We start from the raw sequence: 114,286 nt of genomic DNA, 5'->3' as shown, positions 1-114,286 counted from the left end.
CCACGCTCGACGCCGACACCCCGTACCCGGGCGTCGATGCCGAGGGTCCGCGGGGCCGGGCCGGAACACCGAAGCGCCCCGCTCTGCCGAACAACTGGCTCGCCTCACGCACGCTCGACCAGCCGGGCCTCGCCGAACTGGCCGGCGCCGAACTGGAGCACAGCGGTGGCTGAGCCGGTCGAGCCGGTCGAGCCGGTGTTGACGAGTTCTGCAGTCAGCACGGCCAGCGCTGGCGACCTGGGGTACGACACCCACGACACCGAGCGGCCGCTGCCCGAAGAGCACTACACGCGCCGCAGCGACTTCGCGCGCGACCGCGCCCGGCTGCTGCACTCCGGAGCCCTCAGGAGGCTCGCCGCCAAGACGCAGGTGCTGTCTCCGGCCGCCGACCTCGACTTCGCGCGCAACCGGCTCACGCATTCGCTCGAGGTCGCCCAGGTCGGGCGTGAGCTGGCCGCGAGCCTGGGGCTCGACCCCGACGTGGTCGACACCGCGTGCCTCGCACACGACCTCGGGCATCCGCCGTTCGGCCACAACGGCGAACGCGCCCTCTCGGAGTGGGCCGACGACATCGGCGGCTTCGAGGGCAACGCGCAGAGCCTGCGCATTCTGACGAGGCTCGAACCGAAGGTGTTCGGCCCCGACGGTCGCGGCTACGGCCTCAACCTCACCCGCGCCAGTCTCGACGCGAGCTGCAAGTACCCGTGGGTCTCGGCCTCGTCGGTCACCGACACCAGCGGGCGGCAGAAGTTCGGCGTCTACGCCGACGATCTGCCCGTCTTCGAGTGGCTGCGCAGCGAGGCTCCACCCGGGTCGCTCTGCATCGAGGCCCAGGTGATGGATCTCTCTGACGACATCGCCTACTCGGTGCACGACTTCGAAGACGCCGTGCTGAACGGCTACATCGACGTTCCCGCGCTCGGCAGCCGGGTCGACCATGAAGCACTGGTGACGAGCATGCACTCGTGGGTGGGCGGCTCGTTCAGCCACGACGAACTGATCGCAGCGTTCGACCGGCTCGACTCGCTCGACGTGTGGCTCGACGACTACGACGGCAGCCGGTTCGCGCAGGCCCGCCTGAAGAACCTGACCAGCCAGCTGATCGGCCGGTTCTCGAGCGCCGCCACGCAGGCCACGCGGGCTGCGTACGACGGGCCGAGCCTCATCCGGTACCGCGCGAACGTGGTCGTGCCGCGCGCGGTGGCGGCCGAGATCGCGGTGCTGAAGGGCATCGTCGCGGCCTTCGTCATGTCGAGCACCAAGCGCAAGCCCATCTACCGCAACCAGCGCGTGCTGCTCGTCGAGCTGGCCGAGCATCTGCTGGCCCGGGGCGACGACGAGCTCGACACCACGTTCGCCGCCGATTGGGCCGGCGCGCGCGACGACGCCGGCCGCAAACGCGTCGTCGTCGACCAGGTGGCGAGCCTGACCGACCAGTCGGCCCTGTCATGGCACCGCCGGCTGGTGGGCGAGTCGACCACCACCTCGCCGATAGCACTCACCACGCGCGCGCCCGAGGTACGGTCATCTGTCGCCCGCGTGCACGTCGTCTCACGAGAATCGTAGAATCCGACTATGGCAGGGCTCATTCGGCGCAGCGACATCGACGAGGTGCGCGCGCGCATCAACATCGCCGACGTGGTCGGTGAGTACGTCACCCTGAAGAGCGCCGGAATCGGTTCGATGAAGGGCCTGTGCCCCTTTCACGACGAGAAGTCGCCCAGCTTCCACGTGCGCCCGCAGGTGGGCTACTACCACTGCTTCGGCTGCGGCGAGGGCGGCGACGTCTTCACCTTTCTGCAGAAGCTCGACCACGTGACGTTCGCCGAGGCGGTCGAGCGGCTGGCCGGCCAGATCGGGTTCGAGCTGCACTACGAAGACGGCGGCCAGGCCAGCGACCACAGCAACCGTGCACGCCTGCTCGCCGCGAACGAGGCGGCCCGGGTGTGGTTCAGCGAGCAGCTCACCACCGAGGGGGCGGATGCCGGGCGGCGCTTTCTCGGCGAACGCGGTTTCGACGCCGGCGCAGCCCAGCGCTTCGGGGTGGGCTACGCACCGCAGGGCTGGGACAACCTCGGCAAGCACCTGCGCGGCCTCGGCTACAGCAACGAAGAGCTCAGCACGGCCGGGCTGCTCTCGACGGGCGAGCGCGGCACCTACGACCGCTTCCGAGGCCGCCTGGTGTGGCCCATCCGCGACCAGACCGGGCAGACCGTGGGCTTCGGCGCGCGTCGGCTGTTCGACGACGACAAGGGCCCGAAGTACCTCAATACTCCCGAGACGCCGGTCTACCACAAGTCGCAGGTGCTGTACGGCCTCGATCTCGCCAAGCGCGACATCGCGCGCAGCCGGCAGGTCGTGGTCGTCGAGGGCTACACCGACGTCATGGCGTGCCACCTGGCCGGCGTGACCACCGCCGTCGCCACCTGCGGTACCTCGTTCGGCGTCGATCACATCAAGGTGATGCGGCGCATCCTCGGCGACGACACCTCGGGCCTCGGCGAGGTCGTGTTCACGTTCGACCCCGACGCCGCAGGCCAGAAAGCCGCGCTGCGCGCGTTCAGCGAAGAACAACGCTTCGCAGCGCAGACCTACGTGGCCGTCGCGCCCGACGGGCTCGACCCCTGCGACCTGCGGCTGAACAGAGGCGACGACGCGGTGCGCCGCCTCATCTCGTCGAAGAAGCCCATGTTCGAATTCGTCATCAGGCAGAAGCTGGCGAACTACAACCTCAACACCGTCGAGGGTAGGGCCGCCGCGCTTCGGGATGCCGCACCGGTCGTCGCCGACATCCGCGACCCCGCCCTGCGCCCGGGCTACACCCGCGAGCTCGCACGCCTGCTCGGCGTCGACATCGACGAGGTCTCGCGCGCGGTCGAGGCGGCGCTGCCCGCGGCCGCCGCAGGTGCCGGGTCGGCCTCGGGGGGTGCGCACGCCGCGCGCGGCACCGAGGCGGGCAGGAACGGCTACGGCTCGCGTGGCTCCGACGGCGGGCGCGCGGGCCAGGGCGCGCGCGGTTCCGACGGCGGCCGGAGCGAGTACGGCGCGCGGGGTTCCGACGGCGGGCGAACGGCGCAGAGCGCGCGGGGCCCTGTGGCCGGCCAGGGCGAGCAGATCATCCCGGCCCACATCTTTCCGAGCGCGGCGCCTACGGTCGCAGGGGCGGCTCCTGAGGCGCCGCAGCAGCCCGTGCCCAGCGTCTCGCTGACCTCACTGCCCAGCACGACGGCCGTGCGGCTCGAACGAGACGCGCTGATGGCGATGCTGCAGTATCCCGTAGTAGTCGGCCGCGAGCTGATGGCACGGGCATCCGGAGTCGGCTACACGAACCAGGCGCTGGCCGCCGTGCGCGACGCCATCGCCCGGTCGATCGACTCGTTCGACCGGCCCGACTGGGTGGGCACGGTCGCCGGCAACATCGCTCCGCAGTACGTCGGTCTCGTCGAGCAGCTGGCGGTCGCCCCGGTGCCCGAGCGGCCGGAGCGCGAGCTCGACGTGTACCTGCGAAGGGTGACGTCATCGCTCATCGAACGGCACCTCGTGCGCCGCAAAGAAGAGGTCAAGGGCCAGTTGCAGCGCACCGACGCCGAGGCGTCGCCGAGCGCCTACCGCGCGCTGAACATCGAGCTCATGCAGCTCGAGACCGAGCGGCGGGCCATTCACGTCGACTGAGCGGGCGTTGTTAGGCTCGCAGGCATGAGTGAGCCCGTGCTGCTGGCGTCTGACGTCACGATCGAGTACCCCGCGCACAGCGTGAGCCCCGCCTACACCGCCGTGCGCGGCGTCAGCCTGCGCATCGAGCCGGGCGAGATCGTGGGACTGGTGGGCTCGAGCGGTTCGGGCAAGTCGACGTTCGCCCGTGTCGCGGCCGGGCAGGCCTCGAACGGCCAGCGCGAGTCGCCGGCGCGCATCGTCGGGGGCGCCCTGCGCGTGCTCGGCTACGACCTGCGCAAGGGTGTGCGCGGGCGACGTCTGAACCGGCTCACCTACGGCGTCGGGTACCTGCCCCAAGACTCTGGGGGGTCGCTCACCTCGAACATGACCATCGCCGAATCGGTCGCCGAACCGCTCTTCGCCCGCGACAGGCGCTACAACGAGAAAGACGCGAGCCTGCGTGTCGCGACGCTGCTGGATGCCCTGCTGCTCGCCAACGGAACAGCGCTCAAGCTCCCGCACGAGCTCTCGAGCGGCCAGCGCCAGCGCGTCGCGATCGCCCGGGCGCTGATCCTCGATCCCGTCTTCCTCATCGCCGACGAGCCGACCGCCGGTGTCGACGTCTCGGTGCGCGGGCCCGTCATCGACGTGATCTCGAAGATCCAGCGCGACCGCGGGGCGACCGCGCTCATCGTCAGCCACGATCTCGACGTGCTGCGGCGGTCGGTCGACCGCATCATCGTGATCCACGAGGGCGTCGTGGTCGGCGTGGGCACCATCGACGACGTGCTGGCAGATCCCCGGCATCCGTATGTGGCCGGATTGGCCAGAGCGTACGGAAAACGAGCCTGACAACCCGCTGCAGGGCGGCCGTGAGGGTCGCTCGATTTAGTGAACGGGCGATTCGTGATAATGTAACCAAGCTGTTTCAGCATTCCTCGATAGCTCAATTGGCAGAGCAGCCGGCTGTTAACCGGCAGGTTCTTGGTTCGAGTCCAAGTCGGGGAGCGAAAAGGTCGTCTGGGCTCCACCCCGGCGGCCTTTTTCTGTTCCCGCATTCGATCGAGGCCCTGTGACCACCCCCGCACCACCCGACCCGCCGGCACCACCGGGCCCGCCCGCGCCACCCGACCCGCCCGCAGCACCCGGCCCACCCGACCCGCCGGCCGACGAGCCGGCCGCGCACCAGGCAGCTACCCGCACGGCGACCCGCGCGGCGGTGGCCGTAGGCGTCGCCACCGCGGCATACGGCGTCTCGTTCGGCGCCCTGGCCACGGCGGCCGGCCTCGACGTGTGGCAGACGTGCTTCCTGAGCTTCGTGATGTTCACCGGCGGCTCGCAGTTCGCCCTCGTCGGCGTGCTGGCGGCCGGGGGAGTGGCGGCCGGCCCCTCTGCGGTCGCCAGCGCAGCCCTGCTCGGCTCGCGCAACGTCATCTACGCCCTGCGCATGTCGCCCGTGGTCGGCTCAGGACGGTTCACGAAGCTGTTCGCGGCGCACCTCACCATCGACGAGTCGGTCGCGGTCTCGGTGGCCCAGCCGACCGCCCGAGCCCAACGCGTGGGCTTCTGGGTGACCGGCCTCGTGGTCTTCGTCGGCTGGAACCTCACCACCCTCGTCGGCGCGCTGATCGGCAACCTCATCGGCGACGTCAGTTCGTACGGGCTCGATGCCGCCGCCGCTGCGGCCTTCCTCGGGCTGCTGTGGCCGCGCCTGAAGCAGCTTCAAGCCCAGGCGGTTGCCGTAGGCGCCGGGGTCGTTGCGGCGCTGCTGACGCCCGTTCTAGCGCCGGGGCTGCCGGTGATCGTCGCCGCGCTCGTCGCGGTCGTCGTCGGGCTGACCAACTGGCTGGGTGACAGGGGCGGCCCACCCGGGTCTCAGACGGCCGAGATCAGCCCGATCGAAGGCATGCCGTCGTGACCCTCTGGCAGATCATCATTCTGGCGTCGGTCATCTGCTTCGCGCTGAAGTTCGCGGGCTACCTGATACCACCCGCACTGTTCAGCCGGCCCACCCCTGCGCGCGTCGCCAACCTGCTGACGATCGCGCTGCTCGCGGCGCTGATCGCGGTGCAGACGTTCGGGCAGGGCGAGAAGCTGGTTCTGGATGCCCGTGTGCCGGCCGTGCTCGTCGCCGCCGGGCTCTACGCGCTGAAGGTGCCCTTCATCGTGGTGGTGATCGTCGCCGCGGCGGTGGCGGCGGGCATCCGCGCCCTCACCTGAACGGCGTCGCGCACGCCAGCTGGCCCCGCCTCACGCCCCCGCACGAACCGGCACCGCGCCTGCAGACCAGCCCGCCCCGCCTCACGCCCCGCCGTCGAAGGTGTCGACCCCGGGCATCCAACTCTGGCCGGGACCACCCCAGCTGCGCTTGCGGGCGATCTTCGCCGCAGCCTTCGAGAACGGGTACGGCAGCCGGTCGATGTACAGGTGCCCGTCGAGGTGGTCGTACTCGTGCTGGAAGATGCGGGCCAGCCAGCCCGAGGCCTCGATCTCGTAAGGCACGTTGTCGGCGTCGACGGCGCGCAGCAGGGCCGTGGTCGACCGTACGAGCGGGAACCGCTCGCCCGGAAACGAGAGGCAGCCCTCTTCGTCGGCGTCTTCGGGTTCGATGACCGGCAGCGGGCTGATCAGCAGCGTCGGGTTGATCGCCGTGCCGCTGTGCACGACACCGTCGGGATCGGTGTACTCGAACACGAACAGCCGCAACGGCACGCCCACCTGCGGGGCGGCGAGCCCCACGCCCGGCGCCGCGTGCATCGTGTCGACGAGATCGCCGACCAGCGTCTGCAGCTCTGAATCGAAGCGGGTGACGGGCCCAGCGGGTGCGTGCAGCACCGGGTCGCCCGAAATGCGAATGGGAAGAACGGCCATTCGCTAAGCCTAACGGCGAGACTTCCACGGTACTGTCGACACGTGTCCTCCGACCTCGTGATGGCCTCCGCAGAGCTGAGCCTGAACCCCGCACAGTTCATCGGTATCCCCATCGCCCTCATCGGCGCCGTGTTCCTGTCGTTCGGCGCGCAGCTGCAGCACAGCGGCGTCAAGAAGGTCGAGGCGCGCAGCCAGCAGGTCACCGGCGGCCTTGCTCCGAAGCAGCTGGGCGCGCTCTTCCGCCGCCCCTCCTGGGTGTTCGGAACGCTCATGCTCGGCGCGGCCATCGTCTTCCAGCTCGGCAGTCTCAGCTTCTCGCCGCTCATCGTGGTGCAGCCGCTCGGTGCCGTCGCGCTCGTGATCACGGCCATCCTGAACTCACGGGTGTCGCACTCGAAGCTCAACCGGGCATCCGTCATCTCCATCGTCATGTGCGTCGGCGGTGTGGGCCTGTTCGTGCTCATCGCCGCCTTCAGCGCCGTCGACACGCCCGTCAGCGACCAGCAGCTCGAAACCATCGTCAGCATCATGGGCATCGTTCTCGTCGTGTTCGTCGTGGCGTTCGCGCTGTTCAGAAAGCGCATGAAGGCGTTCGCCTACATCGTGGGCGCCGGGGTCATCTACGGCTTCGTGGCCACCCTCGCGAAGGTCGTCATCAGCCGCCTGCAGCAGGGCGACTTCGAGTGGCTGACGCTGATCTGCCTGCTCGGGATGATCGTGGGGTCGGCCGCGGGGGCGTACCTCATTCAGACGGCCTACACGCTCGGCCCACCCGATCTCGTCATCGCCGGGCTCACCGTCATCGACCCCATGGTGGCGGTCGGAATCGGCATCGCGGTGCTCGGCGAGGCGTCGCAGGCGCCGCCGGTTGCGCTCGTCGGCTTTGTATTGACAGGAATCTTGGCGATACTGGGTGTGTTCGGTCTGTCCAAATACCATCCTCAGAGCGAGCACTAGGAGCCCTCACTTGCCAGCTACTTCCGGAACCGACCCTGCTGCTGTACCCGCAGGCCCCGCGAAGCCCCTGAAAGTCGTCATCGGCGCCGACACGTTCTCGCCCAACGTGAACGGCAGTGCGCGCTTCTCGCAGCGTCTCGCCTCAGGCCTCGCCGCCCGCGGCCACGACGTGCACGTCGTCGCCCCCGCCGCATCGCGCAAGCACGGCACCTGGGTCGAAGAGTACGACGGGCAAGACATCACGGTGCACCGGCTGCGCAGCTACCGCTGGTACCCGCACGACTGGCTGCGCTGGTCTGAGCCGTGGTTCATCAACAAGAACTCCGACCGCATCCTCGAACAGGTCGACCCCGACGTCGTGCACTTCCAGTCGCACATCATCGTCGGCCGGGGGCTCTCGATCGCGGCCCGCAAGCGCGGGGGAGTGCGCATCATCGGCACCAACCACTTCATGCCCGAGAACCTGCTCGAGTTCACCCTGCTGCCGAAGTCGTGGCAGGAGAAGGCGGTGGGCATGGCCTGGCGCGCCGCGAAGCGCACCTTCGGGCGGGCCGACGTGGTCACCACCCCCACCCAGAGCGCCGCCGACTTCCTCGAGAAGTACACTGGGCTCGACGGCGTGCTCGCCATCTCGTGCGGCATCGACGCCGACAACTACACGCCCGACTTCACCCCCCGCACCGAGAACCGCATCCTGTTCGTCGGTCGCGTCACGGGCGAGAAGCAGATCGATGTGCTGATCAAGGCCGTCGGCCTCGTGCCCGCCGACCTCGACGTCAAGCTCGACATCGTCGGCGGCGGCGACCTGCTGCAGAAGCTCGAGAACCAGGTGAAGTCGCTCGGCCTCTCCGACCGCGTGCACTTCACCGGCTACGTCACCGAAGAAGAACTGCGCGCCTCGTACACCCGCGCGACCCTGTTCGCCATGCCGTCGATCGCCGAGCTGCAGAGCATCGCGACCATGGAGGCGATGGCCTCGGGCCTGCCCGTCGTCGCCGCCAACGCCATGGCGCTGCCGCACCTCGTCAAAGACGGCCAGAACGGCTACCTCTTCGAGCCGGGGGATGCCCAGCAGCTCGCCGACAAGATCGAACTGCTGCTGCGCCTGCCCCAAGACGAGCTCGACGCGTTCAAGCGCGCGTCGCTGAAGTACATCGAGGCGCACGACCTGCAGCGCACCATCATGACCTTCGAGCAGCTCTACCGAGGCGCCTCCGAGGTCGACACGGCCGCCCTCGACGCAGAACTCGCGGCCGAGGCGGTCGCGGCCCACGAGCTGGCCACGACGCACGAAGCCTCTGCTGCACAGGTGGGGCGTGCGGGACTTGAACCCGCGACCGACGGATTATGAGTCCGCTGCTCTAACCAGCTGAGCTAACGCCCCTGAGCGGCACCGAGGGTGCTGTCGCCGCCCCTCCACGATACAGGGTGCCGGGCGGTGGTCTGCGAACGACGCACAGTCGACGAATTGTCACAACAGGATTGACTCGTTGCCGTACGGCAACTATCGTTGCAGCAGCGGTTCGGGGCTGGGTGAGAAGACCGGGCCGTAGGGGAGAGTTCTACCGACCGATTGACGTGGTGCGGTGCTGTGGCGTGATGCTGTGGCGCTGTGCTGTGGCGCTGTGCTTAGGGCGCAGAGCCGCATCGCAGTGCGGGCGCAGTGCTACGGCGCAGTGCTGCGCTCTTTCGGCCGGGCATTTCGTGAAGGCGACAGCAATGACATACCTGACCCATGACATCCCCGTCGCCGGCGGCCTGCTGCGCGTCGCCGAGTGGCGGCCCGACGGGTTCGCGCCTGGTGACGCTGGCCGCGCGGGGTACGCGCCCGGTGACGCTGGCCGCGCGGGGTTCGCGGCCGGTGACGCTGGCCGCGCAGGGTTCACCCCTGGCGGCGACGAGGTGCCGCTGATCGTCGCGCTGCACGGAATGACCGGGTCGCATCTCTCGTGGCAGCACCTCGCCGCACAGCTTCCGCACGCGCGCATCATCGCGCCCGACCTGCGCGGCCGGGGGCGCAGCGCCGACCTGCCCGGCCCGTACGGAATCGCCGGGCACGTCGCCGACCTCCTGGCCGTCGTCGCCGCGCTGCGACTGACCCCCGAGGCGTCACCAGCCACGCTCATCGGCCACTCGCTCGGCGCGTTCGTCGCGGTCGCGGCCCTGCGAGAGGCACCGCAGCTGTTCGGGCGGGCCATCCTGGCTGACGGCGGGCTGCCGCTCACCGTTCCGCTGAACCTGCGCGACGACGACCTGGTCGAGGCCGTGATGGGAGTCGCCGTGGCCCGCCGCACCGAGCTGACGTTCACGAGCAAGCAGATCTACCGCAAATTCTGGCGGCTGCACCCGGGCTTCGCCGCCTCGTGGAGCGACGAGCTCGGCGTAATGGCCGACTACGACCTCACCGAGACCATCGCCGCCGACGGTTCGCTGCAGTACCGCCCCGTCTCGTCACGCGAGGCCATCGAGGCGGATGCGCGCGAGCTCTACGGCAGCCACGCCATTCTCGCGGCCCTCGCCGCGGCAGGTGCGGGTGGCGGCATGGGCGCGGCAAGTGCGGGTGGCGGCATGGCTGCGGCCGGTGCGGGTGGCGGCATGGGCGCGGCCGGTGCGGGTGGCGATGGGGTCGCGGCCGGTGCGGGTGGCGGCACGGGCGCCGCCGGAGCGAATGGTGACAGCGAGTCTCCCGGCCATCCGGGCGCAGGCAACGGCACCACGACGTCACCACGCCCCCGCGTCACCGTGCTGACGGCGGCGCGTGGACTGCTGAACGAGACCCCGGGCGTCTACAGCCCGCGCGAGATCGCAGCATGGCAAGCGGAGTTTTCGTGGGTCGAGTTCGTCGAGGTACCGAACGTCAACCACTACAGTCTCGTGCTCAGCGCACGCGGCGCCAAGGCCGTCGCCCGCGAGTACAACCGCACCCTCATCCCGGCCTGAGGGCGGCGGTACCAGACCGCGACTCCGGTCAGCTCCCGCATCCCGCGAACGTGGTGTTACAGCGCGACTCCCGTCAGCGCCCTCACCCGCGCGAAGATTGTAGTCGTCAGCGCCTGGTCACACACTGAGCGCTGCGGGCCTACGACCACGCCGCGGCCGCACGGAGCCGAGAGGCGACGGAGCGGGCGGCTGCGCCTCCAGCTCATCGAGCCAGGCCAGGGCGGCCGCGGCGACGAGCCGGTCGGCCGACGCCGCCAGCGCGGCGGGCGAGGCGGTGGCTGGAGCGGCCGACGCCGTCAGCGCGGCGGGCGAGGCGGCGGCGGGCGGGGCGGCGGCTGGAGTGGGTGCGGCGGGGGAGCCCGCCGACGGGGCGGATGAGGAGGGCCGAGCATCCACTGCGGCCCACGCGGCACGGTAGGCCGCACAGAGGGCCGACGGCGAGCGACCAGGCAGGGAGGCGGCCAGCAGCACGTGCTGCACCATGTCGACGAAGCCGGCCGCCGACGCCGGGCCCGCCGACGCCAGCCAGAGCTCGGCCTCGTCGCGGCCATCCGGAGTCAGCTGGTAGAGGGGCAGGCCGTCGGCCGTCGTGGCGGGCGAATCGACCAGGCCCGATGCCTTCAGCCGCGCCAGGGTGGAGTAGATCTGCCCCACATTGATCTGGTCGGGCCGGGCGGTGCGGGCCTCGATCTCGGCGTGCAGCTGCAGCCCGTACGCCTGACCGAGGGTCAGCACCGCCAGGATGCTCGCGCGCACAGACATGGGTCGGGCCATCCTCTCTGCCGCAGAACTCCGGGCGGTCGTGCCAAAGCTCTACCGAGTATACAAAGCACCGAGTTACAACCTTGTGATTTGCCCGTCGCGCCGTCATACTGGTGATGCCGGCGTGAGCCGCCACGCGAGCAGCTTTGGCTGTGCCGCACAACTCAATACGTTCGGGCCATGCGCGAGCATCCATTCACAGGTCGTTGGGGAAGACGTACCTCACGAATGGAGAAAACACATGGTCGCATCAGTCGCACGCGGAGTGGTCTACGTCCACTCCGCTCCCCGCGCGCTCTGCCCCCACGTCGAGTGGGCCGCAGGTCGCGCCATTGGTCGTGCCGTGAACTTCACCTGGATCGAACAGCCGGTGTTGCGCGGCTCACAGCGTGCCGAGTTCTACTGGGAGGGCGCCGCCGGCACCGGCGCCGCCATCGCCTCGGCCCTGCGCGGCTGGGAGCACCTTCGGTATGAGGTCACCGAAGACCCGGCGCCCGGTCGTGACGGCGGGCGCTGGATGCACACCCCCGACCTCGGCATCTTCTTCGCCCAGACCGACAGTGCGGGCAACACGGTCATTCCCGAAGACCGCATTCGCGCGGCCATGGAGGAGGCGGGAACCAACGCGCTCGAGCTGCACCGCGAGCTGCGCCTGGCCCTCGGGCAGGCCTGGGACGACGAGCTGGAGCCCTTCCGTTACGCGAGCGACTTCGCCCCCGTCGTCTGGCTGCACTCGGTCGGCTGACGCGCTGAGGGGCGCAGGGGGTAGAGGGGCGGGCTAGACCGTCTTGAAGGCCGCCACGGCGTTGTGGCCGCCGAAGCCGAAGGAGTTGCTGATGGCGAGCAGGTCGCCGTCGGGCAGGGTGCGCGGCTCGGTGACGACGTCGAGACGAATCTCGGGGTCTTGCTCGGTGAGGTTGATGGTGGGCGGCGCGAGGCGCTCAGACAGGGCCTTGATGACGAAGACGGCCTCGATGGCGCCCGCACCGCCGAGCAGGTGCCCGGTGGAGGCCTTGGTCGCCGACACCGGAATGCCCTCGACGGCTTCGCCGAACACGCGGCGCAGCGCGTTGTACTCCGCGATGTCGCCGACCGGGGTCGAGGTGGCGTGCGCGTTGACGTGCGCAACGTCGGCGACCGAGTAGCCGGCATTGGTGATCGCCGCGATCATGGCACGGGCCGCGGCCGAGCCCTCGGGGTCGGGCGCCGTGATGTGGTAGGCGTCGCTGGTGACCGAACCGCCGAGCAGCTCGGCGTAGATGCGCGCGCCCCGAGCGACGGCGTGCTCGTAGGTCTCGAGCACCACGGCCGCGCCGCCCTCGCCGAGCACGAAACCGTCGCGGGTGACGTCGTAGGGCCGTGAAGCGTGGGCGGGGTCGTCGTTGCGCTTGGACAGGGCCTGCATGGCCGCGAACGAAGCGATCGGCAGCGGGTGGATGCACGCCTCAGAGCCGCCCGCCACGACGATGTCTGCCAGACCGGCCTGGATGTGGTCGAACGCGTTCGCGATCGACTCGGTGCTCGACGCACACGCCGAGACGTCGGTGCGGCTGAAGGCGCGGGCGCCCAGATCCATGCTGATCGCGGCCGCTCCGCCGTTCGGCATGAGCATCGGAACGGTCATCGGCAGCACGCGGCGCGGGCCGCGCTCGCGCAGCGTGTCCCACGCGTCGAGCAGGGTCCACAGCCCACCGATGCCGGTGGCCCAGTCGACGCCGAGGCGCTCGGGTTCGACCTCGGGTGCTCCGGCGTCGGCCCAGGCCTCACGGGCGGCGGTCAGGGCGAACTGGCTGTTCGGGTCGAGCCGCTTGGTCTCCTGGCGGGTCAGCACGTCGGCCGACGGCACGACGGCCTGGCCGGCGAAGGTGATGGGAATCTGCCACTTCTCGACCCACTCGGCCTCGATCGTGCGAGCTCCGGAGACGCCGGAGAGCAGTGCCTGCCAGCTCTCTTCGGCCGTGCCGCCCAGGGGAGAGGTGGCACCGATACCGGTGACGACGATTCGTTTGGTCATGAGAAGAGCTTTCTGTACATCAGGTGAACGGCCGAACTGCGATCTGCACGAGAACTACTGTTCGGTACCACTGGGCACTGTGAAACGACCGGGGCTGCCAGAAGGCGCGCCCCGGTCGTCCATACCGTGCCGGCGTGAGCTGTGGTGAGCCTCAGGCCTGGGCGTTGGTGATGAAGGTGACGGCGTCGCCGACGGTCTTGAGGTTCTTGACCTCTTCGTCGGGAATCTTGACGTCGAACTTCTCTTCGGCGTTGACGACGATGGTCATCATCGAGATGGAGTCGATGTCGAGGTCATCGGTGAACGACTTGTCCAGCTCGACCGTGTCGGCAGCGATACCGGTCTCGTCATTGATGAGCTCGGCCAGGCCGGCAAGTACTTCTTCGGTGGACAATGCCATTTTTGTTTTCTCCTTGGGTGTCATTTGAGGCGACATTCAGTTTAGGTCAGGGGCGGCGACGGCGTTGTGCACCGCGCGCGGTGGGTGGCGAAGCGCCGGTCAGGGCAGAACGACCACCTGGGCGCCGAACACGAGGCCGGCGCCGAAGCCGATCTGCAACGACAGGCCTCCGGATGCCTCGGGATGCTCTTCGAGCAGCCGGTGCGTGGCGAGGGGGATCGACGCCGCCGACGTGTTGCCCGTCGTGGCGATGTCACGCCCGATGAGCACAGACTCGGGCAGCTTCAGCACCTTCGCGAACTCGTCGATGATGCGCATGTTCGCCTGGTGCGGAATGAACGCGGTGAGGTCGTCGGCGGTGATTCCGGCGGCGTCGAGCGCCTGCTGCGCGACCTTCGCCATCTCCCACACGGCCCAGCGGTACACCGTCTGGCCCTCCTGCGACAGGGTCGGCCACTCGTTCTCACCGTTGCGGTAGCCCACATAGGTGCCGCTCATCTTGATGGTGCCCCACTTCGAGCCGTCTGAGCCGAGGATCGACTGCGAGATGCCGGGGAAGTCACTCGGCCCCACGACGGCCGCGCCGGCGCCGTCGCCGAGCAGGAACGAGATGGAGCGGTCGGTGGGGTCGACGAAGTCGGAGAGTTTCTCGGCGCCGATGACGAGCACGTACTCGGCGACCCCCGCGCGCACCAGCGCATCGGCCTGGGCGATGCCGTAGGCGTAACCGGCGCAGGCGGCCTCGACGTCGTAGGCGGCGGCGGTGCCGGCCCCGAGATTCTCGGCGACGAGGGTGGAGATCGACGGCGTCACGACCGGGTTGCTGATGGTCGACACGATGACCGCACCGATCTGCGCCCCGGTGAGGCCGGCCTTCTCGATGGCTTCGCGCCCGGCGATGGTGGCGAGGTCGACCGCCGACACCTCCTTCGGCGCGCGGCGGCGCTCGATGATGCCGGTGCGCTTGCGAATCCACTCGTCTGACGAGTCGATCGCCTCGACCAGCTCGTCGTTGCTCACCACGACGTCGCCGCGGGCCGCGCCCATCGCATAGATGCGCGTGAACTCGGGGCCGTGCGATTGCTGGAGTACGGGGCGAGTCATCGGGTTCCTTGCTGCTTCGGGCGGCGGTGCGTGGGTGAGGGTGCGGATGGAGCGGCGGCGGTGCCGGCAGGAGTCGGTAGCCGGAGGCGGATCAGGCAGGTGTCGGGTCAGGCAGGTGTCGGGTCAGGCGGAGGTCGGGTCAGGCAGGTGTCGGGTCAGGCAGAGGTCAGCAGCTCGATGGCGTTCGGCAGGTCATCCGGGGTCTTGACGGCCACGCTCGCAACGCCCTTCAGCCCGCGTTTGGCGAGCCCGGTGAGCGCCCCGGCCGGAGCGACTTCGATGATACCCGTGACGCCGGCGGCCGTGAACGCCTCCATGCAGCGATCCCAGCGCACCGGCGACGAGACCTGGCCGACGAGGAGCTTCACGAAGTCGGCGCCGGAGTCGACGATGCCGCCGTCGCGGTTGGTCCAGATGGGCAGAACCGGGTCGTGCGGGGTGAGCTCGGCGGCGACGGCGGTCAGGCGCTCGACGGCCGGCTGCATGTAGGCGGTGTGGAAGGCCCCGGCGACCTGCAGCGGAATGACGCGGGCACCGCGCGGCGCGCGCTCCTTCAGCTGCTCGAGCGCGGGAAGCTCGCCGGCGACCACCAGCTGGCCGCCGCCGTTGAAGTTGGCGGGCGACAGGCCGAGCGAGTCGAGCACGGCGAGAAGTTCGGCCTCGTCTCCGCCGACGACGGCGCTCATGCCGGTCGGGGTGAGCGCTGCGGCCTCGGCCATGGCGGCGCCGCGTTCCGCGACGAAGCTCATCGCATCGCTCTCACTCAGGATTCCGGCCGCCTGCGCGGCCGTGATCTCGCCCACGGAGTGGCCAGCCACACCGCCGACGAACGAGGCGCGCCCGTCGTCGAGCAGGGCGCGCAGGGTCAGCAGCCCGGCCGCCACGATGAGCGGCTGGGCGATCTTGGTGTCGCGGATGGTGTCGGCGTCGCTGGTTGTGCCGTGCGCCAGCAGGTCGATCTTCGCCTGGTCGGAGAGAGCACCCAGGTGCTCGCGAAACCAGGGCTCGGCCACCCACGGTTCGAGGAATCCGGGGGTCTGGGAGCCCTGGCCCGGGCAGACGATCACAATCATTGGTTCAGTCTTTCAAGAGTCGAGCAGAATTCGGTGTCGTTTTCTGACGAAGGTAGTCACAGATCGTTGTGGGTTTCGATACGGTCTTCGACCTACTCAACCCGCGGGCCTGCTGGTTGAGTAGCGCGGAGCGCGTATCGAAACCCCACGCCACCCGACTACCGTCGCCGCGAGCCCGGCTCGGGCTCGTTCATCGAGCCGAGAATGAGCGCCGACTGCAGAATGAGGGCTTCGCGGGCCCCGGTCGCGTCCCACCCGATGACCTGCGACACCCGCTTGAGCCGGTAGCGCACGGTGTTCGGATGCACGAACAACTCCCGCGCGGTCCCTTCCAGTGAGCGGCCATTGTCGAGGTAGCACCACAGAGTGGTCATGAGCTCGGGGCTCTGGTCTTGCAGAGGCCGGTACACCCGGTTCACGAGAGTGGACCGGGCCAGCGGGTCGCCCGCCAGCGCTCGCTCAGGCAGCAGGTCGTCGGCGTACACCGGCCGGGGCGCATTGCGCCACGACTTCGCCACCGCGAAGCCGGCCAGGGCCGCCTTGGCGCTGCGCGACGCGTCGACGAGGCTCGGCACCTCGTGGCCGAGCACCAGGTGCCCCGGCCCGAAGCCGGGCTCGAGAGCTTCGGCGATCTCCATGAACGACAGCGCGGGGGGTGCGGGGGTGGCGGGCGCGGCCTCGTCGGGGGCTCCGACGGCAGGCTGCGACCGGCCGATGACGAGCACCAGCCTGCCGCCCTGCACGCCGATCAAGACGTCGGCCGCGAGGTGACGGGCCGTTCGCCGCAACTGGTCGACATCGAGCATCCGGGGCGTGGTGCCGACGAGCACGCTGACCTCGCCGTGTCCGTGCCAGCCGAGGGCCGCGATACGGCTCGGTAGTTCGTCGTCGTACTCGCCCGAGAGGATGGAGTCGACGACGAGGGCTTCGAGCCGGGCATCCCACAGCCCGCGGGCCTCGGCGGCGCGGGCGTAGACATCGGCCGAGGCGAACGCGATCTCGCGGGAGTAGAGCAGGATCGCCTCGCGCAACGACTGGTCACCGTTGGCGATGCGCTGCTCGACCACCTCGACGACCACGCGGATGAGCTGCAGCGTCTGCTGCAGGCTCACCGACCGCAGCAGCTCGCGCGGGGCCGAGCCGAAGACGTCGGAGGCGATCCAGGTGGTCGTCGTGGGGTCGTCGTACCAGCTGATGAACGACTTGATGCCCGCCTGGGCGACGAGACCGACGGCCGAGCGCCTCCCCGGTGGCATGTCGCCGTACCAGGGAAGCGTCTCGTCGAGTCGTTTGATCGTCGCTGTCGAGAGTTCACCCGACACCGTTCGCAACCATGCGAGGGTCTGTTCTTTCGTTCTGGCCATGAGACGGGCTGGAATCAGCTCTCTCCGCCGGCCGAGCCCGAGGTGCCGGCGGCCACATCGTGCAGGCTGTACTTGTCGATGGCCCAGGCCGGCGCGTTCGCGTCGACCTCACCGCGGGCGGCGAGCTGCTCGAGCACACGCACCACAACCGAGGGGCCGTCGATCTTGAAGAACCGGCGGGCGGCGGCGCGGGTGTCGCTGAAGCCGAAGTCGTCGGCGCCGAGCGTCGCGTATTCGCCGGGCACGAACTGCCTGATCTGGTCGGGCACGGCGTGCATGTAGTCGCTGACACCGATGAACGGGCCGGCCGAGCCCGACAGCTTGTCGGTCAGGTACGGCACATGACGCTCTTCGTTCGGGTAGAGGAAGTTGTGCTCCTCGGCCTTCAGCCCGTCGCGGCGCAGCTCGGTCCAGCTGGTGACCGACCACACGTCGGCCGAGACGCCCCAGTCGTTCGCGAGCAGTTCCTGTGCCTCGAGCGCCCACGGCACACCGACACCCGAGGCGAGGATGTTCGCCTTCGGCCCATCGGCCTGGCCGCCCTTGAGGTAGTGGATGCCCTTGATGATGCCCTCGGCATCCACGTTCTCCGGCTCGGCCGGCATGACCATCGGCTCGTTGTAGAGCGTCAGGTAGTACATGACGTTCGGTTCGGGATGCGTGCCGCCGTACATCCGCTCGAGGCCCGAGCGAACGATGTGGCCGATCTCGTACCCGTAGGCGGGGTCGTACGACACCACGGCCGGGTTCGTCGACGCCAGCAGGTGGGAGTGGCCATCCGCGTGCTGCAGGCCCTCGCCGGTGAGCGTGGTGCGACCGGCGGTGGCGCCCATGATGAACCCGCGGGTCATCTGGTCGCCGGCGGCCCAGAGGGCGTCGCCCGTGCGCTGGAAGCCGAACATCGAGTAGAAGACGTACACCGGGATGAGCGGCTCGCCCTGGGTCGAATACGACGTACCGGCGGCGGTGAACGCCGCGACGGCGCCCGCCTCGTTGATGCCGACGTGCACGATCTGGCCCTGCGGGCTCTCTTTGTAGGCGAGCAGCAGGTCACGGTCGACGCTGGTGTAGTGCTGGCCGTTCGGGTTGTAGATCTTCGCGCTCGGGAAGAACGCATCCATGCCGAAGGTGCGGGCCTCGTCGGGGATGACCGGAACCACGCGGTTGCCGAAGTCTTTCGACCGGGTCATCTCTTTCAGCAGGCGAACGAAGGCCATGGTGCTGGCGATCTCCTGCGTGCCCGAGCCCTTCTTCATGATGGCGTAGGCCGAGTCGTCGGGCAGCGTGATGGCGGTGTGCTTCGTGCGGCGCTCCGGAACGTAGCCGCCGAGCGCGCGGCGGCGCTCGTGCATGTACTCGATCGCCTCGTCGCCCTCACCCGGGTGGTAGTACGGGGGAGTCCAGTGGTCGTTGGCCTCGAGCTGGGCATCCGTGATCGGAATGCGCATCTCGTCGCGGAACGCCTTCAGGTCGGGCAGCGTCATCTTCTTCATCTGGTGCGTGGCGTTGCGGCCGGCGAACGCCTTGCCGAGCCCGTAGCCCTTGATGGTGTGGGCGAGGATGACCGTGGGCTGGCCCTTGTGCTCGCTGGCGGCCTTGAAGGCGGCATAGACCTTGTTGTAGTCGTGGCCGCCGCGCTTCAGGCTCCAGATCTGGTCGTCGGTGTAGTTCTCGACGAGCTTCAGCGCGCGCGGGTCGCGGCCGAAGAAGTTCTCGCGAACGTAGGCGCCGTCTTCGGTCTTGTAGGTCTGGAAGTCGCCGTCGGGCGTCTGGTTCATCAGGTTGAGCAGGGCACCGTCGGTGTCGTTGGCGAGCAGGTCGTCCCACTCGCGGCCCCAGATCACCTTGATGACGTTCCAGCCCGCGCCGCGGAAGAAGCTCTCGAGCTCCTGGATGATCTTGCCATTGCCGCGCACCGGGCCGTCGAGGCGCTGCAGGTTGCAGTTGATGACGAAGTTGAGGTTGTCGAGGCCCTCGTTGGCCGCCACCTGCAGCTGGCCGCGGCTCTCGACCTCATCCATCTCGCCGTCGCCGAGGAAGGCCCAGACCTGCTGGTCGGAGGCGTCTTTGATGCCGCGGTTGGTGAGGTACTTGTTGGCCTGCGCCTGGTAGATCGCGTTGATCGGGCCGATGCCCATCGACACGGTCGGGAACTGCCAGAACTCCGGCATCAGGCGGGGGTGCGGGTACGAGCTCAGGCCGCCGCCCGGGTGCGACTTCTCCTGGCGGAAGCCGTCGAGCTGGTTCTCGGTGAGCCGGCCTTCGAGAAAGGCGCGGGCGTAGGTGCCGGGCGAGGCGTGCCCCTGCACGAAGATCTGGTCTCCGCCACCCGGGTGATCCTGGCCGCGGAAGAAGTGGTTGAAGCCGACCTCGTAGAGGCTGGCGCTCGACGCGTAGGTCGAGATGTGGCCGCCGACAGCGATGCCGGGGCGCTGGGCGCGGTGCACGAGCATGGCCGCGTTCCAGCGGATCCACGCGCGGTAGCGGCGCTCGATGTCTTCGTCGCCGGGAAACTCGGGCTCGTTCTCGGTGGCGATCGTGTTGATGTAGTCGGTGGTGGGAACCATCGGCACGCCGAGGTGCAGCTCCTTGCTGCGCTTCAAAAGGCTCAGCATGATCTCCCGGGCGCGACCGTGGCCCCGCTCGGCCACCAGTGCGTCGAGAGACTCGGCCCATTCGGCGGTCTCATCAGGATCGGAATCGATGTTCGTGACCGAATACGGGTCTTGGTCGTTGACAGCCAACGTCAACCTCTCTCTTTGGGGTTGTAGAGATCATTCAACTTCAGTGGCTCCGGTTCACGGATTCCACACCATCCTCCAGCCTACTGAATCTGAATGGCCCCGAATGCCCTCAGGGGAGGTTCGTGCCCGCCGAAGGAATACACTGGCTACTTGGGTCTGGCGGGCAAGGTACCTGCAGGCCGAAAGGAAACGCCACGATGGCACTCGAAAACGACACCTGGGCTCCCGACTTCGAGCTGTCGAACCAGTACGGCGAGAAGGTTCGCCTCAGCCAGTTCCGCGGCGTCAAGCCCGTCGTACTCGTCTTCTACCCCCTCGCCTTCTCGGGCGTCTGCACGGGCGAACTGTGTACTCTCGAAGACAACATCGCGATGTTCCGCGACAAGAGCGTCGAGCTCATCGGCATCTCGGTCGACTCCAAGTCGACGCTGCGCGCCTGGAGCGAGCAGAAGGGCTTCGACTTCAACCTGCTCGCCGACTTCTGGCCGCACGGCGACGTCGCCAAAGACTACGGCGTCTTTCTCGAGTCGAAGGGCTTCTCGAACCGGGCCACCTTCGTGATCGACACCAAGGGCATCATCCGCGCGAGCTTCATCACCGCCCCCGGCGAGCCCCGGTCGATCGAGGCCTACCGCGCGGCCCTCGACGAGCTCGAGCCCGCCACGGTCTGACCGGGTATATCGGCCGCCGGCTCGGACTCTCCAGTCCGTCGGCTCGCAGTCTCCAGCCCGCTGGCTCCTAGTCTCCAGTCCGCCGGCTCGGATCGCCCGGCCGGCTCGGCTTTCTAGGCCGCCGGCTCGGCGTTGTAGCGTCGCAGGATGTCGGCGAACGCCGCCACCTCCTCGTCAGTCCAGCCCACCAGTCGGCCGGTGAGCGCGTCGAGCACCTCTGCCGCCGCCTCGGCCTGCACCTCGACCCCGCGCTGCGTCAAGACGATGGGCTGCCCCCGCGTCGAGCCGGGGTCGGGCGCCATGCTGATGAGCCGGGCATCCGCCAGCGACCTCAGTTGACGCGACACGGTCGACCGATTCAGGTGGAAGTGGTCGGCGATGTCGATGGCGCGGCAACCCTGGTTGCTCTCGATGAAGCCGAGCAGGGACTGGTCGACGACAGAGAGGGCCGGATGCGAGTTGCGGGCCCGAGCGGTGCCGCGGCGGGTCAGCGTGGTGAGCTCGCCCTGCACGGAGGTCACCAGGGCTGAGCGGTCGGGCATCCGTTTGCGTTGCATAGTGCAACAGTGTAGCGTCGATCCAATGTTGCACAATGCAACACCAAGTCGACACCCGATGCGAGAGCTCCTCCCCGATGCACAAGACTGCCAGCCCGTTTCTGCCCGCCGCGTTCTGGAAGACGCTCGGCACGCACATCCTGATACCCCTGTTTCTCGCGGCAGGCATGGCGCTGGCGTACCTCGGCGCGTTTCACGACCCGGCGCCGCACAACCTGAAGGTGGCCATCGTCGGCACCTCCGCCGAGTCGATGGTGTTCGCCCAGACGATAGCGAACGGCGCCGTCGACGCGCTCGACGTGCAGACCGTCGCCGACGATGCCACCGCCGAGACCATGGTGCGCGACCGCGACATCGTCGCCGCCTACGAGACGGATGCCTCGCACGCGACCCTCATCGTCGCGAGTGCCGCCTCAGACACATCTGCCTCGGCTGCCGAGAAGATCTTCGCGCCGATCGCGTACCAGCAGAACCTGCCGCTGCGGGTGGACGATGTCGCGCCTGTGCCCCAGAACGACCTGACGGGGCAGGGGCTTTTCTTCCTGCTCGTCGCACTGAGTGTCGGCGGGTACGCCAGCGCCATCGCCGTCGCGGCCGTCACGGCGAGGGTCTCGGTTCGATGGCGGATCGCGGTCGCCGCCCTCGTGGCTGGGGTCGTCTCGGCGATCGGCATCATCGTGGCGGGCCCGGTGTACCACGTGCTGGGCAGCAACGTGTGGCCTATCTGGCTGTTCGCGTGGCTGTACGACTTCGGAATCATCGCCCTGGGCGTGGGCCTGCATCCCCTGCTCGGCAAGTGGACGACGCCGGTGCTCACGATGCTGTTCGTCATGCTGAACTTCACCAGCTCCGGCGGAATCTTCAGCGCACCCTTCCAGCCCCCGTTCTTCGCCGGCCTCAACACCTTCTGGAACGGCGCGGCCTGGCTCGACGCGGTGCAGGTGCTGACGTACTTTCCGGGCCAGCCGATCGGGTTCGACGCGCTACGGCTGGCGCTGTGGGCCGCGGTCGGTGTGTCGTTCATCCTGATCACGCACGCCTGGAGCGCGCGGCGGCGTCGCCTGGTCGACGACAGCAGGCCGGTGTCGCGCGTCGAGGAGGAGAGCGTGGTCGCCGCGTGAGCGCAGGGGCGGTGCGCGGCGGGGCTGCAGGTTTTGCGTCGAGCGAGTGCGGGCGCCCCGTGAGTGTCGAAGCGGCCTGGCGGTGCGTGAGTGTCGAAGCGGCCTGGCGGTGCGTGAGCGTCGAAGCGGTCGGGCGCTGCTAGGGTTGTTGAGCGCCTGTGGCGTGAGGGGCCTTTAGCTCAGCTGGTAGAGCGCCACGTTTACACCGTGGATGTCATCGGTTCGATCCCGGTAGGGCCCACTTCGAAAAGCCGAACCCCATCCTGGGAGGCTAGTCCCAGTCGAGGTAGTCCTCGATCGCCCAGGCGGCCTCGCCCGCGCGCGTCTCGGGGAAGCGGTGGCCGCCGCCCTCGATCGTGACAACGCTGACGAGGCCCGGAGCAGAGTCTCGCAGCGCCTCACCGTTGGCTGGCGGCGTGACGCCGTCGTCGGTCGCCTGCACGACCAGCACCGGGATGCCGCCTGACAGCGCTGGGGCATCCTGATCGACTCCCAGCAGAAGTACGCCGTTCACGCGGTCGTGCTGTTCGATGGCGGCCGTGCGCGCGACGACTCCGCCGGTGCCGTGGCCGCCGATCCAGGCGTGGTCGATGTCGAGATGGTCGAGTACGGCGAAGACCTGCCCGGCGTCGTCCGCCTCGATTCTCACAATGCGGAAGTCGGCCGAGGAGACGAGGTGTGAGAGCGTGGCCAGGCTGTCGAGGTCAGAACCGCGGTCGACCACCAGCGCGAGCGCGGGGCCCGCCCCTTCGACGGCGAAGGCGATCGCCAGCCCATTCGACTCGAAGATCTGCTTGTCGCTCATCCCGCTCCATTCGTCTCTGTGCACCCGAGGTTCTGTGCACGCCAGCTTCTGTGCGCGGCCCGACACAGCGTCGCAGGCCCCGGGAAAGAATATACGAGCCGCCTCCGAGCCAGGCTCACCCCACCCGGGTCTGGGCGACTTGAAGCTGAGAGGTTCAGCGGCCCTCGGCGGTCTGCGGTGAGGGCGGTGGCGGCGGGGCGGCCGGGCGAAGTAGGGTGAATCCTTCGACCGATCAGCTCGTCAGAAGGAGACGCCGATGCCGACCACAGCCGAACTGCTGAGGGCCAACCTGCACGAGGTGTTCGGTCGGGATGCCTCGGTGAGGCGCCGCGCGATCGAAGCCGCCTTTGCGCCCGACGCCGTGTTCACCGACCCTGAGCACACCACGACGGGGTGGGACGGCATCGAGCAGACCGCGGAGGCGTTGCTCGGCGCCGCGCCCGATGACTTCGTGTTCGTCGAAGACGGGCTGGTCTACGAGAGCGCCGAGGCGGGTGCCCTGCCCTGGGCGTTCGGGCCGCCCGGGGCCCCGGTTGTGCACGGCATCGACATCATCACCGTGCGGGGCGGCAGGATTGCGAGCCTGGTCACTCTCGTGCATCCGTAGCCCTGCGAGCGGTGCGACGGTTGTCGCGCCTGAGCCGACGCCATAAAGTGGGCCTGCTGCTTCGCCTGGAGCCGCGACGACGCGAGAACGGATTCAGATGGAACTGCAGGATGCCCGGGGCTGGATTCGCGAACTCGGGTCGACCGGGGTGCACACGTCTGCCGTGATCGCCGGGGGTTCCCCGCTCGGCGACATGAGCTGGGCGTACGGCTACCGGGTCGACAAGGAGCACGTACTCGAGTTCATCTCCGCCCTGCTCGACAGCCCCATCCGCTCGATCGACACGTCGAACGCCTACAGCGACGGCGAGAACGAGGAGTGGATCGGCGAGGGCATCCGTCGTCACGGGCCGAAACCCGACGACTTCACCGTGTTCACGAAGGTCGACCCCACCGGCATGACGTACACGAACACCGGTATCTCGGGCGCCCACGCCGACTACTCGGCCGAGCGGGTTCGTCGTTCGCTCGACGAGAGCGAAGAGCGACTCGGCATCCACAGTCTTCCGCTGGTGTACCTGCACGACCCCGAGTTTCACGACTTCGCGCGTATGACGGGGCCGGGCGGCGCAGTGGAGGCCCTCGTCGAGCTGAAGGCCGAGGGCCGCGTGCAGAACATCGGCGTGGCGCTCGGCAACGTGCACGAGGCGGCTCGATACCTCGACCTCGGCGTCTTCGACGCGCTGCTGACGCACAACCGCTGGACCCTGGTGGATCGCAGCGCGGGAGACCTCTACGACCAGGCCGCAGCCCAGGGCGTCGCCGTCGTGAACGCCGCGGTCTACGGCGGGGGTCTGCTCGCCAAGCCGATCACATCGACGTCGATGTACGGCTACGCCGCCGCGGCACCCGAGATCGTGACGGCCGTCACCCAGATGGCCGAGGTGTGCAGGCGGTACGGAACCGATCTGGCGACGGCGGCCCTGCAGTTCTCGGTGAGCGATCCGCGCATCTCGGCGACGGCCGTCGGCCTGACCAAGATCGAGCGCATCGCGACGACGGTCGCGGCGGCCGAGACGACGCTGCCGGCCGACCTGTGGGCCGAGCTCGACGAGTTCGTGCCGGCGCCGGAGTTCTGGCTCGACGCCCGCTCAGTCTGAGGGCTACTCGACCCCGGAGGGCGGCTCGACCCCGGGGGGCCGCTCGGCCGCCTTCGCCTGCGGTGGCAGGATGACGCGCGGCGGCGGCGCGGCCGCGGCGGCTGAGCCTCCCCAGCGTGTGAGCGGCAGGTAGCCGTCGATCTCTTCGTCTTCGAGTTCTTCGTCGGTGAACGGCTTGCTCGCGCGCTTGCGCAGTCGCTCGGTGGCGCGCTGCCGCTCCTCGGGGTCGTCGGAGTTGAGCTGGCGGTGCTCCTTACGCATCGCGAGGCCGAGCCCGAAGAACCCGATCAGCGCAAAGAACAGCCACTGCACTGTATACGAGTAGTGGGTGCCGACGTCTTCGGTGGGCATCGACGTCTGCAGCAGCTGCAGCCCCGGCTGCGCCGCGGTCGACTGGCTGTCGAGCAGCCCGTACGCCCCGGTGTAGACGTCGCCGCCGATCGTCTGCTGCACGCGCGGCAGGGTGATCGACGAGATCTGGTTGCCGCTCTGGGCGCCGGTTCCGCCCTGCTCCTCGCTCGGCCTCAGGTGAACGACCACGGTGACCGTTCCCGTCGCCGGATCGGGTATGGCCGCCGGCGAGAGCGGGTCGTCGGCCGACGGGGTCACCCAGCCACGGTCGACGATGAAGATGGAGCCGTCGCTCAGTTGCAGAGGAGTGATCACCTCGAAGCCATTGTCGCCGCCGTTCGAGCGGTTGCGCACGACGAGCTGGTCGGCCGTGAGGTAGTCGCCGGTGACGCTCACCCGCTGCCAGTTCTGGCTCGGGTCGTAGGAGGCGAGCGTCGGCAGGGCCTCGTCGATGGGCACGGGGGCGGCCGAGTAGTTGGCGGCGACGATGGCATTGTCGGCCGACGCCTGCTGGCCGCGATCGAACTGCCAGCGAGCGAGGAAGACGCAGACGACGGCGAACAGGATGGCCGCGGCGATGAACCCGAACCACCGCCACGTGCGGAGGAACTGCCACCCCGTCATGCCCTCGGTGACGGTGTCGTACACGGCGATGGGGCCGGCGGGTCGCGCGGCCGGGCGCGCGAGTTCGCCGGAGCGCCGCGGCTCGACCTCGGTTCGGCGCTGAGTGGTCGTCGCCGGTTCTTCGATCATCTCTTCTCAGCCTGTGGTCTGGGCACCGGTCACGCCGGTACCAGTACAGCTTATGTCGCGTCGCTGGCAGCGACCGGATGCGTGCCCGTCAGCCGGTAGAACAGGAACGGCACGGCAGACGCGAGGCAGCTGATCGCGGGCACGATGGTGATCGACAGAAAGATCGTGTTCTGCATCGTGGGCGTCACGGTCACGCCGTCTTGGTAGCCGGCGATCACCACGAACGCCCCGAAGACCAGCACCGCCAGCGCGTTCATGATCTTCGACACGAACGTCAGCGACGCGAACGAGATGCCGTCGTTGCGCACCCCCGTGCGGGCCTCGGCGTCGTCGACCGCGTCGGCGATCATGGTGGCCTGCACCACCCCGAACACGCCCAGCGTGAGGCCGGTGAGAAAGATGAACACGGCCAGTGCGACGAGGCTCTGGTACCCGACGAGGTACATCGCCACGTAGAACACCGCCCCGGCGACCGAACTGCCGACCATCAGCCGCCGGGCCGACATCAGCCGCAGCAGAAGGGGGGTGAAGAACGACGCGATCACCAGGCCCAGGATGATCGCAGCCCCGATGAACGTGAAGTAGCCCGCGTTGCCGTACGCGATGACCACGAACACCGCGCCGCCGGCCTGCACGATGAATCGCCCGAAGCCCAGCACCGAGCCGATGAGCACCATCAGCAGGGGAGTGTTGTGGAAGAGCTCGCGAAACAGCTGGGTGAACGTCAGGCGCGGTTTGGCGATCTGCTGCGGTCGCTCGCGGCCGAACACGAAAGCGAACAGGTACAGCCCCATGCCGACGATGGCGATCGCGAAGACCGCCCGCGACCATCCGCTCGCCGTCGTCGCCTCGGCCGCCCCCGCCGGCGCGAAGCTCAGAGCCTGCGCGAGCCACGGCATGCCGAGCGTCGCGATGCCGAGCGAGATGGCGCCGAACGCACGCACCCGAGAGATCACGCGGTTGCGGGCGACCGGGTCGCTGAACGCCGAGCCGATCAGCCCCCACAGCGGCACGTCGCACACCGTGTAGGCGAACCCCCACAGCACATACACGATGCCGAAGTAGACGAGCTGGGCGGGTTCGTCGATCGCGGGCACAGTGAACAGGAGGCCGGTCAGCAGCGCGACGGGTGCGGCCGAGAACAGGATGAACGGGCGCATCTTGCCCCAGCGCGTGCGCGTCATGTCGATGATGCTGCCCATGACTGGGTCGCTGATGGCATCGAGGATCTTCGCCACCGCGATGATCGTGGTGACCACCGCAATGCCGGTGGTGGAGATGTGCGCGTACTGCAGCAGGTACACGAGCAGGAACGTGGTGACCGTCGTGAGAATGGCGTTCTGCCCGAACCCTGCCGTCACGATGGCCCGGCTCTGTGTTCGTGCCGACGGTACGCGTTCAGACGGGTTGCGTGCAGACGGCGCTGTCTGCGTGCTCACGGCTCAGCCTTCCTGTGTGGTCATCGGTCAGCTCTCCAACAGAATCGTCTTGATCTCGAACGGGGTGAACGCGAGCCGGTCGAGGTCGGCCGGGGCGACGGTTCGCTCGATGAGGTCGGTCTCGCTCGCGCGGGCAAACGTAAGAGTGGTTCGGAGCGCGGCCGTCACCGGTTCGCCGAGGCTCTCATACAGCCGCACGATCACGCCGCGACCATTCTCGGCCGGCTTGAGCGTCTCGACGACGATGCCGGGGTGGTCGACCCATGCGACGCTGCCGAACGAGACGTCGGGCGCGGTGAGCAGGGGGTTGTTGAGGCGGTACGCGTCGCGAACGACGTCGGTCAGGGCATCCGGAGCGAACGGGCGGAAGGCGTACGTGAAGGTGTGCGACCCGCGGTCGGCGGTCTTGTCGGGAAAGGTGGGCGAGCGCAGCAGGTTCAGGCTGATCAGGCCGCTCTTGGCCCGGTGGCCGTACTTGCCGTCGTTGAGCAGGGCGAACCCGCCGTTCGGGTTCGAGGTGGCCAGCCATTTGTGGGCGCACACCTCGAACTGGGCAGTCGACGGTGCGTCGAGTTCGGTCGTGGCACGTTCGATGTGGCCGAACTGGATCTCGCACTTCGCCACGGGGCCGTAGTGCGCGGGCCAGAAGTCTGCGCGCAGCATGCGGTGCTTCTCGTGCCAGTCGACGCGGGTCTCGAAGCGCACGAGCTCGCTGCCCGCCTCGAGCACGATGCGCTGCTCGACCCGCCCCCGCTTCCAGCTGTACGTCTGGCTCCGGATGATCGTGGGGCCGTCGATCGTCGTGTCGACGTGGCTCGGGCTGAGCGTCTGGGGGGTGCGCGCGGTGTACTTCTGCCCGATGTCCCAGGCGTCGAACGGCCACTGGTAGGGGTCGCGGTGCAGGGTGAGGCGGTTGAGGCCGCGGGCGGAGTGCTCGACCCCGGCGGCGTCGAGGCAGGAGTCGATGGAGCCGTCGGCGGCGAAGTGCAGGGTGAGGATGCCGTTCGACAGGGTTCGCTCGGTGAACGAGAATGCCGGCGCGAACGAGAGCGGGGTGCCGCCGGCTGCGTCGGGCGCGTCAGGCGGCTCGGTCGCCGAGAGCGGTGTCAGAGGAGCGGCCGCGTACGGCTCGACATCGGCGCGGTACCAGCGACCGTTCACCTTCGTGAATTCGTGGCGCGCGAACGAGGTGAGATTGATCGCCGAGGGAGGGGCTGCATCCGGTTCGCCCTGCGGTACACCCGGCAGGCGCTCGATCAACGCGGCGATGTAGGTATCGGCGGCCGCTTCGATGTGCTCATAGGCCTCGACAGCCTCGCGGTTCACGCGGGCGATCGACGACCCGGGCAGAATGTCGTGGAAGTTGTTGAGCAGCAGGGCGCGCCAGTGCGGCTCGAGCACGACCGTGCTGTCGTCACCGACGATGGCGGCCAGCGCCTCGGCCTCGTGCATCCTGCGCCCCGCGAGGCGGTCGTGCTTCTTGATGGCGGCCTGGGTCGTGTAGGTGCCCTGATGGGTCTCGAGGTAGAGCTCGCCCGTGTGGGTGTGGGGGAGATCGTCGACCTTCTGCTCGAGCCCGCGAAAGAAGTCGCCCGCCGTGCGGTACTCGACCCGTGGCAGGCCGCGCAGGTCGTGCTCGCGGCCGGTGAGTTCGAGGTGCACCTCGTTCGGGCCGCCTCCGCCGTCGCCCGAACCGTAGACCAGCAGCGCTGTGTTGATCGCCTTCTCGGGGTACTGGGCGAGCCCGCGCAGCAGCCCGTCGGCCGCGCCCCGGCTGTTGTAGTCGCCCTCTGGCGGCATGTGCACCAGAACGCTCGAGCCGTCGATGCCCTTCCAGACGAAGCTGCGGTGCGGAAAGACGGTGACCTTGTTCCAGGCGAGCTTGATGGTCTGAAACCACTGCATGCCGCTCTTCGAGATGATCTGCGGCAGATTGCCGCTGTAGCCGAACGTGTCGGGCAGCCAGCACAACCGCAGGTCGTCGTCGGCGAGACCGAACTCCTCCTTCAGAAACCGCCGCCCCACCAGTGACTGGCGGATGAGGGCCTCACCACCGGCGAGGTTGGTGTCGGTCTCGACCCAGAACGAGCCCTGCAGCTCGATGCGCCCCGCCGCGACCGCCTCCTTCACGCGGGCGAAGAGGGCGGGCTGCTCCTGTTTCATCCAGAGCAGCTGCTGCGGCTGACTGGTGCCGTAGAGGTACCCGTCGTGCTCTTCGATGGTGTTGAGTGCGCGGATGTACGTGCGCGCGGCCTTGCGGTGGGTCTCGCGCAACGGCCAGAGCCACGCCATGTCGAGGTGGCCGTGCCCGATGGCGCTGTAGACGAAGTCGCTCTCTGAGCGGGCGGCGAGCGCAGGCTGCAGGGCGATGCGCGCGCCGCGCAGGTCGCCCGCCGAGAACCGGTCGAAGGCGGTTCTGAGTGCGCCTCGCAGCTCGGCTTCGAGAGCGGTGTCGTCGGTGGCACGCGCCAGCACCAGCAGCGTGAGGTAGTCGTAGTAGAGCGCAAAGGCCTCGTCGTCGCGGGTCGCGACGTTGGCGCCGTGGTAGACCCCGCGGCCGATCGCGTAGAGCAGAAAACCGTTGTAGCTCACGTCGGCGTACAGCTCGACGGCGCCGTGTTCGCCGGCCTCGACGTGGTGCAGCGGGCGGTACCGGGCCCCGGCGTGCGGCAGGTCGCCCTGCAGGAACACGGTGCTCACCGAGTCGATGACCTGGCCTCCGGCGTCGTGCACGAGGGCCTCACCCCGGATGCCGAGCATCACGACCGTGGCCGGGTCGCCGAGCATCCGTTCGGGAATGCTGCCGGTCAGACGAAGCCAGGCGCAGTCGTGCGTGTGGCCCCACGAGGTTCCGGGCCGGGCCGGGGTGAAGGCGCCGCGGTCGAGGTCGCCGAACGGTATCGGTTCGGGCGAACGGATGATCTCCGCCTCGAGCGGCGCGACGACACGGTAGATGCGGCTGCGCATGCGGCGCAGCTTGCGGTACTCACCGGGCTCCTGCGCGGCGATGCCGAACAGCCAGGTCACGAGATTAGCCATGCCCGCTGCCTCCTTCGTCGCGGAGGGCCAGCTTACAGGGCGAGCGGCTGTGCCCCGGGAGGACGCCACAGAGGCGCTGCGGGCACCCATAGGATCGAAGGAAACCGTGAGAAAGGACCAGCCATTTCTGCACAGCCTCGCCCCAACCGTCGACCCCGTCTTCTGGCCGCCTCGGTCGTCGCCCTGACGGCCTTCGCGGCCCTGACGGGGTGTTCGGGCGGCAGCGGCCTCACCGCCCAGGAGGAGTCGCTCGGCGGCCCCTCGCCGGTACCCGCCACCGACACGCCCGACCCGGCCAGCATCACCCCCGCGGGCACCGTCGTGCCGGCCGGCCAGTGGGCCGTCGTGCAGATCACGCTCGACCAGTCGCTGCGGCCGAGCACGCTGGCCATCAAGGCGGGAGTGCTGCGCAAGGGCGACGCCGACGACCTCAAAGACGTGCAGGTGATGAACGGCAGCGCCGACGACACCGCAGGCACGCCGTACTACGTCAACTACTCGTGGGTGCTGCTCGACGGCTCTGACAGCGCGAGCCCGGTGCAGTCGATCTCGGCGCTCGACTCGGTGACCGGCGACACCGGCAGCACGCTGCTCGTGCCCTCCGACTACGAGAAGTGCACCGACCGGGTGACCGGCCAGTTCGGCGGCAAGAACGTCGTGAACGTCGAGTGCTCGGTCGACGTGTTCGCCGGGGCGACGGTGCCCGATCGTCTCGTGTTCGACGGCGACTCGAGTGACTGGCAGGGCGCGGAGGCGGTGCAGCTGCGCATTCCGGCCGGCTGAACGCTCGGCGCGGCATGCGTCAGGTGACGGCGGCCGTCGACGCGCTGGTCTTCGACACCGGCGCGTAGCCCTGGCGCGTGGCCGTCACGGTGACGCTGATCTTCTTGCCGGCATCCGTCGTCTTCAGCGTGTAGGTGCTCGAGGTGGCGCCCGAGATGGCCACGCCCGACCGCAGCCACACGTAGGTGTACGCAGTCGGCGTGGGCGACCATGCGCCGGGTTTCGCCGTGAGTTTGGAACCCACCGTCGCCGCGCCCGAGATGGTGGGCGTCGGGGTCGTCGTGAAGACCTTCAGAACGGCGACCGTGGGAGTGCTCGTCTTCGACACCGTGGTGAAACCGGTCTTGGATCCGGTCACGGTGACGGTGATGGTGTGGCCGCCGTCGGCCGCGTTCAGGGTGTGGTACGAGGCGGTCGCGCCCGAGATGGGCACGCCGCCGCGGTTCCACTGGTAGGTCAGAGTGGTTCCGGTCGTCCAGGTGCCAGGGTTCGCGGTGAGCTTCTGGCCGACCGTGGTGGTGCCGGTGATGGTGGGCGTCGGCGCTGTCAGGGTGCCGCCGGTGATGGTGGCCGTGGCGGCCGAGGTGCGCGACGCCGTCACGTAGCCGCTGCGCGATCCGGTCACCGTCACCGTGACGGTCTGGCCGGCGTCGGCGTTCGTGAGGGTGTAGGTCGGCGAGGTGGCGCCCGTGATGGTCGAACCGCCCCTCTTCCACTGGTAGGCGAGGGTGGCGGTGGGGCTCCAGGCTCCGGGCACGGTGGTGAGCTTCTTACCCACCGCGGCGGTACCGCTGATGGCCGGGGTCGGGATGGTCGTGAAGACGTTGCGCACGGTCGCCGTCGCCGCGCTCGTACGCGTGACCGCAGGGTAACCCGGCTGCGAACCGGTCGCCGCGACCGTGAGGGTGGAGCCGGCGTCGGCCGCGACCGGGGTGTACGACGCGCCCGTCGCCCCCGGGATCGGGCTGGCGCCACGGTTCCACTGGTAGACGAAGGTCGTGCCCGGCGTCCAGCCGGCGGTGTTCGCCATGAGCTTCTGGCCGACCGTCGGAGTACCGCTGATCGTCGGGTCGGCGGCGACCAGTACTCCGTCGATGCCCGTGCCGGCGAAGACGATCGAGAATGGCTGGCCGTTCCAGTCGCCGCTGGTGCTGTCGGTGACCGGGCCGAGGGCCGTGGGGGTGAAGGCGTAGGTCATGTGGCAGGAGGCGCCCGGCTTCAGGGTGGTGCCCTGGCAGTCCTGCGAGCCTCCGAACTGGCCGGCGGCACCGCCGGCACCGCTCATCGCGAGGGGTGAGTTCGAGATGTTGGTGATCGTGACCGTCTGCGGCGGGCTCGTCGCTCCCACCGCGACGTCGCCGAAGTCGAGGCCCGTCGGTGAGATGAGAAAGGGGTTCACGCCGGTGCCCGTGAAGCTGAACGCGAATGACTGGCCGTTCCAGTCGCCCGCGGTGCTGCCGGTGACCTGGCCGAGGGCGTCGGGGGTGAAGGCGTACGTCATATGACACGAAGCACCCGGCTGCACGGTGGTGCCCTGGCAGTCCTGCGAGCCGCCGAACAGACCGGCGGCCCCGCCCGAACCGCTGAGCACCACCGGAACGGCCGACACGTTCGTGACGGTGACGGTCTGGGGTGGGCTCGTGGTGCCGAGGGCGACACTGCCGAAGTCGAAGGAGGTCGGCGAGATGCGCAGAACTGCAGGGCTCGCGGCCTCGGCCGGGGCGGCACCGATACCACCGAGTGGCACGAGCAGGGCCAGAACGAGCGCCGGCAGCAGCGCGACGAGAAGCCGGGCACGAGCACCAGTGCGAAACCTCGTCGACCGCATCGACCGTCATCCCCTCGAATGAGTTGGCCTCAGCATAGAGCCTGGGGCGCCGTGCGTCGAGAGGCCGGCGGCCCTGGGGTGGTCGATGCTGTCGCGTGGTCGGTGCTGTCGCGTGGTTGGTGCCTGTTGCGTGGTCGGTGCTGTCGCGCGGTTGGTGCCTGTCGCGTGGTCGGTGCTGTCGCGCGGTCGGGAGCTGTCGGGTCATCGGGACGCCGCGTGACAGGCGATCAACGCAGCGGGGTGATGCCCTGCGTCGACCGGGGGAAACCCGCCAGCACGCTCTCGGGAATGTTGAGGTGTGCCGACACGAGCGACGGCGGCAGGTGACCGAGCCAGTTCGCCAACGACACCTCCTCGTAATGGTCGCTCTTGAACGTCTCGAGAAAGATGAGCGTCTCGTCGCCGGTGTTCTCGATGTAGTGGCCCAGATTACGCTTCACCACCCCCACGTCACCGGGTCTGAAGTCGGTGGTGTTCGCGTGCGGCCCGGTGTTGAACACGGTCATGCGTCCCGAGCCCTTCAGCCAGTACTGCCACTCGTCGGCGTTCGGGTGCCAGTGCAGCTCACGCATCGAACCCGGCTCGATGGAGACGAGCCCCGCAGCGATGGTCTTCGACGCCGGAAAGTTCGAGCTGTCGGCGATGCGGATGCTGCCACCGCTGTTCTGGTACACCGGCGCCGAGCGCGACAGCCTGAAGATGACGGCCTCCGTGCCCGGCACCACCCCGGCCGCCGCGCGGTCTGCCTCGAGGTCGCCGGGTTCATCGCCGGGAAAGATCCACAGGTTGTGCAGCGGGATGTCGCTGAAGACCTCCTGCGCCACCCCGAAGTTCTTCGCCAGCACCTCGGGCGGGGTGTGCGCGAACCAGTCCGTGAGCAGCAGCGTGTTGCTCTCCGACTGCGCACCGTCGTCGAACGCGAGCACGAATTCGGCGCCGTCGGGGCCGAGGCCCTGCAGTGAGTGCGGCAGCCCCGGCGGAAAGTACCAGAGGTCGCCTTCCTGAACGTCGTCGACGCTGGGCAGCCCGTTTCTGCTGAGGGTGGTGATGCGGCAGGCGCCGCGGGTCATCAGGGCCCACTCCGCCGTCTGGTGCCAGTGCAACTCCCGGATGCCGCCGCGTTCGAGGTACATGTTCACCCCCGCGATCTCGTCTGAGATGGCGAAGTCGGGCTGGGTCAGCTCGCGGGCCCAGCCGCCGCGCTGCACCCGGCGCGGCGAGATGTTGAACGACGACCAGAAGAACTGCTGCGTACTGATGTCGGTGGGCGGGGCATCCAGCTGGTTCGGAAACTGGCTCTCGACGGCCGGGTTCTGCGGGCCGGTCATGGCCGTGCTCGCGGGGTCGCCCACCGTGTTGACCTCGCCCTCCTGCGGCAGGTCGGGGTTGCCGAAGACTGGCGTCTCGTGGTGCGGTGAGCTGTCGTCGGATTGCATGGTGTCTCCCTCGTGAGACCGCAGGCGCGGTGTTCTCCTCGATTGAACCGCCGCCGAAGGGTGCGCGGCAAGAGCGGGCGGCACGCGAATGTGGCCCTGCGAGGGTCAGCGAGGTGGGTCGTCAGGCGGGGTCGGTGCCGCGGGTGTCGTCGGCGAGTTCGGCGGCGAGGGTGGTGCCGGCCTGCTCTTCGAGCAGTCGGGCGGCGAGCAGCTCGCCGGCGACAGGTCCGAACCGGTCGAGAGCGCGGTGGTGGATGCTCGTGACGAGCTTCGAGAGTTCGAACGGCGTCGCGGCGCCCGCCGCGAGCCGGTTCATCGTGTCGAGCTCTTCGACCACGCGGTCGAGGCCGAACGACTCCAGGTAGTCACCGGTCAGCAGAGCATCCAGATGGCGGTCGATGAAGGCGCTGCCGCCAGCGCTCGAAGCGAGCGCAGAGCGCAGTGCGGGCAGGTCGACGCCGAGGCGGCTGCCGAGCAGCAACGCTTCGGTGACGGCGATGCTCTGCCCGAACCAGAGCAGATTGGCCAGCAGCTTGGCGGTGAGCCCCGCCCCCGGAGTCTCTCCGAGCAGGTGGATGTCGCTCGGCTGCCCCAGGGCGTGCAGAACCGGCAGCGCCCGGTCGACCGCGCGTGGGCGGCCGGCGACGTAGAAGGTGAGACTGCCGTCGCGGGCGGCCTCGACCCCGCCGCCCATCGGAGCTTCGGCCGTCAGCACCCCGCGGCCCTCGGCCTCGCCGGCGAGCCGGGCCATGAGCTCGGGGTCGCCGCTGCTGAGGTCGAGCCAGCAGGCGCCGGGGTGCATCCGGCCGAGTAGGGCGTCAGCGCCGCCGAGGGCATCGGCGATCTCGGGCGGGCCGGGCAGAATCGTGACGAGCAGGTTCGACGACTCGGCCAGCCGGGCAGCGGATGCTGCGCTGCCGATGCCGTGGGCATCCAGACCCTCGAGGCGGGCAGGGTCGCTGTCGAACGCGGTGACGTCGAAGCCGGCGGCGCTGAGGCGTTCGGCGATCGGCCGGCCCATGCGGCCGACGCCGAGAACCCCCACGCGGCGAACGCCGACGCGCTGGACCCCGACGCGCTGGTCTGCGGGCGCGTTCGTCACGCGCGGGGAATCAGCCGCGGGCGGCGGCGGTCGCCGGGCTGCCGGTGGCCGGCTCGGGGATGACACGCATGCCGTCGCCGCTGTTGGCCGTGGCCATGAGCTGGTCGATCCATAGCCGGTTCAGCGGCGGGCGCTCGCGTTCGTCGAAACCGAACCGCAGCTCGATGGCGGGATGCAGCCAGATGGTCGAGCGGCCGCTCTCGTTCTCCCACGAGAGGGTGAACTTCTCGTCGCGGCGCAGTTTCGCCACGATCACCACCTTGAGGTGGGCGAGCGCGCGGTCGTCGAAGTCGATCTCGGTGCCGTTGGCGCCGTAGTAGAGCGTGGCCATGTCGTTCCCTTGTCGTGCCGCGCGTTCTGAAGCCGGCCCGCTCAACAGATTACCGTGCCGGGGGCGTCGACGGTGCGCCGAACATGCGCCGCAGAACGGCGCGTTCGCCGAGGCTGAAGGCGGCGCTGGTGAGCAGGTAGACGGCGGCGGCGAGCGGGGCGATGGCGGCGAAGACGACCGAGACGAAGGGAACGAAACGCAGTGCGGTGGTGACGGCGGCACCGGGGGCGACGGCGGCGCCGGGTGCGGCCGCCGACGCCCTGAGGCTGTTCCGCGTCGAGGCGGCGAGGGGGTCGGCGGCCGTGTCGGCGAGGGCGTGGCCCGCGGCGGCCCCGTTCCAGCGCAGGTTTGCGCGGCGGGTCAGCTCGACGATCACGGCCAGCACGAGCAGCAGCACGAGGAACAGCCACGCGTGGGGCAGTGCGGCGCCCACCGCGACGAACAGGTTGGCCCCGAGCGGTACGCCGGCGAACGTCTGGGTGAGCAGCACGTTCGCGTGCCCGGCCACGTTCTGGTGCACGAACAGTGTGTACACGGCCGAGAGCACCGGCGCCTGGGCGAGGGTCGGCAGGCAGCCGGCGATCGGCGAGACCTTCTCGCTCGTGTACAGCTGCGTCAGCGCCTTCTGCAACTGCTCCGGCTTGCCGGCGAACCGGATGCGCAGGGCTGCGACTGCCGGTGCGAGGCGCCGGCGGCCCACCTCAGCGCGCACCTGGGCCGCCGAGACCGGCACGAGCGCGAGCCGCACGACCAGCGTCAGGGCGACGATGGCCAGCACGGTCGCGGAGGTTCCGGCGAGGGGAGTGAGGGCGCCGGCAAGGCCCGCCACGAGCGAGTAGAGCGTGTCGAGTACAGCGGCGATGGGGGGAAACGTGGAGAGGTCCAATGGTGGCTCCTGGGGTGTGGGTGTGGGTGTGGGTGCGGGGTGTGGGTGGGTCGGTGGGTCACGGATGCCCGGCGGGCGGTGATGAATTGTGGTGTGCCCGGCGGCAGGTGACGCGTCGTTGTGTGCCCGCGCGGAGGTGACGGGCTGCGCTGTGTCGTCGCGCGCGTGCTGACTGGGAGCCGGCTTCGGGTCGCGAGTCGTGAGTCCGATGTGGCGGCCAGTTCAGGTCGCGGCCGGAAGCCAGACCAAGGCCGGGAGTGACGCCACGGCCGTTGAGACTACGGCCGGAAGTCGAGCCACGGCCGGAAGTCGGCCCTGCCGGGCGTCGGGCCTAGGGAGAGGGAGAGCGTCAGGCCCGGGGAGCGAGGGCGCCCGGGGCGCGGGCGCGGGCGTGGCCCGCGGCGTCGGGGTTGCTCTGCGAGACGAGCACGGGCAGGTCGGCGTTCTGTCGGGCATCCGATCGCCGGAGGGCGGAGGTGCCCAGGGGAGGGTTGACGCGTGCGACGACGATGACCGCGAGGGTGGCCGCCGTGAGGAGGGCGAGAGCCAGAGTCGTCAGTGCGAGCGGCAAAGTCAGGGAGCCCGCGACCGAGCCGAACACGACGTCGACGGTGTCCAGGAGGAACCGCAGCAGCATCTCGGCCAGTTCGCTCATGCGCCCGAGGTTACCAGCTCGTGCGACGATACACAGAACGAACCCGCGCCGGGGTAGGCACCAGACGGCAAGCCCGGCGGGCAACCACCAGGCGGCAACCCAGGCCGGACACGCACCAGGCGGCAACCCAGGCCGGGCACCCACCGGGCGACAGGCCCCGACGAATGGACCCCATGCAGATCGCGTACTGGATCGTCGCCGGAGTGCTCGGCGTGTTCTACCTCTACTCCGGCGGCGCGAAGCTGCTGCGCACCCGCGAGCGGCTGCAGCCCATGATGAAGTGGGTGCGGGGAGCACCGATGGGGGCGGTGCGGCTGATCGGCGCGCTCGAGGTGCTGGCCGTGATCGGGCTGGTTCTGCCGCCGCTGACGGGGGTCGCGCCGGGGCTCGCGCTGGCCGCCGCCGTGGGGCTGGTGCTGGTTCAGGTGGCGGCGATCATCCTGCACCTGGTTCGCGGCGAGGCGCGCCAGCTCGGGCTCAACGTCGGGTTGCTCGTGCTGGCCGGGGTGGCGGCGTGGCTCGCGATGGTGTGGCTCTGAGCCGACGGCCGGGCGACCGCAGCACGCTCAGAGGGTGTGGGCGAGATACTCGAGCAGGATCGCCGCCGCGCCGACAGCGCTGAGCATTCCCGCCAGCAGCAGTCGGCGCCAGAGACTCAACCGGATGTGCCGCAGCGCCGCGAGCGCGAACACACCGAGCGAGATCGCCAGCACGATCTGCCCCGTTCGTATGGCCGCCTCGAGCCTCATCACGTGGATCGCTGCGAGCCCCAGAAACAGCATCGGCAGGGCGATCGCGGTGAACGCGCTGAGGGTGACCGTGAGCATGTGCCGCAGTTCCCGGGCCGATGGAAGCCGAGCGTGCGACGCGATGTGCGAGATGATGTCGGCCGCGAAGCCTGCGAGCAGCACGCCGGCGGTCGTGACGAGCAGAACCAGGGCGGCGGGGCCGGGCTCTTCGGCCTCGGTGGCGAGAGCGATCAGCACGGCCAGTGCGGTGAACGTGACGTAGACGCGCTCCTTGAGGCGGTCGGCGCGCTCGTCGGGGTTCTCCTCAGTGTTCTCGGTGCCGGTACTGGTGCTGGTGCCGGCGCTGTCGCCGGTGCTGGTACCGCCGCTGTCGCCGGCGACGGATGCCCGGCGGCGCCCCCGGGCGGGCAGGGGCTGGTCGGCTGAGGTCATGGCTCGGGCTCCCTTCGCCGCACGCTGCGCGCGGCGGTTCCATCATCGCGCAGCACCGCGGGCGGGCCGAACCACGCGCGGGTGCCTGTGCGGTGCGCCAGAGTGTCGCGGCGACCCGATCGGGGGCCGTCGTGCGTAGGGTGGAAGGCACTCGGTCGGCGACGGAAGGGCAGCGGTCATGGGCAGCTGGGTACTGGTGCACGGAACACCGCTCGCCCCCGCCATCTGGCAGCCCGCGGCGGCCCTGCTTGCGGGCGACGTGTTCGTGCCCGACTGCCGGGCGGTGCCGCCGGGGCCGAACCCGCAGGCCGCCCTCGCGGCGCAGGTCGTGGCACAGGCCGACGACGGGAGGTTCGACCTGGCGGGCCATTCGTTCGGCGGGCAGATCGCGCTCGAGATCGCGCTGCTCGTTCCGGAGCGAGTGCGTTCGCTGACCATCCTGTGCAGCCGCGACACGCCCTTTCCGGCCTTTCAGGCGGTTGCAGAGGCCGTTCGCGGTGGCGCGGCGCCGAGCGTCGATGCGACCCTCGCCCGCTGGCTGTCACCGAACGAACTGACGAGCGGCGCGGCGGTCGTCGACGATGTGCGGGCCGAACTCGCGGCGGCCTCGCTGCCCGACTGGGCGCGGGCGCTCGAGGCCATCGCCACCTATGACCGGTCTGCGGCGACGCCGTCGCTCGCCATGCCGGTGCGGCTCGTGGCCTGCGGGCAGGATGCCGTGGCCACACCCGAGGCGATGGGCGAGTTGCACGCGCGCATCCCGCACTCGAGGCTCGACGTGCGCCCGAACGCCCACCACCTCTCGCTGTTCCTCGACCCGGCGGCACTCGCCCACACCCTGGAGGGAGCTTGACGGATCGCGTAGCGCGGCGGAGCGGAGGTGGCGGGTGCGCAGCGGGGTGGCGCGGAGGTGCGCAGGTGCGCAGCGGGGTCGCGCGGAGGTGCGCGGGTGCGCAGGTGCGCAGCGGGTCGACGTAGAGGAGCGGAGGTGAGCCGGTCGGGAGGTGGGCAGGGCGGCGGCGCGTTGGTGCGGTGTGGGGGTGCAGGTCGGCGGGCACCGGCGGGCGCGAAAGTGTGGCACCGTTGAGCGGTGAACGAGTTCGACTTCGACTTCGAGACGCTGCGGCGCTGGCCCGACATCGAGGCGCCGAACCTGTTCGCGAGCGACGCCAGCGACAGGCTGATCCTCGATGAGGCGGCCGAGGCGCTGACCGACATCGACGGACGCCACGTCGTCGTCATCGGCGACCGCTACGGGGCGCTCACGCTCGGCGCCGCGGCCCGGTTCGGGCTGTCGGGCATCCGAGTTCACCAAGACGCGCTCTCAGGCGAGCAGGCCCTGGCCGCCAACGCCGAGCGCGTGGGCTTCGGCACACCCCGAGCGTCCGGCACAAACGCTCCTGACGCCGTCACCGGTACCGCGACCGGCACCGCCGGTGGTACTGATGCCATCGCAACCGCGACCGGCGCCCCCGGTAGCACGACCGGCACCCCCGGTACCACTAGCGGTACTCCCGGTACCGCGACCGGCACAACCAGCACCAGCGGCACACCGGGCGCTGCGGTGTACGAGAATCTGCCGCTCGACGAACCGCTGCTCGCCGCAGCCCGCGTAGTGCTTCTACAGCTGCCCCGCTCGCTGGCCGAACTCGACGAGATCGCCGACGCGATCGCCAGGTTCGCGGCGCCAGACGTCGTCGTCTACGCCGGAGGACGCCTGAAACACCTCTCGATCGCCATGAACGACGTGCTGCGCGCGAGGTTCGCCGAGGTGCACGCCAGCCGCGCTCGGCAGAAGTCGCGGGCCCTCATCGCGTCTGGGGTGCGCCGGCCGACGGATGCCCGCCCCTACCCGAGACTCGACCGCAACGCCGAGCTCGGCCTCACGATCGCGGCCCACGGCGGAGCCTTCGCCGGCACCACCCTCGACATCGGAACCCGCTTCCTGCTGACCTTCCTCGACCGCCTCGACCTGCCCACCGACCCTCCCACCACCCCCACGACTCGCGCTGCCGCCGCCGCTGCTGCCGCCACCCCCACCGCCCCGACCCCGGTCACCATCCCCACCACTCCCACTGCCCCGACCCCGGTCACCACGCCCACCACGCCCTCCGCCCCGGACCCGGTCACCACCCCCACCGCCGCGACCCCGGTCGCCATCGACCTCGGCTGCGGCACCGGCATCATCGCGGCGGTGCTCGCCACGCAACATCCCGCGCTGCACGTCATCGCGACCGACCAGTCGTACGCTGCCACCTCGTCGGCCCGTGCCACCATGGCCGCGAACGATCTCGGTGAGCGGGTGACGATCGTTCGCGACAACGGCCTCGCCCTGCAACCCGACGCCAGCGCCGACCTCATCGTGTGCAACCCGCCGTTCCACGTGGGCAGTTCGGTGCACACCGGAGCGGCGCTGGCGATGTTCCGCGACGCCGGCCGGGTGCTGCGCCCCGGCGGCCGGTTGCTGACCGTCTTCAACTCGCACCTCGGCTACCAGGCCGACCTGCGCCGCTCGGTCGGCGACACCCGGATGCTCGGCCAGAACCCCAAGTTCACCGTCACCCTCTCGACCCGCCGCCCCTGACCAGCGCGACCCGCGCTAGGGGTGCCGGGCGAGTACACCTAGGCTGGGGCTGTGTCATTCACCGTTCGCGACGTCAACGCAGTCATCGAAGGGCTGTGGCCCATCGAGCACGCCGAGAGCTGGGACGCGCCTGGCCTGCTCTCGGGTTCGCCCGACGCCCCGGTCTCGCGCATCCACCTCGCCGTCGATGCCGTCGCCGAGACCGTCGACGAGGCGCTCGCGCTCGGCGCCGGCCTCCTGCTGGTGCACCACCCGCTGCTGCTGCGCGGGGTGACGACCGTGGCCGAGACCACCTACAAGGGCGCGATGCTGGCGCGGCTGATCCGCGGCGACTGCGCCCTTGTGGCTGCGCACACCAACGCCGACATCGTCGACGACGGGGTGTCGAGCGTCATCGCCCGCCGCATCGGCCTGCTCAACGAGGTTCCTCTCGTCGCGGGCGCGGTGCCCGGCACCGGCCTCGGCCGCGCGGGCGATCTGCCCGAGACCGTCACGTTGGGGCACCTGGCACGGCTTCTCGCCGAGCTGCTGCCGGCCACGGCCACGGGCATCCGCGTCGCCGGCGAATATGATGCGCCCGTCACCCGGGTGGCCCTCTGCGGCGGGGCTGGCGACTCGCTGCTCGGCAACCCCGAGGTGCGCGCCGCCGACGTCTACATCAGCTCAGACCTGCGCCACCACCCGGCCTCTGAGGCGCGTGAGCAGGCGGCGCTCGGCGGGGGCCCGGCCCTCATCGACACCTCGCACTGGGCGAGCGAGTGGCTGTGGCTCGACACCGCCGCCAACCAGCTTCGCGATGCTCTGCCGGGCGTCACCGTCACCGTGAGCGACCTGCGCACCGACCCCTGGGACTTCGTCGTCACCCAGTGACGGGCCCGCCACACCTTTTTTCCGCAACCGAAGGATTGACCGATGAAAGCACCCGTCTCAGAACAACGGTCGCTGCTCGAACTGCAGGCCGCCGACACCCGCCTCGCTCAGCTGAACCACCGCGCCAGGTCGCTGCCGCAGCAGAAGCGCCTCGACGAGCTCGCTGCCCAGATCGGAGGCGTCTCGCACCGCATGGCCCAGGTGAACGGCGAGCTCGAAGATGCCCAGCTCGAGATCTCGCGCGTCGAGTCTGACGTCGAGGTGGTCGCTGCACGACTCGCCCGCGACCGGGGCCGGCTCGAGACCAGCTCGTCGGCCAAAGACATCCAGGGTCTCGAGCATGAGATCGCGTCACTCGAGAAGCGCCGCTCCGACCTCGAAGACATCGAGCTCGCCGTGATGGAGCGGGTCGACGACATCTCGGCACGGCTCGCCGACGTGACCGAAGAGCTGGGCATCCTGACCGCCGAGCGCGACGCGCTGCAGACCGAACGGGATGCCGCACTGGCCGAGATCGCGCACGAGCAGAAGGGCGTGCAGGTGTCGCGCGACCTCATCGCCGGGGGAATCGGCGACGAGCTGCTGGCCCTCTACAACCGGCAGCGCGAACGATACGGAATCGGCGCGGCTCTGCTCACCCGCGGCGTCTCTGGCGGCAGCAACGTGAAGCTGCACGAGTCAGACCTGGCGAAGATCCGGCTCGCCGAACCCGACGATGTGGTGCTCGACCCCGACAGCAGCTGCATTCTGGTGCGCACGCAGGAGTCGGGGCTCTGACAGGCCGGGGCTCTGAGGGCCGGGGCTCCGAGGGCTGGCTCTAGGGGCTGGGTCTCTGAGAGCTGGAGCGCTAGCGGCTGGGGCTCCGGGGGCTGGAGCCCTGGCGGCTGGAGCTCCAGGGGCTGGAGCCCTCAGGCCGCGTCGGGTGTGAACCGGTAGCCGAGCCCTGGCTCGGTGATGAGATAGCGCGGCCGCGCCGGGTCGGGCTCGAGCTTCTTGCGCAGCTGGGCCAGGTAGAGCCGAAGGTAGCCGTCTTCGTTCGTGTACGCCGAGCCCCACACCGTGGTCAGCAGCTGCTGCTTGGTCACCAGTCGACGCGGATTGCGCACGAGCACCTCGAGCATCTTCCACTCGGTGGGCGTCAGCTTCACCGTCTCGCCCGCGCCGCCCCGAACCTCGTGCGCCGACAGGTCGACGACGACGTCGCCGAGCCGCACCAGGGGCTCGTCGGCGGCCGAGCCGTGCCGCCTGGTGAGGGCGCGGATGCGCGCGAGCAGTTCGTCGACCGCAAACGGTTTGGTGACGTAGTCGTCGGCGCCGGCATCCAGAGCATCGACCTTGTCGGCCGAGTCGCTGCGCCCGCTCACCACGAGAATGGGCACCTCGGTCCATCCGCGCAGCCCTTCGATGACCTCGATACCGGTCAGGCCGGGCAACCCGAGGTCGAGCAGTACGAGCTCGGGCGGATGATCGGCGGCCTGCCGCAGGGCATCCTCGCCGGTCGCGGCCAGGTCGACCTCGTAGCCGCGCGCGGTCAGGTTGATGCGCAGCGCCCGGCGGATCTGGGCGTCGTCGTCGACGATCAGCACCCGCATCAGCGCACCTCCAGCCCGCCGGCGGCGTCACGTTCAGACGACTGCCCGGCGGCGTCGTGTTCGGATAGCCCGCCGGCGGCGTCGCGTTCGGACGACTGCCCGGCTGCGTCGCGTTCGGATGCCCGACCACCGGCGTCATCGCGGGCGGCAGCGCTCCCCGCGGTGTCGGCGCCCGCGCCATCGCCATGCCCACCACCGCGGGGCAGCGTGATCACCATCGTGAGCCCTCCGCCCGGGGTGTCTTCGGCTTCGAGAGTACCGTTCATTGCCTCGATGAAGCCGCGCGACAGAGCGAGCCCGAGGCCCACACCGGTGGTGTTGTCGGTGTCGCCGAGCCGCTGGAACGGCTGGAACGCATCGTCGAGTCGCGCCGCCGGAATGCCCGGCCCCCGGTCGATCACCCGCAGCTGCACCGTGTCGCCGAACGTGCTGGCCGAGAGGATGGGCGGCGAACCCGCGGGGGAGTACCGCAGCGCGTTCGACAGCAGGTTGACGAGCACCCGCTGAACCAGCGCGGGGTCGCAGATCACCGGCGGCAGGTCGGGCGACACGGCGACGACCACCGTACCGGGCGCCAGGTGCAGCTCGTCGAGCGCCAGCGGAACGATCTCGTCGAGACCGACCTCCGAGCGCACCACGGCCAGCACCCCGGCCTGCAGGCGGCTGACGTCGAGCAGATCGTCGACGAGCTCTGCCAGCGTCACCAGCGACTCCTCGGCGGTTCGCACGAGCTCGTCGCGATCGAGCTCGCTCCACTGCACATCGCGCGCCGCGAGGCTCGACACGGCAGCGGTCGCCGCCGAGAGAGGCGTTCTGAGGTCGTGCCCGACGGCCGCGAGCAGGGCCGTGCGCATGCGATCGGCCTGTTCGAGCGGCCGGATGCTCTGCGCCTCTGCAGCGAGACGACGCTGAACGAGCGCCGATTCGATCTGCGACACGAACGCGGCGAGAATCCGGCGGTCTCCGGCCTGCAGTGGGCGCCCCACCAGCACCAGCCGCGCCGCTTCGGCGAGATCGAACGCGGCCTCGGCCGGTGTGCCGTCACCCGCCGCCGGCTGACCCTCGGTAACGTGACCGCCGGCCCTGGCACGACCGCCGGCCCTGGCACGACTGCCGACTCCGGCACGACCGCCGGCCGCGCGACCGGGCTCCGCCGCCACCTCGGCGTCGGCCCGGTACAGCACCACGCCGCCTGCGCTGAGCGTCACACTGTCGAGCGAGAACACCTCGCGCAGGCGGTCGAGCAGGGCCTGCAGGGCATCCTGGCCCCGCAGCACGCTGCCCGCCACCGTCGCGAGCGTCTCGGCCTCTGCGGCACTGCGCCGGGCTGCGCGCGAACGCCGGGCAGACGAGTCGACCACCACGCTCACCAGCACCGCGACCACCAGAAAGACGATCAGCGCCAGCAGGTGACGCGGGTCGGCGATGGTCACCGTGTAGAGCGGCGCCACGAAGAAGTAGTCGAGCAGCAGCCCCGCCGCCACTGCCGTCGGAACCGCCGGGCGCAGCCCGCCCACGAGCGCCACGATCACGATGAGCAGCTGGTACAGCAGAACCTCGCTGGTGATGGAGTCGTCGGTGCGCACGACGCTCATGCCCAGGGTGAGCAGGGCGAGACCGATGGCGGCGACGACGCCCCCGGCCCACTGGCGCCGGGCCGTGAGGGCCCCGCCGAGCCGCGGCAGCGCGAGGGTGCCGGCAGCCGCATGGGTCACGATGTGCACATCGATGTCGCCCGACTCGCGGATGACCGTGGCCCCGATGCCCGCACCAGTCACCAGCGCGGTCAGACGTGAGCGGCGGCTCACGCCCACCACCAGTTGCGTGGCGTTCACGCCGCGCGCGAACTCCACCAGGGCGAGCGGAGTGTCGTCGCCGATCACGTGGTGGTAGCTGCCGCCGAGCTGCTCGACCAGGGTGCGCTGCGCGGCCAGAGCGCCCGGGTTGGCCGCGGCGAGCCCGTCGGCGCCGCTGACGTGCACCGCGAGCAGCTCGCCGCCGCTCGACCGCGCCGCGATGCGCGCTCCCCGGCGGATGAGTGTCTCGCCCTCAGGGCCGCCTGGCAGCGCCACGACCACTCGCTCGCGGGCCTCCCACTTCTGGCCGATGCCGTGTTCGGCGCGGTACGCCTTCAGTGCGACATCCACCTCGTCGGCGAGCCAGAGCAGCGCGAGTTCACGCAGGGCCGTGAGGTTGCCGAGCCTGAAGTAGTTCGACAGCGCCGCGTCGATCGTTCCGGCCGGGTACACGAACCCGCCCGACAGGCGTGCCCGAAGGGCTTCGGGGGCGAGGTCGACCAGCTCGACCTGGTCGGCCGCGCGCAGCACGGAGTCGGGAATGGTCTCCTTCTGGGCGATGCCGGTGATCTTCTCGACCACGTCGTTCAGGCTCTCGATGTGCTGGATGTTCACGGTCGACATCACGTTGATGCCGTTCTCCAGAAGCAGTTCGACATCGAGCCAGCGCTTCTCGGTGAGCGAGCCGGGCGCATTGGTGTGCGCCAGCTCGTCGATCAGCGCCCAGTCGGGATGCCGTTCGAGCAGCGCCTCGACATCGAACTCGTCGAGCGTCACCGCGCGGTGCAGAGTCGTTCGACGGGGCAGTACCTCGAGCCCCTCGACCAGCGCCGCCGTCGCCGCGCGCCCATGCGACTCGACGACGCCGATGACGACGTCGGAGCCCGCCGAACTCAGCCTGCGCCCCTCTTCGAGCATCGTGAATGTCTTGCCGACACCGGGCGCGGCGCCGAGACAGACGTGCAGGAGGCCACGGCGCGGCGCGCCGGCGGGAGTCGGAGTGCTCACGTCAGTTGCTGGCGCCCGTCGCGGCGCCATCGGCCGCGCTGGCGGGTGCCAGCTGGTCGAGCGCGATGTTCAGCCGCAGTACGTTGACCGTCGGGTCTCCGATGAAGCCGGCATCGCGGCCCTGCACGAACGACTCGACGAGCTGTGACACCTCTGCCTCCGGAAGGTCGCGGGCCGCGGCGACCCGCGAAACCTGCTCCCGAGCGTACTCCGGGCTGATCTGCGGATCGAGCCCCGACGCCGACGCTGTGAGCGCGTCGGCCGGGATGGAGGCCGGGTCGACCCCGTCGCTCGCTGCGATTGCGGCTTTGCGGTCGTCGATCGCCTGCAGCAGCTTGTCGCTGTTCGGGCCGAGGTTCGAGCCGCTCGAGGCTCCTCCGTCGTAGCCGTCGCCGGCCGCCGACGGGCGCGACTGGAACCATTGCGGCAGTGCCGCCCCGTCGCTGTCGGTGAAGCTCTGTCCGATGAGGCTCGACCCGACCACGTTGCCGTCTACCCGCACGAGCGAACCGTTCGCCTGCGACGGAAGGGCGACCTGGCCGATGAGGGTGATGACGAGCGGGTAGATGATGCCGAGCGCCACGGTCATCACCAGAAAGATGCGAACGCCCACCCACGTGGTGCGCAGGGTTTCGTTACGGAATTTCATGAGAGTGCTCCAGCCGAGAACGGAATGAATGAGGGAGAGTGCAACGCGACCGTCATGACAGCCCCGGAATGAGGCTGATGACGAGATCGATGAGCTTGATGCCCACGAACGGCGCGATGATGCCGCCGAGCCCGTAGATGAGCAGGTTGCGGTTCAGGATGCTCGAGGCCGACGCCGCCCGATACTTCACGCCACGCAGCGCCAACGGAATGAGCGCCACGATCACCAGCGCGTTGAAGATGATGGCCGACAGGATGGCAGAGGCCGACGACGACAGCTGCATGATGTTCAGCACCGCGAGCGACGGAAACGCGAGCGTGAACATCGCGGGGATGATGGCGAAGTACTTCGCCACGTCGTTCGCGATCGAGAACGTGGTCAGCGATCCGCGCGTGATGAGCAGCTGCTTGCCGATCGCCACGATGTCGATGAGCTTCGTCGGGTCGGAGTCGAGGTCGACCATGTTGCCGGCCTCCTTCGCGGCCGAGGTGCCCGTGTTCATTGCGACGCCGACATCGGCCTGAGCGAGCGCCGGGGCGTCGTTCGTGCCGTCACCGGTCATCGCGACGAGGTTTCCACCCTCCTGTTCGCGCTTGATCAGCGCCATCTTGTCTTCGGGTGTGGCCTCGGCGAGAAAGTCGTCGACGCCGGCTTCGGCCGCGATGGCCTTGGCCGTCAGCGGGTTGTCACCGGTGATCATGACGGTACGGATGCCCATCCGGCGCAGATCGGCGAACCGGGCCGCAAGGCCGGCCTTCACCACGTCTTTGAGGTAGATCACGCCGAGAATCTGCGCGGTGCCGTTCGACGACTTCTCTGCGACGACGAGCGGAGTACCGCCGGCCTGCGAGATGTCTGTGACGATCTGGTCGAGCTCAGCGATCAGCGCGGCTGAGGTGTTGGCGGCACCTGACCCTGCCGCGGCGCTGGACTGGGCATCCTGTACCCAGGCGGCGATCATCGAACCGGCACCCTTACGCACCTGACTGCCGTCGTTGTAGTCGACGCCGCTCATGCGGGTCTGTGCCGTGAACGGCACCACGACGCCGTCAGACGCCGTCGGAACGGGCAGACCGAGAGCGCGGGTGAGGTCGAGCACCGACTTGCCCTCGGGCGTCGGGTCGGCCAGCGACGAGGCGCTGGCCGCGGCCGCGAGCCGCGAGACGGTCACGCCGGTGAGAGGCCGGAACTCGGCCGCCTGACGGTTGCCGTAGGTGATGGTTCCCGTCTTGTCGAGCAGAAGCGTGGTGACGTCGCCGGCGGCCTCGACCGCGCGGCCAGACATGGCCAAGACGTTGTGCTGCACGAGACGGTCCATACCGGCGATGCCGATCGCCGACAGCAGGGCGCCGATCGTGGTCGGAATCAGACACACCAGCAGGGCGACGAGCACGATCAGCGACTGTGCGGCGTTCGAGTAGTCGGCGATCGGGTTGATCGTGAGAATCACGACCAGAAAGACGATCGTCAGGCTCGACAGCAGGATGCTCAGGGCCAGCTCGTTCGGTGTCTTCTGCCGTGACGCCCCCTCGACCAGCTTGATCATGCGGTCGACGAACGTCTCGCCGGGCTTCGAGGTGATGGTCACGACGATGCGGTCGGAGAGCACCCGGGTTCCACCGGTCACGGCGCTGCGGTCACCGCCCGATTCGCGCACGACCGGGGCGGACTCGCCCGTGATGGCTGATTCGTCGACCGAAGCGATGCCCCAGACGATGTCACCGTCGCCCGGAATCAGCTCTCCGGCCGATACGACGATGGTGTCGCCGAGTTTCAGGTCGGCACTGGCGACCTGCGTCACCACGGCGTTCTCGGCCGACGGGTCTGCCGCGAGGTTGTAGTCGACCAGGTTGGCCGAGGTGCTGGTGCGCGTGGCCCGCAGGCTGCTGGCCTGTGCCTTGCCGCGGCCCTCAGCCACCGACTCCGCCAGGTTTGCGAAGATCACGGTGATCCACAGCCAGATGGCGATCGACCACGCGAACAACAGCGAGGTGGGGGAGGCAGAAGTGTCAGACGCGCTCATGAACGGCTGCGCGATCGCCAGCGCGGTCGTGAAGGCCGCTCCGATCTCGACGATGAACATCACCGGGTTCTTGTACATGAGGCGCGGGTCGAGCTTGCGAAGAGCGCCGGGAAGGGCATCCAGCAGCTGGCGCGGGCCGAACGGCGCCGAACGTTTCTGGTGCGGCTCGTCAGAGGCGTGAGCGAGCGGGGGTGTCGTGCTGCGTGCGGAAGCGATGTCTTGAGACATGGGTTACTGCAGACCTTCTGCTAGGGGGCCTAGCGCTAGAACGGGGAAGTACGTGAGGGCAGAGACGAGGATGAGCGTTCCGATGGTGAGCACGACGAACTGCGGTCGGTGCGTGGGCAGCGTGCCCGCCGTCTGCGGCACCTTGCCCTGTGCCGCCAGCGAGCCTGCGAGAGCCAGCACCAGCACGATCGGGATGTATCGGCCGAGCAGCATCGCCGCACCGAGTGCGGTGTTGAACCACGGGGTGTTCGCGGTGAGGCCGGCGAATGCCGAGCCGTTGTTGTTGCCCGCCGAGGTGAAGGCGTAGAGCACCTCGGAGAAACCGTGGATGCCCGTGTTGGCCATCGAGGTTCCCACCACCGAGTCGCGCACCGCCGGAATCGCGAAGCTGAGGCTGGTGCCGATGAGCACGATCGCGGGCGTGGCGAGGATGTAGAGGCTCGCCAGCTTGATCTCGCGAGTGCCGATCTTCTTACCGAGGTACTCGGGGGTGCGGCCGACCATGAGGCCCGCCACGAACACCGCGATCACCGCGATGACGAGGATGCCGTACAGACCCGACCCGGTTCCACCCGGTGCCACTTCGCCCAGCATCATATTGACGATCGCGATGCCGCCGCCGAGGCCGGTGAAGCTGTCGTGCATCGCGTTCACCGCACCCGTCGAGGTGAGCGTCGTCGACGAGGCGAACAGCGACGACAGCACTGAGCCGAAGCGGGTCTCGATGCCTTCCATCGCGCCGCCGGCGGCCTGTGTCGCGGTACCCGACAGTGCCGACTGAGCGGCCACCATGAGACCAGACGAGACGACCCAGATCGTCGCCATGGCGCCGACGATCGCATACCCCTGGCGGTTGTCGCCGACCATCCTGCCGAATGTGCGGGGCAGCGAGAACGGGATGACCAGCATGAGGAAGATCTGGAACAGGCTCGTCCACGCGGTCGGGTCTTCGAACGGGTGAGCGGAGTTCGCGTTGAAGAACCCGCCGCCGTTGGTGCCGAGCAGCTTGATCGCCTCCTGTGAGGCGACAGGCCCGCCCGGCAGGGTCTGGGTGGCGCCCGTGATGGTCGTCACGTCGCTGAACCCGCTGACGTTCTGGATGACGCCCCCGACGATGAGCACGACGGCCGTGATCGCCGCCAGCGGCAGCAGGATGCGCAGCACGCCCCGCGTGAGGTCGACCCAGAAGTTGCCGATCGTCGTGGAGTTCTTGCGGGCGAAGCCGCGCACCAGGGCGATGGCGACCGCGATACCGATGGCTGCCGACACGAAGTTCTGCACCGTGAGCCCGATCAGCTGCACGGTGTACCCGAGAGTGACCTCGGGGGAGTACGACTGCCAGTTCGTATTCGTCACGAACGAGATGGCCGTGTTGAACGACAGCGACTGTTCGACGGCCGGCAGGCCGAGGGCGTAGGGCAGGAATTCCTGCAGCCGCTGAATGGCGTAGAGAAAGACGACGCCGATCACGGAGAAGACCAGAACGCTGCGCAGGTACCGCGGCCACGTCTGCTCGGAGTGCGAGTCGACGCCGATCAGGCGGTAGAGGCCGCGCTCGACGCGCAGGTCTTTGGTTGAGGTGTAGGTGTGCGCCATGTAGTCGCCGAGCGGGCGGTAGGCCAGCCCGAGGGCGATGACGAGGGCGCCCAGTTGGGCGACGGTGAGCCAGACGTTCGAACCGGCATCCATCAGAATCGCTCCGGCTTCAGCAGGGCGTACAGGCAGTAGACGACGGCGGCGACGCCGAGAACGACGCCGACGATGGTGAAGACGATCACAGTTTCTGCACCCCTCGGGCGATCAGGGCGACGAGGCCGAACAGGGCCACGACGCCGGCGAGGTAGGCGATATCAAGCACTTGGATGCTCCCAGCTGTGTACGGGCCCCCGGCGTGCGGGGCTGTGGTGATGACCACAGAGGCAATGCCACACCCGGTGGGCGGGCGGATGCCCGTTCCTAACGGATTCCTAACGCCGGGGCCGTGATTCCTAACGCCTGGGCCGTGAATCCTGACGCCGGTGCCGTGATCCCTGAAGCCAGGGTCGTGATTCCTGCCGCGACGTCGCCGCCCGGCGGTGACGGTAGACTCGTGCACGCGAATGGGTCGGCAAGACGGTCGCGTTGGCCGGAGCATCCACAGGTCTCGTACGTGTGGAGTCGATGGTCACCGAGGAACGTCCGGGCTCCGCAGAGCAGGGCGGTGGGTAACACCCACCCGGGGCAACCCGAGAGAACAGTGCCACAGAGAACAGACCGCCCGCGGGTGCTTCGGCGCCTCGTGGGTAAGGGTGAAACGGTGGTGTAAGAGACCACCACCGACCATGGTGACATGGCCGGCTCGGTAAACCTCGCCCGGAGCAAGGTCAGACAGAAGGCGACACGGCTGCTCGTCGTGCCTTCGGGTAGACCGCTGGAGGCGTGCGGCAACGTACGTCGTAGATAGATGGCCGTCCATGGGTGTGCGCCTCGTGCGTAGGCCCAAGACAGAACCCGGCGTAGCAGCCGGCCCGTTCGCCCCACCCGCCCCCTCGCCGTCGCCGGTCGAGTAGCGGCGCAGCCGCGTATCGAGGCCCGGTTTCGATACGCGTGGCTGCGCCACGCTACTCAACCAGCGGCGCAGCCGTCGCCGGTCGAGTAGCGGCGCAGCCGCGTATCGAGGCCCGCCCCTGTGCACAAACCACCCTGTGGAAAGCCTCACCCTGCGAGGCTCATTACATGCCCCACGTCTACATACTCGAATGCGCCGACGGCTCGTACTACGTCGGAAGCACCGTCGACCTCGAACGTCGACTTGCAGAGCACCGGCTCGGTCTGGGCGCTGCATACACCCGACGTCGCCTGCCCATCCGGCTCGTCTATTCCTATGAGTGTGGCCGTGTCGACGAGGCGTACTCTCGCGAGAAGCAGGTGCAGGGCTGGAGCCGGGCGAAGCGCGAGGCGCTCATTCGCGGCGATCTCGTGCTGCTGCCCAGGCTGGCCAAGAAGGCCTTCCCTCCCTCGCCGCCGGTCGAGTAGTGGCGCAGCCGCGTATCGAGGCCCGGTTTCGATACGCGTGGCTGCGCCACGCTACTCAACCAGCGGCGCCGCGCTACTCAACCAGCGGCGCCGGGCTTCTGGGGGTAGATGGTCTCGCCGCGCGACAGCATCGCCACGAACTCGGCGATCTTGCGTGCGCGGGTCTCTGCCCGCTTCACGTTGTTGATGCGGAACAGCACCGCGTACCGGTTCTGGCTGGTGAGGGTGGCGAAGAAGGCGGCGGCCGGCGGGTTCCCGGCCAGTGCGGCGGCCAGGTCATCCGGAACCTCGATGGTCTTCGACCCGGCGTAGGCGGCGGCCCAGCGCCCGTTGGCCTTCGCGCGCTCGATCTCTGCGGCGCCGGCAGCCCTCATGCGCCCGGCGGCGACCAGCGCTGAGGCCTTCTCGACGTTGATCTTCGACCACAGGCTCTGCGGCCGCCGCGGCCCGAAGTTCTGCAGAAAGTGGTGTGCGTCGAGGCTGCCTTTCTGGCCATCGATCCAGCCGTAGCAGAGCGCCTCGTCGAGCGCCTCGGCGTAGCTCACGCTGGGGTGGTCGCCGCCCTTCTTGGCGATGGCGAGCCGGATGCCCGGCGACGAGTCGTGGTTGGCCGCGAGCCACTCGGCCCACGCCTCGGCTGTCGCGCAGTAGAGAATCTCGCGGTCGACCATCGTGCTGCGTGCGTTCGAGCCGCTAGTTCGGCGTGGGGGTCGGCTCGCCGACCAGCTGGTTGACGTTCACGAGCACCTTCGGCTGAACGGCCAGCGAGGCGGCGCCCAGGATGCCCGCGTTGTTGCGCAGCGTCGCGACGACCAGGGGCGTGCGAATCGAGACCATCGGCAGAAACTCCTCATAGCTCTTCGACACACCGCCGCCGACGATGAACAGGTCGGGCCAGAGCAGGTTCTCGAGCTCGGAGTAGTAAGTCTGCAGGCGGGCGGCCCAGTGCGTCCAGCTCAGCTCGTCGCGCTCCTTGGCGGCATAGGAGGCCTTCTTCTCGTAGTCGCCGCCGTCGATCTGGATGTGGCCGAGTTCGGCGTTCGGAATCAGCACCCCGTTGTAGATGAGCGCCGTGCCGATACCCGTGCCCAGCGTGGTCATGATGATCAGGCCGTTCTTGCCCTTGGCAGCGCCGAACCGCACCTCGGCGTAGCCCGCGGCGTCGGCGTCGTTCACGAACGTGATGTCGCGCTTCAGGCCGTCTTCGAACAGCTTCTCGGCGTCGAGCCCGATCCACTTCTTCGAGACGTTCGCCGCCGACATCGTGCGGCCCTGCTGCACCACGGCGGGGAAGTCGATGCCGATGGGGGCGTCGGCCGGGGCATCCTTCAGCTGGGCGAGCAGCTGCTCGACCGTGTCGATGACGTCTTTCGGCTTGCCGCCCTCGGGGGTGGGGATCTTGACGCGGTCGCTCAGCAGCTCGCCCGTCTCGGTGTTGACGATCGCGCCCTTGATGCCGGTGCCACCGATGTCGATGCCGATCGCGATGGTCGCCTTGGTGTCTGACGACGACCCGGCTGGCGTGGTGTCGGCTGAGGGGGTGTCTGTCATCGTCATCTCTTTCGATTCTCCCGCCTCACCCGCGAGGCGCTGAGACGAGTCTATTGGGGCAGCGTCAGAACCTCGGCACCGCGCTCGGTCACGACCAGCGTGTGCTCGAACTGGGCGGTGATCGAGCGGTCGCGGGTGACCACGGTCCAGTCGTCGCTCCACAGCTCCCAGTTCTGCGAGCCGAGCGTCAGCATCGGTTCGATCGTGAACACCATGCCCACCTCCATCACGTCATCGAAGCGCGGCGCCGCGTCGTAGTGCGGGATGATCAGGCCGGAGTGGAACGATTCGCCGACGCCGTGGCCGGTGTAGTCGCGCACCACCCCGTAGCCGAAGCGCTTCGCGTACGACTCGATGGCGCGCCCGATGACGTTCACCTGGCGCCCGGGCGCCACCGCTTTGATGCCGCGGTTCATCGCCTCACGGGTGCGCTCGACCAGCAGCCGAACCTCATCGCTCGGCTCACCGGCGAAGAAGGTGGCATTGGTGTCGCCGTGCACGCCGTTCTTGTAGGCGGTGATGTCGACGTTGACGATGTCTCCGTCGTCGAGAACCGTGTTGTCAGGGATGCCGTGGCAGATGACCTCGTTGACGCTCGTGCAGAGCGATTTCGGAAAGCCGCGGTACCCGAGTGTCGAGGGGTAGGCACCGTGGGCGATGAGAAAGTCGTGGCCCAGGGCATCCAGTTCGTCGGTCGTCACGCCGGGGCGCACGTGCTGGCCGACGAACTCGAGCGCCTGTGCCGCGATGCGCGACGACTCGCGGATGTCGGCGATGCGTTCGGTGGAGTAGACGTCGCTGCCACCGGTCTCATCGGGCTCGCGGCGGCCGACGTACTCGGGTCGCTCGATGGTGGCGGGCACCGGCCTGAGCGGGGAGACCCGGCCCGGTGTGAGGTGGCCGACGGAGTCCTTGGGCATAGGATCAATCGTAGTTCAGGCCCCGGCAGCGAGTGCCGGTGCGGCCGCTGACGTCGAGGAGAGACACATGTCGGGCGACCCGTCGAAGCAGTACTGGTACAACATCAACACCGGCGCGGTGGAGTTCGGGTACGTCTCGCCCGCTCCCGAGCGGGTGGGGCCGTTCGAGACCCAGGTCGAGGCAGAGCACGCCCTCGAGACCCTGCGCGCGAACAGTGCGAAGTGGGCCGAAGAAGACGCTGCGAACGACTAGGGGTTCCGTGCTTCGCGGCCGGTGAAGTCGCTCATCGTCGTGTAGAGGTGAAAGACGTTGTCGGCCATCCTGTCCCACACGGCGGTCGGCAGCAGGCCCTTCGTGACCTTCGCGATGTGCACGCTCTTCGGCAGCAACAGCAGCGGCTTGCCGGCGAGCATCGCCTTCCACACCCGCCCCACCACGTATTCGGGCGTCATGATGGGCGTCATCACCGGGCCCTTCGCGCCCTCGAACATGCCCGTGGAGATGTAGCTGGGTGCCACCGTCGTCACTCTGACGTGCCGGTGGCCCTGCTGCACCAGTTCGAGGCGCACCGAGTCGCTCCAGCCGATGACCGCCCACTTCGAGGCCGCGTACACGCTCATCCGCGGGTTCGAGATCAGGCCTGCGGCCGAGGCGATGTTGACGATGCGCGCGGGCCGGTCGCGGTCGATCATGGCCGGTAGAAACTCGCGGGTGACGATCATCGGGCCGAGCGCGTTGATCTTCATCGTCTCGATGGTGTCTGCCGTGGTGTCGTGCTCCCAGAAGTACTTGCCCCGAACAATGCCTGCGTTGTTGATCAGCACGTCGGGCACGCCGACCTCGTCGAGCACGCGCAGGGCGGTGTCGTGGATGATCACGGGGTCGCTCACATCGATGCGGTACGGATGCACGGTCGTGCGCCCCGGCGAGGCATTCAGCCGCTCGGCGATCGCCTCGAGCTTGTCGATGTTGCGATCCCACAGCACGACGTGCGCCGCGCTCTCGGCGACCGCGCGCTCGGCGTAGAGCAGGCCCATGCCGCTCGCCGCGCCCGTGACGAGCACCGTCGCCCCGGCTACGGATCTGCCCTGGCGTGCGCCTGCGGCGGAGTGCGCCCCGGTCATCCTTCGAACTCGTGCTCGGGTGCGGGGTAGGCGCCCGATGCCACATCGGCCCTGAAGTCGGTCACGGCCTTCGTCAGAACCTCGGTGAGGTTCGCGTACTGCTTCACGAAACGCGGCACGCGGCCCTGCGAGAAACCGGCGAAGTCGGTCCACACGAGCAGCTGGCCGTCGCAGTGCGGCCCAGCGCCCACGCTGATGGTCGGGATGCGCAGTTCTCTCGTGACCCGCTCGGCGACCGAGCTCGGCACCATCTCGAGCACGACGGCGAACGCCCCCGCATCCTCGACCGCGTGGGCGTCGGCGAGCAGCTGCTCGGCGCCCTCGCCACGGCCCTGGATGATGTGGCCGCCCAGCCCGTGCTCGCTCTGCGGTGTGAAGCCGATGTGGCCCATGACCGGGATGCCTGACTCGACGATGCGCTTGATCTGTGGGGCGCTGCGCACCCCGCCCTCGAGTTTCACCGCGTGCACGTTCGCCTCTTTCATGAAGCGAACGGCGGTGTGCAGCGCGTCGTCGGGCCCGCCCTCATATGAACCGAACGGCATATCTCCGATCACCAGGGCTCGGGATGCCGCACCGGCCACGGCGCGGGCGAGTGGAATGAGCATGTCGACTGTCACCGCGAGGGTGGTCTCGTTTCCGAACACGTTGTTGCCGGCCGAGTCACCCACCAGCAGGAAGTCGATGTCGGCCGCGTCGAAGATGGCAGCCGACAGCTGGTCGTAGCTGGTGAGGCCGACGATCGGTGTTCCGTTCTCCTTCGCGATCTGAAAGTGCCGCGTTCGCACGCGCTTGCGAGGGGACTGCTCCGTCATGCCTCACAGTCTATCGTGGGGGTTTCGATACGCGGCTGCGCCGCTACTCAACCAGCGCTGGTGGGGTAGCCGCGCGCAGCGCGGCGGCGCCGGTTGAGTAGCCGCGCGAAGCGCGGCGGCGCCGGTGGGGTGGCCGCGCGAAGCGCGGCGGCGCCGGTGGGGTAGCCGCGCGCAGCGCGGCGGCGCTGGTTGAGTAGCTGCGCGAGGCGCGGCGTATCGAAACCGGTCTACGCGACGTCGGTGGGGCGGTAGGTGATGGGCAGGCGGCGGTCGCGGCCGAAGGCCGTGCGCGAGATCTTGGTGCCGATGGCCGACTGGCGGCGCTTCCACTCCGAGTGGTCGACGAGTGAGATGATGCGGTCGACGGTGGCCTCGTCGAAACCCCGGGCGATGAGCTCGGTTCGGCCGAGGCCGCCGTTGATGTACTCCTCAAGCAGCGCGTCGAGCACGTCGTACTCGGGCAGCGAATCCTGGTCGGTCTGGTCGGGCCGCAGCTCGGCCGACGGCGGCTTCGAGATGGAGTTCTCGGGGATGGGCGGCGTCTCACCGCGGCGCGAGGCGAAGAGGTTGCGCCAGCGCGCCAGCTCCCACACCAGCATCTTCGGCACGTCTTTCAGTGGGGCGAAACCCCCCACCGAGTCGCCGTAGATCGTCGAGTAGCCGACCGCGAGCTCGCTCTTGTTGCCCGTGGTGAGCACGAGGTGGCCCCGCTGGTTCGACAGGCCCATGAGAATGATGCCCCGGATGCGCGCCTGCAGATTCTCGGCCGCGATGCCGTCGAGCCCCAGTTGCTCCTCGACCGGCGTCACCAGGTCGGCGATGGCCTGCGTCTCGTAGTGCAGGCCGATGCGCTCGGCGAGGTCGTCGGCGTCTGAGCGCGAGTGGTCGCTCGACCAGCGGCTGGGCATCGACACCCCGTAGACCTTCGACGCCCCGATGGCGTCGGCGGCCATCGCCGCGACCACCGACGAGTCGATGCCGCCCGAGAGGCCGAGGATCACCGAGCCGAACCCGTTCTTGCGCACGTAGTCGCCGAGCCCCAGCACGAGCGCGCCCCAGATCTGCTCGAGCTCGTCGGGAACGACGGCGATGTCGGCCGTGATCGGGGTGAGGGCCGACGGGGTGCCGTCGGCAGCGCTCGCCTCGGCCCGCGGGGTACCCGGGTCGCCGGTCATCGGAGGCACGCCTGACTCGCCGTGCCCCGTCTCCGGCGCCGCGAGTTGCACCCGTGCGACGTTCTCGGGCAGGTCGTGCACGGTCGCACCCTCGAGATCGAGGTCGACCACCAGCAGGTGCGGCACGAACTGCGGCGCCCGGGCGACTATGCGGCCCTGCCGGTCGACGACGACGCTGTCGCCGTCGAAGAGCAGATCATCCTGACCCCCCACGATGTTGACGTAGGCCACGCAGGTGTCGTTCTCGACCGCCCGACGGGTGACGAGCGGCAGCCGCACCTCGTTCTTGTCGCGCTCGTAGGGCGACGCGTTGATGACGAGCAGCAGCCCGGCATCGGCAGACGCCACGCGGTTCACCGGGCCGCCGTCTTGCCACATGTCTTCGCAGATGATGAGCGCCACATCGACCCCGCGCATGCGCAGCACGAGCAGCTCGTCACCCGGGATGAAGATGCGGTACTCGTCGAAGACCGAGTAGTTGGGCAGGTGGTGCTTGGCGTACCGCGCCACCACCTCGCCGTTCTGCATGACGCTCGCCACGTTCTGGGCGATGGCGGTGGGGGCGTTGCTGGTGGTGAAGCGGCGCGGTTCGAACGGTCCGTCGGGGTGACCGACGACCACCACGATGTCGCCGAGCCCGGCCGCGTCGAGTTCGGCGGCCAGAGCGGATGCCCGGCGGCGGCAGGCGGCAAGGAACGACGGCCGCGACGCCAGGTCTTCGATGGGGTATCCCGACAGGGCCATCTCACCGAACGCGACCAGGTCGGCACCGGCGTCACGGGCACGCCTGACGGCCGCCACGATCTCACCCGAGTTGCCTTCGAGGTCGCCGACAATGGGGTTGGTTTGGGCCAGCGCTAAGCGAAGTCTCGGCATAGCCACTAGCCTAATAGCGGCAGCAACACTCGCCAGAAAGAGGTACTCACCGTCGATGGATAAGCAGCGTGACTTCGTTCTTCGCACCATTGAAGAACGCGGCGTCAAGTTCGTCAGGCTCTGGTTCACCGACGTCATCGGTACTCTCAAGTCGGTGGCGATCGCCCCTGCCGAGGTCGAGGGTGCGTTCGCCGAGGGGCTGGGTTTCGACGGCTCGGCCATCGAGGGCCTGACCCGGTCGTTCGAGGCCGACGTGCTCGCTCATCCCGACCCCACCACGTTCCAGATTCTGCCGTGGCGCGGCGAGGTCGACCCCACTGCTCGCATGTTCTGCGACATCACCACGCCCGACGGCCAGCCTGCCGTGGCCGACCCGCGCAACGTGCTGAAGCGCACGCTCGCCAAGGCCGGCGACCGCGGTTTCTCGTTCTACACGCACCCCGAGATCGAGTTCTACCTGCTGAAGTCGTCGCAGTACGGCCCCGACGGCCCCGAGCCGGTCGACAAGGCCGGCTACTTCGACAACGTTCCCGGCGGCACGGCGCACGACTTCCGTCGCCGGTCGGTGCGCATGCTCGAAGACCTCGGCATCTCTGTCGAGTTCAGTCACCACGAGGCCGGCCCCGGCCAGAACGAGATCGACCTGCGGTACGCGGACGCGCTCACGACGGCCGACAACATCATGACCTTCCGCACGGTGGTCAAAGAGGTCGCCATCGAGCAGGGTGTGTACGCCACATTCATGCCGAAGCCGATCTCAGGCCAGCCCGGTTCGGGCATGCACACCCACCTCTCGCTCTTCGAGGGCGACGCGAACGCCTTCTACGAGGCCGGCGCCGAGTACCAGCTGTCGAAGATCGGCCGCCAGTTCATCGCGGGCCTGCTGAAGCACGCTCCCGAGATCACCGCCGTGACGAACCAGTTCGTCAACTCGTACAAGCGGCTCTGGGGCGGCGACGAGGCACCCAGCTTCGTCTGCTGGGGGCACAACAACCGTTCGGCACTCGTGCGCGTTCCGCTCTACAAGCCGAACAAGGGCCAGAGCTCGCGCATCGAGTACCGCGCCATCGACTCGGCCGCCAACCCGTACCTCGCCTACTCCCTGCTGCTCGCGGCCGGGTTGAAGGGTATCGAGGAGGGCTACGAGCTGCCGCCAGAGGCCGAAGACAACGTGTGGGCGCTGAGCGACTCCGAGCGACGCGCGCTCGGCTACAGCTCGCTGCCGGCCAGCCTCGACGCGGCCATCCTCGAGATGGAGAAGTCAGAACTGGTCGCCGAGACGCTGGGCGAGCACGTGTTCAACTATGTGCTGCTGAACAAGCGACAGGAGTGGGCCGCGTACCGCGACCAGGTCACGCCGTTCGAGCTGAAGAGCAACCTGGAGATGCTCTGACGCCCGATCGGCACCCTGCCGATCTGCCGCAGCCGAGCATCCGCACCCGTCGACGATGACACGCGACCAGACGACCCTCACCGAGCTCGCCCGGGTGGGGTTCAGCGAACTCACCCGGGCGCAGACCGACCTTGAGGTCGCGTCGGGTCTCGGTGAGGTGTCGCTGGCCGACCTCTTGGCGTCGTTGCGCCTGACGGCCGACCCCGACCAGGCACTGACGTATCTGGTGAAGCTCCTGCGCCTTCCCGAATCACCCGCAGTGGGGCTGCTCGGCGATGAGCCGAGTCGCACGCGGCTGCTGCGCGTGGTGGGCCTGTCGAGCGGGTTCGGCGACTTCTTCCTGCGGCACCCCGAAGAGCTGACGGTGCTGCAGGCGCGCATCAAGACGCTTCCGACGCCCGCCGAGCTGCACGACGAACTGCTCGGTGCCGTGGGCAGCGTCGACGGGTTCGCCACGATCGCGGGCGAGCGGGCCTGGACGCTGCTGCGGGTGCGGTACCGCCGCATCCTCGCCCAGATCACGGCGTTCGACCTCGAACAGGCCGACCCGGTCGCGGGCATCGGGCTCATCGCCGACACGCTCGCCGACCTGGCGGCGGCCGCCCTCGACGCCTCGCTGGCGTGTGCGCGGGCGCGAGCATCCACTCGCGGGCAGAGCCGTTGGCTCTTCACGCACGACGAGGTCGCAGCGACCCGGCTCGCGATCATCGGCATGGGCAAGGCCGGCGCGCAGGAACTGAACTACGTCAGCGACGTCGACGTGATCTTCGTCGGCGAAGGCACCGAGCCGTCGGCTGAGGGCGACCCGGGGGTGGCCACCTCGCGGGCCATCGACATCGCGACCGCGCTGGCCATGCTCACGATGCACGGCATCATGGAAACTGCGATGGAGCCGCCACTCTGGGAGGTCGACCCGAACCTGCGGCCCGAAGGCAAGGCCGGGGCGCTGGTGCGCTCGCTCGAATCGCACATCGCCTACTACGACCGGTGGGCCAAGAGCTGGGAGTTCCAGGCGCTGCTGAAGGCCAGGGCGATGGCCGGCGATCTGGAGCTCGGCCAGCGCTATGTCGAGGCGGTGCGGCCGAAAGTGTGGGCGAGCGCCTCGCGCGACGGGTTCGTCGAGTCGGTTCAGGTGATGCGCGAACGGGTGACGTCGAACATTCCGATCGACGAGGTCGACTACCAGCTGAAGCTCGGGCCCGGCGGCCTGCGCGACGTCGAGTTCACCGTGCAGCTGCTGCAGCTCGTGCACGGCCAGAACGACCCGCTCGTGCGTCAGGCGGCGACGCTCGAAGCGCTGGCGGCGCTGGCCGACCAGGGCTACATCGGCCGGGTGGAGGCGCACGACTTCTCGCACGACTACCGCACGCTGCGACTGATGGAGCACCGGCTGCAGCTGCGACACCTGCGCCGCACCCACCTCGTGCCGCGCGACGAGTTCGAGCAGCGGGTGCTCGCGCGCTCGACCGAGCTCGCGACGAGTGCGCCTGCGCTGCTCGAGCTCTGGGGCGCGATCAAGGTGCGGGTGCGCACGCTGCACGAGCGGCTGTTCTACCGTCCGCTGCTCGCGGCGGTCGCCGCCCTCGGCCCCGACGAGCTCAGCCTGACCAGCGAGCAGGCGGTGGCGCGCCTCGCGGCCATAGGTTTTCAAGACCCGAAGGGGGCGCTGGGGCACATCGCGGCAATGACGTCGGGGGTGTCGCGGCGGGCCGCCATCCAGCGCCACCTGCTGCCCGTGATGCTGCAGTGGTTCGCCAACGGTGCCGACCCCGACTTCGGGCTGCTCGCCTTTCGCCGGCTGAGTGACACGCTCGGCGAGACGTACTGGTACCTGCGCATGCTGCGCGACTCGTCGGGTGCGGCATCCCGACTCACCCAGGTGCTCTCGGGCTCGCGGTTCGCCGCCGAGCTGCTCGAACGCATCCCCGAGGCGGCCGCCTGGCTCGAGAACGACCACGACCTCGAACCGCGGTCGTTCGAGACGCTCATTCTCGAGACGACCGCGATCATGGGGCGGCACGACACTCCGGATGCCGCGGCCTCCGCCCTGCGCACGGCGCGCCGCCGCGAGGTGCTGAGGGTGGCCCTGGCCTCGATTCTCGGACTGATCGACGTGCACGACCTCGCCGTTGCGCTCACCGACATCACGACGGTCTTCCTGCGCGGCACCCTCGGCGTCATCAGGCAGTCGGCGGCGCTGGTCAACGGCGACGGAATCGAGTTCGCCGTCATCGGCATGGGCCGGTACGGCGGCCGCGAGATCGGGTTCGGCTCTGACACCGACGTCATGTACGTCTACCGGCCGATCACCGTCGACCAGGAGACGGCGCAGTCGGTCGCCCGGTTCATCGTCAACGAACTCGTGCGGCTCACCGAAGACCGGCGGCTGCCGCTCGACCTCGACATCGACCTGCGGCCCGAGGGCAAGAACGGCATCGTCGTCCGGTCGCTCGACTCGTACCGGGCGTACTACCAGCGCTGGTCGCTCACCTGGGAGGCGCAGGCGCTGCTGCGCGCATCGGGCGTCGCCGGCGACGAGGCGCTCATCGACGACTTCGAGCGGCTCGCCGACGAGGTGCGCTACCCGCGGGCGATCGGCGAGCAGGCGGTGCGCGAGGTGAAGCGGCTGAAGGCACGCGTCGAGAAGGAGCGGCTGCCGCAGGGCGCCGACCCCGCCCGGCACCTCAAGCTCGGCCGCGGGTCGCTCAGCGATGTGGAGTGGTACGTGCAGCTGCTGCAGCTCGAGCACGGGTTCGAGCATCCGGAGTTCCAGACGACATCGACGCTGGATGCTCTCGCTGCCGAGGTCGCAGCCGGCTACGTCGACGCGGCCGACGCCGACCGGTTGCGCGAGGCATGGATCTTCGCATCGCGGGCCCGCTCGTGCATGACGCTGTGGACGAACCGCACGGCCGATGTGCTGCCCCTCGACCGGCGCCAACTCGAAGGGGTGGCGCGGCTGCTCGAGTACCCGCCCGGCTCGGCGACCGAGCTCGAGGAGGACTACCTCGCCGTCACCCGCCGCGCGCGGGCGATCTTCGAGCGCGACTTCTACGGTGACCTGTAACGTGATGTAATCTCAGATATTCGAAGAAAGAGGCTGTCATGAGCGACCCGATGCCCGCACGCCAATCAGTGCTGAGCGGCCTGAGCGGCAACGAGATGTACTGCATCGATCTGCTCGGCTACCACCCCGGCAACCTGCTGGTGGGCAACAGCGTGTTCTCGCGCGGGTTCCTCGGGTCGATGAGTGCCGGGTTCAGGGGAATGGTGGGCGGCGAGATCACGGCCATCACCGACATGATCACGCAGGGCCGGCATCTCTCCATGCAGCGGCTCATCGGCGAGATGGCCCAGCACCAGGGGCACGGGGCGACAAGCGTCACAACCGAGCTGATCTTTCACGCCCAGAACATCGAATTCCTCTCGGTGGCGTCGACCATCCACCAGAAGGTCGGCGTGCCGGCCACTGCGTTCACCTCGGCCAGCGACGGGCAGGAGCTGTTCTGCCAGGTGGATGCCGGCTACGAACCGGTCTCGTTCGTGATGGGCAACGTGGCGTACTCCATCGGCGTCGGCCGCGGCATCACCGGAGCCTTCAAGCAGATGGCACGCGGCGAGGTCAGGCAGTACAGCGACCTGTTCACCCAGACGCGCAACCTGGCCCTGCAGCGCATCGTCGACGAGGCGCGGTCGGTGCAGGCCAACGCGGTCGTGGGCATCACCACGAACATCCTGCCGTTCGGCGGCACCGCCGTGCAGGAGATGCTCATGGTGGGCACCGCCTCACGGCACGACATCTCCGACCCGGCGCTGGCTGCAATGGGCGTGGTCACCAGCGATCTCACCGCCGAAGAGATGTGGGGCCTCGCTCGCATCGGCTACGCCCCGATGAAGCTCGTCATGGGCACCTCGGTCTACTCGCTCGGCCTCGTCGGTGGCATCACCTCGGCTTTCAAGAACTTCGTGAAGGGCGAGATCAACGAGCTCACCCAGCTCATCTACGGGGCTCGTGAAGAGTCGCTCGGCAAGGTGCGCGACCAGGCCACCGCTGTGGGCGCCGACGACGTCATCGGCATCAAGACCTACGTGTACGACCTCGGCGGCGGCCTCATCGAGTTTCTCGCCATCGGCACCGCCGTCAAGCGCACGACCGCCGCCCACACGCGCTCCGAGCAGCTGCCGCCCCAGGCCATCATCCGCGATCGCGACACCTTCTTCAACACGGCCGAGCGCTCCTACGGCGTCACGCTCACCGAGCAGCAGCAGTAGCGGGCGCCCGGTCAGCCGAGCGGTGCAGGATTCGGCTGACCTGACCCGGCCGCGCTCAGAACCGAGAAGCCGTCGGGCGACCTGTCGTTCTGAAACACGCCGCGGGCGATCGCGTTGATGCCGCGTTGGTCGTCTAGCGCCTCCCAGACCGCGTTCGAGAGCGCCGTCGCCCCGTTGTGCGAGGCGTCGTTCTGAAACACGGCCACCTGGATCGCGCGTTGCCCGCGGGGTGACTCGAGGGCCGCGCAGAGCGCGTCGACCACTTCCTGTGGTGTTGCCATGGCGAACCAGCTTTCTGCAGTGAGGAGTTCGGAGATCGAGAGTAGGGCGACTCTGGGCGGCCCCGTGTTGGCTGCGTGCCAGGTCTCACCGGAGATGGTGCGCGTCAGGCCCACCTTGGCGAACTCCTGGTCGCGCACGGCCATGTCGGCGCAGTTGGTGTCGACGGCGCCGATCGACCAGTCGCCGTGGTTCGACATGCCGGGTGTCGCCGCCGACGGCGTCGATCCGTTGTCGCAACGCCCGAGCTGGTACCACTGATTGCCCGTGCCATCAGAGGTCTGCGACGCCTTCGCCTCGTTGTCGCTGAAGTCAGAGGCGCCGATCGCGCGATCGCCCGGTGAGCCGAGAAACCGGTAGCCCTGGTTGACGGTGATCGACACGCCCCGAGAACGAATCGCACGCACACCGGTCAGCACCCGCGCGGCCATGTCGGGTGAGAAGTACGACCCCTCGAACATCACCAGGGCCGATTTCGGCGCTTGCCCGTTAGCGTAGAGAACCACGAATCTCCCTTCGGCACCACCGTTGTACTCCCTGACGGATGCTCAGCACAACCCTTCGCGGCATGCTGGCCCAATCCGACCGTCGCCCCACTCCGAACCACTCCCTTGTGAAAGCCCTCGAGATCGTGAAACTGCAGCAGCGCGTCCAACGTTTCGTCGAGGAGCACGCCCACGTCCCGGCCCAACGCGAACTGCGGCACGACGTCGACCAGGGTCTGCGCGAACTCGGTCACCTGCGCCGCCACGGTTCGATCACCGAGAAGGACTTCCTGGCTCACCGCAGCCGTCTCTTCAAGCCGCTCTTCGAGCGCGGCGTGCTCGAGTAGCTCACTCGCCCTCACGCTCTGGCCGCGTCGCCCGCCTGAGGCTACCCGGCAACCGTTGTCAACCCTCCGCCGACGATGTGACCTGTTCGGGGGGTTTTCGCTAACCTGAGATCGATGAATGACACTTTGGAGAAGACGACCGGCCCGGAGGCATCGAAGAACCGCGAATTCTGGGGGCACCTCTCCCAAAGCACCCTGGCGAAGGTCATCGGAGCGCTACTCCTCGCCGCCGGCAGCATCGCAGTCGCCGTCGTATCGACGAAGTAGCCCGGCACCCCATCACATGTCCGCGGGGGAGCGGGATCAGGAAGACGCCCCCTCCGACCCCGTAGGAGAGTCGAAGGGGGCGTTGCCCATGCAATGGGCCATGCTCCCAGCGCTCGTGTTCGGGGGGGAAGACTCGTGCTGGTAGCTGCATACGACACTACGGGTTCTGTCACCCCTCGGTGAGCCCCAGTCAGGGTGCCCCTCGGACGAGTGGTGCCCGACCCCGCCCGTGGCTGTCGCCCTGCGGCGTGAACGGCTCGTTATTGAGACAATCAGCGACTGTGCACTGCACCGGTGTACACCGTCCAGTGAAACAGACCGTCCGTGATGATTCCGATTCCGAAGAGCATCGCCACGCAGGCGAAGACGATAACGAAGGCTGGCGTCATCTGCCGCGCCATCCGGCGGCCAAGACGTCCGTACATTACTTCCATTTGGTTCTTCGTTCGGTCGACGTACTGATGCCGGAATCTGATGAGCAAGGCCATTATGGCGATCCAGACAATGCCGACGAGCACTTCAACCCAGTTCGGGCTGCTCACCTTTCGAATCCATTGATGAAGTCACGTGCATCGAATGCAATAACCACATCTGAAACCCTATCCTCAGCTCGCCAGGCGGGCTGGACGAGGCGCGAGGAGATGTGTTGGTCAGGGTTCGCGCGACAGTAGGCGAGCATGCACCCGTGCACCGGGCGACGCTGGTTCACTTGACGGATGCGGTGGGAGCGCTGGTTCTGCTGGCGGTAACGTAATCGAACTTCTTGCCCATGACCTTGACAGTGATCTTCGCGCCTCTGTCGGCGGCTGTGAGGGTGTAGGTGGATTTCGTCGCGTCGGCTATCGAGGTGCCGTTGCGGAGCCAATGATACGAGAGGGTGACAGGGGCTGGACCCCAGGTTCCCGTGTTGACGGTTAGTTTGCTACCGACTGTGGCCGATCCTGAGATCGTCGGAACGGGCGCGGTCAATTTGCGGTCGCCGAGAACCACGTTCATGCCGACGAACTTCTGGCCCTTCGTGAGCGCGAGTGGTGTCGCGCTGGCCGAGGTGAATTGGTTGTTCCAGTATTCGATTCGCTCCGTGGCGGTGGAGTGGTCGATGAATTGAAACCTGTACGAGCCCGGAAGCAGCGCGCTGACGGTGAAATTACCGTTCGCGTCTGTTCCCGCACTGGTCACATATCCTCCGTCGGCGGTGGTGACGTTCACCGTCACGTTAGCCAGTCCCGCGCCAGGGTTGCCTGCGTCCTGAACATTGCCGCTGACTGATGCCTCGGCGACCAGTGTCGGACTGACGTCATTGGCGGCGGCACCCGCCGCCACCGTCACAGCCTTTGCCGTATCCGGACTAGGAGAGCCGTCCCACCATTCGTACGCATAACCAGTCGCGCGAGCGAAGTCCAGCTTGTAGGTGCCGGCCGTCAACCCGACTATGGTGTAGTTCCCCTTCGCATCCGTGGTCGCCGAACCGGCCCATTCATAGTCCCGCGCGGCCGGGTGCGCTTCAACCGTTACACCAGGCAACGGTTTCTTCGTCGCCGCCGATGTGACGGTTCCAGAAATCGAAGAGCCTTTCGCTAGAACCGCGTCGAAGCCGGTACGTACGTCGCCGGCCTTCAAGACGACCTGAGTACTCGAGGCCTGGTCCGGCTTTCCTTTCCACCACTGGGGTGCGAAGTTCAGCGGGGCTCCAGTGGAAATGAACTCGAGGTAGTACGTGCCAGCCGGGACGTTCTGAATGGTGTATCGACCAGTCGCGTCAGTCCGTGAGGAAAACATCGCCGGACCTTCAGTGAGGATCACCAGCGCGTTCTGCAGCGATGTATTGGGTGTGCCAGCGCCTTTCACGACGCCGGTGATTGAAGCCGTCGACGATGCCGCGTTTGCGGCCGACGGTGAAGCGACAACTGTGAAACCGAGAGCAAGCACGGCTGCAGCCGTTGCCAGCATCGCGGACACCATCGTGTGTCGGGCAAATCGGTGCCTTGCGAACATGCTCGCGCTCCCCGTATCGGGAGGCAAACCATACTGAGTTGTCGTCAATGGCCCCATCGCCGACCATATCCAAATGGGTGCGGAGGATGAGACCCCCACTTCAAGGCACGCTCAGGGCGAGGCAGGAAACGCGGGTGTCAGGGATGCGTCGCCTGAAACGGAGGAGTCCGCGCGAGCAGCCGTTGGTGCGGTTTGGCTGCTCGCGCGGACTCTTGCGGAACTAGCGGCTCTTCAGACGGAGCTGAACCCCCGCTATTTCAGCGGATCGTGACTATACGCCGTAGTAGAGCTCGAACTCGAAGGGGTGCGGGCGCTGGGCGATCGGCTTGATCTCGTTCTCACGCTTGTACGAGATCCAGGTCTCGATCAGGTCGGGCGTGAAGACGTTGCCCTTGGTGAGGAACTCGTGGTCGGCCTCGAGCGCGTCGAGAGCGGCCTCGAGCGACGCAGGAACCTGCGGAATGCTCTTGGCCTCTTCGGGCGGCAGCTCGTAGAGGTCTTTGTCGACCGGCTCGTGGGGCTCGATGCGGTTCTGGATGCCGTCGAGGCCGGCCATGAGCTGCGCGGCGAATGCGAGGTACGGGTTGCCCGAGGCATCCGGAGCCCGGAATTCGATGCGCTTGGCCTTCGGGTTGGTGCCCGTGATGGGGATGCGGATCGACGCCGAGCGGTTGCCGGCCGAGTAGACCAGGTTCACGGGAGCCTCGAAGCCCGGCACGAGGCGGTGGTACGAGTTCACTGTGGGGTTGGTGAACGCGAGAACCGCCGGAGCGTGCTTGAGCAGGCCACCAATGTACCAGCGCGCGATGTCGCTGAGCCCGCCGTAGCCGGCCTCGTCGTAGAACAGGGGCGAGCCTTCGTTCCAGAGCGACTGGTGGGTGTGCATGCCCGAGCCGTTGTCGCCGAAGAGCGGCTTCGGCATGAAGGTCGCGGTCTTGCCCCACTGGGTGGCGGTGTTCTTCACGATGTACTTGAACTTCAGGATGTCGTCGGCCGCGTGCACCATGGTGTCGAAGCGGTAGTTGATCTCGCCCTGGCCGGCGGTGCCCACTTCGTGGTGGGCGCGCTCGAGGATGAGGCCCGACTCGATGAGCTTCAGCGAGATGTCGTCGCGCAGGTCGGCGTGCTGGTCGACCGGGCTGACGGGGAAGTAGCCGCCCTTGTAGGCGGTCTTGTTGGCGAGGTTTCCGCCTTCTTCTTCGCGGCCCGTGTTCCAGGCGCCCTCGCTCGAGTCGACCGAGTAGAAGCTCTTGTTCTGCTTCACTTCGTAGCGCACGTCGTCGAAGATGTAGAACTCGGCCTCGGGGGCGAAGAACGCGGTGTCGGCGATGCCCGTCGACGCAAGGTAGCGCTCAGCCTTGTGCGCGACCTGGCGCGGGTCGCGCGAGTAGATCTCGCCGTTGCGCGGGTTGTAGATGTCGAAGATGAGAATAAGGGTGCGCTCGACGCGGAAGGGGTCGATGTACGCGGTCGAGACGTCAGGGATGAGCTGCATGTCTGACTCGTGAATCGAGGCGAAGCCCCGAATGGATGATCCGTCGAACATCTGGCCGACCGAGAAGAACTCTTCGTCGACGGTCGATGCGGGAATGTTGAAGTGCTGCTGTACACCGGGAAGGTCGGTGAACCGGATATCAAGGAACTTGACGTCGGTGTCCTTGATGAACTTGAGCACCTCGGAGGAATCACTGAACATTTGAGAGGCTCCAAATGGCTGGTACTTGAACAGTTGCAGTCGCAACGTGCTCAGTTGCAGTCGCAACTAGCCCTGAGCCTACGGGCGCGCCATTACCCCGCAGTGTCGCGATTGTTTCGCGCATGTTACGCGCGGGCGCGCCGAAAGCGGTGACCGGCGGTGCATTCCCACAAGTGGATGCTCGTTCCAGCCGGTCACCGGCCTCCTGGCGTGTGAACGCCTGCGCCCACCCCCGGCGCAGCCTCGGTCAGAGCATGAACAACATTTCCTGGTACGTCGGCAGCGGCCAGAGGTCGTCGGCGACGAGGTCTTCGAGAGTGTCGGCGGCGCCGCGAACGGCGAGCATGGCCGGCAGCAGGGCGTCGCGGGCGTGCTCCGCCTCGGCGAGGGCCGAGTGGCCGACGTCTGCAGCGAGGGCCGCCTTCAACGAGGCGAGGCCGGCCTTGAGATCGGCGATCGGGCCCGAGACGGCGGCCAGGGCATCCGTGTCGCCCTCGACGCCCGCGGCCTTCAGCGCGGCGACGTTGGTGGCGAGCTCGGTCTGGTAGCGCACGGCGGCGGGCAGCACCGAGGTTGCTCCGACCTCGAGCGTGATGCGGGCCTCGACACCGATGGTGAGCGCGTACTGCTCCAGGCCGATCTCGTAGCGCGAGTGCATCTCGCGGTGGTTGAAGACCTTGTACTTCTCGAAGAGCGCCATGGCGGGTTCGGTGATGAGCTCTGGCAGGGCATCCAGAGTCGTCTTCAGGTTCGCGAGACCGCGCTTCTCGGCCTCGATGGGCCACGCGTCGGCGTACCCGTCGCCGTTGAAGACCACGTCGCCGTGTTCGGTGATGATCTCGGTGAGCAGCAGCTGCACGGCCTTGTCGAAGTCGTCGCCGGCCGCGACTGCCTGCTCGAGCTTGGTCGCCATGTAGTCGAGCGAGTCGGCCATGATCGTGTTGATCGTGGTCATCGGGCCGGCGACGCTCTGCATCGAGCCCGGCGCGCGGAACTCGAAGCGGTTGCCCGTGAAGGCGAACGGGCTGGTGCGGTTGCGGTCGCCCGGGTCGGTCGGCAGCACCGGAAGGGTGTCGACACCGATGATCATGGTGCCCTTGCCCTTCGACGAAGTGGCCGCGCCCTTGGCGATCTGCCCGAACACGTCGGCGAGCTGGTCACCGAGGAAGATCGAGATGATGGCCGGGGGAGCCTCGTTCGCGCCGAGGCGGTGATCGTTTGTCGCCGAGGCGACGGATGCCCGCAGCAGGCCCGCGTACAGGTGCACCGCGCGGATGACCGCTGCGCAGAACACCAGGAACTGGGCGTTCTCGTGCGGGGTGTCGCCGGGCACGAACACGCTGCCCACCTCGGAGTTGCCGAGCGAGAAGTTGACGTGCTTGCCCGATCCGTTGACACCGGCGAACGGCTTCTCGTGGAAGAGGCACTCCATGCCGTGCTTCTTGGCGATGGTCTTGAAGGTCGTCATCAGCAGCTGCTGGTGGTCGGCGGCCAGGTTGGCCTTCTCGAACATCGGGGCGATCTCGAACTGGCCGGGGGCGACCTCGTTGTGCCGCGTCTTGGCCGGGATGCCGAGCTTGAACAGCTCGCGCTCGGTATCCATCATGAAGCCGAGCACACGCTCGGGAATCGCGCCGAAGTAATGGTCGTCGAACTCCTGGCCCTTCGGCGGCTTCGAGCCGAACAGGGTGCGGCCGGCGTTCAGCAGGTCGGGGCGGGCGAGAAAGAAGTGGCGGTCGACCAGGAAGTACTCCTGCTCGGGCCCGCAGAACGAGACGACGTGCTCGGGGTCGGTGTGGCCGAAGAGCTTCAGGATGCGCTCCGCGTGCTCGCCCATCGCCTGCTGCGAGCGGAGCAGCGGCGTCTTGTGGTCGAGCGCCTCACCGGTCATCGACACGAAGACGGTGGGGATGCACAGGGTGTTGCCGTTCGGGTTCTCGAGCACGTACGCGGGGCTGGTCGGGTCCCACGCGGTGTAGCCGCGGGCCTCGAACGTGTTGCGCAGACCGCCGTTGGGAAAGCTCGATGCGTCGGGCTCGCCCTGGGTCAGGGTCTTGCCGGCGAACTCGGCGAGGGCGGAGCCGTCGGAGACGGGCTCGAGAAAGCTGTCGTGCTTCTCAGCGGTGAGGCCCGTCAGCGGGTAGAACACGTGGGCGTAGTGGGTGGCACCCTTCTCGAGCGCCCAGTCTTTCATGGCACTCGCCACGGCGTCGCCGACCAGCGGGTCGAGTTTCGCGCCGTGCTCGATCGTGGCGATGACCGACTTGTACACCGACTTGGGCAGACGCTTCTGCATCACGACCTTGTTGAAGACGTTCTCGCCGAAGATCTGGCCGGGCGCCTCGGTGTCGGTGAAGCTCGCAGACGGCGGCACATAAGCTTCGACGTCTCTGATGGCTTGCAGGCGGACTCTGTTTCCACTCATTTTTACCCCTTTATGCGCAGTTCTGACTCGCATTGTTCGGCTTCGTCTCGCCGTGTCGATGCACGTGCGACGAGCCAAATATAGGGATGCGCTGTGGCGGGCATGTTTCGGCGGTGTGACAGTCTCGGTCTCAGGTGAAACCCTTAGAATCTCGGGGTGACCAACCCGAAACCGACCCCCACGCCGAGGCCAGCGAATGTGCCCCCCAAACGGTGGTCAGGGGCGGCGCCGAGCGAGTGGCCGGGCGAACGGCTCGGTTTTCCGCAGGAGGGGCGCGGCTCGATAGGGCGCCCGGGTCGACGCATGATCGCGCTGCTCATCGACTGGGCGTTCTGCTTCGTGATCTACGCCGCGTTCTTCTTCGGCAACCCGTGGGCGTCGACGATCATCTTCTTCGTCGAACAGTGCGTGCTGATCGCGCTGGCCGGCGCGGGGTTCGGTCACCTGCTGCTGGGCCTGCGCGTGGTCAAGGTCGACGGCACCTATGCGGGCTGGTGGCGGCCGGTCATCCGCACGTTCTTCCTGATTCTCACCGTGCCGGCGCTGATCTGGGACTCAGACCAGCGGGGGCTGCACGACGTGTTCGCAGGAACGGTGCTGGTGCGGCGCTAGCGGTCGCGCTGCGCCGGCGGCTGTGCTCGCCGCGTTCATGGCCTCGCCGCGTTCATGGCCTCGCTGGGTCACTGGCCTCGCTGGGTCAGCGGCCGCGCTGCGGGCGCACCTTGAGCGGGTCGACGCCCTTCGGAATGGGCAGGTTCGCCGACCCGAGCGAGGTGAGCCGGTTGTCGACCGCGAGAACCTCGGGCTTGGTCAGCGTGGGCTTGATGCGGGCCAGCTTGCGCGAGATCTTCTGTAGGGGCAGCGAGTCGGTGTCGGGGCCGACGTAGAAGAAGGTGACGGGCACGTTCGGCAGCACGCGCAGCACCTTGCGGCGCTCGTCGTCGAGCATGCGGGTCGTGCGCGACTTGGGGCCCTCGCCGATGAGCACGACGCCGCCACGGCCGACGGCACGGTAGACCGCATCCTGGGTCTTGGCGTTCACCGCGACCGGCATCTCGCTGCCGCGCCACGTGCGCTTCAGCGAACTGCGGAGCACGGCACCCACGGCACCGGGTTGCCCTTCGATCTGCCCGTAGGCGGCGGCCTCGGCGCGACGCCCGAGCACGACGAGCGCGAGCAGGATACCCACCAGCAGGCCCGCGACGATCCACAATGCAATGGCGAAACCGTTGCCGTCGCCGACGATGAGGGCCACGATGAGGCCCAGCGCGACCGGGCCGAGCAGGCTCAGCAGAATCAGCGGAACGATGTTCTTGTCGTAGCGACGGGTCATCTGGAAGACCTGCCACATCTGCTTGATGCGGCCGTCTTCCTTCGGCTTCTTCGGGGTCTTCTCTTTGGTGCGTGCCATACGTCAATGGTACCGAGTCGACCGGGCCGCGAACGCCCGGTCTGCCGCCGATTGCGGGCGCACCTCGCTCACAACAGCGGCCCTGAGCGAACTTCGCACAGATCAGGCCCCCGGATGCCCGGCCGAGCCGACCTCGCACCACGATGTTCGAGTGCCCATCCCTCCTCGTCGCCCGTTTGAGCCGTCGGCGTCACCAGTGACCCCCGCTCGACGCACCCCCTCGTCACCCGATGCCTCCCGCCGGCGCACAGCGCCACCCGAGCCCTCTCGCCGGCTTTCGTCACCACGTGGAGCCGCCCACCGGCGTTCGGCGCCACCCGGTGCCTCCCGCCGGCGATCGTGGTTCCCTCTGCGCCGACGGGTTGCCCACGATGGCGGCAACGAGGTGGTGGGTTACGACCTCGTCGGGGCGCTCGGCGTGGGTTCGACGTCACGAGTACTCCTCGTGACGCCGCAGCACTCCCCAGCGCCCGAGCGCGACCGGGTGGTGGCGAAGGTGTACGACGACCCCGCAGACTTCACGCGTGCGGCGCGCACGGCGCGGCTGTGGCAGGAGCTCGATTCACCGCACTGTCCCCAGTTTCTCGACGAGGTGCCTCCCACGGTGGCGCGCTCTCGTTCTGCGCCCCGAGTGTCTGCGTCCCGAGTGTGTGCGCCCGGCGTGATCGTGTGCTCGTGGGCGCGGCACGGCCCGCTCTCCGAATTGCTCGTGCAACGCACCCTGCGAGCCGGTGAAGCCGTGACGATCCTGGTTCCGGTGCTCCAGCTTCTCGCCGCGCTGCACGGGCGGGGCGAAGCGCACGGCGCCGTCGACGCAGACGCCATCGCCTTCGACGACTCCGGGCGCCCGGTTCTGCTCGGCTGGGCTCGCGGTCACCGGCACGCCTCGCCTCTGCGCGACGTGCGCCAGTTCGTCGCACTCTGCCGAGACGTTCTCGCCGCCACTCCCGGCGACACTTCAGCCTCGTTTTCGACCTTCCTGTCGGCGCAACTGCGGTGGATCGAAGACACGGCCCTCCAGGGGGGTGCCGTGCTCGGTGGCCGCGCCGACTCGGACACCCGGGTCGAAGGTGCCGTCGGAGGAGGAGGGTGGCGTGGAGGTGGCGAAGGAAGAGACGAGGGGGGAGGAGGTGCCGGGAGAAGAGACGAGAGTGAAGGAGGTGCCGCGGGAGGGGGTGCTGCGGAAGGACGTGCCGCGGGAAGAGACGAGAAGCGAGAAGGTGCCGCCGGAGGAGGCGAATGGGGAGGAGGTGCCGAGGGAAGAAGGGAGGGTGGGCGTGTGTCAGCGGAGTTCTACGCCGCCGCCGAGGCGGCACTGTTCGAGGTCGCGGAGCCAGTCGCAATCGACCCTCTCGAGCCGTTCGACTGGAACGCCATGGGTGACGGCGCGCTGGCCGAAGTCGAGGCGGAGGTTGCGTCCTCCGTCGCGACCGCTCGCGACGAGGCCCGCGCGGGGGCACGGTTGCGAGCCTCCACCGCGGCCGCTCGGCTGCGTCTGTCGTCGGCGGCCGCCGCGCTCCGCGAGACTCACCGGGTTCCGCTCTGGCCGGGAGCGGCGCGCAGCGTTCCCCTCCGCTCGCTGGCGGTAGCCCTCCTCGTCGGTGCGGTGGCCCTGACGGGCGCCCTCCTCGCCACCCCGTCCGGCTACGCCACCCCGGTCGACCACGCCACTGGGCCTGCCGCGTCCGCCATATCCGCGCCCGACGGTGGGCCTGCCGCGTCCGCCATGTCCGACCCCGCCACTGGGCCTGCCGCGTCCGCCACATTCACGCCCGACGGTGGGTCTGCCACTGCCGCCACATTGACGCCCAGCACTGGGGCTGCCGCCCCCGGCACATCCGCGCCCGTCACCCGCTCAGGTGCAGCCGGGGCCGACGACGGAGCTGCCGCCAGTGACGGAGCGGTGCGCGGAGACGATCCAGAGGCGGCGCTGGTGGCGCTGGAGGTGAGGCGGGAGGAGTGCTTCGCGCAGGAGGCGGTTGCGTGCTTCGAGAAGGTCGACCAGGCGCAGTCGTCGGCGCTGGCAGCAGATCAGGCGGCGTTCGCAGAACAGTTGCGCAGCGGAGCGGCCACCTGGCGGGCCATCGTCGTCGGGGCGCCGACCGGGCCTGCGGCCGGCGCGGGGGGAGCGGCGGCCGGGGCTCAGCGCGTGGGCGACGCCGCGCTGGTCGCCGTCGCGGTGCGGGAGATCGGGGCAGGGGGCCCAGGGGCAGGAGTCCCAGCGGCAGAGGGCTCAGCGGCAGAGGGGTCAGCGGCAGGGGGCTCAGCGGCAGAGGGCTCAGCGGCAGTGGGCCCAGCGGCAGCGAGCGGGGTAACGCAGAAGCCGGCCTCGGCCCTTCTGGTGAAGGGGGAGGCCGGCTGGAGGCTGCGCGCAGTGTTCGCGGCGACGGGCTAGCCAGCCGCCGGAGCGGACGTCAGATGCCGAGGTTGGCGGCGAAGTTGCCGTCTTCGAGGCGGTTCTTGACCGCGACGAGGAAGCGGGCGGCGTCGGCGCCGTCGACGATGCGGTGGTCGTAGCTCAGTGCAAGGTAGACCGTCGAACGGATGGCGATCGCGTCGGCTCCGTCGACCGTCACGACGACCGGTTTCTTGGTGACGATTCCGGTGCCGAGAATTGCGACCTGCGGCAGGAAGACGATCGGCGTGTCGAACAGGGCGCCACGCGAACCGGTGTTGGTCAGCGTGAACGTTCCGCCGCCGAGCTCGTCGGGCTTGAGCTTGTTGTCGCGCGTGCGGGCCGCCAGGTCGGCGATCTCCTTCGCGAGGCCGGCCAGGTCGAGCTCACCGGCGTTGCGCACCACAGGAGTGAGCAGGCCGCGCTCGGTGTCGACCGCGATCGAGATGTTCTCGTGGTCGGGGTAGACGATCGAGTCGCCGTCGATGGTGGCGTTGATGATCGGGTACGCCTTCAGGGCCTCGGCAGCAGCCAGGGCGAAGAACGGCAGGAAGGAGAGCTTCGTGCCCGTCTTCTCGGCGAACGACGACTTGACCGAGTCGCGGAACTTCGCGACCTTGGTGACGTCGACCTCGACCACAGAGGTGAGCTGGGCGCTGGTCTGCATCGAGATGACGGCGCGCTCGGCGACGACCTTGCGCAGCCGCGACATGGGAACGGTCGTGCCCCTCAGTGCAGAGGTCTCGAGTGGAACGAACGACGCTGCAGCGGGAGCCGACGGCGTGGTCTCGGGGGCCTTCGTCTGCGCCTCTGCGGCGGCGAGCACGTCTTCTTTGCGGATGCGACCACCGACGCCTGTGCCCGAGATGCTGCCGAGGTCGATGCCACGGTCGTGGGCCAGCTTGCGAACCAGGGGAGTCACGTAGCCGGAGTTGCTCGTCGAGCTCGACGGAGCGGCCGGAGTCGACGGAGCCGGTGCGGCGGCCGCGGCGGGAGTTTGTGCGGCCTGCGACGGGGCGGCGGGGGCGGGAGCAGCAGCGGCTGGAGCCGGGGCTGCAGCCGGCACGGGAGCAGCGGCCGGTGCTGGTGCGGCAGCGGGCTGCTCGGCGGCGGGTGCCGGCTCGGGCGCGGCGGGGGCCGGAGCCTGCGCCTCGCTGGTCGCGTCGTTCGACGGCGCCTCGGCGACCTCGGGGCCGGAGTCGGGAGCGGGAGTGTCGGCGGCGGTCTCGACCGGCGCCTCAGCGGCCGGCGCTGGCTCGGCAGCAGCAGGTTCGGCGGCCTCAGGCTCGGCAGCGGCGGGGGCCTCGGGCTCGGCCGCGGCGGCACCCGACCCGTCTCCGATGGTCACCAGCGGCGTGCCGACCTCGACCGTTTCGTCTTCCTGAACGAGGATCTGCTCGATGACGCCCGAGATGGGCGACGGGATTTCGGTGTCGACCTTGTCCGTTGACACTTCGAGCAGGGGTTCGTCGACCTCGACGCGATCCCCGACGTTCTTGAGCCAGCGGGTCACCGTTCCCTCGGTTACACTCTCGCCGAGTGCTGGAAGGTTGACGGATTCGCTCATCAGTGTGTCTCCTCTTCAGAAACAGTTCAGTTGTTGATATCTACTCTAGGTGCGCCGGCACGTGCGGCACGTTCAGGCTGGTGGTCTACAGGGCGTGCAGCGGCTTGCCCGCCAGCGCCAGGTGCGCCTCGCCGAGCGCCTCGTTCTGGGTGGGGTGGGCGTGGATGAGCGAAGCCACGTCTTCGGGGTAGGCCTCCCAGTTGACGATGAGCTGGCCCTCGCCGATGAGCTCGCCGACGCGGGCGCCGATCATGTGGATGCCCACCACGGGCCCGCCGTTCACCCGAACGACCTTCACCGAACCGGAGGTGCCGATGATGTGGCTCTTGCCGTTGCCCGCCAGGTTGTACTCGTACGACGAGACCTGGTCGGCACCGAACTTCTCGGCCGCCTTCGCCTGGGTGTAGCCCACCGACGCCACCTCGGGGTCGGAGTAGGTGACCTTCGGGATGTTCACGTCTTCGACGATCTGCGGCGCGAGGCCCGCGATCTCTTCGGCCACGAAGATGCCCTGCTGGAATCCGCGGTGGGCGAGCTGCAGGCCGGGAACGATGTCGCCCACGGCGTAGATGCCGGGAACGCTGGTCTCGAGACGCTCGTTGGTGATGACGAAGCCCCGGTCGATGGTGACGCCCTGCTCTTCGAAGCCGAGGCCGGCCGTCGACGGGCCGCGACCGACGGCGACGAGCAGCAGCTCGGCCTCGATCGTGGTGCCGTTCTCGAGCGTCACGACGACACCCTGCTCATCCTGCGTCACGCCCTGGAAGCGCACGCCGAGCGAGAACTCGATACCGCGCTTGCGGTACGCCCGCTCGAACTGCTTGCTGATCGACTCTTCTTCGTTTGGCACGAGGTGGGGGAGCGCTTCGATGATCGACACGTCGGCGCCGAACGACTTCCACACACTGGCGAACTCGACGCCGATGACGCCGCCGCCGAGGATGGCGACCTTCTTGGGGATGAAGTCGAGGGCCAGAGCCTCCTGGCTCGTGATGACGCGGCCGCCGAGTTCGAGGCCGGGAAGCGAACGTGAGTACGACCCGGTCGCCAGAACCACATTCTTGCCCGTGATGCGGTCGTCGCCGACCTGCACCGACTTCGGGCCGACCAGCGTGCCCTCGCCACGGATGACCGTGATCTTGCGCGCGTTGATCAGGCCCTCGAGGCCTTTGAACTTGCTGGAGACGATTCCCTCGCGGTAGGCGGTGACGGCCGGCAGGTCGATGCCCTCGAAGGTGGTCTTGACGCCGTACTTCGACGACTCGCGCGAGACGTCGGCGACCTCGGCGGAGTGCAGCAGGGCCTTCGTCGGAATGCAGCCGCGGTGCAGGCAGGTGCCGCCGAGTTTGTCTTTCTCGACCAATGCGACCGTCAGACCCAGCTGGCTGGCGCGGAGTGCAGCCGCGTAGCCGCCACTTCCGCCGCCCAGAATGACCAGGTCAAAGTTCTGTTCCGACACTACGAGACTCCTTCACGTGCATGACGGCGAGTCAAATTCGCCCCTGCGAGCCTACTACGTGTCGTCAGGCCTCCGGCTGCGCCGCGAGCTTCTCTGCGAGGTCGATCAGCGTTCGAACGGTGACCCCGGTCGGGCCCTTCGGCGTGAAGCCGTAGCCCTCGCCGCCGTTGACCGCGGGACCTGCGATGTCGAGGTGCACCCACGGGATGGTTCCGCCGCCGTCGGCCCGTTCGCCGACGAATTCGCTGAGGAAGATCCCCGCGATCAGCATGCCGCCGGCGGTGTTGCCCGGCTTGACGTTCTGCAGGTCGGCGATGTCGGAGTTCAGCAGCGGCCGCAGTTCGGCCGGCAGCGGCATCGGCCAGAGGGTCTCGCCGACGGCCTTCGCCGACGCGACCACGCTGGCGACCAGGTCGTCGTCGCCCATCGTTCCGACGTAGCGGTTGCCGAGCGCGGTGACCTGCGCGCCGGTCAGCGTGGCGATGTCGATGATCGCGTCGGGGTGCTCCTCGCTGGCGGCGACGAGGCCGTCGGCGAGCACGAGGCGCCCCTCGGCGTCGGTGTTCAGCACCTCGACGGTGCGGCCGCCGTGGATGCTCAGCACATCGCCCGGGCGAATGGCCGAGCCCGACGGCATGTTCTCGGCCAGGCACAGCCACCCCGTCACGCGCGTGTCGAGCCCGCGCGCCGCTGCCGCGAGCACCACGGCCAGCGCCACCGCCGCACCGGTCATGTCGTTCTTCATGCCGATCATCGACGCCGGTGGCTTGAGCGAGAGCCCACCCGAGTCGAAGGTGATTCCCTTTCCGACGAGCGCGAGGTGCCTCTGTGCGCCCTCGGGGTCGTAGGAGACCCGAACGAGCCGCGGCCCGCGGGTGGAGCCCTGACCGACACCCAGGATGCCTCCGAAGCCGCCCTCGACGAGCTCGGCCTCGCCCCACACGGTGATCGTCACGGGCAGCTCCCCGGCGGCGTCGGTCGCCCGCTGCACGAAGGTCTCGGGGTAGAGGTCGAGCGGCGCCTCGTTGACGAGGTCGCGCACGAGCGCGACCGCGCGGGCGGTCTCGCGTGCGGCGTCGACGGCTGCAGCGACGCCGGCGCCGAAGCCCGAGCCCGAGCCCGAGCCTGCGTCTGACCCAGACCCCGAGTCTGAGCCTGCGTCTGACCCTGACCCTGACCCCGACCTCGGGTCGGCCGCGGCCCCTGCCGCGAGGGTGATGCTCTCGGGCGGCGCCTGCCGGGCATCCAGCGACTTCGCCCGGTAGTGCGTGTAGCTGTAGGCGCCCAGCGCGGCCCCCTCGAGCACCGCGCGCACGTCGGCAGCGCCCCCCACGGGCAGGCCGAAGCCGAAGCTGTGCTGGCCGCGAACCCGGCGGGTCGCCGCACCCGCCGCGTAGCGCAGCGTCTCGGTCGACGGCGTGCCCTCTGCGGGTTTCGCGCCCAGCCCGACCAGCACCACGACCCGGGCCCGGATGCCCGCGACCGACGGCACCCGAACGACCTCGTCTTTCTTGCCGCCGAACCCCAGCCCCTCGAACATGCCCTCGAGGGCATCGCCGGCCTCTGCCGGCAGACCGGCCGGACGCACCAGCTCGACCACGTCGCCGGTGCGGGTCGCTGCCAGAACCAGTACGTCGGTGTCGAGTTCGGCTGCGGGAATGCTGGTGACGGAAATATCGGGAAGGCTCATGCGCTTAATGCTACCGAGGCGGCAGAGGGCCGCGTTCGCTGTGGGCTTGAGCCGACGACGCTCAGGGCCGCAACGGTCAGATTAGAGTGGAAACCATGAAGGATCCGGCAGAGCTGTACGAACTGGCCGACGAAGTCGACCAGATCCCGCGCGGGCTGCCACTGGTCGCCGCGCTGACGGGATTCACCGACGCCGGCTCAGCCGTCAGCCAGTTCGGCGAGTACGTGCTCGACACGCTCGGCAACCGCATCGTGGCCGAGTTCGACGCCGACACCCTGCTCGACTACCGGGCGCGCCGGCCGATCATCTACTTCGACCAGGATCACCTCACCGACTACCAGCCGCAGACGCTGCGCCTGTACCTCGTCAGCGACGAGCTCGGCCAGCAGTTCCTGTTGCTGCACGGCTTCGAGCCCGACTTCCGCTGGGAGCAGTTCACGGCGGCGGTGCTGACGCTGATCGACCTGTTCGCGGTGAAGACCACGACGTGGGTGCACGCGATTCCGATGCCCGTTCCGCACACCCGCGCCATCGGCGTCACCGTGAGCGGCAACCGGGTCGAACTCACCGAGGCCATGTCGGTGTGGAAGCCGCACACCCAGGTTCCGTCGAACGTGCTGCACCTGATGGAGTACCGGCTGCAGCAGCTGGGGCATCCGGTTGCCGGGTTCGTGCTGCTCATTCCGCACTACCTCGCCGACACCGAGTACCCGTCGGCGGCCGTGGCCGCGCTGGAGTGCATCAGCGCCGCGACGGGCCTCATCTTTCCCACCGACAAACTGCGCGAAGAGGGCCGCGAGTTTCTGACGAAGATCGACCAGCAGGTCGGCTCCAACTCCGAGCTCGAGAAGCTCGTCGGCACCCTCGAGGAGCGGCACGACAGCTATATGGAGAACGCCGGGCTGCGGTCGCCGCTCACCGATGAAGACGGCGAACTGCCGTCGGCCGACGAGATCGCGGCAGAGCTCGAGAACTTTCTCGCCATCAAGCGGCGCGGCGACGACGGCACCCCGGGTTTCGGCGGGCTGTAGGCCCTGCGCCGACGCACGTCTGCAGGCATTCCGGCGTGTACGGGCCCCGTCTGGTCTGCCGGCCTCGGGTGGTCTGTGGGCCTCGTGTGGTCTGTCGACCTCGTGTGGTCTGTAGGCCTCCTCTAGACTGAGGCGAGTGAACTCGCGACGCTCCTGGCTGATCTTCGGCGTCGCAGCGCTCGCCTACGTCGCCGCGGTTCTGCAGCGCTCGACTCTGGGCGTCGCGGGGGTGTCGGCCGCCGAGCGCTTCGACACGTCGGCCGCGGTGCTGTCGAGCCTCGCCGTGGTGCAGCTGATCGTCTACGCCGCACTGCAGATTCCGAACGGCGTGCTGATCGACAAGCTGGGGCCGCGCGTGCTGGTCATCGCCGGCACCGGAATCATGGTGGCCGGCCAGCTCGTGCTCGCATTCTCGCCGAGCATCGGAATCGCGATTCTGGGGCGGGTTCTGGTGGGGGCGGGCGACTCCGCGATCTTCATCTCGGTCATCCGGCTCGTCAACTCGTGGTTCTCGGGGCGCATCGTGCCGCAGCTGTCGCAGTGGATGGGCAACATCGGCGCGCTCGGCCAGATTCTCTCGGCCCTTCCGTTCGCCTACGTTCTGCACACCGCCGGATGGTCGGTGGCCTTCACCTCGGCGGCGACCGTCGGTTTTCTCGCCTTCGTGCTCAGCCTCATCGCACTGCGTGACCGGCCGGCCTCGGTGGTGCCGCCGATGGCACCGACGTTCGCCACCGTGCTCAGCCGGCTCGGGCCGACCCTGCGCCGCCCCGGAACCCAGCTCGGCTTCTGGTCGCACTTCGTCACCCAGTCGTCGGGAACGGTGTTCGCCCTGTTCTGGGGTTTTCCGTTCATGGTGTCGGCGCTCGGCTTCGACTCGGGGCTCGCGTCGGCGTTGCTCGTGGTGATGGTGCTCATCGGCCTCGTCGCCGGGCCGATCCTGGGCATCCTGACCGCCCGCTTTCCGACCCGGCGGTCGAACCTCGTTCTCGCGATCGTGGGGATGCTCGCCGTCGTGTGGACCGTGGTGCTGCTCTGGCCGGGCGTGCCACCCGTGTGGCTGATCGTCGTGCTCGTTGTCGCGCTCGGCATCGGCGGCCCAGGGTCGCTCATCGGCTTCGACTTCGCCCGAACGTTCAATCCGCCGCACACCCTCGGCTCGGCCAACGGGGTGGTCAACGTCGGCGGCTTCACGGCCAGCTTCATCATGATGTTCGTGATCGGCGTGCTGCTCGACCTGCAGCACAACCTGGGCTTCAGCAGCAGCCTCTACGACCTCGGCGCGTTCAGGGTCGCGTTCTGCATCCAGTACGTCGTCATCGGCATCGGCGTCGTCTTCCTGCTCGGCGCGCGGCGCCGTGCGCGCCGCCAACTCGAGGAAGACGAGGGAATATCGGTAGCCCCCTTGTGGGTTGCAGTGAGTGGGGCCTGGCAGCGCCAGAGGCAGCGCATCCGCTGATTCGAGAAATCGGTGTTGACACCGATGCCGTTGGTCAGCTAGGCACCGCAAACCGTGCAATAATTGTAGTCAGAGACCCGTTCTTGTGCTGGGGTGGTCCGTCAGACGACCACGCGAATTCCCGGCACTTGACATGGGTCTTAGTAATGTCAAAAAACAACTCTGGTTGACCGTGAATGCGGGGGCGGTGCACTTTCACCGACCTCTGCTGCCATCTCAACCGGTGTGAAAGGTGATCGTATGGCCACCACGAAGGCTCCGGAAGCAGTGGTCACTGCTCCAGCCCCAACCACGAAGACCGCTTCGAAGGCAGCTGCTGCCCCGAAGACTGCCACCAAGGCGCCCGCCAAGAGCGCGCCTGCCAAGAAGGCGGCCGCCGGCAAGGGCCCCGCCACCAAGACCGCTGCCAAGGGCAAGGCCACCGCGAGCAAGGCGACTGCCGCCGCTGACGGCGACGACGACGAGGCCATCGACCTCGACGACGACGTCGAGGTGGGCGACGTCGAAGTGGTCGAGACCGAAGACGTGCTGGTCGTCGCCGCAGTCGCAGACGACGACGCCGTTGCGACCGACGAGGTCGTCGCGACCGACGACGACTCCGACGACGACTCAGCGAAGAGCGCCGTCGCCGAGGCGCTGCCGTCGGGTGCGCTCGTGCTGTCGCTGGTCGACGACGACGATGACGTGCCGGTGTACTCCAGCGCGATCACCGGCGCCACCGCCGACCCGGTCAAAGACTATTTGAAGCAGATCGGCAAGGTCGCCCTGCTGAACGCGGCCGAAGAGGTCGAGCTGGCCATGCGCATCGAGGCCGGCCTGTTCGCCGAAGACAAGCTGGCGAACACCGAGAACCTGACGCCCCAGCTGAAGCGTGAGCTGCAGTGGGTCGCCAAAGACGGCCAGCGTGCCAAGAGTCACCTGCTCGGCGCGAACCTGCGCCTCGTGGTGTCGCTCGCGAAGCGCTACACCGGTCGCGGCATGCAGTTTCTCGACCTCATCCAAGAGGGCAACCTGGGCCTGATCCGTGCCGTCGAGAAGTTCGACTACACCAAGGGCTTCAAGTTCTCGACCTACGCCACGTGGTGGATCCGCCAGGCTATCACGCGCGCCATGGCCGACCAGGCCCGCACCATCCGCATTCCGGTGCACATGGTCGAGGTCATCAACAAGCTCGCCCGCGTGCAGCGCCAGATGCTGCAAGACCTCGGTCGCGAGCCCACGCCCGAAGAGCTGTCGCGCGAACTCGACATGACGCCCGAGAAGGTCGTCGAGGTGCAGAAGTACGGCCGTGAGCCCATCTCGCTGCACACTCCGCTCGGTGAAGACGGCGACAGCGAGTTCGGCGACCTCATCGAAGACACCGAAGCGGTCGTTCCGGCCGACGCGGTGGGCTTCACGATGCTGCAGAAGCAGCTGGAGTCGCTGCTCGACTCGCTCTCCGAGCGCGAAGCCGGCGTCATCCGCATGCGCTTCGGCCTCGGCGACGGCATGCCGAAGACGCTCGACCAGATCGGTGACACATTCGGCGTGACGCGTGAGCGCATCCGCCAGATCGAGTCGAAGACCATGGCGAAGCTGCGTCACCCGTCGCGGTCGCAGTCACTGCGCGACTACCTCGAGTAGAACGTGGGGTTTCGTACCACGGCAGCCGTTCTCGTCGGTCGTGCCGTACGCGTTGCCGCGCGTGCGCGCGGCGGCGGGTCGGCCATCCCGGGCAACATCGCGCTGAAGATCAACCCGACGTTCCTGCAAGACACCATCGCCCGCATTCCGCTCGGTGTCGTCGCGGTATCCGGATCGAACGGCAAGTCGACCACGACTAACATGCTCGCGGGTATCCTGCGCGAGCACGGCCTGAAGGTGTTCACCAACCCCTCGGGCGGCAACCTGCCGCAGGGCATCGCGTCGTCGGTGCTGGCCGGGGTGTCGCTGACCGGCGTTCTCGACGCCGACATCGCCATCCTCGAGGTCGACGAGGGCTACGGCCCGAAGATCACGACGATGCTGACGCCGTCGACGGTGCTGCTGCTGAACATCCAGATCGACCAGCTGAACCGCTACCACGAGCCAGACCGGGTGGTGCGGATGCTCGAACAGGTGGCCGGTGCCGCCACGACGTCGCTCGTGCTCAACCGCGACGACAACCACCTCGTCGACCTCGACAGCCGGCTCGGCCAGGCGTTCACATCGACGCGCGCGGTGTCGTTCTTCGGAGCCACCCCCGAGATCATCGGATCAGCCGCACACGGTCTCGCCTCGGCCGACCGGTTCGGCGACGACCGGGTGCAGGCCGGCGGCCGTGACGCCGACGTGACCGTCACCGACCTCGGCGACAGTCAGGCCGTGCTCGCGATCGACGGTATCGACGTGGCCGTTCGGCTGCCGTCGCGCGGGCTGCACTATGCGCTCGACGCAGCGGGTGCCACCGCCGCGGCGAAGGCGATTCTCGGCAGCCGGTTCCGGCCGGGGCTCGTCACCGCCGCGCTGAACGGGCTCAGCACGGTCTACGGCCGTGGCGAGCTCCTGCAGGTCGACGGCGAAGACATCGAGATCATCATGATGAAGAACCCGGCCAGCCTTCAGCTCAACCTCGATTCGCTCGAGTTCGCTCCCGAGCAGGTGTTCATGGCGGTCGACGAGGGCACGCCAGACCCGTCGTGGGTGTACGACATCGATCTGTCGAGCCTCGACCACGTCGACATGATCACCGGGTCGAAGGCCTGGCAGTTCGCCGTGCGGCTCGGCTACGCCGACATTCCGGTGGGCGGCGTCGACCTCGACGTTCGGGCCGCGCTGAAGTCGTTCCTGGCCCTGCCGCGCCCGACGCGGGGGCGCAAGACGATGATTCTGAACTATGAGCAGATGATGTCGATTCGCAAGATCCTGGGCTTCAAAGAGCTCGAGGGAGGTGGTCGCTCGTGAGCGACGCACACATCGAACCGGGGGCCGGCGCGGCGGGTGCCGGCGAGGGCGCACCGCTGCGCATCCTGCACCTGTTCGCACGCACGCTCGGCCTGAACGGTGAGAGCGGAAACGTCGACATTCTGCGCCGCCGGGCATCGTCGCGTGGCATCCCGGTGGAGGTCACCCGCATCGAGGCCGGCGACACCGTGCCGGCCGTCGACGCCGTCGACCTCGTGTTCATCGGCAGCGGGCCCGTGTCGGCCCAGGTCGAGACCCAGCCCGGTCTGCTCGCGATCGCCCCCGTGCTGCGGTCGCTCGCCGCAGCGGGCGTGCCCGTTCTGGCGGTGGGCGCCGGCTTCCAGCTGCTGGGGGAGTCGGTGACCCTCGCCGACGGAACCGGCCTGGTCGGCGCCGGCGTCTTTCCCGTGACCACGGTCGTGGCGGGTGAGCGTGTGGTCGGCGACTTCGTCGTGGAGTCGAGGGTCGGCACGCTCGTCGGGTTTGAGAACCGCGGGTCGTACATCGACATCAGAGACGCCGACCCGATCGGGCACGTCGTATACGGCCGGGGCAACGTCGCCGCGTCGGGCCCGGGCGCGAGTGCCGGGGCGGCTGCCGTCGCGGCCTCCGGTGGCACGGCGTCGGGCACGGTGCTGGTGGCTCCGGATGCCCGGGTCGAGGGCTACTGGGTCGAAAACCTCATCGGAACGCACCTGCACGGCCCTGTGCTCGCCAACAACCCGGCCCTGGCCGACTGGCTGCTCGAGGCCGCCCTCGCGCGGCGCGGGGCGACGCTGCCCGCCGCGACCCCCGACCTCGTCGAGATCGATCGGCGGGCGGCCGAAGCCCGGGCGACCATCGCGGCGGCGCCGCTCTCAGAGTAGGGCCCGCCGGGCTCTTCCACGGGGGCCGGGCGTCACGGGGCCGTGGTGGCTCGCACGTGCATCCGTTCGCCCTGCGGGCCGAAGAGGCTCAGGAACTCGACCGCGTTCGTGTCGGCGCGGCCGAACCAGTGCGGTGTCTCGGTGCTGAACTCGGCGACCTCGCCGGCGGGCAGCACGAGGTCGTGGGTGCCGAGAACGAGGCGGAGGTTGCCCTTCAGCACGTAGAGCCACTCGAACCCCGGGTGCGTCTTGGGCGCTGGATGCACGTCGGTCGGCCCCGGCGCGATGATGTGCTTGAACGCCTGCAGCCCCGACACGCCGCGGCTGAGCGGCAGAATGGTCTGCCCGTGCCGCCTCAGCGCACGGATGTGGATGCGCGGGTCGCCCGTGGCCGGTGCGCCGACCAGCTCGTCGAGGGGCACGCCGTACTCCCGGGCGAGAGGTAGCAACAGCTCGAGGGTCGCCCGGCGCTGCCCCGACTCGAGGCGGCTGAGCGTACTGAGCGAGATGCCGGTGGCGAGCGACACGTCGGCGAGCGTACGGTCGCGGTTGACGCGCAGGGTGCGCAGGCGCAGGCCGACGCCCGCGAGCACCGACTCGGTGTCGCCGGCTGGGGGGTTGTCGTGCGCTGGGGTGCCGAGCGCTGCGGTGCCGTGCGCTGGGGTGCGGTGGCCTGGGGTGCCGGGCGACGTGGAGTCGTGCGCTGTGGTGCGGTGGGCTGTGATGCGGTGTCCGGTGTTGCCTTGTGCTGCGGTCATGCTGCCAGTTTGCCAGGGTGGCAACGATGTTTGCCGCCACAGGCGTCGCGACGTTCTCGCCACGCACGCGTGCGACCACCGTGCCGGGGCTGCGGGTGGCGGGCACCGTGACCGACCCGATGGCGCAGGTGGTCTCGTCTGCGGCGGCCGGGCTGATGGCGGGCGTGGCGATGCACGCCGACCTGCTGGCCGAGGAGACGACCGCCGCCGTCGCGGCGCTGCACGCCCGTTGATCTGCACGTGGGCCGTGCGGGCACGAAAAAGCGGCGCCGGGCATCCGAGGATGCACCGGCGCCGCCGACGTTCGGGCGCAACGCTAGAAGCGCTGCACGGTGAGCCTACGAGCGGTGGTCTTCGAGGAGTCGCGCGGACTCGTCGTGCCAGCTCTTGGCGATCGGGAAGAGCTTCGCGTGCACCTCACGGCCGTGGTGGGCGCAGAACAGCAGTTCGCCGCTGGCCATCTCGACACGGATGTACGCCTGGGCGCCACAGCTGTCGCAGCGGTCTGCGCCGGTCAACTGCCTGCTCGCTTGCAGATCGCCTACCACGCCGTCATCTGTTGCAATTGATTGCATCTTATGGCTCCTCACGGGTTCGTACCTCAGACAATCTGTATAACCGATTCAAGCATGCGGATGTTCCTTCGAGGTTACATTCTCATGTGTTTCGCTGTGCGCGTACCGGCGGATTGGTCGCGGGTGTCGGTGCCCGTTGACAACAGGGCAGGAAAGTAGTCTTAGACGTTGGGGCCCACCCATCACATCTCGCAAGGAGCACTCTTTGGCATCCTCCGACTATTCGGCCAGACACCTCTCGGTTCTGGAGGGCCTCGAAGCAGTTCGCAAGCGCCCGGGAATGTACATCGGCTCGACCGGCCCGAAGGGCCTCATGCACTGCCTATGGGAGATCATCGACAACTCGGTCGACGAGGCTCTGGGCGGCCACGGCAGCGAGATCTCGATCATCCTGCACCCCGACGACAGCGTCGAGGTGCGTGACCGCGCCCGGGGCATTCCGGTCGACATCGAGCCGCGAACGGGGCTCAGCGGCGTCGAGGTCGTGTTCACCAAGCTGCACGCCGGCGGCAAGTTCGGTTCGGGGTCGTATGCCGCATCCGGTGGCCTGCACGGCGTGGGCGCCTCGGTCGTGAACGCGCTGAGCGAGCGGCTCGACGTCGAGGTCGACCGCGACGGCAAGACCTGGGCGATGTCGTTCCACCGCGGCGAGCCGGGCAACTTCGCCGACGCCGACCCGAAGAACCCCACACCGACGGCCGCCTTCACCCCCTTCGAGAACAAGAGCGAACTGCGGGTGGTCGGCAAGGTGGGCCGAAATGTGACCGGCACGCGAATCCGGTACTGGGCCGACCCGCAGATCTTCACTGAGTCGACACAGTTTCAGACGGATGAACTGGTCGACCGCGCCCGCCAGACGGCGTTTCTCGTGTCGGGCCTCGCGCTCGACATCACCGACAACCGCGGCGAAGAGCCGCTGCACGAATCGTTCCGGTACGAGGGCGGGCTGGCCGAGTTCGTCGACTTCCTGGCTCCGGATGCCCCGCTGACCGACACCTGGCGCCTGGAAGGGGCGGGAACGTTCACCGAGACCGTTCCGGTGCTGAGCGACGCGGGCGCGATGGTGCCGACCGAACTCACCCGCGACTGCTCGGTCGACGTGGCCCTGCGCTGGGGAACGGGCTACGACACCGAGGTCAAGACCTTCGTCAACATCATCTCGACCCCGAAGGGCGGCACGCACCTCGCCGGCTTCGAGGCGGGGCTGCTGAAGTTTCTGCGCACCACGGTCGAGGCGAACGCCCGGCGGCTGAAGGTCGGCAACGACAAGCTCGACAAAGAAGACGTGCTCGCCGGCCTCACGGCGGTGCTCACCGTGCGCCTGCCCGAGCCGCAGTTCGAGGGCCAGACGAAGGAGATCCTCGGCACGCCCGCCGTGCGCAACATCGTCAGCTCGGTCGTGACCAAGGCGCTGGGCGAGCGGTTCTCGTCGACGAAACGCGACGACAAGACGCAGACCTCCCTCGTGCTCGACAAGGTCGTCGCCGAGATGAAGTCGCGCATCTCCGCGCGCGCCCACAAAGAGACGCAGCGCCGCAAGAACGCCCTCGAGAGTTCGTCGCTGCCGGCGAAGCTCGTCGACTGCCGCTCGAGCGACGTCGAGAACAGCGAGCTCTTCATCGTGGAGGGCGACTCGGCGCTCGGCACGGCGAAGCTGGCGCGCAACAGCGAGTTCCAGGCGCTGCTGCCCATCCGCGGCAAGATCCTGAACGTGCAGAAGGCGTCGGTCGCCGACATGCTGTCGAACAGCGAGTGCGCGTCGATCATCCAGGTGCTCGGCGCCGGGTCGGGCCGCTCGTTCGACATCGACACGGCCCGGTACGGCAAGGTCATCCTGATGAGCGACGCCGACGTCGACGGCGCGCACATCCGCACGCTGCTGCTCACGCTGTTCTTCCGCTACATGCGGCCCATGATCGACGCGGGCCGAGTATTCGCCGCGGTGCCGCCGCTTCACCGGGTCGTGGTGATGAACCCGGGCACCAAGCCGAACGAGACGATCTACACGTACTCCGAGACCGAGCTGAACGGCGTGCTGGCCGGCCTGAAGCGAACGAACAAGAAGTACCAAGACCCGATTCAGCGCTACAAGGGCCTCGGCGAGATGGATGCCGACCAGCTCGCCCTCACCACCATGGACAAGAGCCACCGCATGCTGCGCCGCGTGCGGGTGACGGATGCCCAGGCCGCCGAGCGCACATTCGAGCTGCTCATGGGCGACGACGTGGCCCCCCGCAAGGAGTTCATCATCGCGGGCGGCGCCAGCCTGAGCGCAGACCGCATCGACACCTGACCCCCGCTGGCCCTCATGCGCGGTAGTTCGGCAGATCCGCACCCCCTCGAACTACCGCGGATTCGCCGCGGATGCGTTCGGGCGAGGCGGGCTGAGCAGCGTCAGGGGAGGGTGACGGCGAAGCCGACGGAGCCGACGGGGGCCGCGAGAGGCGTGCCTGAGGCGTCGCGCTTGGCGCCCGGGTCGGGCAGGGTGCGCACGGCACCGTCGGGGGCGACAGCCAGCGCGGGGGCGGGGCCGACCCAGGCGAGCTGCAGGGCATCCTCACCCTTGATGAAGCGCTGGGAGCGCACGCCACCGGTGGCACGGCCCTTGGCGGGAAACTCGCTGAACGCCGAGACCTTCGCCGAGCCGGCGTCGGTGCCCGGCAGGGTCGATGAGTTGCCCGCGATCGTGACGACCACGATGCCGGGCTCAACGGCGGCGTTGGATGCTGCACCGTCGCCCGCGACAGAGGGGGCGCCCCCCTCGCCGACATCCGCTCCGGATGCTGCGCCACCGCCCGCCGCATCGACCGCGCTGAAGGCGATGACCGTGGCGCCCGCGCCGAGGCTGATGCCGGCCATGCCGCCCGCGCTTCGCCCCTGCGGGCGAACGGACGCGGCCGGGAAGTGCAGCAGCTGCGCATCCGACGCGACGAAGACGAGGTTCGACGACTCCGCGGGCTGGGTGGCCCCGACGACCTCGTCGCCGGGCTTGAGGGTGATGAGTTCGAAGTCGGGCTTGCTCGGCCAGTCGCCGGGGGTGACCCGCTTGACCGTGCCCTGGCGGGTGCCGAGCGCGATCGGACGTTCGCTGGTGAGAGACACCAGGGCGATGACACGCTCTCGCTTCGGGTCGAGGGCGAGGTAGTCGGCGATGCGCACGCCGGCAGCGAGCTGCACCGAGTTGGCGGGAACGACGGGCAGGTCGAGCACCGACATGCGGATGAGCCGGCCGAGGTTCGTGACGGCGCCGATCTCGGTGCGCGTGGTGCCCTCGACGACGGAGCGCACGGCGTCGTGCTTGCCGCGCCGAAGCCTGGCGGCCGGAGCCGGCGCGGGGAAGTCACTGGAGTCGTCGTCAGCACGGGCATCCACTCGAATCGACCGGCCCGTGGTCGACAGGTAGATGCGGCAGGGGGTGTCGGCGAGCTCGAGCGACTCCTGAACGCGGCGGGCCGCGGCCGTCGACGCGGGCGCCGGCCGGGCCTCGGTGAGCAGCGTACGACGAGGGGTGCCGAGCCGGTCGGCCACCTCGTCTAGCTCTTCAGACACCGTCTGGCGGATGAGCGCGGGGCTGGCCAGCAGAGCTTCGAGCTGTTCGATCTCGCGCTGCAGGGCATCCCGCTCGGCCTCGAGCTCGATGCGTGAGAACTTCGTGAGCCGGCGCAGCCGCAGCTCGAGAATGTAGTCGGCCTGCAGCACCGAGAGGTCGAAGACATCGATGAGGCGGGTACGGGCCTGGTCGGTGTCGTCGCTGTTGCGGATGACCTGGATCACTTCGTCAATGTCGAGAATCGCGATCAGCAGGCCGAGCACCAGGTGTAGCCGCTCGCGACGCTTTGTCAGCCGGAACCGGGTGCGCCGGGTGGTGACCTCGATGCGGTGGTCGACGTAGACCTGCAGCAGCTCCTTCAGCCCGAGGGTCTGCGGGCTGCCGCCGACGAGGGCGACGTTGTTGATGTTGAACGAGTCTTCGAGCGGGGTCTGCCGGTACAGCTGCTCGAGTACGGCGAGCGGGTCGAACCCGGTCTTGATGCCGATGACGAGCCGCAGCCCGTTCGTGCGGTCGGTGAGGTCGGTCACATCGGAGACGCCCTGCAGCTTCTTCGAGTTCACGCCGTCTTTGATCTTCGAGATGACCTTCTCGGCGCCCACGAGGTAGGGCAGCTCAGTGACGACGAGCCCGACCTTGCGCGCGGTGAGGTTCTCGACGCTGACCTTGGCGCGGGTCTTGAACGCCCCGCGCCCCGTCGCGTAGGCGTCGCGAATGCCCGCCAGCCCCACGATCGTGCCCCCGCCGGGCAGATCGGGCCCCGGGATGAACGACATGAGCTCGTCGACCGTGGCATCGGGATGCGTGATGAGGTACCGCGCCCCGGCCACCACCTCGATCAGGTTGTGCGGCGCCATGTTCGTGGCCATGCCCACGGCGATGCCGCTCGCGCCGTTGACCAGCAGGTTCGGGTACGCCGCGGGCAGCACGTCGGGCTGGGTCAGCTGGTTGTCGTAGTTCGGCACGAAGTCGACCACGTCTTCGTCGAGCCCGTCGGTCATCACCAGCGCCGCGGGTGCCAGCCGCGCCTCGGTGTATCGGGATGCCGCCGGGCCGTCGTCGAGCGACCCGAAGTTGCCGTGGCCGTCGATGAGGGGCAGCCGCATCGTCCACGGCTGGGCCAGGCGCACCATCGCGTCGTAGATCGACGCGTCACCGTGCGGGTGCAGCTTGCCCATCACCTCGCCCACGACGCGGGCCGACTTCACGTGCCCACGGTCGGGGCGCAGGCCCATCTCGCTCATCTGGTAGAGGATGCGCCGCTGTACCGGCTTGAGGCCGTCGCGTGCATCCGGAAGCGCCCGCGAGTAGATCACCGAATACGCGTATTCGAGGAACGACCCCTGCATCTCGCTCGAGACGTCGATGTCTTCGATGTTCTCGGGCGTCGTGGTGGCCGGCTCGGGTGTCTTCGGTGTCATTCCAGCTGTCTCGTCGGGTCGTGACGGTGCCGTTCTCGGCACTCAGCGTGCCAGACTTGGCACAATGCCCCCCATGCTACCCGGCCTCGATTCTGCCGCCGCGCACCTCACAGACGTGTTGCCGAGTTGCCTCGCGGCCCTCGCAGGTTCGGCCAACACGCTGGAGTTGCCGCCGGTGTCGAAGGCCGTCGTGGTGCTGGTCGACGGGCTCGGCGTCTCGTCGCTGAAGGCGCGAGCCGGCCACGCCCGGCACCTCGCCGGGGCGCTCACCAAGAGGGGCAGAATCGCCAGCGGGTTTCCGACCACGACGGCCGCAGCCCTCGCCTCGCTGACCACCGGGGTCGCACCGGGCACACACGGCCTGGTGGGGTACACCGCGCTCGTGCCCGACGCCGATGAGGTGGTCAATCAGCTCACCGGCTGGGGAGCTGCCATGCAGCCCGCGACCTGGCAGACGGTGCCGACGCTGTTCGAACGGGCCACCGAGGCGGGCGTCGGATGCACGGCCATCGGTGCCCCGCGCTACGCCACGAGCGGCTTCACCGAGGCGGTGCTGCGCGGGGCGGACTACGTCGGGGGCAAAACCATCGCCGACCGCTTCGCCGCGGCCCGCCGCGTGCTCGATGAGGTGCCGGCAGGGCAGCGCGCGCTCCTCTACCTCTACATTCCCGAGCTCGACATGGCGTCGCACGCCCACGGCTGGCAGTCGGGCCAGTTCATCGCCGCCCTCGAGACGGTCGACGCCGAACTGGCCTCGTTCGCCGGCGGCCTGCGCGCGGGCGAGGGGATGCTGCTGACCGCCGACCACGGCATGGTCGACGTGCCACAGACCTCGCACGTGCTCTTCGACACGCAGCCGTCGCTCGTGGCGGGTGTGCGGCACGTGGCGGGTGACCCGCGCTGCCTGCAGCTGCACTTCGAGCCCGACCTGACCGCCGCCGACCGGCTCGCCGTGGTGGAGGCCTGGCGAGAGGCCGAGGGTGAACGCGCCTGGGTGCTGACCCGGGACGAGGCGATCGAGGCGGGGTGGTTCGGCGAGGTGCTGCCGGGCATCCGCCCCCGCATCGGCGACGTCATCGTGGCGGCGCGCAAGAACATCGCCTACTACGACTCGCGCCGCACCCCGGCCGCCAAGCGCACCATGATCGGCCAGCACGGCTCGTGGAGCGACGACGAGCTGTACGTGCCGCTGCTGCGGTTCGGGGCCTTCGCCGCCTGAGCTCGCGTACTGCTCATCCCGCGCCGTCCTGCCAGCAGAAGCGGCCGCTCGTCAACTGGCGATTGACGAAGGCGTAGCCCTGGCCGTCATACCCGAAGTCGAGCCAGAACGGCGTACTGAGTGCGGGCAGCTGTAAAAGAAGCTGCCAGGTCGGATCGCCGTACGGAAAAGCATCGCCCTGCCGAAAATTGGGAGTGCCACCCATCTTGGCGCCCACGATAGCCGCTCCATATTTCTGCCAATCGGCCGGACCCAGTCTCTGGTACCGCGCCTCGCTGATGAATTCGGGATCGCTCTGTGGCGTCAGCTCCGCGCGCCAGACTGAATGCTCCGCCGTCGGATACGAACGACCGAACCGGTGCTGAGCGGTCACCGCCGTCGGCCCGGTCTCGAAAGGCACCGTTCGCAGGCGAGCGTTCCTCCCGGGCTGCAACACCAGTGCATTCTCTCCGCCGTCCATGAGCCGGTTTTGCGGTACACGGTGACCTGCCGTCACGGTGTCAGTCATGAACAGATACGCCATTGCGGAAGATCGATGACCGGCGTCACTCAGACGGAGCTGACCTATGAATCGCATCGGCGTGCCGAATCGACGACTGACGGGCCACTCCGGTGCACCCAGCCACGTCGGCTGACCGCCGAACTTCGTCACAAATGCACCCACATCGGCATCGCACGCCGTGAACGTCAGGGAAGCACGAAAGACCATGCTCGAGAATAGCTCACTACTGCCTTCGAGTCGCCCGTGAAGCGGACGATCGACCGTTCTCATGCATACGGTCTGCGAGGTCAGCCGAGGTCGTCGTCGGTGCGGGCGCCGAAGACGATCTCGTCCCAGCTGGGCATCGCGGCACGGCGCTTCGAGCGGGGCTGGGGGCCGGTCTGGCGCTGCTGCGGGGTGGTCTCCTCGAGGCCGTCGAGGGTGGTGACACCCGATGGGCCCGCGGTGCCCTGGCTGCCCTCGGGCGAGCCGGTGGGTACCGGCGTGGCGCCGGTGGCACCCGACGATCCGCGGGTCAGGTGGGCGACCGGTCGCGTGTCGCCACGGGAGCCCGACGCGACGGTGCCGCTGTCGCGGGTCGACGGATGCCCGGTCGACGCCAGCGCGTCGAAGTCGTCATCGCCGTCGAGGGTGAATGGCGCGGCCTCGCGTTCGCCGCGGCGTCGGCGCAGCGCCTCGAGCAGGTCGGCGGTCTCGTTCTGGGCGGCCGGACCGGGGGCCTGGCGGGTGACCGCGGCGGCTGCCGCAGCCGGCGACGACTCTTCGGCCGTGCGCGCGAACGGCGAGCGGCTGAACGGCGTGGGCTCGACGAGAACCGGGGGAGCGGTGGGGTCTGAACTGCTCGCAGCCGGCTCGGCCTCGTCGGAGGTGTCGAGCGGAAAGGCGTCGTCGAGCTCGTCGAGGGCGAGCCCCGCGCTCTCGGCACGGGCGATGGAGGAGCCGCCCGGGGCACCCGGATCGTTTCGTCGGCCATCCGCATCGACCGCACGCAGGCGCGGAATGAGGCCCTCGACGATCTCGCCGTGCTGCGACAGCGTCACGGCTCCCGAATTCAGCGGGGTGAGCGCGTGACGCTTGGGGTCGAACTGCCAGCGGGCATCGTGATCGATCTCAGAGGCGGTGAAGGTGAGCTTGACCACCCAGCCCGTCTCCTCCTTCCAGCTGGCCCAGCGCAGGTCGGTGGCACCGAGGCCTTCGAGGCGCTCTTCGACCACGTCGCCGAACGTCGACGACTGGTCGTCGCTCAGTGGATCGATCGATGAGGCGACCTTGACCGGCACACGCAGGGCCGAGCTCACGATGTGCAGCCGTTCGGCCACCACCGGGCCCTCGAAGCGCTCGACGAACTCGAGCGAGGCGCCGGTCGCCCTGGCGACGTCTTCTGCGCTCATTCCGGCCCTGATCTGGGCCTGGATCTCGCGCGGCGACACCTTCACACCCGAATCGGCCTGCGTCGTACTCTGCCGGAGCCTCGACTGCAGCACTTCGTCGATGGCAACGCGGTAGCGCTCGCCTGATTCGGAAGCGACGAGGAGTGCCCCGTTCTCGATTCCGATGACTGTTAGATCTTGCATGGTGAAAGGCCCCGTCTTGGTCTGGAGTTCCCTGCAAGGATGCCATGACAAGGGGGCTGAAGTCGGGAATGTTCAGGGCGTGCCGTAAGTTGCTACGGGCGAGGATGCGAACCGGCTCAATCGCGGTTTGCTATTCCCCCCTGAATGATGCAAACTAACGCCGCCGATTTTGTTTCAGCTGGCGTATGAGAAGTGGATAAGCATGGCAACCGATTACGACGCCCCGCGCAAGACCGACGACGATTCCGACTCGATCGAGGCGCTGAAAGAGCGTGTGCCAGACAAGATGTCTGGCGTCGTAGACGTTGATGACGCCGACAATCCCGGCGGCTTCGAGCTGCCCGGGGCTGACCTCTCAGATCTCGACCTCGACGTGGTGGTTCTGCCGCCGCAGGCAGACGAGTTCACCTGTGTGAGCTGCTTCCTCGTGAAGCACCGCTCACAGATCGATCACCAGACGAAGCTCGGCCCCGTCTGCATCGAATGCGAGATGTAAGCGTAGACAGACGCTACGAAGCGAGCTCGTGGTTCGCCCCTTCGAGGGCGGCTACGAGCTCGTTCGGGTTTCGCGACGAGATCAGCCAGTAGGGCACCGGGTCGGCGGGATCGTGCACGTTGACCTTGACCACCGGCTGGATCCAGCCCCGGATGCACAGCCAGGCCCGCGCGTCGAGCTTGCGGCCCCTCGCCAGTGTGGCCGCGTCGCCCGTGACCGCCTCGGGCTCGCCGAGCAGCGCCACCGGGATGCGCGCCTTGCCGGCGCTCAGCATGCCGTCTTCGACGCGTACGACGGGTGACAGAGCGAACAGCACGAGCACCGAGCCGACGTAGAGAACGACGGCGCAGATGTACCCGGCGATGATGTTGATCGGCGCGAAGACGGCGATGCTCGCGGGAATCAGCAGAATCAGATAGAGGTAGATCCGGCCCGAGGGCACCAGCCGTTCCCGATACGTCGTCATGTCTCTATTCGATCAGAGTTTTGGCCCACGAATCTGCACTACCCTCGACTCGTGACTGAAACCGTCGAAGTTCTCATCAAGGCCGAGCAGATTCCCAGCTATGCCCATCCGGGCGACGCGGGGGCCGACCTGCGCTCGACCGAGTCGCTCACGCTGCAGCCCGGCGAGCGGTACACCATCGGCACCGGCGTCTCCATCGCCCTGCCCGACGGCTTCGTCGCGTTCGTGGTGCCCCGCAGCGGCCTGGCCAGCAAGCACGGCATCACGATCGTGAACTCGCCGGGAACGGTGGATGCCGGCTATCGCGGCGAGATTCGGGTCTCCCTCCTGAATACCGACATGTCGGTGCCGTACGATATCGCCGTTGGCGACAGAATCGCCCAATTGATCGTCATGCCGGTGACCCGCGCGGTTTTCGTGCCCGTCGAGGAGCTGCCCGGCAGCTCCCGCGGCGAGGGCGGCTTCGGCTCGACCGGAACCGCCGACCTGACCCAGGTCACGATCGACGACACCCCAGACAGTGAAGAAAGCATGCCGTGAGCAAAAGGTCTGAACGTAAGAGAGAATTGGCGGCGCTCGAGGCGCAGGGCGCCGAGGGCGAACTGGCCGACGCGGCCGACATCGTCGATGCCACCGAGCTCGACGCCGGAGAACTCGAGGTCACCCGCGGCGACGCCCCCGCACCCGACGCGAAGTCGGCGCCGGAGAACCGCGCCACCGACGGCCCGTTCGACGCCGACGAAGCCAACCCGGCCCGCCCGTACGTCGACCTCGGCGGAATCAAGATCCTGCCGCGGGAGGGCCTGCAGCTGCGCCTCGAGGTGGAGGAGGGCACCCAGCGCGTGGTCGCCGTGGGCCTTGACTTCGCCGGCTCGACGCTGCAGATCCAGGCGTTCGCCGCACCCCGGTCGACCGGGCTGTGGCACGACATCCGTGAGCAGATCCGCCAGCAGATCACCGGCCAGGGCGGCTCACTGACCGAGCGCGACGGCGCCTTCGGCCCCGAGCTGGTCGCCGAGGTTCCGGCCGTCGGCCCCGACGGCAAGCCGGTCTCACGCCTCGCCCGCTTCATCGGCGTCGACGGGCCCCGCTGGTTCCTGCGTGGTGTCATCGCGGGTGACGCCATGACGAGCGATGACGCGCAGGCCGCCGTCGAAGAGCTGTTCCGCAGCGTCGTCGTGGTGCGCGGAAACTCCCCGATGCCGCCGCGCGACCTGATCCCGTTGAGCATTCCGAAGACCACCGCCGGGCCCTCGGCGACGACCGCGATCTAGCGCATGGCGGAGAACGGCATGGCCGGCGACCCCGAGCCCGAGCAGCCACGGAATCCGACCCTGTCGGAGGCGTTCGCGGCCGCGGCCCGGCGCTCGGGCATCGGCCAGGTGGCGCCCGGCGAGACCCCGACGGCGAACTCGCTGCTCCGGGCGATGGGCGGCATCCGGGGGCTCATCGAATCGATCCTGCCCGGGCTGGCGTTCCTGGTCATCTACACGGTCACCAGAGATCTGACGCCGAGTGTCATCGCGCCGCTGGTGGTGGCGGTGGTGTTCATCATCGTGCGCCTCGTCACCCGCAGCCCCGTCATGCCGGCCGTCGTCGGGCTGGTCGGCGTGGGCATCTCGGCCGCTCTCGCCCTCGTCACCGGGAAGGCCGAAGACAACTTTCTGCCCGGGCTCATCATCAATGCGGTGTCGATCGTGGTGCTGCTGGTCTCCATCGTGGCGCGCTGGCCCCTCATCGGACTCATCGTGGGCGTGCTGACCGGCGACGCGGTGGGCTGGCGAACCGATGCCGCCAAGTTCCGTGTCGTGCTGATCGCGACCTGGTGCTGGGTGGGCCTGTTCGCCATCCGCCTCGGGGTCGAGGGCCCGCTCTACCTCGCGGGCAACGCCGAGGCGCTGGCCTCGGTGAAGCTGCTGCTGGGTGTGCCGCTGTATGCGGCCATGCTCTGGGTCACCTGGCTGCTGGTGCGGGCGGCGTTCGGCCACCAGAAGAGCGCGTCGACCGACACGAGTGCGTCGACCGACCCGGCGGGCGGCCTGCCCGGCACCGGCCGCGACTGAGCGGGCGTCCAGGCCGATGACCGTGGTGGCCGATCAGGGCCTGACCAGCGCCGAGGTCGCCGAGCGCGTCGCGAACGGGCAGGTCAACGTCACCCGGGTACCCACCTCCCGGTCGCTCGGCGACATCGTCAGAGAGAACGTCTTCACGTTCTTCAACGGCATCCTCACGGTGTGCTTCGTCGCCGTGCTGCTGCTCGGCGACCTGCGCGACGGCTTCTTCTACGGCGTGGTCGTGTTCAACGCGCTCATCGGCATCGTGCAGGAGCTGCGGGCCAAACGCGCGCTCGACCGGCTCGCGCTGCTCGCGGCGCCCGAGACCGCGGTTCGCCGAGACGGCGTCGTCTCGGTCATCCGGCCCGAAGAGGTCGTGCTCGGCGATCTCGTGATCGCGCGGCCGGGCGACCAGATCACGGCCGACGCGGAGGTGCTGGTCACCACGGCGCTGTTTATGGACGAGTCGCTGCTGACGGGGGAGTCAGACCCCATAGCGAAGCAACCGGGCGACCGACTCATGTCGGGATCGCTGGTGCAGTCGGGCACAGCCGAGGCGCGAGTGGTCGCGGTCGGCGCCGACTCGTACGCCAGCAGACTGACGGCCGAGATCAAGCGGCACAGCCTGGTGCACTCCGAGCTGCGGGCGGCGACCAACCGCATCCTGGTCTACCTGTCGTGGATCCTCGTGCCGATGATCATCGTCATCGTGTTCGGCCGCATCGCCACCTACGGGGGATTCGCGGCGCTGGCCGACCCGAACGACCAGAGCTGGCGGCAAGCGCTCATCGACGCGGTCGCGAGCGTGGTGGGCATCATCCCCGAGGGGCTCGTGCTGCTCACCAGCCTCGCCTTCGGCGTCGCGGCGATCTCGCTCTCGCGACAGAACGTGCTGGTGCAGGAGCTCGCCGCCGTCGAGGTGCTCGCCCGCGTCGACGTGCTCTGCCTTGACAAGACCGGCACCCTCACCACGGGCACGATCGGGTTCCACGGGCTCGAACAGCTGCCCGGCAGGGCCGACGACCTGGCGCCCGCCCGGGTGGCGCTGGCGGCGCTGTCGACCGATGACGCAGGCAACGCGACCTCGCGCGCGCTGGCCAACCAGTTCGACCTCGGTGACGCTGTGGTCGACGAGCGGCTCGCGTTCAGCTCGTTCCGCGCGTTCAGTGCGGTGCGGCTGAGCGGGGCGCCGGCCGATGGTGCGGGCGGGGATCTGGTGAGCGGCACGTGGCTGCTGGGCGCGCCCGAGCGGCTGCTGCACGGGCATCCGGATGCCCTGGCCGCCGCCCACGAGATCGCCTCGAGCGGGCGCAGAACCCTGGTGCTCTCGCGCTGCGAGGTCGCTCCGGCCGAGTTCGTCGACGCACCCGACCGCGTACGCGAGGCCAGCCCGGTGTGCTTCGTGATTCTCGAAGAGACGCTGCGGCCCGAGGCGGCCGACACGTTGGCCTACTTCGCCGCCGAGGGCGTGCGGGTCATCATCGTGTCGGGCGACAACCCGCACACGGTGGGCTCGATCGCACGCAAGCTGAACCTCGGCGACGAGGCGCTCGACGCGAGCCTGCTCGACGGCGACGACGCCCTCGCCGAGGCGCTCTCGCACACGAACGTCTTCGGCCGGGTGGCTCCCGAGCAGAAGCAGCGCATGGTCACCCTGTTGAAGGCCGAGGGCCACGCGGTGGCGATGACGGGTGACGGTGTGAACGACGCCATGGCGATCAAAGACGCCGACCTCGGCATCGCCATGGGCAACGCCACCCCCGCCACCCGCGCGGTGTCGCGGCTGGTGCTGCTCGACAGCCGGTTCGACCGCATGCCCGAGGTGCTGATGCTCGGGCGGCGGGTGATCGCGAACGTCGAGCGGGTGTCGAACCTCTTTCTGTCGAAGACCGTCTACGGCATCGTGCTGGCGCTGTTCACGGCGATCTTCGCGTGGGAGTTCCCCTTCCTGCCGCGGCAGCTGACCCTGGTGTCGGTGCTGGCGATCGGGGTGCCGTCGTTCTTCCTCGCCCTGGCGCCGAACAGGCGCCGTTACCGGGCCGGTGTGCTGCCGCGGGTGCTGAAGTTCTCGGTGCCGACCGGCCTCATCGGTGCGACGGCGTGCCTCACCGCCTACGCGCCGATGCGCGATCGTCTGCCGCAGGTCGAGGCGCGCAGCCTGGCCACCATCGCGCTGTTCATGGTGTCGCTCTGGATCGTCTCGGTGCTGGCCCGCCCGCTGTCGCGGCCCCGCGTCATCCTCGTCGCGTCGATGTGCGCCGCGTTCGTGCTCGCCTATCTGCTGCCGTTCGCGCAGAGCTTCTTCATGCTGCAGGTCGACTCGCTCGGCTGGCTCGCCTACGTGGTCGGCATCGGGCTGCTCGGGGCGGGCGGAATCGAGATCTACTACCGCTTCGCGAAACGGCACGGGCTCGTCGTCGATCGCGAGTGAGGGTGCTAAAGTTATCTTGACGTCGAGATACTTTGACGGCGGCGGCGCCCGGCTCAGGTAAGGGCAGCCTTGCTAGCCACGGGTACCCCGGCGCAAGAAGATTGACGTACCGAGCGAAGGAGAGACGTACGTGTCTGCAGTAAACAGCTTTGGGTCGAAAGACACCCTGAAGGTCGGCGACGAGTCATACGAAGTCTTCCGTCTCGACACCGTTCCGGGGTACGAGAAACTCCCGTTCAGCCTCAAGGTGCTGCTCGAGAACCTGCTTCGCACCGAAGACGGCGCGAACATCACGGCCGAGCACATCAAGGCCCTCGGCTCGTGGGTTCCCACGGCCGAGCCCGACACCGAGATCCAGTTCACCCCCGCCCGCGTGGTGATGCAGGACTTCACGGGCGTGCCCTGCATCGTCGACCTCGCAACGATGCGCGAAGCGGTCGGCACCCTCGGTGGCGACCCCACCAAGATCAACCCGCTGGCCCCCGCCGAGCTGGTCATCGACCACTCGGTCATCGCCGACCTGTTCGGCACCGAGAACGCCCTCGAGCGCAACGTCGACATCGAGTACGAGCGCAACGGCGAGCGGTACCAGTTCCTGCGCTGGGGCCAGACGGCCTTCGACGACTTCAAGGTCGTTCCGCCGGGAACCGGCATCGTGCACCAGGTGAACATCGAGTACCTGGCGCGCGTCATCTTCACCCGAGAGGTCGACGGTGTGCTGCGCGCCTACCCCGACACCTGCGTCGGCACCGACTCGCACACCACCATGGTCAACGGCCTGGGCGTGCTCGGCTGGGGCGTCGGCGGCATCGAGGCCGAGGCGGCCATGCTCGGCCAGCCCGTGTCGATGCTCATCCCGAAGGTCGTCGGGTTCAAGCTCTCGGGCTCCATTCCGCCCGGCGTGACCGCCACCGACGTGGTGCTCACCATCACGCAGATGGTGCGCAAGCACGGTGTCGTGGGCAAGTTCGTCGAGTTCTACGGCGAAGGCGTCACCGAGGTGCCGCTTGCGAACCGCGCCACCATCGGCAACATGAGCCCCGAGTTCGGCTCGACCGCGGCGATGTTCCCCATCGACGAGGTCACGCTCGACTACCTGCGCCTCACCGGTCGCAGCGACGAGCAGGTCGCGCTGGTGGAGGCCTACGCCAAGCTGCAGCACCTGTGGCACGACCCGGCCGTCGAGCCCGTGTTCAGCGAGTACCTCGAACTCGACCTGTCGACCGTCGTGCCGTCGATCGCCGGCCCGAAGCGTCCGCAAGACCGCGTCGAGCTGAGCCACGCCAAAGAGCAGTTCGAGCAAGACCTCAACGACTACGCCTCACAAGACCTGTCGCGGGTCGACGCGGCGATCGAGGGTTCGTTCCCGGCATCCGACCCCATCGGCTTTACGGCGCAAGACGAAGACCGTGCCCACGAGGTGTCGCACGCCCACGTCAGCCACGCCCCGGCCACCGTGTCGGCGCCCACGGCGGTCACCACGCCCGACGGCCTGAACTACACGATCGACCACGGCGCCGTCGCGGTCGCGGCGATCACCTCGTGCACCAACACGTCGAACCCGTCGGTGATGCTCGCCGCGGGACTCCTCGCCCGAAACGCCGTCAAGAAGGGCCTGACCTCGAAGCCCTGGGTCAAGACCACGCTCGCCCCCGGGTCGAAGGTCGTCACCGACTACTACCAGAAGGCGGGCCTCACGGGCGACCTCGAGGCACTCGGCTTCTACACGGTCGGCTACGGCTGCACCGTGTGCATCGGCAACACGGGCCCGCTCATCGAAGAGGTCACCGACGCGATCAACAAGAACGACCTCGCCGTGACCGCGGTGCTCTCGGGCAACCGCAACTTCGAGGGTCGCATCAGCCCCGACGTGAAGATGAACTACCTCGCATCTCCGCCGCTGGTCATCGCCTACGCACTGGCCGGGTCAATGAACTTCGACTTCGAGGCCGACGCCCTGGGTCAAGACACCGAGGGCAACGACGTCTTCCTGCGCGACATCTGGCCCGACGCGGCCGAAGTGCAGCAGACCATCGACAGCTCGATCAACACCGGAATGTTCACGCACGAGTACTCGAGCGTCTTCGACGGCGATGAGCGCTGGCGTTCGCTGCCCACCCCGACCGGCCCGACCTTCGAGTGGGATGCGGAATCGACGTACGTGCGCAAGCCCCCGTACTTCGACGGTATGACCATCGAGACCACGCCGGTGAGCGACATCACGGGTGCCCGGGTGCTGGCGAAGCTCGGCGACTCGGTGACGACCGACCACATCAGCCCCGCGGGCAACATCAAGGCCGACAGCCCGGCCGGAAAATACCTCTCCGGCCACGGCATCGACCGTAAAGACTACAACTCGTACGGCTCGCGCCGCGGCAACCACGAGGTGATGATTCGCGGCACGTTCGCGAACATCCGTCTGCGCAACCAGCTGCTCGACGGGGTCGAGGGCGGCTACACCCGCGACTTCACGCTTCCGGATGCCCCGCAGTCGTTCATCTACGACGCCAGCGAGAACTACCAGAGCCAGGGCATCCCGCTCGTGATCCTGGGCGGCAAGGAGTACGGCTCCGGCTCGTCGCGCGACTGGGCGGCCAAGGGCACCTCGCTGCTCGGCGTGAAGGCCGTCATCACCGAGAGCTTCGAGCGCATCCACCGCTCGAACCTGATCGGCATGGGCGTTCTGCCGCTGCAGTTCCCGGCCGGCCAGTCGGCCGACTCGCTCGGCCTCGACGGCACCGAGGTGTTCGACATCTCGGGCGTCGACGAGCTCAACGAGGGCCGCACGCCGAAGACCCTGCACGTCACCGCCACGCCGACCGACGACTCGCCCGCGGGCAGGCAGCCGATCGAGTTCGACGCCGTGCTGCGCATCGACACGCCCGGCGAGGCCGACTACTACCGCAACGGCGGCATCCTGCAGTACGTGCTGCGCTCGCTGGTGACCGCCGCGTAACCGTCATCGCCGCTTGAGTAGTGCCGCGCAGCGACACGTATCGAAACCCCCGCGCCGGAGGGTTTCGATACGGCCCGCTGCGCGTGCCTACTCAACCGGCGGGCGCGTGTCCAGCGCGCGGAACTTTTCAGTCCGGTCGAATAGACTCAAAAAATGAGCCTCCTCGAACAGATTTCTGGGCCCAGAGACCTCGATCGTCTGACGAACGAGCAGCTCATCGAACTCGCGGCAGAGATTCGCCGCTTCCTGATCGCCGAGGTGTCGAAGACCGGGGGGCATCTGGGGCCGAACCTCGGCGTCGTCGAGATGACCATCGCCATCCACCGGGTCTTCGACTCGCCGCACGACGCGATCGTCTTCGACACCGGGCACCAGTCGTACGTGCACAAGCTCCTGACGGGCCGCCAGGACTTCAGCCGCCTGCGCGAGCGCGGTGGGCTCGCCGGCTATCCGCAGCGCTCTGAGAGCCCGCACGACGTCGTCGAGAGCTCGCACGCGTCGAGCTCGCTGAGCTGGGCCGACGGCATCTCGCGCGCCTTCGTGATGACCGGCCAGGCCGACCGGCACGTCGTGGCCGTAGTGGGCGACGGCGCCCTGACCGGCGGCATGACGTGGGAAGCGCTGAACAACATCAGCGACGACAACGATCGCAACCTCGTCATCGTCGTCAACGACAACGGCCGCTCGTACGCGCCGACCATCGGCGGCATGGCCCGCTACCTCAACTCGGTGCGCACCGCCGCCGGGTATCGCGACCTGCACCACTCGAGCGAACGGCTGTTCGGCCACTTCGGTGCCGCCGGCCGCGCCGTCTACCGCGGCATCCGCGGCGGCACTCACGGCTTCCTCGCCCGCCTCACCAACAATGAGGCGCTCTACTCCAACCTCGACATCAAGTACATCGGCCCGGTCGACGCACACGACGTGCACGCCATGGAGCAGGCGCTGCACCAGGCGAAGGAGTACCGCCAGCCGGTGATCGTGCACGCCATCACCGAGAAGGGGCGGGGCTACGAGCCCGCCCGCGCCGACGTGGCCGACCAGTTCCACGCCGTGGGTCAGATCGATCCCGAGACGGGAGAGCCGATCGGCGGCGCCGACGGCGGCCCCTCGTGGACAGGAGTGTTCTCCGACGAGATCGCCGCCCTGGCCGCGAAGAACCCGAAGATCGTGGGCATCACCGCGGCCATGCTGCGCCCGACCGGCCTGCATAAGATGGCCGAACGCTTTCCGTCGCGGGTGCTCGACGTAGGCATCGCCGAGCAGCACGCCGTGACCAGCGCGGCCGGGCTGGCCTTCGGCGGCCTGCACCCCGTGGTCGCTCTGTACGCGACGTTCATCAACCGGGCATTCGACCAGGTGCTGATGGATGTCGGGCTGCACCGCGCCGGGGTGACCTTCGTGCTCGACCGCGCCGGTGTCACCGGCCCCGACGGCCCCAGTCACCACGGCATGTGGGATCTCGCCATCCTTCAGATCGTGCCCACCATCCGCCTCGCGGCACCGCGCGACGGCGCCCGGCTGCGCGAAGAGCTCGCCGAGGCCCTGGCCGTCGACGACGCTCCCACGGTCATCCGGTTCCCGAAGGGCGCCGTCGGCCCTGATATCGAGGCTGTGCGCCGCACCGACGACGGCGTGGATGTTCTGCGCGAAGCCGCACAGCACGATGTGCTGCTCGTCACCGTCGGCGCGTTCGCCTCGCTCGGGCTCGAGGTCGCCGAGCGGCTCGCCGCCCAGGGCATCGGAGCCACCGTCATCGACCCCCGCTGGGTCGTTCCGACGGCCGGCAGTCTGATCGACCTCGCAGCGAAGCACCGGCTCGTGGTGACGCTCGAAGACGGCATCCGCGTGGGCGGCATCGGCACGCGCATCCGTCAAGACCTGCGCGACGCCGGTGTCGACACCGCCGTCACCGAGCTCGGCCTGCCCGACCAGTTTCTCGACCACGCCAGCCGCTCGCAGATACTCGAAGACGCCGGCCTCACCCCGCAGCACATCGCGCGTGACGTAGTCGCCCAGGTGTTGGGCAGCAAGATCCCCATCGCGCGCCCGCTCAGCGAGTCGAGCGCCAGCGACGACGAGTCGCGCCAGCTCGGCTGACGCCAGCTCAGGCCCGGGTCGCCTCGATGCGGTACGAGAGGCCGATGGCGCCGCTGTCGAACTGCGTGGTGTCGGTGTGCACCAGGCGCAGGGGATCGACCGTGATCGGCAGCAGCGGCTTTCCGCTGCCCAGCACGATCGGCATGATGCTCACGAGCAGCTCGTCGAGCAGGCCCCGTTCGGCGAACTGAGCGGCCACGTTTCCGCCGCCGACGATCCACACGTTCTTGCCGCCCGCGGCCGCCAGCGCACGCAGAGCGACGGCCTCGATGCTCTCCTGGCTGAACAGGATGTTCGCACCCTCGGCCGTCGGCAGCTCGCGGCTGGTCAGCACCCAGATCGGCATGTCGCCGTAGGGCCACGCCTGCAGCTCTTCGTCGAGAATGAACTGGTACGTCGCCGAGCCCATCACGAGCGCGCCCACCTCGGTCAGGAAGGCGTTGTAGTGCGCTTCATAGGCCTCGAATCCGAACTGCAGCAGCCAGTCGATCTTGTCATCGGAGTCGGCGATGAAGCCGTCGAGCGTCGAGGCAACGTAGTACTGGGTCTTGGCCATGCACCCACACTATTGCGCTGGTGCAGTAGCGGGCCACGACGTGGCCCGCGTATCGAAACCCTGGCGCTCGGCTGGTTTCGATACGCCCGGCACGGCCGGGCTACTCGACCGGCGATCTAGGCGACGCCCGTGACGCGGGGGTGGTGGAAGGTGTCGCCGAACACGCGTTCGGAGGCGCCGACCCGGTCGAGGTAGGGCGTTGCGCCACCCATCTGGAACGGCCATCCGGCGCCCAGAATCAGGCAGAGGTCGATGTCTTCTGCGGCGTGCACCACATCGTCTTCGAGCATGCGGTGGATCTCGTCGGCCAGGCCGTCTTCGACGCGCCGCAGAATCTGCTCACCTGTCATCGGCGTTGTGCCACCGGCGACGATCGCCACAGCCGTCTTGTCGAAGCCCTTGATCTTGCCCTTGGCGTCGCGGTCGAAGATCTTGCCGTGCTCGGCGAGCTTGTGCAGGTTCTCGCTCTCGAAGAAGCGGTCGGGAAAGGCGGCGTGATGGGTGTCGAGCACGTGCGCGCCCACCTTGAGCCCGACGAGTTCGAGCAGCTCGAACGACGTCATCGGCAGCCCGAACGGCGCCAGCGCCGTGTTGACCACCTCGAACGGCGTGCCGGTGTCGACCGCGTGCATGGCCTCGCCCAGCAGCTTGGCCAGGATGCGGTTGACCACGAAACCAGGGGTGTCGCGGGTGATCACGGCGTTCTTGCGCAGCTTGGCTGCCGTGACCATCGCGGTCGACAGCGTGGCCTCGTCGGTCTGCGGCGTGTTGACCACTTCGATCAGCGGCATCACGGCCACCGGGTTGAAGAAGTGGAAGCCGACGACCCGCTCGGGATGCTTCAGCTTCGAGGCGATCTGCTCGACCGAGAGCGACGAGGTGTTCGTGGCGAGCACTGCAGTCTCAGAGATGTACTGCTCGACGTCGGCGAAGACATCCTGCTTCACGCTCAGCTCTTCGAAGACGGCCTCGATCACCCAGTCGGCGTCGGCGAAGTCGGCCTTGTTCGTCGTGCCCGTGATGAGCGCGTTGAGCTTGTTCGACTCGTCGGGCGAGATGCGGCCCTTCGACAGCAGCGTGGCGATCTCGCCGCGGATGTAGTCGAGCCCCTTGTCGACGCGGCCCTGGTCGAGGTCGGTGATGACCACGGGCACCTGCAGGCGCCGTACGAACAGCAGGGCGAACTGTGAAGCCATGAGGCCCGCACCGATCACACCCACCTTCGTGACCGGCTTCGCGATCTTCTTGTCGGGTGCTCCCGCCGGCCGCTTGGCCCGCTTCTGCACGAGATCGAAGGCGTAGATGGATGCCCGGAACTGGTCGCCCGCGACGAGGTCGGCCAGCGCCTCGTCTTCACGCGCGAACCCCTCCTCCTTCGTGCCCGACTTCGCCGCACGAAGCAGCTCGAGGGCGGCGTAGGGAGATTTCGCGACCGTGCCGATGCGGCTCTCGAGCGTCTTGCGTGCGATGCCGATCGCGGCATCCCACTTCACCATGCGCTCGATCTTGCCGGGCACGTTCGGGCGCTTGACGGTGATCGAGCCGCCCAGAACTCCGTCGGCCCAGAGCAGCGACTCCTCGAGGAAGTTCGCGGGGCTGAAGATCGCATCGGCGATGCCCAGCTCGAACGCTTCGTTCGCCTTCAGTGTGCGGTTGTTCTTCAGCGGATTCGAGATGATGACGTTGAGCGCGTTCTCGATGCCGATCAGGTTCGGCAGCAGGTACGCGCCGCCCCAGCCGGGGATGATGCCGAGGAACACCTCGGGAAACGCCACGGCCGGAGCCGACGCATCGATGGTGCGGTAGTCGGCCGCCAGCGTGATCTCGACGCCACCGCCGAGCGCGAGCCCGTTGATGAAGGCGAACGACGGCACGCCGGTCTCGCCGAGCTTCGAGAGCGTGTAGTGGCCGAGCTGGGCCATCTGCAGCGCCATGGCGCGAGACGAGACGTCGCCGACCTTGCTCAGGTCGGCACCGGCGGCGAGGATGAACGGCTTGCCGGTCACGGCCACCGCGTCGATCTCACCGGCCGCGGCACGGTTCTTCAGAGCATCCATCGTCTCGCCGTACTCGACGAGCGTGAGCGGACCCAGCGTGTTCGGGCGGGTGTGGTCGCGGCCATTGTCGAGCGTGACGAGGGCGAGCGTCTTGCCGCTCGCAAGCTTCACGTCGCGAACGTAGGAGTGGGTGACGACTTCGTCGGCCGAGAAGGCGAGCAGCTCGGAGAAGTCGATGTCAGCGTAGGTGGTTGGCACAGTGTTCGTCATGGTGTCTGGTCCTGCCTCAGCGGCGGGCCCTCTTCGCCTTCCGGTCGTAGTTCGGGTTCTCCCAGATCACGGTGCCGCCCTGGCCGAGGCCCACGCACATGGCGGTGAGGCCGTACTGCACCTCGGGGTGCTCGGCGAACTGCGCCGCGAGCTGGTTCATCAGGCGCACGCCCGACGAGGCGAGCGGGTGGCCGATGGCGATGGCGCCGCCATACTCGTTGACCCGGGGGTCGTCGTCGTCGATGCCGAAGTGGTCGAGAAACGAGAGCACCTGAACGGCGAAGGCCTCGTTCAGCTCGAACAGGCCGATGTCGGTGATCGACAGGCCGGCCTTATTCAGGGCCTTCTCGGTCGACGGCACCGGGCCGATGCCCATGATCTCGGGCTCGACGCCGGCGAAGGCGAAGCTCACCATGGTCATCTTCGGGGCCAGGCCGAGCTCTTTGGCGACGTCGCCGCTTGCGAGCAGGGCGGCGGTCGCGCCGTCGTTGAGCCCCGACGAGTTGCCGGCGGTGACGCGGCCGTGCGGCCGGAACGGGGTGCGCAGCGTGGCGAGCCCCTCCATCGTGGTCTCGGGGCGCGGAGCCTCGTCGATGGTGGCCAGGCCCCAGCCGTTCTCACTGCGCGTCGCGACCGGAATCAGGTCGGGCTGGATCTTGCCGGCGGCGTAGGCCGCGGCGACCTTCTGCTGCGACCGCAGCGCGTAGTGGTCTGAGCGCTCTTTCGTCAGCTGCGGAAAGCGGTCGTGGATGCGCTCGGCCGTGTTACCCATGTTCAGCGCCTCGGCGTCGACCAACCGCTCCGAGACGAACCGCGGGTTCGGATCGGCGCCAGCCCCCATCGGGTGGTGGCCCATGTGCTCGACACCGCCCGCGATGACGAGGTCGTACGCGCCGAAGGCGATACCGCTGCCGGTGGTGGTGACGGCGGTCATCGCGCCGGCGCACATGCGGTCGATGGCGAAGCCGGGCACCGACTTCGGCAGCCCGGCGAGCAGAGCCGCGGTACGGCCGATGGTGAGACCCTGGTCGCCCGTCTGGGTGGTGGCGGCGATGGCCACCTCGTCGATGCGGTCTTTCGGCACGTTCGGGTTGCGCTCGAGCAGGCCGAGCATCGCCTTGACGACCAGGTCGTCGGCGCGGGTCTGCCAGTACATTCCCTTTTCGCCCGCACGCCCGAACGGGGTGCGAACGCCATCTACGAATACGACTTCAGCTTTTTCGGCCACTGTGCCTCATACCTCCCGGGGTAAGTTCGGTACGATCCTAGGCACGCCCCGAAACCCCCCGAAATCGTTTGATTCTTCCTACGATTCGTCTTCGGCGGCGTCGAGGAGCTTTTGGTGGGCTTCTACAAAGGCTTGGGCGATCGGCTGTGCGGTTAGCTCAATCTGCCACGGCCGCGCCCCGAGCCCCTGCAGGGCCGCGGCGATCGATTCTGCGCTGAGCTGCGGCGGGGGAGTCCACGCCACCCGGCGCAGCAGGTCGGGCGTGAGCAGGTTCTCGAGCGGAATCAGCTGCTCTTCGCTCAGTGCCAGCAGCGCCTGCCGTGCAGCCTTCAGCCGGGCATCCGCCTCAGGGTTGCGGTCGCCCCACGCGCGCGGCGGGGGCAGCGTGTCGGTCGCGCGGGTCAGCTGCGGCGGGCTGGTGGATGCCCGGCCGGCCTCGATGGCATTCCACCACCGGTCGAGTTCAGACCGTGACGCCCGCCCCGTGAAGTCGCGCATGGCGGCGAGATCGCGCTTCGAGGCCGGCAGCGCGCGTGCGGCCGCCGTCAGCGACAGGTCGGGCACCAGTCGGCCGGGCGCGATGTCGGTCGCGCGGGCCAGCTCGTCTCGGGCGAACCACAGCTCGCGTGCGACCGAGAGGCTCTTCGCTCCGCGCAGCGAATGCACGCCGGTGAGGCGGCGCCACGGATCGGCGAGTGGCGGCTTGCCCTCTTTGACGAGCGTGGCCTGAAACTCCTGCTTCGCGATCTCGGTCTTACCCTGCTCGGCGAGCAGCTTCTCCATCGCGTCGCGCAGGTCGACCAGCAGCTCCACATCGAGCGCTGCGTATTCGAGCCACGAGGCCGGCAGGGGCCTGGTCGACCAGTCGGCCGCCGAGTGTTCCTTGGCCAGATGGATGCCCAGCAGCTCTTCGACCACGGTGCCGAGCCCGACGCGGGGCATGCCCAGCAGCCGCGCGCCCAGCTCGGTGTCGAAGATGCGGGTCGGCGCGAGCCCCACCTCGCGCAGGCAGGCCAGGTCTTGGCTGGCGGCGTGCAGCACCCACTCCTCGCCCGAGATCGCCTTCGAGAGCTCGGTGAACGCCCCGATCGGCGGCGGGTCGAACAGAAAGGTGCCGGCGCCGCGGCGGTACAGCTGAATCAGGTAGGCCCGCTGCGAGTAGCGGAATCCGGATGCCCGCTCGGCGTCGATCGCGATCGGCCCCGTTCCGCCCGAGATCTGCCGCACAGCCTCGAGGTAGGCGTCGTGCGTGTCGATGACGACCCGCGGCGCCGCGCCCTTCGCGGGCAGCGCATCAGTCACGGGCAGTGCGTTTCGTCGACAGCAGGCTGACCCCCTCGGCCACCGGCGGCAGGCCGGCGAGCATGCAGAGCAGTTCTCCCCACCCCTCGACGTGCGACTTCACGTCAGCGTCTCCCGGGCTCCATGACGCGCGCAGCTCGATCTGGGCACCGTCGCCCTGCTTGGCGAGCTCACCGAAACCTGACGAGATGATCTTTGTTGCTGTACCCGAAGCATGTGAATAGTTTGCCCCCTGAGCGTCGAGAGCATCAATCAGCCACGACCAGGTGACCTCGGCGAGAAACGGGTCGAGCCCGATCTCGGTCTCGAGCGGCGCCTGAACGAAGCAGACCACGCGGAACGGACCACCCCAGGCCTGCGGCTCTTCGGGGTCGTAGAGCAGAATGAAGCGCCCCGTGCCGAGGTCTGAATCGGAGCCGTGCCGCAGCGGCGTGACGTCGGCGCTGAGGGCGATGGAGTACGGCGCCAGGTTGGCGGGGGAGGCGATCTCGCTCACCACGAGCTCGGGCCGGGTCGTCGCCTTTCGGAGCGAACCCAGCGCCGCGGCGAAGGCCGCAGGCAACGCTGGGCTGAAGGGGGAATCAGACACGTCGCCAGACTAGGGTTTTTTTGTGTGTCTGCTGGGAAGGCACGCCGTTTCGCCCCCGTGGTACCGCGCTGTGGAGCGATTGGCAGCGAATCGCTTCGAAAGATGTGCAAAAGTGTGGCCATGACGAACCGCAGCCAGCTCGACACAGAACATCTGAAGCGCGAGGTCGTCGCCCCCTGGGTGATCTCGGCCATCGTGGTCGGCGGTGTCGCTGCCGCCGCCACTGCGACCGCCGCTTTCGTCACGGCGAAGTTCTCACGCTCGGTCGTGATTCCCACCGACTCGGCCACCGAGAACCTGCGGGTCTACGGCGTCGACCTCGACGCCGGCACCGTGACGCTCGGCATCTCGGCCGACTCGCTGGTGGCCGGCCGGTACAGCCTGTGGTTCGCCAACGGCACCGGGCACGCCCGCATCGGCGGCATCCGGTCGGTCGCCGACGGCCGTGTCGTGCGAACGCTCGAGAGCGTCGACTACGGCGAGCTGCAGGATGCCCGCTGGTGCCGGCTCGGCAGCTGGTACTACCTCGACCCCCGCGAACTCGGGCTCGACGTGCACGATGTCGAGGTCGAGACAGAGCTGGGCCCGGCCCCGGCCTGGCTCGTTCCGGCCGAGCCGCGGGCTACGAGCGCCGATGAGGCCGGCAGCGCCGGCGCCGGTGCCGAAGCCGGTGCCGGTGCCGGTGCCGCCGCAGAGTCCGAGGGCACCACGCCCGCCTCGCGCTGGGCGATCCTGGTGCACGGCAGGGGAGTGCGGCGGGCCGAGACCATCCGCGCGCTGCCGCTGTTCCACGAACTCGGCTACACGACGCTGCAGGTCTCGTACCGCAACGACGGCGAGGCGCCGCCGAGCGCCGACGGCCGCTACGCCCTCGGCGACACCGAGTGGCACGACGTCGACGCGGCGATGACCTTCGCCGTCGAGCACGGCGCGACCGACATCGTTCTGATGGGCTGGTCGATGGGCGGCGCCACGGTGCTGCAGGCGGCCACCCGCTCGGCCAGCAGGCAGTACCTGCGCGCCGTCGTGCTCGATTCGCCGGTGGTGGCGTGGAGTGACACCATCGTCTTCCAGGGCCACCTGAACCATCTGCCCACGTCGATCTCGAAGGCGGTGATGGCCACGATCGGGTCCGAGGTGGGCCGGCCGATCACGGGCCAGTCGCAGCCGATCGACTTCAAACGGCTCGACTTCGTGGCGCGGGCGTCGGAGGTGAGCTGGCCCGTGCTTATCCTGCACAGCGACGACGACGGCTTCGTGCCGTCGACCGCGTCGCGCCGGCTGGCCGAGGCCCGCCCCGACCTCGTGACGCTGGTGCCGTTCTCGGTGGCGAAGCACGTTCGCCTCTGGAACTACGACCCCGAGAAGTACACCACGAGCATCCGCAGCTGGCTCGTCAAGAACGCTGGTTGAGTAGCGGGCCGCAGGCACGCGTATCGAAGCCACCCCATGCGGAAGGGTTTCGATACGCGACGCAGCGCGTCGCTACTCAACCAGCGAACTCGCGAAGAACGCTGGTTGAGTAGCGG

The 114,286-nt window shown here is 68.6% G+C and carries 98 protein-coding genes, 3 tRNA genes and 1 other RNA gene (1 of these 102 cut by a window edge); 48 read left to right on the top strand and 54 right to left on the bottom strand.

The genetic code is table 11. The annotated features are described in order from the left end of the window. The 7 genes from dusB to V3W46_RS12225 all read left to right on the top strand — a co-directional run. On the top strand, positions 1–173 hold the 3' portion of the coding sequence (gene dusB, locus V3W46_RS12255) for a tRNA dihydrouridine synthase DusB (RefSeq protein WP_331783398.1). Its footprint begins 1,036 nt before the window's first position; 173 of the gene's 1,209 nt are visible here — the last part of the coding sequence; its start codon lies beyond the left edge, outside the window; it ends in the stop codon at positions 171–173. 25 nt (positions 174–198) lie between these two features. After that, positions 199–1,566 carry a deoxyguanosinetriphosphate triphosphohydrolase gene (locus V3W46_RS12250; protein ID WP_443069979.1) on the top strand — a complete coding sequence of 456 codons (1,368 nt, stop codon included), beginning with the start codon at positions 199–201 and terminating at the stop codon, positions 1,564–1,566. A 9-nt stretch (positions 1,567–1,575) separates the two neighbouring features. Then, on the top strand, positions 1,576–3,672 hold the full coding sequence (dnaG, locus tag V3W46_RS12245) for a DNA primase (protein WP_331783397.1): 2,097 nt from the start codon (positions 1,576–1,578) through the stop codon (positions 3,670–3,672). A 24-nt stretch (positions 3,673–3,696) separates the two neighbouring features. After that, a complete protein-coding gene (locus V3W46_RS12240; RefSeq protein ID WP_331783396.1) occupies positions 3,697–4,506 on the top strand; it encodes an ABC transporter ATP-binding protein in 810 nt (269 codons plus the stop codon). 83 nt (positions 4,507–4,589) lie between these two features. After that, a tRNA-Asn gene (locus V3W46_RS12235) sits at positions 4,590–4,662 on the top strand. A gap of 211 nt (positions 4,663–4,873) precedes the next feature. Then, a complete protein-coding gene (locus V3W46_RS12230) occupies positions 4,874–5,572 on the top strand; it encodes an AzlC family ABC transporter permease (RefSeq protein WP_331783405.1) in 699 nt (232 codons plus the stop codon). Continuing rightward, entirely contained in the window at positions 5,569–5,874 is a 306-nt protein-coding gene (locus tag V3W46_RS12225; RefSeq protein WP_331783395.1) for an AzlD domain-containing protein, read from the top strand. The genes V3W46_RS12230 and V3W46_RS12225 overlap by 4 nt, the downstream gene beginning before the upstream one ends. A gap of 81 nt (positions 5,875–5,955) precedes the next feature. Here V3W46_RS12225 and def read toward each other — a convergent pair whose 3' ends face one another. Then, a complete protein-coding gene (def, locus tag V3W46_RS12220) occupies positions 5,956–6,525 on the bottom strand; it encodes a peptide deformylase (protein WP_331783394.1) in 570 nt (189 codons plus the stop codon). 42 nt (positions 6,526–6,567) lie between these two features. Between def and V3W46_RS12215 the strand changes: the two genes are divergently transcribed. Then, on the top strand, positions 6,568–7,482 hold the full coding sequence (locus V3W46_RS12215) for a DMT family transporter (RefSeq protein ID WP_331783393.1): 915 nt from the start codon (positions 6,568–6,570) through the stop codon (positions 7,480–7,482). Continuing rightward, positions 7,439–8,833: a glycosyltransferase gene (locus tag V3W46_RS12210; protein WP_331783404.1), complete on the top strand. Its 1,395-nt coding sequence runs from the start codon at positions 7,439–7,441 to the stop codon at positions 8,831–8,833. Before V3W46_RS12215 ends, V3W46_RS12210 begins: the two co-directional genes overlap by 44 nt. Here the strand turns inward: V3W46_RS12210 and V3W46_RS12205 are convergent. After that, positions 8,793–8,866 (bottom strand) — tRNA-Ile (locus tag V3W46_RS12205). The genes V3W46_RS12210 and V3W46_RS12205 overlap by 41 nt on opposite strands. A gap of 335 nt (positions 8,867–9,201) precedes the next feature. Between V3W46_RS12205 and V3W46_RS12200 the strand changes: the two genes are divergently transcribed. Next, positions 9,202–10,422, top strand: coding sequence for an alpha/beta fold hydrolase (locus tag V3W46_RS12200; RefSeq protein ID WP_331783392.1), 1,221 nt, complete (start codon positions 9,202–9,204; stop codon positions 10,420–10,422). Positions 10,423–10,539: 117 nt separating this feature from the next. On the opposite strand, the gene V3W46_RS12195 is transcribed toward V3W46_RS12200, so the two are convergent. Beyond that, a complete protein-coding gene (locus V3W46_RS12195) occupies positions 10,540–11,184 on the bottom strand; it encodes a PadR family transcriptional regulator (protein ID WP_331783391.1) in 645 nt (214 codons plus the stop codon). Between the two features lie 241 nt (positions 11,185–11,425). On the opposite strand from V3W46_RS12195, the gene V3W46_RS12190 reads away from it, so the two are divergent. Continuing rightward, positions 11,426–11,929 carry a DUF3145 domain-containing protein gene (locus tag V3W46_RS12190; protein ID WP_331783390.1) on the top strand — a complete coding sequence of 168 codons (504 nt, stop codon included), beginning with the start codon at positions 11,426–11,428 and terminating at the stop codon, positions 11,927–11,929. 33 nt (positions 11,930–11,962) lie between these two features. On the opposite strand, the gene V3W46_RS12185 is transcribed toward V3W46_RS12190, so the two are convergent. From V3W46_RS12185 to aceE, 6 genes are all read right to left on the bottom strand, one after another. Then, positions 11,963–13,198 (bottom strand): beta-ketoacyl-[acyl-carrier-protein] synthase family protein, encoded by a 1,236-nt coding sequence (locus V3W46_RS12185; protein WP_331783389.1) that lies wholly within the window; start codon positions 13,196–13,198, stop codon positions 11,963–11,965. 151 nt (positions 13,199–13,349) lie between these two features. Beyond that, positions 13,350–13,598 carry an acyl carrier protein gene (locus V3W46_RS12180; RefSeq protein ID WP_116283255.1) on the bottom strand — a complete coding sequence of 83 codons (249 nt, stop codon included), beginning with the start codon at positions 13,596–13,598 and terminating at the stop codon, positions 13,350–13,352. A gap of 99 nt (positions 13,599–13,697) precedes the next feature. Continuing rightward, complete coding sequence (locus V3W46_RS12175) at positions 13,698–14,702, bottom strand: beta-ketoacyl-ACP synthase III (protein WP_331783388.1); 1,005 nt, start codon at positions 14,700–14,702, stop codon at positions 13,698–13,700. Between the two features lie 155 nt (positions 14,703–14,857). Then, on the bottom strand, positions 14,858–15,775 hold the full coding sequence (locus V3W46_RS12170; protein WP_331783387.1) for an ACP S-malonyltransferase: 918 nt from the start codon (positions 15,773–15,775) through the stop codon (positions 14,858–14,860). A gap of 158 nt (positions 15,776–15,933) precedes the next feature. Beyond that, on the bottom strand, positions 15,934–17,139 hold the full coding sequence (locus tag V3W46_RS12165) for a PucR family transcriptional regulator (RefSeq protein WP_331783386.1): 1,206 nt from the start codon (positions 17,137–17,139) through the stop codon (positions 15,934–15,936). A 14-nt stretch (positions 17,140–17,153) separates the two neighbouring features. Continuing rightward, on the bottom strand, positions 17,154–19,883 hold the full coding sequence (gene aceE / locus V3W46_RS12160) for a pyruvate dehydrogenase (acetyl-transferring), homodimeric type (protein WP_331783403.1): 2,730 nt from the start codon (positions 19,881–19,883) through the stop codon (positions 17,154–17,156). A 197-nt stretch (positions 19,884–20,080) separates the two neighbouring features. On the opposite strand from aceE, the gene V3W46_RS12155 reads away from it, so the two are divergent. Beyond that, entirely contained in the window at positions 20,081–20,554 is a 474-nt protein-coding gene (locus tag V3W46_RS12155; RefSeq protein WP_331783385.1) for a peroxiredoxin, read from the top strand. A gap of 113 nt (positions 20,555–20,667) precedes the next feature. On the opposite strand, the gene V3W46_RS12150 is transcribed toward V3W46_RS12155, so the two are convergent. Further along, on the bottom strand, positions 20,668–21,111 hold the full coding sequence (locus V3W46_RS12150; RefSeq protein WP_331783384.1) for a MarR family winged helix-turn-helix transcriptional regulator: 444 nt from the start codon (positions 21,109–21,111) through the stop codon (positions 20,668–20,670). A 77-nt stretch (positions 21,112–21,188) separates the two neighbouring features. Between V3W46_RS12150 and V3W46_RS12145 the strand changes: the two genes are divergently transcribed. Together V3W46_RS12145 and V3W46_RS12140 are read left to right on the top strand one after the other, a co-directional pair. Then, positions 21,189–22,232, top strand: coding sequence for a hypothetical protein (locus V3W46_RS12145; RefSeq protein WP_331783383.1), 1,044 nt, complete (start codon positions 21,189–21,191; stop codon positions 22,230–22,232). A 168-nt stretch (positions 22,233–22,400) separates the two neighbouring features. Further along, a tRNA-Val gene (locus V3W46_RS12140) sits at positions 22,401–22,473 on the top strand. 30 nt (positions 22,474–22,503) lie between these two features. Here V3W46_RS12140 and V3W46_RS12135 read toward each other — a convergent pair. Further along, positions 22,504–23,037: an alpha/beta fold hydrolase gene (locus V3W46_RS12135; protein WP_331783382.1), complete on the bottom strand. Its 534-nt coding sequence runs from the start codon at positions 23,035–23,037 to the stop codon at positions 22,504–22,506. A gap of 256 nt (positions 23,038–23,293) precedes the next feature. Between V3W46_RS12135 and V3W46_RS12130 the strand changes: the two genes are divergently transcribed. Next, a complete protein-coding gene (locus V3W46_RS12130; protein ID WP_331783381.1) occupies positions 23,294–23,644 on the top strand; it encodes a nuclear transport factor 2 family protein in 351 nt (116 codons plus the stop codon). 97 nt (positions 23,645–23,741) lie between these two features. Further along, complete coding sequence (locus V3W46_RS12125; RefSeq protein WP_331783380.1) at positions 23,742–24,743, top strand: aldo/keto reductase; 1,002 nt, start codon at positions 23,742–23,744, stop codon at positions 24,741–24,743. A 3-nt stretch (positions 24,744–24,746) separates the two neighbouring features. Here V3W46_RS12125 and V3W46_RS12120 read toward each other — a convergent pair whose 3' ends face one another. Genes V3W46_RS12120 through V3W46_RS12110 form a run of 3 tightly spaced genes read right to left on the bottom strand, consistent with a single transcriptional unit; the run spans position 24,747 to position 30,325 of the window. Next, complete coding sequence (locus V3W46_RS12120; protein ID WP_331783379.1) at positions 24,747–25,847, bottom strand: SURF1 family cytochrome oxidase biogenesis protein; 1,101 nt, start codon at positions 25,845–25,847, stop codon at positions 24,747–24,749. 50 nt (positions 25,848–25,897) lie between these two features. Next, the gene (locus V3W46_RS12115) at positions 25,898–27,286 is read right to left on the bottom strand and encodes an MFS transporter (protein WP_331783378.1); all 1,389 of its coding nucleotides are present in this window, start codon (positions 27,284–27,286) and stop codon (positions 25,898–25,900) included. 27 nt (positions 27,287–27,313) lie between these two features. Continuing rightward, positions 27,314–30,325 (bottom strand): alpha-mannosidase, encoded by a 3,012-nt coding sequence (locus V3W46_RS12110; protein WP_331783377.1) that lies wholly within the window; start codon positions 30,323–30,325, stop codon positions 27,314–27,316. A gap of 321 nt (positions 30,326–30,646) precedes the next feature. Here V3W46_RS12110 and V3W46_RS12105 point away from each other — a divergent pair, with 321 nt between their 5' ends. Further along, positions 30,647–31,108, top strand: a complete 462-nt coding sequence (locus V3W46_RS12105) for a hypothetical protein (RefSeq protein ID WP_331783376.1) — start codon at positions 30,647–30,649, stop codon at positions 31,106–31,108. Between the two features lie 19 nt (positions 31,109–31,127). Here the strand turns inward: V3W46_RS12105 and V3W46_RS12100 are convergent, their stop codons facing one another. From V3W46_RS12100 to V3W46_RS12075, 6 genes are all read right to left on the bottom strand, one after another. Continuing rightward, entirely contained in the window at positions 31,128–32,936 is a 1,809-nt protein-coding gene (locus V3W46_RS12100) for a choice-of-anchor D domain-containing protein (protein ID WP_331783375.1), read from the bottom strand. A 227-nt stretch (positions 32,937–33,163) separates the two neighbouring features. Then, the gene (locus tag V3W46_RS12095; RefSeq protein ID WP_331783374.1) at positions 33,164–34,372 is read right to left on the bottom strand and encodes a cupin domain-containing protein; all 1,209 of its coding nucleotides are present in this window, start codon (positions 34,370–34,372) and stop codon (positions 33,164–33,166) included. 121 nt (positions 34,373–34,493) lie between these two features. Further along, entirely contained in the window at positions 34,494–35,474 is a 981-nt protein-coding gene (locus tag V3W46_RS12090; protein WP_331783373.1) for an NAD(P)-dependent oxidoreductase, read from the bottom strand. A gap of 10 nt (positions 35,475–35,484) precedes the next feature. Next, the gene (locus tag V3W46_RS12085; RefSeq protein ID WP_331783372.1) at positions 35,485–35,805 is read right to left on the bottom strand and encodes a DUF7882 family protein; all 321 of its coding nucleotides are present in this window, start codon (positions 35,803–35,805) and stop codon (positions 35,485–35,487) included. 49 nt (positions 35,806–35,854) lie between these two features. Next, positions 35,855–36,691, bottom strand: coding sequence for a YidC/Oxa1 family membrane protein insertase (locus V3W46_RS12080; protein ID WP_331783371.1), 837 nt, complete (start codon positions 36,689–36,691; stop codon positions 35,855–35,857). A gap of 349 nt (positions 36,692–37,040) precedes the next feature. Then, the gene (locus tag V3W46_RS12075; RefSeq protein ID WP_331783370.1) at positions 37,041–37,346 is read right to left on the bottom strand and encodes a DUF6412 domain-containing protein; all 306 of its coding nucleotides are present in this window, start codon (positions 37,344–37,346) and stop codon (positions 37,041–37,043) included. Positions 37,347–37,519: 173 nt separating this feature from the next. On the opposite strand from V3W46_RS12075, the gene V3W46_RS12070 reads away from it, so the two are divergent. Beyond that, the gene (locus tag V3W46_RS12070; RefSeq protein WP_331783369.1) at positions 37,520–37,885 is read left to right on the top strand and encodes a DoxX family protein; all 366 of its coding nucleotides are present in this window, start codon (positions 37,520–37,522) and stop codon (positions 37,883–37,885) included. Between the two features lie 27 nt (positions 37,886–37,912). Here the strand turns inward: V3W46_RS12070 and V3W46_RS12065 are convergent, their stop codons facing one another. Then, positions 37,913–38,527, bottom strand: coding sequence for a hypothetical protein (locus tag V3W46_RS12065; protein WP_331783368.1), 615 nt, complete (start codon positions 38,525–38,527; stop codon positions 37,913–37,915). A 178-nt stretch (positions 38,528–38,705) separates the two neighbouring features. On the opposite strand from V3W46_RS12065, the gene V3W46_RS12060 reads away from it, so the two are divergent. From V3W46_RS12060 to V3W46_RS12045, 4 genes are all read left to right on the top strand, one after another. After that, on the top strand, positions 38,706–39,380 hold the full coding sequence (locus V3W46_RS12060; protein WP_331783367.1) for an alpha/beta fold hydrolase: 675 nt from the start codon (positions 38,706–38,708) through the stop codon (positions 39,378–39,380). 237 nt (positions 39,381–39,617) lie between these two features. Further along, complete coding sequence (locus V3W46_RS12055) at positions 39,618–41,111, top strand: class I SAM-dependent methyltransferase (protein WP_331783366.1); 1,494 nt, start codon at positions 39,618–39,620, stop codon at positions 41,109–41,111. Positions 41,112–41,162: 51 nt separating this feature from the next. Then, on the top strand, positions 41,163–41,981 hold the full coding sequence (locus V3W46_RS12050) for a Nif3-like dinuclear metal center hexameric protein (protein WP_331783365.1): 819 nt from the start codon (positions 41,163–41,165) through the stop codon (positions 41,979–41,981). 42 nt (positions 41,982–42,023) lie between these two features. Then, complete coding sequence (locus V3W46_RS12045) at positions 42,024–42,758, top strand: zinc ribbon domain-containing protein (protein ID WP_331783364.1); 735 nt, start codon at positions 42,024–42,026, stop codon at positions 42,756–42,758. 131 nt (positions 42,759–42,889) lie between these two features. Here the strand turns inward: V3W46_RS12045 and V3W46_RS12040 are convergent, their stop codons facing one another. From V3W46_RS12040 to V3W46_RS12010, 7 genes are read right to left on the bottom strand one after another with little or no spacing between them, the layout of a single operon-like run. Continuing rightward, positions 42,890–43,573, bottom strand: a complete 684-nt coding sequence (locus V3W46_RS12040; RefSeq protein ID WP_331783363.1) for a response regulator — start codon at positions 43,571–43,573, stop codon at positions 42,890–42,892. After that, positions 43,573–46,407 (bottom strand): ATP-binding protein, encoded by a 2,835-nt coding sequence (locus tag V3W46_RS12035; protein ID WP_443069977.1) that lies wholly within the window; start codon positions 46,405–46,407, stop codon positions 43,573–43,575. Before V3W46_RS12035 ends, V3W46_RS12040 begins: the two co-directional genes overlap by 1 nt. Then, the gene (gene kdpC, locus V3W46_RS12030; protein WP_331783361.1) at positions 46,379–47,026 is read right to left on the bottom strand and encodes a potassium-transporting ATPase subunit KdpC; all 648 of its coding nucleotides are present in this window, start codon (positions 47,024–47,026) and stop codon (positions 46,379–46,381) included. Before kdpC ends, V3W46_RS12035 begins: the two co-directional genes overlap by 29 nt. Before the next feature lie 52 nt (positions 47,027–47,078). Then, complete coding sequence (gene kdpB / locus V3W46_RS12025) at positions 47,079–49,277, bottom strand: potassium-transporting ATPase subunit KdpB (protein ID WP_331783360.1); 2,199 nt, start codon at positions 49,275–49,277, stop codon at positions 47,079–47,081. Between the two features lie 3 nt (positions 49,278–49,280). Then, the gene (gene kdpA / locus V3W46_RS12020) at positions 49,281–50,966 is read right to left on the bottom strand and encodes a potassium-transporting ATPase subunit KdpA (protein WP_331783359.1); all 1,686 of its coding nucleotides are present in this window, start codon (positions 50,964–50,966) and stop codon (positions 49,281–49,283) included. Next, complete coding sequence (gene kdpF, locus V3W46_RS12015) at positions 50,966–51,055, bottom strand: K(+)-transporting ATPase subunit F (protein WP_331783358.1); 90 nt, start codon at positions 51,053–51,055, stop codon at positions 50,966–50,968. The genes kdpA and kdpF overlap by 1 nt, the downstream gene beginning before the upstream one ends. Next, entirely contained in the window at positions 51,052–51,192 is a 141-nt protein-coding gene (locus V3W46_RS12010; RefSeq protein WP_331783357.1) for a hypothetical protein, read from the bottom strand. Before V3W46_RS12010 ends, kdpF begins: the two co-directional genes overlap by 4 nt. 185 nt (positions 51,193–51,377) lie before the next feature. Between V3W46_RS12010 and rnpB the strand changes: the two genes are divergently transcribed. Both rnpB and V3W46_RS12000 read left to right on the top strand, forming a co-directional pair. Further along, positions 51,378–51,791, top strand: an RNA gene (rnpB, locus tag V3W46_RS12005) — RNase P RNA component class A. Positions 51,792–51,992: 201 nt separating this feature from the next. Further along, entirely contained in the window at positions 51,993–52,292 is a 300-nt protein-coding gene (locus V3W46_RS12000; RefSeq protein ID WP_331783356.1) for a GIY-YIG nuclease family protein, read from the top strand. Between the two features lie 77 nt (positions 52,293–52,369). On the opposite strand, the gene V3W46_RS11995 is transcribed toward V3W46_RS12000, so the two are convergent. From V3W46_RS11995 to map, 3 genes are read right to left on the bottom strand one after another with little or no spacing between them, the layout of a single operon-like run. Then, positions 52,370–52,963 carry a YdeI/OmpD-associated family protein gene (locus V3W46_RS11995; RefSeq protein WP_331783355.1) on the bottom strand — a complete coding sequence of 198 codons (594 nt, stop codon included), beginning with the start codon at positions 52,961–52,963 and terminating at the stop codon, positions 52,370–52,372. A 22-nt stretch (positions 52,964–52,985) separates the two neighbouring features. Next, positions 52,986–53,843: a polyphosphate--glucose phosphotransferase gene (gene ppgK, locus V3W46_RS11990; protein ID WP_331783354.1), complete on the bottom strand. Its 858-nt coding sequence runs from the start codon at positions 53,841–53,843 to the stop codon at positions 52,986–52,988. A gap of 50 nt (positions 53,844–53,893) precedes the next feature. Further along, entirely contained in the window at positions 53,894–54,763 is an 870-nt protein-coding gene (gene map / locus V3W46_RS11985) for a type I methionyl aminopeptidase (protein WP_331783353.1), read from the bottom strand. Positions 54,764–54,830: 67 nt separating this feature from the next. On the opposite strand from map, the gene V3W46_RS11980 reads away from it, so the two are divergent. Then, positions 54,831–55,016 (top strand): SPOR domain-containing protein, encoded by a 186-nt coding sequence (locus V3W46_RS11980; RefSeq protein ID WP_331783352.1) that lies wholly within the window; start codon positions 54,831–54,833, stop codon positions 55,014–55,016. On the opposite strand, the gene V3W46_RS11975 is transcribed toward V3W46_RS11980, so the two are convergent. From V3W46_RS11975 to V3W46_RS11965, 3 genes are all read right to left on the bottom strand, one after another. Beyond that, on the bottom strand, positions 55,013–55,888 hold the full coding sequence (locus V3W46_RS11975) for an SDR family NAD(P)-dependent oxidoreductase (RefSeq protein WP_331783351.1): 876 nt from the start codon (positions 55,886–55,888) through the stop codon (positions 55,013–55,015). The genes V3W46_RS11980 and V3W46_RS11975 overlap by 4 nt on opposite strands. Next, positions 55,885–56,703: a 3-methyl-2-oxobutanoate hydroxymethyltransferase gene (gene panB, locus V3W46_RS11970; RefSeq protein WP_331783350.1), complete on the bottom strand. Its 819-nt coding sequence runs from the start codon at positions 56,701–56,703 to the stop codon at positions 55,885–55,887. Before panB ends, V3W46_RS11975 begins: the two co-directional genes overlap by 4 nt. Positions 56,704–56,930: 227 nt before the next feature. Continuing rightward, positions 56,931–58,754: an NAD+ synthase gene (locus V3W46_RS11965; protein WP_331783349.1), complete on the bottom strand. Its 1,824-nt coding sequence runs from the start codon at positions 58,752–58,754 to the stop codon at positions 56,931–56,933. A 55-nt stretch (positions 58,755–58,809) separates the two neighbouring features. Between V3W46_RS11965 and V3W46_RS11960 the strand changes: the two genes are divergently transcribed. From V3W46_RS11960 to V3W46_RS11950, 3 genes are read left to right on the top strand one after another with little or no spacing between them, the layout of a single operon-like run. Next, complete coding sequence (locus V3W46_RS11960) at positions 58,810–60,147, top strand: glutamine synthetase family protein (RefSeq protein ID WP_331783348.1); 1,338 nt, start codon at positions 58,810–58,812, stop codon at positions 60,145–60,147. A 55-nt stretch (positions 60,148–60,202) separates the two neighbouring features. Then, positions 60,203–63,214: a bifunctional [glutamine synthetase] adenylyltransferase/[glutamine synthetase]-adenylyl-L-tyrosine phosphorylase gene (locus V3W46_RS11955; RefSeq protein ID WP_331783347.1), complete on the top strand. Its 3,012-nt coding sequence runs from the start codon at positions 60,203–60,205 to the stop codon at positions 63,212–63,214. Positions 63,215–63,252: 38 nt separating this feature from the next. Continuing rightward, positions 63,253–64,419, top strand: a complete 1,167-nt coding sequence (locus tag V3W46_RS11950; RefSeq protein ID WP_331783346.1) for a heavy metal-binding domain-containing protein — start codon at positions 63,253–63,255, stop codon at positions 64,417–64,419. Positions 64,420–64,430: 11 nt separating this feature from the next. Here V3W46_RS11950 and V3W46_RS11945 read toward each other — a convergent pair whose 3' ends face one another. Next, on the bottom strand, positions 64,431–65,204 hold the full coding sequence (locus V3W46_RS11945) for a hypothetical protein (RefSeq protein ID WP_331783345.1): 774 nt from the start codon (positions 65,202–65,204) through the stop codon (positions 64,431–64,433). A gap of 107 nt (positions 65,205–65,311) precedes the next feature. On the opposite strand from V3W46_RS11945, the gene V3W46_RS11940 reads away from it, so the two are divergent. Together V3W46_RS11940 and V3W46_RS11935 are read left to right on the top strand one after the other, a co-directional pair. Beyond that, the gene (locus V3W46_RS11940) at positions 65,312–65,530 is read left to right on the top strand and encodes a hypothetical protein (RefSeq protein WP_331783344.1); all 219 of its coding nucleotides are present in this window, start codon (positions 65,312–65,314) and stop codon (positions 65,528–65,530) included. Positions 65,531–65,644: 114 nt separating this feature from the next. Further along, a complete protein-coding gene (locus V3W46_RS11935) occupies positions 65,645–65,797 on the top strand; it encodes a hypothetical protein (RefSeq protein ID WP_331783343.1) in 153 nt (50 codons plus the stop codon). A 272-nt stretch (positions 65,798–66,069) separates the two neighbouring features. On the opposite strand, the gene V3W46_RS11930 is transcribed toward V3W46_RS11935, so the two are convergent. The 4 genes from V3W46_RS11930 to V3W46_RS11915 form a co-directional block, all read right to left on the bottom strand. Continuing rightward, positions 66,070–66,339: a hypothetical protein gene (locus V3W46_RS11930; protein WP_331783342.1), complete on the bottom strand. Its 270-nt coding sequence runs from the start codon at positions 66,337–66,339 to the stop codon at positions 66,070–66,072. Positions 66,340–66,502: 163 nt separating this feature from the next. After that, positions 66,503–67,747 (bottom strand): carboxypeptidase regulatory-like domain-containing protein, encoded by a 1,245-nt coding sequence (locus V3W46_RS11925; protein ID WP_331783341.1) that lies wholly within the window; start codon positions 67,745–67,747, stop codon positions 66,503–66,505. Positions 67,748–68,063: 316 nt separating this feature from the next. Then, positions 68,064–69,488, bottom strand: a complete 1,425-nt coding sequence (gene glnA, locus V3W46_RS11920) for a type I glutamate--ammonia ligase (protein WP_331783340.1) — start codon at positions 69,486–69,488, stop codon at positions 68,064–68,066. Positions 69,489–69,735: 247 nt separating this feature from the next. Next, positions 69,736–71,913, bottom strand: a complete 2,178-nt coding sequence (locus V3W46_RS11915) for a glutamine synthetase III family protein (RefSeq protein ID WP_331783339.1) — start codon at positions 71,911–71,913, stop codon at positions 69,736–69,738. Between the two features lie 156 nt (positions 71,914–72,069). Here V3W46_RS11915 and V3W46_RS11910 point away from each other — a divergent pair, with 156 nt between their 5' ends. Then, positions 72,070–72,525 (top strand): RDD family protein, encoded by a 456-nt coding sequence (locus V3W46_RS11910; protein WP_331783338.1) that lies wholly within the window; start codon positions 72,070–72,072, stop codon positions 72,523–72,525. Positions 72,526–72,610: 85 nt separating this feature from the next. On the opposite strand, the gene V3W46_RS11905 is transcribed toward V3W46_RS11910, so the two are convergent. Continuing rightward, a complete protein-coding gene (locus V3W46_RS11905; RefSeq protein ID WP_331783337.1) occupies positions 72,611–73,324 on the bottom strand; it encodes a DUF4191 domain-containing protein in 714 nt (237 codons plus the stop codon). A 385-nt stretch (positions 73,325–73,709) separates the two neighbouring features. Between V3W46_RS11905 and V3W46_RS11900 the strand changes: the two genes are divergently transcribed. Next, complete coding sequence (locus tag V3W46_RS11900) at positions 73,710–75,719, top strand: hypothetical protein (protein WP_331783336.1); 2,010 nt, start codon at positions 73,710–73,712, stop codon at positions 75,717–75,719. 19 nt (positions 75,720–75,738) lie between these two features. Here the strand turns inward: V3W46_RS11900 and sucB are convergent, their stop codons facing one another. From sucB to V3W46_RS11885, 3 genes are all read right to left on the bottom strand, one after another. After that, entirely contained in the window at positions 75,739–77,286 is a 1,548-nt protein-coding gene (gene sucB, locus V3W46_RS11895) for a 2-oxoglutarate dehydrogenase, E2 component, dihydrolipoamide succinyltransferase (RefSeq protein ID WP_331783335.1), read from the bottom strand. A gap of 85 nt (positions 77,287–77,371) precedes the next feature. After that, positions 77,372–78,745: a dihydrolipoyl dehydrogenase gene (lpdA, locus tag V3W46_RS11890; RefSeq protein WP_331783334.1), complete on the bottom strand. Its 1,374-nt coding sequence runs from the start codon at positions 78,743–78,745 to the stop codon at positions 77,372–77,374. Between the two features lie 64 nt (positions 78,746–78,809). Beyond that, entirely contained in the window at positions 78,810–80,435 is a 1,626-nt protein-coding gene (locus tag V3W46_RS11885) for a leucyl aminopeptidase (protein WP_331783333.1), read from the bottom strand. Between the two features lie 95 nt (positions 80,436–80,530). Here V3W46_RS11885 and V3W46_RS11880 point away from each other — a divergent pair, with 95 nt between their 5' ends. From V3W46_RS11880 to V3W46_RS11860, 5 genes are all read left to right on the top strand, one after another. Beyond that, positions 80,531–81,466, top strand: coding sequence for a proteasome assembly chaperone family protein (locus V3W46_RS11880; RefSeq protein WP_331783332.1), 936 nt, complete (start codon positions 80,531–80,533; stop codon positions 81,464–81,466). A 136-nt stretch (positions 81,467–81,602) separates the two neighbouring features. Then, positions 81,603–82,925, top strand: a complete 1,323-nt coding sequence (locus V3W46_RS11875) for an MFS transporter (RefSeq protein ID WP_331783331.1) — start codon at positions 81,603–81,605, stop codon at positions 82,923–82,925. Positions 82,926–83,165: 240 nt separating this feature from the next. Continuing rightward, a complete protein-coding gene (locus V3W46_RS11870; protein ID WP_331783330.1) occupies positions 83,166–84,548 on the top strand; it encodes an RNA polymerase sigma factor in 1,383 nt (460 codons plus the stop codon). Between the two features lie 3 nt (positions 84,549–84,551). Further along, a complete protein-coding gene (locus tag V3W46_RS11865) occupies positions 84,552–85,847 on the top strand; it encodes a MurT ligase domain-containing protein (RefSeq protein ID WP_331783329.1) in 1,296 nt (431 codons plus the stop codon). After that, entirely contained in the window at positions 85,844–86,713 is an 870-nt protein-coding gene (locus V3W46_RS11860; RefSeq protein ID WP_331783328.1) for a type 1 glutamine amidotransferase, read from the top strand. The genes V3W46_RS11865 and V3W46_RS11860 overlap by 4 nt, the downstream gene beginning before the upstream one ends. A gap of 32 nt (positions 86,714–86,745) precedes the next feature. On the opposite strand, the gene V3W46_RS11855 is transcribed toward V3W46_RS11860, so the two are convergent. Continuing rightward, positions 86,746–87,471 carry a helix-turn-helix domain-containing protein gene (locus V3W46_RS11855; RefSeq protein ID WP_331783327.1) on the bottom strand — a complete coding sequence of 242 codons (726 nt, stop codon included), beginning with the start codon at positions 87,469–87,471 and terminating at the stop codon, positions 86,746–86,748. A 26-nt stretch (positions 87,472–87,497) separates the two neighbouring features. Between V3W46_RS11855 and V3W46_RS11850 the strand changes: the two genes are divergently transcribed. Beyond that, a complete protein-coding gene (locus V3W46_RS11850) occupies positions 87,498–87,704 on the top strand; it encodes a hypothetical protein (RefSeq protein WP_331783326.1) in 207 nt (68 codons plus the stop codon). Between the two features lie 105 nt (positions 87,705–87,809). Here the strand turns inward: V3W46_RS11850 and V3W46_RS11845 are convergent, their stop codons facing one another. Beyond that, positions 87,810–88,046: a DUF7455 domain-containing protein gene (locus V3W46_RS11845; RefSeq protein WP_331783325.1), complete on the bottom strand. Its 237-nt coding sequence runs from the start codon at positions 88,044–88,046 to the stop codon at positions 87,810–87,812. Positions 88,047–88,251: 205 nt separating this feature from the next. On the opposite strand from V3W46_RS11845, the gene V3W46_RS11840 reads away from it, so the two are divergent. Next, positions 88,252–90,339, top strand: a complete 2,088-nt coding sequence (locus V3W46_RS11840; protein ID WP_331783324.1) for a DNA gyrase/topoisomerase IV subunit B — start codon at positions 88,252–88,254, stop codon at positions 90,337–90,339. Between the two features lie 101 nt (positions 90,340–90,440). Here V3W46_RS11840 and V3W46_RS11835 read toward each other — a convergent pair whose 3' ends face one another. Further along, positions 90,441–93,017, bottom strand: coding sequence for a DNA gyrase/topoisomerase IV subunit A (locus tag V3W46_RS11835; RefSeq protein WP_331783323.1), 2,577 nt, complete (start codon positions 93,015–93,017; stop codon positions 90,441–90,443). A gap of 64 nt (positions 93,018–93,081) precedes the next feature. On the opposite strand from V3W46_RS11835, the gene V3W46_RS11830 reads away from it, so the two are divergent. Then, positions 93,082–94,236 carry an alkaline phosphatase family protein gene (locus V3W46_RS11830; protein WP_331783322.1) on the top strand — a complete coding sequence of 385 codons (1,155 nt, stop codon included), beginning with the start codon at positions 93,082–93,084 and terminating at the stop codon, positions 94,234–94,236. A gap of 13 nt (positions 94,237–94,249) precedes the next feature. On the opposite strand, the gene V3W46_RS11825 is transcribed toward V3W46_RS11830, so the two are convergent. Both V3W46_RS11825 and sepH read right to left on the bottom strand, forming a co-directional pair. Beyond that, positions 94,250–95,008, bottom strand: a complete 759-nt coding sequence (locus V3W46_RS11825) for a DUF1963 domain-containing protein (RefSeq protein WP_331783321.1) — start codon at positions 95,006–95,008, stop codon at positions 94,250–94,252. A 17-nt stretch (positions 95,009–95,025) separates the two neighbouring features. Beyond that, positions 95,026–96,312 carry a septation protein SepH gene (sepH, locus tag V3W46_RS11820; RefSeq protein ID WP_331783320.1) on the bottom strand — a complete coding sequence of 429 codons (1,287 nt, stop codon included), beginning with the start codon at positions 96,310–96,312 and terminating at the stop codon, positions 95,026–95,028. 202 nt (positions 96,313–96,514) lie between these two features. Between sepH and V3W46_RS11815 the strand changes: the two genes are divergently transcribed. Next, on the top strand, positions 96,515–96,808 hold the full coding sequence (locus tag V3W46_RS11815) for a DUF4193 domain-containing protein (protein WP_104244106.1): 294 nt from the start codon (positions 96,515–96,517) through the stop codon (positions 96,806–96,808). 13 nt (positions 96,809–96,821) lie between these two features. Here V3W46_RS11815 and V3W46_RS11810 read toward each other — a convergent pair whose 3' ends face one another. Then, positions 96,822–97,274, bottom strand: coding sequence for a DUF3093 domain-containing protein (locus tag V3W46_RS11810; protein ID WP_331783319.1), 453 nt, complete (start codon positions 97,272–97,274; stop codon positions 96,822–96,824). Positions 97,275–97,325: 51 nt separating this feature from the next. Here V3W46_RS11810 and dut point away from each other — a divergent pair, with 51 nt between their 5' ends. The 6 genes from dut (at position 97,326) to dxs (ending at position 106,815) form a co-directional block, all read left to right on the top strand. Next, positions 97,326–97,814: a dUTP diphosphatase gene (dut, locus tag V3W46_RS11805; protein ID WP_331783318.1), complete on the top strand. Its 489-nt coding sequence runs from the start codon at positions 97,326–97,328 to the stop codon at positions 97,812–97,814. 62 nt (positions 97,815–97,876) lie between these two features. Then, positions 97,877–98,548 (top strand): DUF3710 domain-containing protein, encoded by a 672-nt coding sequence (locus V3W46_RS11800; protein ID WP_443069978.1) that lies wholly within the window; start codon positions 97,877–97,879, stop codon positions 98,546–98,548. An 18-nt stretch (positions 98,549–98,566) separates the two neighbouring features. Next, a complete protein-coding gene (locus tag V3W46_RS11795) occupies positions 98,567–99,337 on the top strand; it encodes a DUF3159 domain-containing protein (RefSeq protein WP_331783316.1) in 771 nt (256 codons plus the stop codon). 16 nt (positions 99,338–99,353) lie between these two features. Further along, complete coding sequence (locus V3W46_RS11790; protein WP_331783315.1) at positions 99,354–101,759, top strand: HAD-IC family P-type ATPase; 2,406 nt, start codon at positions 99,354–99,356, stop codon at positions 101,757–101,759. 130 nt (positions 101,760–101,889) lie between these two features. Then, positions 101,890–104,715 (top strand): aconitate hydratase, encoded by a 2,826-nt coding sequence (locus V3W46_RS11785; RefSeq protein ID WP_331783314.1) that lies wholly within the window; start codon positions 101,890–101,892, stop codon positions 104,713–104,715. 153 nt (positions 104,716–104,868) lie between these two features. Beyond that, a complete protein-coding gene (gene dxs / locus V3W46_RS11780; RefSeq protein WP_331783313.1) occupies positions 104,869–106,815 on the top strand; it encodes a 1-deoxy-D-xylulose-5-phosphate synthase in 1,947 nt (648 codons plus the stop codon). A 7-nt stretch (positions 106,816–106,822) separates the two neighbouring features. On the opposite strand, the gene V3W46_RS11775 is transcribed toward dxs, so the two are convergent. From V3W46_RS11775 to V3W46_RS11755, 5 genes are all read right to left on the bottom strand, one after another. After that, positions 106,823–107,371: a dihydrofolate reductase family protein gene (locus V3W46_RS11775; protein WP_331783312.1), complete on the bottom strand. Its 549-nt coding sequence runs from the start codon at positions 107,369–107,371 to the stop codon at positions 106,823–106,825. A 116-nt stretch (positions 107,372–107,487) separates the two neighbouring features. After that, on the bottom strand, positions 107,488–109,638 hold the full coding sequence (locus V3W46_RS11770; RefSeq protein ID WP_331783311.1) for a 3-hydroxyacyl-CoA dehydrogenase NAD-binding domain-containing protein: 2,151 nt from the start codon (positions 109,636–109,638) through the stop codon (positions 107,488–107,490). A 16-nt stretch (positions 109,639–109,654) separates the two neighbouring features. Then, positions 109,655–110,866 carry a thiolase family protein gene (locus tag V3W46_RS11765; RefSeq protein ID WP_331783310.1) on the bottom strand — a complete coding sequence of 404 codons (1,212 nt, stop codon included), beginning with the start codon at positions 110,864–110,866 and terminating at the stop codon, positions 109,655–109,657. Positions 110,867–110,944: 78 nt separating this feature from the next. After that, the gene (locus V3W46_RS11760; RefSeq protein WP_331783309.1) at positions 110,945–112,168 is read right to left on the bottom strand and encodes an HRDC domain-containing protein; all 1,224 of its coding nucleotides are present in this window, start codon (positions 112,166–112,168) and stop codon (positions 110,945–110,947) included. Further along, positions 112,161–112,757, bottom strand: a complete 597-nt coding sequence (locus V3W46_RS11755; protein ID WP_331783308.1) for a DUF3000 domain-containing protein — start codon at positions 112,755–112,757, stop codon at positions 112,161–112,163. The genes V3W46_RS11760 and V3W46_RS11755 overlap by 8 nt, the downstream gene beginning before the upstream one ends. A 120-nt stretch (positions 112,758–112,877) precedes the next feature. On the opposite strand from V3W46_RS11755, the gene V3W46_RS11750 reads away from it, so the two are divergent. Continuing rightward, positions 112,878–114,170, top strand: coding sequence for an alpha/beta hydrolase family protein (locus tag V3W46_RS11750; protein WP_331783307.1), 1,293 nt, complete (start codon positions 112,878–112,880; stop codon positions 114,168–114,170). The last annotated feature ends 116 nt before the right edge of the window (positions 114,171–114,286 follow it).

It is taken from the genome of Subtercola sp. YIM 133946, assembly GCF_036553535.1.
In the GTDB taxonomy this organism is placed as follows: Bacteria; Actinomycetota; Actinomycetes; order Actinomycetales; family Microbacteriaceae; genus Subtercola.
This window is presented reverse-complemented; position numbering and strand designations above follow the sequence as displayed.

What these genes read in the sequence shown, in the direction of transcription:
- V3W46_RS12085 (WP_331783372.1), bottom strand. Translation starts at nt 35,805, where the DNA reads ATGGCCACGCTCTACTACGGCGCCAACGGCACCGAGATCGACTTCGAC.
- V3W46_RS12185 (WP_331783389.1), bottom strand. Translation starts at nt 13,198, where the DNA reads ATGACCAAACGAATCGTCGTCACCGGTATCGGTGCCACCTCTCCCCTG.
- glnA (WP_331783340.1), bottom strand. Translation starts at nt 69,488, where the DNA reads ATGTTCAGTGATTCCTCCGAGGTGCTCAAGTTCATCAAGGACACCGAC.
- kdpC (WP_331783361.1), bottom strand. Translation starts at nt 47,026, where the DNA reads ATGAAATTCCGTAACGAAACCCTGCGCACCACGTGGGTGGGCGTTCGC.
- V3W46_RS12095 (WP_331783374.1), bottom strand. Translation starts at nt 34,372, where the DNA reads ATGCAATCCGACGACAGCTCACCGCACCACGAGACGCCAGTCTTCGGC.
- V3W46_RS12060 (WP_331783367.1), top strand. Translation starts at nt 38,706, where the DNA reads ATGGGCAGCTGGGTACTGGTGCACGGAACACCGCTCGCCCCCGCCATC.
- V3W46_RS11950 (WP_331783346.1), top strand. Translation starts at nt 63,253, where the DNA reads ATGAGCGACCCGATGCCCGCACGCCAATCAGTGCTGAGCGGCCTGAGC.
- V3W46_RS11960 (WP_331783348.1), top strand. Translation starts at nt 58,810, where the DNA reads ATGGATAAGCAGCGTGACTTCGTTCTTCGCACCATTGAAGAACGCGGC.
- sepH (WP_331783320.1), bottom strand. Translation starts at nt 96,312, where the DNA reads ATGCAAGATCTAACAGTCATCGGAATCGAGAACGGGGCACTCCTCGTC.
- V3W46_RS11915 (WP_331783339.1), bottom strand. Translation starts at nt 71,913, where the DNA reads ATGAGTGGAAACAGAGTCCGCCTGCAAGCCATCAGAGACGTCGAAGCT.
- V3W46_RS12170 (WP_331783387.1), bottom strand. Translation starts at nt 15,775, where the DNA reads ATGATTGTGATCGTCTGCCCGGGCCAGGGCTCCCAGACCCCCGGATTC.
- V3W46_RS12150 (WP_331783384.1), bottom strand. Translation starts at nt 21,111, where the DNA reads ATGCAACGCAAACGGATGCCCGACCGCTCAGCCCTGGTGACCTCCGTG.
- panB (WP_331783350.1), bottom strand. Translation starts at nt 56,703, where the DNA reads ATGACGGAGCAGTCCCCTCGCAAGCGCGTGCGAACGCGGCACTTTCAG.
- V3W46_RS11870 (WP_331783330.1), top strand. Translation starts at nt 83,166, where the DNA reads ATGGCCACCACGAAGGCTCCGGAAGCAGTGGTCACTGCTCCAGCCCCA.
- V3W46_RS12200 (WP_331783392.1), top strand. Translation starts at nt 9,202, where the DNA reads ATGACATACCTGACCCATGACATCCCCGTCGCCGGCGGCCTGCTGCGC.
- V3W46_RS12000 (WP_331783356.1), top strand. Translation starts at nt 51,993, where the DNA reads ATGCCCCACGTCTACATACTCGAATGCGCCGACGGCTCGTACTACGTC.
- V3W46_RS11850 (WP_331783326.1), top strand. Translation starts at nt 87,498, where the DNA reads ATGTTTGCCGCCACAGGCGTCGCGACGTTCTCGCCACGCACGCGTGCG.
- V3W46_RS12110 (WP_331783377.1), bottom strand. Translation starts at nt 30,325, where the DNA reads ATGGCTAATCTCGTGACCTGGCTGTTCGGCATCGCCGCGCAGGAGCCC.
- sucB (WP_331783335.1), bottom strand. Translation starts at nt 77,286, where the DNA reads ATGAGCGAATCCGTCAACCTTCCAGCACTCGGCGAGAGTGTAACCGAG.
- V3W46_RS11815 (WP_104244106.1), top strand. Translation starts at nt 96,515, where the DNA reads ATGGCAACCGATTACGACGCCCCGCGCAAGACCGACGACGATTCCGAC.
- def (WP_331783394.1), bottom strand. Translation starts at nt 6,525, where the DNA reads ATGGCCGTTCTTCCCATTCGCATTTCGGGCGACCCGGTGCTGCACGCA.
- V3W46_RS11830 (WP_331783322.1), top strand. Translation starts at nt 93,082, where the DNA reads ATGCCCCCCATGCTACCCGGCCTCGATTCTGCCGCCGCGCACCTCACA.
- V3W46_RS11835 (WP_331783323.1), bottom strand. Translation starts at nt 93,017, where the DNA reads ATGACACCGAAGACACCCGAGCCGGCCACCACGACGCCCGAGAACATC.
- V3W46_RS12070 (WP_331783369.1), top strand. Translation starts at nt 37,520, where the DNA reads ATGCAGATCGCGTACTGGATCGTCGCCGGAGTGCTCGGCGTGTTCTAC.
- V3W46_RS11880 (WP_331783332.1), top strand. Translation starts at nt 80,531, where the DNA reads ATGAAGGATCCGGCAGAGCTGTACGAACTGGCCGACGAAGTCGACCAG.
- V3W46_RS12155 (WP_331783385.1), top strand. Translation starts at nt 20,081, where the DNA reads ATGGCACTCGAAAACGACACCTGGGCTCCCGACTTCGAGCTGTCGAAC.
- V3W46_RS11905 (WP_331783337.1), bottom strand. Translation starts at nt 73,324, where the DNA reads ATGGCACGCACCAAAGAGAAGACCCCGAAGAAGCCGAAGGAAGACGGC.
- V3W46_RS11770 (WP_331783311.1), bottom strand. Translation starts at nt 109,638, where the DNA reads ATGACGAACACTGTGCCAACCACCTACGCTGACATCGACTTCTCCGAG.
- V3W46_RS12195 (WP_331783391.1), bottom strand. Translation starts at nt 11,184, where the DNA reads ATGTCTGTGCGCGCGAGCATCCTGGCGGTGCTGACCCTCGGTCAGGCG.
- V3W46_RS12240 (WP_331783396.1), top strand. Translation starts at nt 3,697, where the DNA reads ATGAGTGAGCCCGTGCTGCTGGCGTCTGACGTCACGATCGAGTACCCC.
- V3W46_RS12125 (WP_331783380.1), top strand. Translation starts at nt 23,742, where the DNA reads ATGGAACTGCAGGATGCCCGGGGCTGGATTCGCGAACTCGGGTCGACC.
- V3W46_RS12035 (WP_443069977.1), bottom strand. Translation starts at nt 46,407, where the DNA reads ATGGCGCCGCGACGGGCGCCAGCAACTGACGTGAGCACTCCGACTCCC.
- V3W46_RS11885 (WP_331783333.1), bottom strand. Translation starts at nt 80,435, where the DNA reads ATGAGCCTTCCCGATATTTCCGTCACCAGCATTCCCGCAGCCGAACTC.
- V3W46_RS11965 (WP_331783349.1), bottom strand. Translation starts at nt 58,754, where the DNA reads ATGCCGAGACTTCGCTTAGCGCTGGCCCAAACCAACCCCATTGTCGGC.
- V3W46_RS11750 (WP_331783307.1), top strand. Translation starts at nt 112,878, where the DNA reads ATGACGAACCGCAGCCAGCTCGACACAGAACATCTGAAGCGCGAGGTC.
- V3W46_RS11845 (WP_331783325.1), bottom strand. Translation starts at nt 88,046, where the DNA reads ATGCAATCAATTGCAACAGATGACGGCGTGGTAGGCGATCTGCAAGCG.
- V3W46_RS12075 (WP_331783370.1), bottom strand. Translation starts at nt 37,346, where the DNA reads ATGAGCGAACTGGCCGAGATGCTGCTGCGGTTCCTCCTGGACACCGTC.
- kdpB (WP_331783360.1), bottom strand. Translation starts at nt 49,277, where the DNA reads ATGTCTCAAGACATCGCTTCCGCACGCAGCACGACACCCCCGCTCGCT.
- V3W46_RS12120 (WP_331783379.1), bottom strand. Translation starts at nt 25,847, where the DNA reads ATGATCGAAGAACCGGCGACGACCACTCAGCGCCGAACCGAGGTCGAG.
- map (WP_331783353.1), bottom strand. Translation starts at nt 54,763, where the DNA reads ATGCCCAAGGACTCCGTCGGCCACCTCACACCGGGCCGGGTCTCCCCG.
- ppgK (WP_331783354.1), bottom strand. Translation starts at nt 53,843, where the DNA reads ATGACAGACACCCCCTCAGCCGACACCACGCCAGCCGGGTCGTCGTCA.
- V3W46_RS11935 (WP_331783343.1), top strand. Translation starts at nt 65,645, where the DNA reads ATGAATGACACTTTGGAGAAGACGACCGGCCCGGAGGCATCGAAGAAC.
- V3W46_RS11825 (WP_331783321.1), bottom strand. Translation starts at nt 95,008, where the DNA reads ATGAGAACGGTCGATCGTCCGCTTCACGGGCGACTCGAAGGCAGTAGT.
- V3W46_RS11790 (WP_331783315.1), top strand. Translation starts at nt 99,354, where the DNA reads ATGACCGTGGTGGCCGATCAGGGCCTGACCAGCGCCGAGGTCGCCGAG.
- dnaG (WP_331783397.1), top strand. Translation starts at nt 1,576, where the DNA reads ATGGCAGGGCTCATTCGGCGCAGCGACATCGACGAGGTGCGCGCGCGC.
- V3W46_RS12100 (WP_331783375.1), bottom strand. Translation starts at nt 32,936, where the DNA reads ATGCGGTCGACGAGGTTTCGCACTGGTGCTCGTGCCCGGCTTCTCGTC.
- dxs (WP_331783313.1), top strand. Translation starts at nt 104,869, where the DNA reads ATGAGCCTCCTCGAACAGATTTCTGGGCCCAGAGACCTCGATCGTCTG.
- V3W46_RS11955 (WP_331783347.1), top strand. Translation starts at nt 60,203, where the DNA reads ATGACACGCGACCAGACGACCCTCACCGAGCTCGCCCGGGTGGGGTTC.
- V3W46_RS11795 (WP_331783316.1), top strand. Translation starts at nt 98,567, where the DNA reads ATGGCCGGCGACCCCGAGCCCGAGCAGCCACGGAATCCGACCCTGTCG.
- V3W46_RS11775 (WP_331783312.1), bottom strand. Translation starts at nt 107,371, where the DNA reads ATGGCCAAGACCCAGTACTACGTTGCCTCGACGCTCGACGGCTTCATC.
- V3W46_RS12065 (WP_331783368.1), bottom strand. Translation starts at nt 38,527, where the DNA reads ATGACCTCAGCCGACCAGCCCCTGCCCGCCCGGGGGCGCCGCCGGGCA.
- V3W46_RS12165 (WP_331783386.1), bottom strand. Translation starts at nt 17,139, where the DNA reads ATGGCCAGAACGAAAGAACAGACCCTCGCATGGTTGCGAACGGTGTCG.
- V3W46_RS11975 (WP_331783351.1), bottom strand. Translation starts at nt 55,888, where the DNA reads ATGACCGGGGCGCACTCCGCCGCAGGCGCACGCCAGGGCAGATCCGTA.
- V3W46_RS12040 (WP_331783363.1), bottom strand. Translation starts at nt 43,573, where the DNA reads ATGCGGGTGCTGATCGTCGACGACGACGCCCAGATCCGCCGGGCGCTG.
- V3W46_RS11980 (WP_331783352.1), top strand. Translation starts at nt 54,831, where the DNA reads ATGTCGGGCGACCCGTCGAAGCAGTACTGGTACAACATCAACACCGGC.
- V3W46_RS12045 (WP_331783364.1), top strand. Translation starts at nt 42,024, where the DNA reads ATGAAAGCACCCGTCTCAGAACAACGGTCGCTGCTCGAACTGCAGGCC.
- V3W46_RS12135 (WP_331783382.1), bottom strand. Translation starts at nt 23,037, where the DNA reads ATGAGCGACAAGCAGATCTTCGAGTCGAATGGGCTGGCGATCGCCTTC.
- V3W46_RS12180 (WP_116283255.1), bottom strand. Translation starts at nt 13,598, where the DNA reads ATGGCATTGTCCACCGAAGAAGTACTTGCCGGCCTGGCCGAGCTCATC.
- V3W46_RS11855 (WP_331783327.1), bottom strand. Translation starts at nt 87,471, where the DNA reads ATGACCGCAGCACAAGGCAACACCGGACACCGCATCACAGCCCACCGC.
- V3W46_RS12175 (WP_331783388.1), bottom strand. Translation starts at nt 14,702, where the DNA reads ATGACTCGCCCCGTACTCCAGCAATCGCACGGCCCCGAGTTCACGCGC.
- V3W46_RS12130 (WP_331783381.1), top strand. Translation starts at nt 23,294, where the DNA reads ATGCCGACCACAGCCGAACTGCTGAGGGCCAACCTGCACGAGGTGTTC.
- kdpA (WP_331783359.1), bottom strand. Translation starts at nt 50,966, where the DNA reads ATGGATGCCGGTTCGAACGTCTGGCTCACCGTCGCCCAACTGGGCGCC.
- V3W46_RS11810 (WP_331783319.1), bottom strand. Translation starts at nt 97,274, where the DNA reads ATGACGACGTATCGGGAACGGCTGGTGCCCTCGGGCCGGATCTACCTC.
- V3W46_RS12145 (WP_331783383.1), top strand. Translation starts at nt 21,189, where the DNA reads ATGCACAAGACTGCCAGCCCGTTTCTGCCCGCCGCGTTCTGGAAGACG.
- V3W46_RS11925 (WP_331783341.1), bottom strand. Translation starts at nt 67,747, where the DNA reads ATGCTGGCAACGGCTGCAGCCGTGCTTGCTCTCGGTTTCACAGTTGTC.
- V3W46_RS12190 (WP_331783390.1), top strand. Translation starts at nt 11,426, where the DNA reads ATGGTCGCATCAGTCGCACGCGGAGTGGTCTACGTCCACTCCGCTCCC.
- V3W46_RS11995 (WP_331783355.1), bottom strand. Translation starts at nt 52,963, where the DNA reads ATGGTCGACCGCGAGATTCTCTACTGCGCGACAGCCGAGGCGTGGGCC.